Below are 109,005 nucleotides of genomic sequence, written 5' to 3' on the forward strand. Positions count from 1 at the left end.
GCGCCGATCGCCATGGAAGACGGCCTCCGCTTCGCCATCCGCGAAGGCGGCCGCACCGTCGGCTCCGGCGTCGTGTCGAAAATCATCGAGTAATACCCAAAGGGTTCGACGAGGGCCTCCGGGTGAGCCGGGGGTCCTCCTATCAACTCCAACGCCTTGAAAGGCTTATAAGATGCAAAGCCAGAACATTCGTATTCGGCTGAAGGCCTTTGACTACCGCGTGCTGGACGCCAGCACGCAGGAGATCGTCAATACGGCCAAGCGGACCGGCGCGCAGGTGCGTGGCCCGATCCCGCTGCCGAACAAGATCGAGAAGTTCACGGTTCTCCGTGGGCCCCACGTCGACAAGAAATCCCGCGATCAGTTCGAGATCCGCACGCACAAGCGGCTGCTCGACATCGTTGACCCGACCCCGCAGACCGTGGACGCGCTGATGAAGCTCGACCTCGCGGCCGGCGTGGACGTGCAGATTTCGGTTTAAGGAGGGCATGAACAATGATGCGCTCTGGTGTAATCGCGAAAAAAGTCGGCATGACCCGTCTCTTCATGGAAGATGGCAGGCAGGTGCCGGTCACCGTTCTTCAACTCGACGGTCTCCAGGTCGTCGCGCAGCGCACGGCTGAAAAAGACGGCTACACGGCCGTTCAGCTGGGCGCCGGCACGGCCAAGGCCAAGCGGACCTCGAAAGCCATGCGCGGCCATTTCTCGGCTGCCAAGGTTGCGCCCAAGCGCAAGGTGGCCGAATTCCGCGTCGATGCAGAGAACCTGATCAACGTCGGTGAGGAAATCACCGCCGACCATTACTTCGAAGGCCAGTTCGTCGACGTGTCCGGCACGTCGATCGGTAAAGGCTTCGCCGGTGCCATGAAACGGCACAACTTCGGCGGCCTGCGCGCCTCGCACGGTGTGTCGATCTCGCACCGTTCGCACGGTTCGACCGGTCAGTGTCAGGATCCGGGCAAGGTCTTCAAGGGCAAGAAGATGGCCGGTCACATGGGCGCCGCCCGTGTCACCACCCAGAACCTCCAGGTCGTGAAGACGGACAGCGAACGCGGTCTGATCATGATCAAGGGCGCCGTCCCGGGGTCCAAGGGTGGCTGGGTCACCGTCAAGGATGCCGTCAAGAAGCCGTTCCCCGAGAACGCCATTCTGCCGGCCGCCCTGAAATCCGCTGCTGAAGAAGCTGCGCGTGCCGCGGAAGAAGCCGCTGCCGCCGCCGCTGCCGAGGCGGAAGAGGAAGCCAAGCGTCTGGCCGAAGAGCAGGCAGCTGCCGAAGAGGCGGCCCTGAAGGAAGCCGAAGCCGAGATCGACGCCGAGAAGGGCGAAGAGGGCGGCAACGACGCCGAGAAGAAGGAAAGCGACGAATGAAACTCGACGTGATCAAACTGGACGGCGGCAAAGCCGGGTCGGTCGAGCTGGACGAGGCCCTCTTCGGCCTCGAACCGCGCGCCGATATCCTGCACCGTGTCGTCCGCTGGCAGCGGGCCGCGGCCCAAGCCGGCACGCACAAGGTCAAGACCCGTTCGGAAACGAGCTACTCGACCAAGAAGATCTATCGCCAGAAGGGCACCGGCGGCGCACGCCACGGTGACCGCAACGCGCCGATCTTCCGCAAGGGTGGTGTCTACAAGGGTCCGACCCCGCGCTCGCACGCCCATGACCTGCCGAAGAAATTCCGCAAGCTGGGCCTGAAGCACGCGCTCTCCGCCAAGGCGAAGGAAGGTGCGATCGTCGTGATCGACGCCGCCGAAGCCGAAGGCAAGACCAAGGCCCTGGCCAAGCAGGTCAAGGATCTGGGCTGGAAGCGCGCGCTGGTCATCGACGGGGCCGAGGTGAACGAAGGGTTCGCCAAGGCCGCCCGCAACATCGACGGTCTCGATGTGCTGCCGTCGGTGGGTGCCAATGTCTATGACATCCTCAAGCGTGACACGCTCGTGCTCACGAAGGCGGGTGTCGAAGCTCTGGAGGCTCGTCTGAAATGACCGACAAGTCCGCACTCTACGACGTGATCCGCAAGCCGGTCATCACCGAGAAGTCCACGATGGCCTCCGAGGCCAACGCGGTGGTCTTCGAAGTGTCGATCGACGCGAACAAGCCGCTCATCAAGGAAGCGGTGGAAACGCTCTTCGGTGTCAAGGTGAAGGCCGTGAACACGACCATCACCAAGGGCAAGCAGAAGCGTTTCCGCGGCCAGATGGGCCGTCGGAACGACGTCAAGAAAGCCTATGTCACCCTCGAAGAGGGCAACACGATCGACGTGACCACCGGTCTGTGATCGTGCGGTGGGTGCGCCCGCCGAGACGAAACGAAAAGCGGCCCCTCGCAGCGATGCGGGGGGCCGTTTTCTTTCGGTGACCGGCGCGAGCGGAACCGCGTGCGGCCGCGCGTCGTTGGGCCGGGAAAGAGCCCCGCATGACCGCCGAGACCACCGCCCTCCGGACTGACGACATTGCCGCCGACCTGGCCCGCGTGGACCGGGTGTCGCGGCTCCTGGACACGCGATACCGCATTCCGGGCACGGGCGTCCGGTTCGGGCTCGACAGCGTGATCGGCCTGATCCCGGGCATCGGCGACACCGCGATGCTGCTGCCTTCGTTCTGGATCATGGCCGTGGCTCACCGCCACGGCGTGCGAAAACGCGTGCTGGCGAAGATGGCAGGCAATGCGGGCCTCGACTACGTGGTGGGTTCGATCCCGCTTGCGGGCGACCTCTTCGACCTGGCCTTCAAGTCGCATCGCCGCAACGCAGCCCTTCTCCATGCCGCACTGGACCGTCCGGAACCGGCCGGGCCGTCGCCGCGTTGAGGGGGAAAGGAGGCATCACATGACACATGGTTGGAGACTGCTTCTCATTCCCATCTGGGCGCTCTGCGTCGCGGGTGCAGTGGTGATCGCCGGCCTCGCCGTCGGTTACATGACCTGGATCACCTTTGCCGTGGCTGCCGTGGTTGGGGCCGTTATCGGCGTCCCCGCGGGCATCTGGAACACGCGCAAGATCAAGCGCGAGGACCCGACCTGGGATCATCGCCGCGAAGTGCCCGCCTGAGGCAAAATTATCGAGACGGAAATCGGCGTGATCGGCGTATACTCCTGACATTCAAGTCAGGAGTTTCGCCATGCCCACCGGTTATACGCGCATCCAGATCATCCTTCACTGGCTCATCTTCGTCCTCATAGCGGCGCAGTTCCTGTTCGCCGAAGGCATGGAACGCGCGTGGCGCGCCGTCGAACGGGGGACCGAGGTGACGGTGGACGGTCTCGTGCTCCAACACATCGTCACGGGTCTCCTGGTCCTCGCGCTCGTCCTCTGGCGCGTGGCCATCAAGCTGCGCCGGGGCGCGCCCGCGCTCCCCGAAGACGAGCCCGCGATCCTGAAGATCACCGCCCGGGTCACGCACCTCGTGCTCTACTTGTTGGTGATCCTCGTGCCCGTGTCGGGCGCCGTGGCGTGGTTCGGCGGGGTCGAGAACGCGGCCGACGGGCATGAACTTCTCAAGACCGTGCTTCTCATCGTGGTCGCGCTCCATTTCGCGGGGGCGCTCTTCCAGCGCTTCGTGCTGAAATCCGACGTGATGACCCGCATGATGCGCCCGGGCGTCTGATCCCGGGGCCGAAACCGGTTGCGCGAGGACCGGCGCTGCGTCTATTTCGACGCTAGCGGCCCCTTAGCTCAACTGGATAGAGCAGCTGACTTCTAATCAGCAGGTTCCGGGTTCGAGTCCTGGAGGGGTCGCCAGCGCCCGGCCGGCGCGTGGTTCGGTTGGACAGCGGCGCCCGGACAGGCCACAAAGGCGGCATGACACGCAATTTCATCAGCTACGAAGACGTCGCGGACCGGGTCGACTGGGGCGACGTGATGCGCGCGCTGGAAGAGGGGCACCACCGCCCCAAGGCGCAATTGGGCGACCTGTTCCTGGGCCCGGCGGAGGCGACGCTGCTCACGCGCTCGGCCTTCATCGAGGGTCTCGGTTACGGCACCAAGTCGGTCACGGTGATGGCCGGGAACGCCGCGCGCGGCCTGCCGTCGATCCAGGGGGCCATGATGGTCTACGACCCTGACACGGGTGCGCTGACCGGCGTGATCGACAGCAAGCTGGTGACCGAGTGCAAGACGGCGGGGGATTCCATCCTCGGCGCACGGCTCCTTGCCCGTCCCGACAGCGCGAAGCTCCTGATCGTCGGGGCCGGGGTGCTGGCCCACGGGCTGGTCCGCGCCTATGCGGCCGCCTTTCCGGCGCTCGAGGAGATCGCGATCTGGGCCCGCCGGCCGGAGCAGGCGGCCGCGCTGGTCGAAGGGTTGTCAGAACTTCCCGTCCCGCTGCGCGTGGCCGACGACCTCGCCAGTGCGGTTGGAGCGGCCGATATCGTCTCGACCGCGACCATGGCGCGCGAGCCGGTCATACAGGGCGACTGGCTGCGCCCCGGAACTCATCTCGACCTGATCGGTGCGTTCAAGGCCGACATGCGCGAGGCCGACGATACCGCGCTCGGGCGCGGGCGGCTTTTCGTCGACAGCCGCGACACGACGCTCGACCATATCGGGGAGCTGAAAATCCCCTTGGCCAGCGGGGCGATCAACCGCGACGACGTGCTGGGCGATCTCTACGATCTCGTGCCGGGCAGGGTCGAGGGGCGGGTGAGCGATACGGATATCACGATCTACAAGAACGGTGGCGGCGCGCACCTGGACCTGATGACCGCCGCCTACCTCACCAGCCTAGTCTGAGCCTCACGAGCGCTGGATCGTGAACATGGCGCGCAGCCCGTGCGGCGCGGTGTCGAAGCGCAACGCGCCGCCGTGGAGCATCGCGATGGTCGACACGATCGACAGGCCAAGGCCCACGCCGTCCACCGATTGGACATCCGCGCCGCGCCGGAAGGGGGCCATGAGAGCCTCGATTTCGTCGGTCGAGGTCATGCCGCTTTCGTCCTCCACGATGATGGTCGCGGTTTCCGCGTCGGCTTCGAGCCGCAGAACCGCCCGCCGCCCGTATTTCAGCGCGTTGTCCACGAGGTTCGACACCGCCCGCTGGATCGACACGGGCCGCGCGGTGACGATCACCCGGTGCGCCCCTTCGACCACGCTGGCGCCCTGGCGTGCCATGAAGACCGAATGCCCGCCGCGCACCACGATCGGCTCCCCCGCCGCCAGGCTCACGGGGTGGCCGAGATCCTGGTAGTCGTCGACGACGGCCTCGACCAATGCGCCCAACGACAGCTCGCGCGGTTCCTCGACATTGAGTTCCGCGCGCGTGTAGGTGAGCGCGCTTTCGATGATCGAGGTCATGCGGTCGATGTCGGTTTCCAGTTTCTCGCGCAGATCCCGGTCCTCGATCAGCGCCGTGCGCAGGCGCAGACGGGTCGCGGGGGTGCCAAGGTCGTGGCTTACCCCGGACAGGACCACAGCGCGCTTGGCCAGCTGCTCCCGCTCGGCTTCGAGATAGGCGTTCACGCTGTCCACCAGCGCCCGCAGCTCCGCCGGCCCCTCGGCCTCGTAGGACTCCGGGCCGCCCAGCCTCTGACGGGTGCCGAGCGCGCGGGCGAACCCCGCGAACTTGGCCGCGGTGTCGGTGACGAGCGTGAAGAGCACGCCGAGCGCGACCAGTCCGAGGACCAGCGCGGGCAGGCGCAGGTCGGCCGGGGCCGCGCCGCACCCCCAGACCGGCGCGCCCTCGACCCGCAGCCACGGGCCCGCCCCGGGCTTGGCGAGGATCAGCGGTTCGCTGCAATAGCGCGCCATGAGCAGGGTCAGCTGGCCCAGCGTCTCGGCCGGGCGCTGGCCGGAACGGATAGCGAGGTCGGCCACGCGGTATTGCAGGTCGTCGGAGACGACGACGAGGCTCAACCCGGAGCCCCCGGACGGATCGGGCAGGATCGGCGCGATGGTGACATAAGCCGGGCGGGGCAGGCCCGAGACCTGCGTGAATTCCCCCCGCTCGGCGCGCGCGTTGTCCTCGGCGGCGAGGCGGGTGATGTCGATGCCCTCGGGATGTGCGGCGCCGCGCGACAGGGCGTCGTAGAGCAGGAGCCCGGTGCGCTCGGCCTGCGTCAGGTAGGCGCTCCAGCGGGCATTGGACAGGCCCCAGGCGGCCGCGACCGCAAGCCCCACCGCGAAGGCCGCGAACATCACCAGCGTGCCGGACGTCCGAAGGCTGGGACCAGGGCGGCTCACGTGTCTTCGACCGTGACGTCGACGGACAGGACGTAGCCGACCCCGCGTTCCGTGCGCAGCATCTGCGGGTCTTTCGGGTTGGCCTCGATCTTCGAGCGCAGCCGCCCGACCAGTACGTCGATCGCCCGCCCCTTGGCCTCGTCCGTGCCGCCGCCGTCGCCGGTGACGTCGAGCGCTTCGGCGATCTCCTCGCGCGTGAGCGGGATGAAAGGGTTGGCAAGCAGGGCCTGCAACAGCCCCGTCTCGCGTCGCGACAGCGTCACCTGGAAACCCTCGGGCGAGGTGACTTCGCCCAGCTTGGCGTCATAGGTCCAGCCTGCGAACCGGAAGCGCTTGGTGCGCCGACGGTGGGCCAGCGAGGCCGAGCGCCGGGTGCGCGCCAGCACCGCGCGCACGCGGGCCAGCAGGAGGTCGGGGTTGAAGGGCTTGGCGATGTAATCGTCCGCCCCCACCTCGTAGCCAGCCATGCGCTGGTGGTCGGCCGAAAGCGCCGAAACCATGATGATCGGCACGTCCTGCTCGGACCGCAGGCGGGCGCAGATCTCGATCCCGCTTTCGTCGCCCAGCATCACGTCGAGGAGGATCAGGTCGATGCGCCCGGCGGCCATCGCGCTTTCGATCCCCGACATGGAGGCCGCGCCGAGGGCGATGAAGCCGTGCTTCTGCAGGAACTGGGTCATCATGCCCCGCATCTCGGAATCGTCGTCGACGACCAGCAGTCTCGGAATGCTCACCCGCGTCCTCCCTCGCGCCCTGGGGGTGATGATTTGTAACATCACGCAACAAAATCAACGAGCCTGTAACAAGCTGTAACAGAACCCGCGGATTTCTCGCGCCTCTCCCCACGGCAGGCCCGCTGGGCACTTGCCCGAAGGCCCGGGTCGGGCGCACGCTCTTTCCATCGCTGCCCTCAACGGCAGCAGGTTAAGGGAGGAATCCAAGATGAAATACACCGCTTTCGCGGGCGTCTCCGCATTCGCAATCGCCGTCGGCGGCATGGCCGTCGCCGAACCGCAGGCCGAAGTGCTGCATTGGTGGACCTCGGGTGGCGAGGCCAAGGCCGTCGCCGTTTTGCAGGAAGAATTCGCCGAACAGGGCGGCACCTGGACCGACATGCCGGTCGCGGGTGGCGGCGGCGACGCGGCCATGACCGCGCTGCGCGCCCGCGTCCTGTCGGGCAACGCGCCCACCGCCGTGCAGCTGAAAGGCCCGGCGATCCAGGAATGGTACGAGGAAGGCGTGCTCGCCGACATCTCGAACGTCGCCGAGGAAGAGAACTGGTCCGAGGTTCTGCCCGCCTCGATCGCCAACCACATGAAGTGCGACGGCACCTGGTGCGCCGCCCCCGTGAACGTCCACCGCGTGGACTGGATCTGGGCCAACGCCGACGTGCTCGAGCAGAACGGCATCGAGATGCCGTCCACCTGGGACGAGTTCAACGCCGCGGCCGAGAAGCTGCAGGAGGCCGGGGTCATCCCGCTCGCTCACGGCGGTCAGGCCTGGCAGGACGCCACGGTCTTCGAAACCGTCGTGCTGGGTCTTGGCGGCCCGGACTTCTACCAGTCCGCGCTCGTGGACCTCGACCAGGAGGCGCTGACCTCGGACACGATGAAGGCCGTCTTCGACCAGATGCGCACGCTGCGCGGCTACGTCGACGACAACTTCTCGGGCCGTGACTGGAACCTCGCCACCGCGATGGTGATGAACGGCGAAGCCGCCTTCCAGATCATGGGCGACTGGGCCAAGGGCGAATTCCTCGCCGCCGGCAAGGAGCCGGGCGAAGACTTCCTCTGCGCCTCCACCCCGGGTGACGGCTTCCTCTACAATGTCGACAGCTTCGCGATGTTCGACGTCGACGGCGAGGACAAGCGCGCGGGCCAGGAGCTCCTGGCCGAGCTGATCGTGGGCCAGAACTTCCAGAAGGTCTTCAACCTTAACAAGGGTTCGATCCCGGCGCGCACCGACGTGTCGCTGGAAGAGTTCGACAGCTGCGCCCACACCTCTTCGGAGGACATGCAGGCGTCGTCGGAGAACGGCTCGCTCCTGCCGTCCTATGCCCACGGCATGGCGCTGCGCGGTGCGCAGGCCGGTGCGATCACCGACGTGGTGACGGCGCACTTCAACTCGGACATGTCCTCGGACGAGGCGGTCCAGATGCTCGCCGACGCCGTCGCGAACTCGATGTAAGCTGACGCTTCGCAAACCCGGGCCCGTCCCCAAAGGGGGGCGGGCCCAACACGGGAGGGGAATGATGGCCAGATGGTTCGAAACCCATTTGCCGAAGATGGTTCTGGCACCCAGCTTCATCGCGGTGCTGATCTTCGTCTACGGCTTCATCGGCTGGACCGCCTGGGTGTCTCTCACCCGCTCGCGGCTGCTGCCGAAATACGAGATCGAGGGCTTCATCCAGTATGATCGCCTCTTCGACTCCCCGCGCTGGGACACGGCGCTCAACAATCTCTTCATCTTCGGGGGCCTCTACATCGGCATCTCGATGGTTCTGGGCCTGATCCTCGCGATCCTGCTGGACCAGAACATCCGCACCGAGGGCGCGATCCGCACCGTCTATCTCTACCCGATGGCACTTTCGATGATCGTGACCGGCACGGCGTGGAAGTGGATCCTGAACCCCGGTCTGGGGATCGAGGCGATGGTGCAGGGCTGGGGCTTTCCCAACTTCAGCTTCGACTGGCTCGTGAACCCGGACATGGCGATATACGCGATCGTGCTCGCCGCCATATGGCAATCGTCAGGCTTCGTGATGGCGCTGTTCCTGGCCGGCCTGCGCTCGGTTGACACCGAGATCATTCGCGCGGCCCAGGTCGACGGCATCCCTACGTGGCGCGTCTATACCGCGATCATCATTCCGTCGATGGCGCCGATCTTCCTGTCCGCGTTCATCGTGCTCGCCCACCTCGCGATCAAGAGCTTCGACCTCGTCATCGCGCTGACCGGCGGCGGGCCCGGCTATGCGACCGACCTGCCGGCGACCTACATGTACGCGATGGCCTTCTCACGGGGCGACATCGGCCAGGCGGCCAGCTCGGCCATGATCATGATGCTCGTCGTCTTCGCGATCATCGTCCCCTATCTCTACTCGGAACTGAGGGCGAAAAATGACTGATCTCACCGCCGCCCCCCGCCGCCCCGACGTGGCCGGCGTGCGCCGCCGGTCCAGTGCGGGCAAGATCGCGCTGCGCTGGGGCCTCTACGCCATCCTGCTCGTCTTCGCGCTCTACTACCTCATGCCGCTCTTCGTGATGCTCACCACGTCGCTCAAGAGCCTTGAGGAGATCCGCACCGGCGACCTCATCGCCCTGCCGCGCGAAATCACCTTCGACGCCTGGCGCACCGCCTGGTCCGAGGCCTGCACCGGCATCCAGTGCGAAGGGGTCCGCCCCTACTTCTGGAACTCGGTGCTGATCGCCGTGCCCGGCGTCATCATCTCCACGCTCCTGGGCGCCGTGAACGGCTACGTCGTCGCCCAGTGGCAGTTCCGGGGCGCCAACGTGATCTTCGCGCTGATGCTCTTCGGCTGCTTCATCCCCTTTCAGGTGGTGCTCCTGCCGATGGCGCGGCTTCTCGGGCTGATGGGGATCGCGGGCACCATCCCGGGGCTGATCTTCGTGCACGTGATCTACGGCATCGGGTTCACCACGCTCTTCTTCCGCAATTACTACGTCACCATTCCGTCCGAGCTGACCAAGGCGGCCAAGGTGGACGGGGCCGGGTTCCTGCGGATCTTCTGGGCGATCTTCCTGCCGCTCAGCCTGCCCATCGTGGTGGTGAGCGTGATCTGGCAGTTCACCCAGATCTGGAACGACTTCCTGTTCGGCGTCTCGTTCTCGCAGGCAGGGACGCAACCCGTCACCGTGGCGCTCAACAACATCGTCAACTCGACGACCGGCGTGAAGGCCTACAACGTCGACATGGCCGCCGCGATCATCGCCGCGCTGCCGACCCTTCTCGTCTACGTCGTCGCCGGCAAATACTTCATCCGCGGTCTGACCGCCGGATCCGTCAAAGGATAATCCCATGGCACCGATCCTCGACATCAGGAACCTTTACAAGAACTACGGCACCACCGAGGTCCTCAAGGACATCAACGTGTCGATCGAATCCGGCGAATTCCTCGTCCTCGTCGGTCCGTCCGGCTGCGGCAAGTCCACGCTGCTCAACTGCATCGCCGGGCTCGAGCCGATCTCGGGCGGGACGCTGGCGATCGCGGGCGAGGACATGACCGACGTCAGCCCCAAGGACCGCGACATCGCGATGGTGTTCCAGTCTTACGCGCTCTACCCGACGATGAGCGTGGCCAAGAACATCACGTTCGGCATGAAGGTGCGCGGCGTCGACTCGGCCACGCAGGAGCGCAAGCTGGCCGAGGTCGCCCGACAGCTCCAGATCGAGCCGCTTCTGAACCGGCGCCCCGGCCAGCTTTCGGGCGGCCAGCGTCAGCGTGTCGCGATGGGCCGCGCCCTCGTGCGCGATCCCAAGCTTTTCCTCTTCGATGAGCCGCTGTCGAACCTCGACGCCAAGCTGCGTGTCGAGATGCGTACCGAGATCAAGGCGCTGCACCAGAACCTGGGCGCCTCGATGGTCTACGTCACACACGACCAGATCGAGGCGATGACGCTGGCCACCAAGATCGTCGTGATGAAGGGCGGCGTGATCCAGCAGATCGGCAGCCCGTCGGAGATCTACAATCGCCCCGCGAACCTCTTCGTGGCCGATTTCATGGGCTCGCCCGCAATGAACCTGATTCCGGCCCGCGCGCAGGGCAACGGCAGCGGCACCCGGATCGAGATCGCCCGCGAGGGCGGCGAGCCCATCGTGCTCACCGACGCCCGCGCCAGGGATCTGCCCGAGGACGTGATCGTGGGCCTGCGCCCCGAGGACATCGCGGAGCCGGGCTTCCGCCACGGCGAGGCGGTGCAGGAGGCGAGCTGCAAGATCGACATCGTGGAGCCGGCGGGGGCGGACACCTACGTGATGACGCACCTGGGCGGAAAACCGGTGACGGCACGTCTCCACTCGGAAACCGAGGCCGCGCCGGGGGCGACGCATACCTTCGCCTTCGACCTCTCCAAGGTGTCCTATTTCGAGCCCGAAAGCGGCCGCCGGCTGAACTGAGCCGGGCCACATTGCTGAGACGCCGGGACGAAAGCCCCGGCGTCTTTTCGTTTACACCCGGTTGGGCACCTCGCCCGTTTCGAAGAACGACAGGATGTTGTCGGCCGCCAACAGCCCCATCGCCTCGCGCACCTCGAAGGCGGCGGTGCCCAGGTGGGGCAGGAGCGATACGTTCTCCATCCTGCGCAGCGCCTCCGGCACGTGCGGCTCGTTCTCGTAGACGTCGAGCCCCGCGCCCGCGATCTCGCCCGCCTCGAGTGCGGCGATGAGAGCGGGCTCGTCCACCACGTCCCCGCGCGAGATGTTCACGAAGATCGCGCTCTCGGACATGTTCGCGAACACCGAGGCATCGATCAGGTGATGCGTCTCGGCCCCGCCCGGCACGGCGACGACGAGGAAGTCGGCCAGGGCTGCCACGTCCGCGATGTCATCGCGCTGGCGCGCCGGGAAATCGAGCCGCTTGGGTGAGCGGTTGTAGAACTCCACCGACATGTCGAAGCCGAAGTGGCAGCGCCGTGCGATCGCCTGCCCGATCCGGCCCATGCCGATCACGCCCAGCGTCTTGCCGGTGACATGGGTGCCCAGGAGTTGCATCGGGTCCCATCCGGTCCACTTGCCGGCGCGCACGAAGCGTTCGCCTTCGCCGGCACGGCGCGCGGTCATCAGGAGCAGGGTCAGCGCGATGTCCGCTGTCGCATCGGTCACGGCACCGGGGGTGTTTGAGACCTCTACCCCGTGGGCGCGCGCGGCCGCCACGTCGATGTGGTTGTAGCCGACCCCGAAGTTGGCCAGCAGGCGGCAGCGGATGTCGTCCGCCGCGTCGAAGACCTCGGCGGTGAACGCATCACCCAGCGTCGGCAGCACGGCGTCGAAGCCCGAGAGCGCGCAGATCAGCTCTTCGCGGTCGAGCGGTTCGATGGCTTCCCGAAGGGTGACGTTGTGCGCCGCCCCGAGCTTGTCGATCACGCTTTCGGGCAGCGGGCGGGTGACGAGAACCTCGGCCATCAGTAAAGCCGCCCGCCATCGGGCACGTGCTTGTCGGGCGTGAGGAGCACGACCTCGTCTTCGCCGTCCGGCACGCCCAGAACCAGCACCTCGGACATGAACTTGCCGATCTGGCGAGGGGGGAAGTTCACGACCGCCATCACCTCTTTGCGCAGCACGCTTTCGGGCGTGTAGTGCTTCGTGATCTGGGCCGAGGTCTTCTTCACCCCGATCTCCTTGCCGAAATCGACCCAGAGCTTGATCGCGGGCTTGCGCGCCTCGGGGAAGGGTTCGGCCTTGACCACCGTGCCCTTGCGGATGTCGACCTTCAGGAAGTCGTCGAAGCTGATCTCGCTCATGCGCCCAGTTCCTTGTCACGCTTGATCGCGGCATCCATCGCGCGCTTGAGAAGCGGGGGGAAACCGACGTCCTCGTTCATCAGCACCTCGAGCGCGGCCTGCGTGACGCCGTTGGGCGAGGTGACGTTGATGCGCAGCTGCGTGGGGTCTTCGTCGGCGTTCTCGGCCAGGTGCCCGGCGCCCGCGACGGTGGCCTTGGCAAGCTGGAGCGCAAGCTCGGGGGCGAGCCCGTTGGCCTCGCCGGCGGCCGCCATCGCCTCGATCAGGTGGAAGGTATAGGCCGGGCCGCAGCCGGAGATCGCGGTGACCGCGCCCATCTGGCCTTCGTTCTCCAGCCGCACGACCTGTCCCACCGCGGAGAGCAGCGTTTCGGCCAGGTCCACGTGATCGCCGCGCGCGGCCTCGGAGCCGATGATCGCGGTGACGCCCCGGCCAACGGCGGCGGGCGTGTTGGGCATCGCGCGCACGATCGGGGTCTTGGCGCCCAGCATCTCTTCGTAGGTGGCCAGCGTGATACCGGCGGCGACCGAGATGAAGAGCGTGGAGCCATTGCCCATCGCCTTCAGCGTCGGCAGCGCATCGGCCATCATCTGCGGCTTCACGGCGACGAGCACCACCGCCGGGGTCTCCGGCAGCTTGGCGTTCAGGTTCAGCCCCTCGATCCCCTTGAGCCAGTCCGATGGGTTCGGGTCGTTCACCCAGACCGAGCTGGCCGGAAGCCCCCCGTCGAGCCAGCCCTTGAGCATGGCCGAGCCCATCTTGCCGCAGCCCAGCAGGACGAGGCCCTTCTCGCGAATGTCGTTCATGTCCATGTGGATCTCCATTTTGGCGCGGAGACTAGGCGGGGGCGGGCCGAGGTGCAACGCCAGCGGGTGAATTGCGGTCGTGGCGTCAGCTCCCCCGAAACGAAAACGAGGGGCCAAGGCCCCCCGCTTCCGTTCATTGGAGATGAAACTCGTGTTCAGGCGCGCCCGTAGGCCTCTGCCAGTGCCACCTGCATGGCGCTCTCGACGCTCTGGTCGCCCCAGTTGACCAGCTGGAAAGCCGGGTAGAAGCGTTCGCAGTTCTGCACCGACGCGGCGATCAGCCGACCCAGCTGCTCGGCCCCCGCCGTCAGCCCGCCGGCCAGGATCAGGCCGTAGCGGAACACCATCAGGCGCTGTTCGTGCCAGTAGGTGAAGGCGCCGTCCCAGATCATGTCGTTTGTGGCGTTGAGCGCCTCGAAGAGCTTGGGCAGCTTGTCTTCGGGCGGGTCCATTTCGAAGGTGCAGATCAGCCGGAGCGTTTCGTCATAGGGGCTCCAGGCCAGCGTGATCGAGTAGGTGCGCCACTGCCCCTCGACCGCCATCGCGATCTGGTCGTCGGCCACGCGGTCGAAATCCCAGGCGTGGTGCTCGGCAAGGGTTTCGACGATGTCTATGGGGTGAAGGTCTTCGGATTCGAAGTAATGCTCGGTCGCCGCCATTGGCTTGCCCCTTCTGCTCGGTGCAGCCTTTGCGGATGCAGAAACGCAAAGGCTTGTTGCCTGTACCGGGTGTGGCGTCTTGTGCGCCCGTCCCTACTAGATATCGTGTGATATTCATTGACTCCTGTAAAGGAGAAAGTCGTAATTCCGGTTTTTCGCAGCGAATCGAGTCGCTTGAGGACTCGCGACTTGCACTATTCATACATTTTTCCCGCATTTTCCGGGTTTTAGGGTCTCGGAAACGGGCCGATGAAGGGGCAGATGCTGTGCTGCGGAATGTTACCCGGCGCGGATCATGTCGGCGGCCTTCTCGGCGATCATCACGGTCGGCGAGGCGGTGTTTCCCGACGTGATGGTCGGCATCACACCCGCATCCACGACCCGCAGCCCGTCCATGCCGTGCACCTTCAGGTCCGGACCCACGACCGCCATCGGGTCGGTTCCCATCTTGGTGGTGCCCACCGGGTGGAAGATGGTCGAGGCGATGTCGCCCACCGCCCGCAACAGGTCCGCGTCCGTGGCGCAATCGGGACCGGGGAGGAATTCCGCGGGCTCGTAACGCGCCATCGCGGGCATCTTCATCATCGCCCGCGCCTGCTGCACGGCCTTGACCGCCACCAGCTTGTCCTTCTCGGCGGAGAGATAGTTCAACCGGATGTCGGGCTGTTCGCCGGGGTCGGTGGAGCGCAGGTGCGACGTGCCGCGGCTTTCGGGCCGCAGGTTGCAGACGGACACGGTGATGCCGGGGAACGGGTGGAGCGGATCGCCCAGCTTGTCGGTGGTGAGCGGCTGGACGTGGTATTCCAGGTCCGGGGTCGCCACGCTGTCGTCCGAGCGCGTGAAGATACCAAGCTGCGAGGGCGCCATCGCCAGCGGTCCTGATCGCATCAACGCGTATTCCAGCCCGATGCGTGCCTTTCCGAAGAGCGAATTGGTGAGCTGGTTGAGTGTCTTCGCCCCGGTCACGCGGTAGGCGGTGCGGATCTGCAAGTGGTCCTGGAGGTTCTTGCCGACACCGGGCAGGGCATGGGCCACGTCGATGCCGAACCCGCCCAGCACATCGGGGTCGCCGATCCCGGAAAGCTCCATCAGCTTCGGCGAATTGAGCGATCCGGCGGCCAGCAGCACCTCGCGCTCGGCGCGCGCCTCGAAGGGGGTGCCGTTCACGGACCAGGCGACGCCGGCGGCCCGGCGCCCGTCGAGGATCAGCCGCTCGGCCAGTGCGCCTGTGACCACGCGCAGGTTCCCCCGCTTCTCGGCCGGGCGCAGGAATCCCTTGGCGGTCGACCAGCGCACCCCGTTGTGCTGGTTCACGTCGAAGAAGCCGACGCCCTCGTTGATCCCGTCGTTGAAGTCCGGCGAAAACGGGATGCCGAACTGGATCGCGGCTTCCTGTACCGCCTCCAGAACCTCCCATTTCAGGCGCTGCTTCTGCACCTTCCAGGCGCCGCCGGTCCCGTGCAGGTCGCTGTCGCCGCCGTGGTAATCCTCGCTCTTGAGGAAATAGGGGAGCACGTCGTCCCACCCCCAGCCGGTATTGCCCAACTGGCGCCAGTGATCGTAGTCGGCCGATTGGCCGCGCATGTAGATCATGCCGTTGATCGAGCTGCACCCGCCCACCACCTTCCCGCGCGGGTAGGCGAGGCTGCGGCCGTTCAGCCCGGGCTCTTGCGCCGTCTTCATCATCCAGTCGGTGCGCGGGTTGCCCATCGTGTAGAGGTATCCGACCGGCACGTGGATCCACGGGTAGGTGTCGCGCCCCCCGGCCTCGAGCAGCAGTACGCGTGTCGCAGGATCTTCGGTCAGCCGGTTGGCCAGAACGCAGCCGGCCGTGCCCGCGCCCACGATGATGTAATCCCAGGTGCCGTCGATCCCTGCCATGCCCGCCTCCTCCGGATCCGCGCGCCGGCCCGGAAAAACCGGGCGTCGCGCACCATGATCATTTGCCTGCCCCGAAGTGATCGTCTAATTCAAGAGCCATGAGGGTGGAGATCGGGCGGAAAGTTGCGGTGGTGCTGGTCCTGTTGGTCGTGGCGACGGTCAATGGACCGGTCGGCACGTTCGACAGCATGACGCTTCTGGAGCGGTTCATCTACTGGGGTCTGCTGCTGCCCGTCGTCTCGACCCTGATGATCGTGGGCATCCACTACGCGAACGACGGGCCGCACCTGCGCCGCCTTCATCCGCTCCTGCGCATCACGATCGGGGCGGTGGTCGCGGGCCTGCCGTCGGCGCTTTGGGTGATGACGCTCGGCGCGACGCTGCGCGGGTTCGAGTTCACGGCCTACGGCGTCGGGTTCCGGTGGGTCATCGCCACGATCATGGGCATGGGCATCGGTGTGATCGAGGCCTACGTGCGCCCGCGCGATATCGAACGCCACATGCGCGAAAGGCTCGCCGACGCGACGCCGGAGCCGGCCCCCGAACCCGTGCGGGAAGACCCGCTCTTCATCCGCAACCTGTCGCCGGACCTGGGGCGCGAGATCATCTCGATCTCGACGCGCGACCATTACCTCGACGTCGTCACGGCCGAGGGCAAGGACCGCATCCTCAAACGCATGTCCGACGCGGTGGCCGAGCTGAACGGCCTGCCCGGTCTGCAAATCCACCGCTCCCACTGGGTCGCGTTGGACGCCGTTGAACGGCTTGAGCGCGAGGGTCGCAAGGCGCGCGTGGTGCTCAAGAACGGCGCGACGCTTCCCGTGAGCCGTCCCAACATTCCCGCTCTCGCCGAGGCGCTGGAAAAGCGCTGACCCCTCGACATGGGACCCGCACGTGCCTAGGTCGGGCGGGAAAGGACGCGTCATGACACCCTACTCCATTCTCGATCTTGCCGCCGTGCCCGAAGGCTCGAACCCGGCCGATGCGATCGCAAATTCCGTCGACCTCGCCCAGCATGCCGAGCGGTGGGGCTACACCCGCTACTGGTTCGCCGAGCATCACAATTCCACCGGCATCGCCTCCGCCGCGACCTCGATCCTGATCGGGCATGTCACCGGCCAGACGGAGACGATCCGCGTCGGTGCGGGCGGCATCATGCTGCCCAACCACGCGCCCCTGATGGTGGCCGAGCAGTTCGGAACGCTGGCGACGCTCTACCCGGACCGGATCGACCTTGGCCTGGGCCGCGCGCCGGGCACCGACATGGCCACCGCGCGGGCGCTCCGCCGGATCATGAGCCAGGCGGACACCTTCCCCGAGGACGTGGTCGAGCTGATGAACTATTTCGAGCCGATCACGCCGGAGACCCGGATCAAGGCGATCCCGGGCGCGGGCACCCGCGTGCCGGTCTGGATGCTTGGCTCGTCGCTCTTCGGGGCGCAACTGGCCGCGCACCTTGGACTGCCCTATGCCTTCGCGTCGCATTTCGCGCCCGATGCGCTGGACGATGCCCTCCATGTCTATCGCTCGAGCTTCAAGCCGGGCCGGACCGAGGCGCCGCACTTCATGCTCGCCGTCAATGTCTTTGCCGCGGACACGAATGACGAGGCGCACCGGCTGCGCACCTCCATGCAGCAGGCCTTCCTGAACCTGCGCACCGGCAAGCCCGGCCCGCTGCCGCGCCCGGTCGACGACCTGTCCACGGTCGCATCGGCCGATCAGCTGGCGATGGTGAACCATGCGCTGCGCGTGAGCGTGGTAGGCGGCCCGAAAGAGGTCGAGGCCCAGTTCGAGCGGCTCATCGAAGCGTATCGTCCCGACGAGCTCATCCTGACCGGCATGATCCACGATCACGCCGCGCGCAGGCGGTCGTTCGAGATTGCGGCGGACCTCCTGTCCTCGCGCGCCGGGACGGCGGCGAGCGGCGCCGCCTAGAGCGCGTCGATCATCTCGCGCAGGGGGGCGACGGGCAGGGCGGTCATCCGCCCGTCCCGCTCCCCGAAGACCCCGCGGGTCTCGATCCCCTCGACCAGAATGCGCGTGCCGATCCGTCCCGTATAGGGCAGGGTGAGGCTGCGCCCGCTCCAGCGCGGCGCGCCCATCTCAAGCACGAAGCGATCGCCATCCGTGCCCGGTGAGCGGAAATCCGCATCGACATGCATCAACCCGATGCCCCGTGCCCCGAGTTGCGCGCACAGCCCCGCATGGCCGCCCAGCCGGTCGAGCAGGAAGGTGTGGAAGCAGCGGTCGAACCACCTGAAATAATTGGGATAGAACACGATCCCGGCCGCGTCGCAGTGGCCGAAGCTGATCTGGATCTCGATCGAATGGAGCGGTGTGGTCATCGGTCTGGTCCCCGGAAATTGCCGGCGGACCTGACGATATGGCGCGCAATTTGGCAACCGCTTTTCGGTCGCCGGCCGTTCGGTTGCGCTCGTGCGATTTAGGATGCCATATGCTGCGGGAGCGAAAAAGCGGGTGGCCGATGCGGCGAGAGACCGAAATGACAGGCGAAACCGTCCCCGACCCGGCCCTCGAGGCCGACCTGCGCACCATCCAGCCTTTGATCCTGCCCGGCGGCATCGGCGGCGCGGACGAACGGCTGTTCCTGCGCCTGTCGGGGGGCGCCACGGTCAAGGCCGAGGCGGGCGAGATCGCCCTGCCGTCGGGCGCGCGCGCGACCACCGACACGTTCTCCAACGTGTTCCCCGCTGGCAAGTGGATCGACCAATGCGCGCTTTCGTCGCTCTATCTCGACATGCGCGGCGAAGGCACCGTCGCGCTGCGTGTCACCAGCGTCGATGAGCATGGCACGCGGAGCGTTCTGGTCGAGCGGGAAGTGCATCTCGCCGAGGGCGCGAGTGTCCAGGTGGACATTCCGCTCGAGCCCGTGTCGCGCCCCGTCGGTCTGCTCTACTGCGAGATCATGGCGCAGGACGGCCCCGCGCGCCTTTGGGCGCTCGATTGGGCCACGCATGACGCCCCGCGCCGGATGCCCACGATCCTCGCCGCCATGACCACGTTCGACCAGACCGAGGCGGCGCTGAATTCCGCCGAACGGTTCGAGGCCTTCGTGGAGCGTTCGCCGCTCAAGGGGTTGGTGAAGCTCCTGGTCGTGGACAACTCGAGCACGCTCGACCCGTTCGACCTGGCCCATGCCTCGGTCGTGCAGAGCGCGAACCTGGGCGGCTCCGGCGGTTTCTCTCGCGGTCTGCTGGAGGCCCGCGACCGCGGCTTCACGCATTGTATCTTCATGGATGACGACGCGCAGATCGACATGGCCATGCTCACGCGCGTCTGGGCGTTTCTTGCCTATGCGCGGGATCCGGGAACCGCGGTGTGTGGCGGCCTGATGCAAGGGCGTGCCGACCAGGTGATCTGGGAAAACGGGGCGATCTTCAAACGCGTCTGCCTGCCCGTATCCCGTGGTCTGGACGTCGCCGATTTCGACGACGTCATCCAGGCGGAGTACGACTCCTACCTGACGGAAACGCCGAGCTTCTACGGCGGCTGGTGGTTCTTCGCCTTTCCGACCGGCGATCTCGAACACTTTCCGTTCCCGTTCTTCGTGCGTGGCGACGACATCAGCTTCTCGCTGATGAACCGCTTCAACTTCGTCACCCTGCCGGGGGTCGTCTGCCAGCAGGACGTCGACTTCTTCGACAAGGAATCGCCGCGTGCACTCTACCTCGATGTTCGAAACCACATGGTGCAGCATCTGACCGCGCCCCAGCTGCTCGGGACCCGCGGACAGCTTTTCTGGATCATGCAGTTCTTCTTCTTTCGCAGCTTCTTCATGTTCGGCTACGACAGCATCCACGCCATCGCTCTCGCCATGCGCGACGTGGTCACGGGACCAGAGCGTTTCCGGGATGCCGAGACCACGCTGGCCCGGTTCAAGGAGATCGGGGGTTTCACCGAGGACGAGAAATGGGTGGACGAGGTGCCCCCGGCACGCAACGAGCGTGAATTGCCGAAGCTTGTACAGTACGCGCTGATCGCCACGCTGAACGGTCACCTGGTCCCGTTCTACGGCGCCTTCGCGCGCCACGCCGTGCTCGATGCCAAGCGGCGGGGGGCCACGCAGTACGCGATCGGGGCGAGCCGCGTGACCCTTGCCGCGACCGGCGGTGAGCGCTCCATGCACCTGAAGATGAACCGCCGCAAAGCGCTCTCTTCGGCCTTCGCCTTCTGGAGGGAAGCGGCCCGGCTGCTCATCCGTCACAAGGCAGTGTCGAAGAAATGGGAAGAGGGGTATCCGCGGCTGGCCTCGGAAGCGTACTGGCGCGACAAGCACGGTATGTGATCCTTGCGTGCATGAGGCCGGGGCCGATATGAGTGTCGCGATCGGCTCGGCAGGTGACATGCACAGGACAACGCCCCTTTCCCAGCACCGGACAAGGCCCTGATGAGGCGACCCACGTCTTTCGCCCGGGCGCAGGTGCGCGTTCTCGGGGCGATCCGGCGGCGCCTGGCGTGGTTCTGGCTTGTGCTCGCCGCGCTGGTCCTCGTGGCGGCCACCGGCATTCCGCGCGTTACCTTCGACACCGCCCTCATTCGCTTCTTCGAAGGCGATGTGGCGGCCTTTCGCACCTATGACGACGTGACCAACCGGTTCGAGGGGGACGCCAACGACGTGGTGGTCCTGCTCGAGGCCGGGTCCCTGGCCGACCCGGCCGCGCTCGAGGCGGTGTCGAGCTTCCTTCTGGAAGCGCAGTTCATCGACGGTGTGCGCGCGGTCTGGTCGCCGCTCTCCTTCGAGATCACCGGGCCGGAGGGCGTGCGAGAGCCTCTCGTCCCGTTCCCGATCCCGGACGCCGAAACGATGTCCGCGCGTATCGACGCGGTGCGGGCCGAGACCCCGGCGCTGCGCCGCCTCATGTCCGAAGGCAAGGACGCGATGCTCGCGGTGCTGCCGATCACCGGGAACGAGGCGGGGCAGGAGGCCACGCTCAAGGCCCTCACCGACCTGGCCGCGCGCGTGTCGGGCGATGCGGTGTCGGTCCGTGTCGCAGGCTACCCGGCACTTCGGGCGCGGGTGTCCGAGGGGCTGATGACGGACGTGATCGCGCTCAACCTCGCCGGTGCGCTGATCGGGTTCGCCGTGGCAGCGCTGGCGTTGCGCAGCGTACGGCTGGGGCTTCTGACGCTTCCGGGGCCGCTGATCGCGCTCATGCTGTCCATCGGCCTCTTCGGGCATGCGGGTCTGGCGATCACGACCGTGACGCTGACGCTGCCCGTGCTGGCGATGATCCTTGCCACCATCGACTCCATCCACATCCTGTTCGAACGGCTCCACCAGGGCGCACGCACGCCCCGCGCCGCGGCGCTGCGCGCGGTGCGGCGGATGGCTCCGGCCTGCCTGGCGGCGACCGTGACGACGGCCTTGGCCTTCGCGGTCTTCGCGGCGTCGCCCGTCGAAGTGATCGCCGAACTGGGGCGTATGGGGGCGGTCATCCTGGTCGTGAGCACGCTCACCGTCATGCTGACCCAGAGCCTCGTCCTGTCGGTGGCGGGCGCGCGTCCCTCGATCCGGACAGCCTTCGCGCGTCTGAACGCCCGTCCGCCGCGGGGTGGCCCTTTCGCCCGCTTGCCGCGGCTGGCGCTGGCGCGCCCCCGGCTGGTGACGCTGGGCGCGCTGGGCCTTCTCGTCCTTGGCGCCGGGCTCTACGGGCAAGCGGGGCCGCGGTATTCACCGCTGGACAGTCTCGGTCCGGCCGACCCTTTGCGCGCCACGTTCGAGCGGATCGAAACGGCGGTCGCGCCCATCTCGATGATGCAGGTCGCGGTGACAGATGCCACGCCCGAGGTGCTGGCCGAGGTCGAGCGCACCATCGCCGAGGCGTCCGGAAGCGCGTTGGTGCAATCCATCGCCTCCATCACGGGCGAGGCGGCGGATGCTCGCGACACCCTGCCCGAGGCGATCCTTGCGCGGCTCGTCTCGGCGGATGAAAGCCGCGCCCTCGTCACCCTGCCGTTCCACTACGACAGCGGGGCGGGGGCGATTGCGCTGGCCGACAATATCGACGCGGCCTTGGCCGGGAACCCGGCGCTCGCGGCCGTCGAAATCAGTCCCGTCACGGGGCTTCCCGTGATGGCGGCCCGCGTCGTGGGCGGGGTGCTGTCCGATCTTCAGACCGGGCTTCTCATCGCGGTCGCGGCGGTCGGTGGGCTCATCGCGCTCTGGGCGCGCTCCGTCGTCGTGGCGCTGGTCGCGCTGGTGCCCAACGTCCTGCCGGTGGCCCTGATCGGCGGCGGGCTCGCGCTGTCGGGGCAGGGGATCGGGTTGGCCGGAGGCCTCGCCCTGACCGTGGCCTTCGGGGTCGCGGTCGACGATACGCTCCACGTGCTCAACCGCATCCGGCTGGGCGGCGGGTTCCGGGGACTGGATCGCCCGCGGCTCGGGGCCGCGATGTCGGAGGCGACACCGGCGCTGGTGACCACCTCTGCGCTCCTGGTGCTGGGCTTCGGCGGGTCCGCCTTCGCCGCGACGCAGGAAGTCGCGGCCTTCGGGGCCACCGCCACCGGCATATTCGTGCTCGCGCTCCTCTCGGACCTCCTGGTGCTGCCCGCCGTGGTTGCTTTCCTCGGGCCGCGTTTCTACCGTGCTTCCCCGAAAGGATAGTCATGATCCCCGCACGCATCGCCTTCGCCGCACTTCTTGTCGCCACGGCTCACCCCGCGGCAGCGATCGACCTTTTCACGGCCCAGGGCGGCTGGACCGGGACCGGAAGTCTCGCGACTTCGGTCGAGCGGCGGATGCAGCCCGCCCGGTGCCAGGTGGACGTGAAACCCACTGACGCGGGCGGAGACGTGAGCGTGACCGGCAAGTGTGCCGTGGCCGTCGGTGCGTCCAACATCTCGTTCCGGCTGGTCAGGGGCGACGGGCGCGCCGTGCGCGGTGCGATGTGGTCCGAGGCCACCGACGAGATCCTGCAACTGGCCGGCGCGCGTACCGAGACCGGCGTCGACATGACCGCGACCGAGCCGTGGGTGGTCGATGGCGTCGACTACGAGACGCGCGTCATCGTGCGCGAACCGGACGCGGGGAGCTTCAAGATCCAGCAACTGGCCCGCATGGAAGGCGAAAAGGCGTGGCGGGTGATCGTCGACATGACGTATCGTCAGCCATGACGCGGCGTCCGCGCCGGCACGCGCGATGCATCCGACCGGCCGCGGGGGCCGTAACGAGGACCGAAGATCAACGTGGCGACGGCGGAGCACATGACCGGGGAACATGACGCGCTTTTCGTGGGCGGCGGGCTTGCGAGCTGCCTGTGCGCCCTGCGGCTCTGCGCGGCCCGGCCGGGCATCCGCATCGCGATCATCGAAGCGGGCCCGGAAATCTGCGGCAACCATACGTGGTCGTTTCACGCCCCCGACGTGAGCCGCGACGCGTTCGACTGGCTCGCCCCGCTGGCCAGCCACCGCTGGGACAGCCAACAGGTCATCTTTCCTTCCTACACCCGCGCGCTCGACACGCCCTACCTTTCGCTGACGTCCGAGGGCCTGCGCGCCGCGGTCGAGGAGACACCGGGGATCGAGATCTTCGCCGGGCGCAAGGTCACGCAGATGACGCGGGACCGTGTGACGCTGGACGACGGCACGACGCTCGCAGCGCCCTGCATCTTCGACGGGCGGGGTTTCATGCCCAGCCCTGCCTCGGAGCTGGGGTTCCAGAAATTCCTGGGCCTCGAGGTGGAGCTCGCCGCGCCCCACGGGCTCGAGGCGCCGGTGATCATGGATGCGACCGTGCCGCAGCGCGACGGCTATTGCTTCATCTACCTGCTGCCCTTCGCCCCCGACCGGCTGTTGATCGAAGAGACCTATTATTCCGACGACCAGGACCTCGCCCCGCAACGGCTGGAGTCGAACATCCGCGGCTATGCCGAGGCGCGGGGCTGGGACATCCGGCGCGTGGTGCGCCGCGAGCAGGGGGTCCTGCCGATCGCGCTGTCGCTGGACGCCCCGGCCCTCTGGCGCGACATGGTCACGGACGCGGTGCCCATCGGCCTGCGCGCGCACCTGTTCCACCCGGTCACGGGCTACAGCCTGCCGGTGGCGGTGGCGACGGCCGAACGGATCGCGGCGCACGATGGTCCGCTCACGACTGCGGCGCTGCGTCGCGTGCTGGAGGACCAGGTGATCTCGTCGGGCCGGCACAACGTATTCTACAGGTTCCTGAACAGGATGCTCTTCCGCGCCGCGAAGCCGGAAAAACGTTTCCTCGTGATGGAGCGCTTCTACGGCCTCGGCGCGGGTCTGATCGAACGGTTCTATGCCGGACGGCTGACGCTCCGCGACAAGGCGCGCATACTGGCCGGCAAGCCGCCGGTCCCGATTACGAAAGCCCTGGGGTGTATTCGTGAATAGACACGTGAGTACGAACGACATGCAAGCGACCGGAAGCCGGGCCATCGTGATCGGCGCGGGGTTCGGCGGGCTCGCCCTGGCCATCCGCCTGCAGAGCGCCGGGATCTCCACCACGATCCTCGAGAAGCGCGACAAGCCGGGCGGGCGCGCCTATGTCTACGAGAAGGACGGGTTCACCTTCGACGGCGGCCCCACGGTGATCACCGATCCCGACGCCCTGCGCGAGCTCTGGGACCTGTCGGGCCGGTCGATCGACGATTACGTGACGCTGATGCCCGTTTCGCCATTCTACCAGTTGTGCTGGGAGGACGGGACGCGCTTCGATTACGTCAACGACCAGGATGAGCTCGCCCGCCAGATCGAGGCGCTCTCGCCCCGTGACGTGGCCGGATACGAGCGTTTCATGAAGTATTCCGAGGACGTCTACCGCGAAGGCTACCTCAAGCTCGGCACCGTGCCCTTCCTCGACTTCAAGAGCATGATGAAGGCGGCCCCCCAGCTGGTGCGCGTGGGCGCCTATCGCAGCGTCTACTCCAAGGTCGCCTCGTTCATCGAGAACGACTACCTGCGCCAGGCGTTCTCGTTCCACACGCTGCTGGTGGGCGGCAACCCGTTCGACACGTCGTCGATCTACGCTCTGATCCACGCGCTGGAGCGGCGCGGGGGCGTGTGGTGGGCCAAGGGCGGCACCGGCGCGCTGGTCAAAGGCATGGTCAAGCTGTTCGAGGACCTGGGCGGCACGATCCGCACCTCGGCGGAGGTCGAGCAGCTGATCACCGCGGGCGACCGGATCACCGGGGTCCGGGTCGCGGGCGAGGTGCTGGAGGCCGATCTCGTCGCCTCGAACGGGGACGTGGTGCACACCTACGACAAGCTCCTGGGCGGCACGCGGCGCGGCAAATCCTATGCGAAGGCGCTGAAACGCAAGCGCTTCTCCATGTCGCTCTTCGTCACCTACTTCGGGCTCAAGGGGAAGCCCGAGAACCTGCGCCACCACATGATCTTGTTCGGCAATCGCTACCGCGGGCTGATCGACGACATCTTCAAGACGGACAAGCTGTCCGATGATTTCTCGCTCTACCTGCATGCGCCGTCGGTGACCGATCCCACCCTCGCGCCGGAGGGGCACAGCACCTACTACGTGCTCTCCCCGGTCCCGCACCTTGGCACGGCCGACATCGACTGGGAGGCGGAGGCACCGCGCTACCGCGACCGGATCTTCGACTATCTCGAAAAGCACCACATCCCGGACCTGCGCAAGCGGCTCGTGACGTCGCACATGCTGACGCCGCACGGCTTCCGCGATGATCTGAATTCGCACCTCGGCTCGGCCTTCTCGGTGGAGCCGATCCTGACCCAGTCCGCGTGGTTCCGCCCGCACAACCGCGATGACGTCATCCGCAACCTCTACATCGTCGGGGCAGGCACGCATCCCGGCGCGGGCATCCCCGGCGTGGTCGGGTCGGCCAAGGCGACCGCCGGGCTGATGATCGAACACGCCCGCGCGGAGGCCCCGGCATGAGGGTCCATGCCGCAGACGCGACGGAGCTCGTCCAGTTCGGCGAGCAGTCCATCGCGCGCGGCTCGAAGAGCTTCGGCATGGCGGCGACCCTGTTCAAGCCGCAGGTGCGCGCCGACGTGGTGATGCTCTACGCCTGGTGCCGCCATGCCGACGACCTGATCGACGGGCAGGCCTTCGGCCATGACCAGGATCCCGCTTTCCGCAAGGGCCAGCACGGGCGGCTCGAGGATCTGAAGCGCCGCACCGCCGCCGTGCTGAACGGCGAACGCATCGGCGACCCGGCCTTCGACGGGCTCGGCGAAGTGGTGCGCGGCAACGACATTCCGCACCGGCTGCCCGAGGACCTGATCACCGGGTTCGAGATGGACGTGAGCGAGCGCGACTATCCCACGCTCACCGACACGCTGACCTATTGCTACCACGTGGCCGGGGATGTTGGCGTGATGATGGCGATGGTGATGGGCGCGCGGCGCGCGGACGTGCTCGACCGGGCCTGCGACCTGGGCATCGCGTTCCAGCTCACCAACATCGCGCGCGACGTGATGGACGACGCGCACGCGGGGCGCCGCTACGTGCCAGCCGATCTCCTGGCGCGCCGCGGCCTGACGCCCGATGATTACGACGCGCCGGAGAACCGTGCGACGCTCTTCGCCGTGGTCTGCGACATGCTGGACGAGGCGGACCGGTATTATGCCTCGGCCCAGTGGGGGCTGTCGGAGCTCGATTGGCGATCGGCCTGGGCCATCGCCTCGGCCGCGCGGGTCTACCGCGCTATCGGTGAGAAGCTGCGCCGGGGCGGGCCGGGGGCCTGGGAGCGGCGCATCGCCACCGGCCTCGGCGCCAAGGTCTGGCTCATCACGCTGGCTTTGGGGGACACGATCGGATCACGGTTCCGGAGCGTCGACGACGCGCCCGCGCGGCGTGGTCTCTACACGCGGCCGACGGTTCCGTCCTGATTGACCGCCGCGGCGTCCTCGGACTCGTACATCTCCAGAGCCATTCTTTCGCGGTTCTTCTTCAGGTCCGCCTTCAGCCGGTCGATCGGCGGCGCCCAGATGAAGCCGAAGGAGACGCAGCCGTCGCGCCCCTTCACGGCGTGATGCAGCCGGTGAGCCTGGTAGACGCGCTTGAGGTAGCCGTTCTTGGGCACGTATTTGAACGGCCAGCGGTGATGCACCAGCCCGTCGTGCGCCATGAAGTAGAGCGCGCCGTAGATCGTCACGCCGAGCGCGATCCAGAAGAGCCCCGCCCAGAGCCAGAGCGACAGCGCGAAGAGGAAGATCGCGGTGACCGAGCCGACGACGGCGTAGAGGTCGTTCTTCTCCAGCCCGCCCTCGTGGGGCACGTGGTGGCTTTCATGCCAGCCCCAGCCCCAGCCGTGCATGATGTACTTGTGCGACCACCACGCCACGAACTCCATCGCCGCCACTGTGGCGACGACGATCAGGATCGGCACGATCACGGCTTCGAACATCCTGTCAGTCTCCGTTCTTCCCGGCGCGTTTCTCGCAACCCTGTATGCGCCGGGTTGGCGGATTGCGCCACCCCGGCGGCTGACATCGGGATCAACCTTCCGCCATCGCCCGACAGGATATCATTGCGGCCGCGGGGAGCGCCATGCCCCAACGGCGGGCGAATTGGCGCACCCGGCGTGGTTTCGGTGAAGTATACGCATGCGCGGGGCGTCCGGATGAGGGCCGCGCGGCGGGATCAGAACAGCCCGCCGTAGATCAGGCGGACGGCCAGCACGAAGAGGATGAACAGGATCACCCATTCGAAAGCCTGCCGGGGCATCCGCGCGCCGATCCAGCTGCCGAGCGGCATCGACAGCAGAAGCGGGATCAGGGCGAGCCCGCTGTAGAGGAACCGCTCCGGGGTCATGATCCCGAAGGCCATCTGTGCGGGCAATTGCACGACGCCCAGGGCCACGAAGAAGAGCGACACCGTGCCCATGAAGTCCTCGCGCTCCAGCCGTAGCGCGCCGAGGAAGGTGAGCGACACCGGGGCGGACAGCCCTGTCGCCCCCTGGAGCGCGCCGGCGAGGATGCCGGCCGGTGCGGCGAGGAGCCGCCCGGTGTTCATCCTGAGCGTCCAGCCCGGTTTGAAGGCGCGAAAGAGGATGTAGGCGACCATGACGAAGCCGACGGTGAGCAGCAGAAGATCCGGCTTCCATCCGGCCAGCGCGATCGTGCCGAGCCCTGCGCCCACGCCGCCCGCGATCGCGAAGGTCGCCGCGAAGCGGGGCGCGGAAAGCTGTCTCCGGTAGGCCCAGGCCTGGATCACGTTGGGTACGATGTTGGGCAGCACGAAGACCGCGACCGCGAACTGCATGTCGCGCGTGAGCGCCATCAGCGGCACCGCCAGAAGCGGCGCACCCGCGCCGACCGCGCCCTTGAGCACGCCCCCCGCCGCGAAGGCGAGAACGATCAGGATAATGTCAGAAATGTCCAATGTGTCGTGCCTGCCCGTGCCCGTTCTCGATCAGCCGAGGTGCTTGGCGAAGAAGGCGAGCGTCCGTTCGTGGGCCAGCGCCGCGGCCTCCGGCACATAGCTCGGACGGGCATCGTTGGCAAACGCATGCCCTGCCTCGTACATGTGCATCTCCATCTCCGGGAGATACTCCTGCGCCTCGTCCAGCATCTCCTTGGGCGTATGGTCGTCCTTGGTGCCGAAATGCCCGAGGAGCGGCGCCTTGAGCGGACTGTCGAGGTATTGGGGCAGCCGCGTGCCGTAGAAGGCGACGGCGGCGTCGACGTCGAGCTTCTGGGCCGCGCGCAGCGCCAGCCCGCCGCCCCAGCAGAACCCCATCACGCCGACCTTGTGGCCCTTGGCCTTGAGCGCCTGCACGGCAGCATCCGTGTCCATCATGGTCTCTTCCAGGTCGGCCGCCAGCATCAGGTCGCGCCCCTTGGGCCCCTCGTCGAAGGGAATGACCGCGCCCGGCTGCTGTCGGTCGAAGAGCGCCGGGATCGCCACGTCGTAGCCCTGTGCCGCATACATCTGCGCGACGCCCTTGAGCTGGTCGGTGACGCCGAAGATTTCCTGCAGGATCACGATGCCGCCCTTGGCCGTGCCCTCGGCGGGCTGCATCCAGCAATCGAGTTGATGGCCGTCGGAGGCCGTGAGCTTCTCCATCATGGGAAATATCCTGAAATCTGGTGGGGGAAGGGGGGCGGCGCGGCCCAGGGGCCGCGCCGCCCGCGATATCATTCGCCGACGGGGATGCCCGCCTCTTCGTAGTAGCGCAGCGCGCCAGGGTGGTAGGGCGTCGCGTTCGCGGGCGCCATGTCCTGGGCATTCGCGCGGTTGAACGCCCCGAACGAGGCCGCGAGCGCCTCCTTGTTCTCGGCGATGGCCTTGGTCATGTCGTAGACGAGCTGCTCGTCCACGTCGCCGTTGCTCATCAGGATCCACGGGATCTGCATCAGGTTGGCGCCGTAGTTCTGGAGTCCGTTGATGTCGTCGTTCTGGCCCAGCGACACGATGTTGCCCGCCGGCAGGAATTCCTTGAACGCCGCCTCGCCTTCCTCGGAATCATCGAGCGAGATGTAGCACAGCCCGCCGCGGTCCTGCAGCTTGACCGCCGCCTGCTGCCCTGCGCCGGAGTTGAGGCTTACCAGCGCCACGTCGACCAGTTCGTCACCCAGCGCGTTGATCCCGGCGACGAAGCTCGCGACCGGCACCTTCTGGAAGTCGTCGTAGGTGAGACCGGCATTGGCCAGCCCGCCGCGGATGTAGAACGGGATGATCGTCGAGGACGTGTATTCCGACGCGATGCGCAGGTCGCCGGCCTGTTCCTTGAGGTCCGCCACGGTTTCGAGCCCCAGGTCGCAGGGCGCCATGATCGAGGTGGTCAGCGGGAACATCACGCCGACCATGCGGATGTTGGGATGCGCCCGGTCGTAGTTGCCGGTGCCTTCATAGGCATAGGCGACCTCGACCCCGTTGGAGAAGCCGAAGTCGACCTCGCCCGAGTTGACCAGCGGCAGGTAGCCCACCAGCGGCTGGGTGCGCGCGGTGATGCCCGCGTCGTTGGCGACCTTGGCCACGGCCTGGCCGGAGTTGTAGGCGAGCGATCCCTGCGCCCCGGTCGCGATCGTGACGACCTGCGCCACGGCGGCCCCGGCCGTCAGGGCGAGCGCGGCGGCCCCCGCGCCCAGCGTGCGTGTGATGATACTCATGATGTCTTCCTCCCTGTTGTCGTTTCGGTCTTGGGTGTGTTGCGCCGTCCCAGCGCGAAGGCCAGCAGCGCGAGCGCGACCAGCACCCCGGCGGCGGGGACGTGCAGAAGTTCGGATTTCGGCAGGAAGCCGAAGGGCATTGCGGCAAGGCCGAGCGCCACGACCGCGACGCGGATCCACAGCGCGAGGTCGCGGCCCCAGAAGCCCACGATCCCGGCGGTCACCGCCATGACGCCGATCCCGGCGAGCGCGGTGGCCGACAGCGCCTCGCCCCAGGTGCCGTCGAACAGGATCGCCGGCGTGGCCACGAACAGGAACGGGATCACGAAGGCCGCCCAGCCCACGCGCATCGCGGCGAGCCCGGTCTTCAACGGATCGTCCTTGGTGATCGTCGCGGCCGCGAAGGCGGCCAGTGCCACCGGGGGCGTGATCATGGACATCATGCCGAAGTAGAGGATGAACAGGTGGGCCGAGAGCTGGTTGATACCGGCCTCGACCAGCGAGGGCGCGACCAGTGCGGCGAGCAGCACGTACACGCCCGAGGTGGGCATCCCCATTCCCAGGATGATGCAGATCACCGCCGAGATCATCACGAGCAGCACGAGGTTCGATCCCACCGTGTCCACCAGCACGAGCGTGAGCGCAAAGCCCAAGCCAGTGATGTTGAGGATGCCGATCACGAACCCGGCCGCCGCGACCACGAGGATCAGGTCCACCATGCTGAGCCCTGTGTCCACGAAGACCCGGCCCAGTGTCCTGGGCGTCAGCCTCTCCCCCCGGTAGCCGCGCAGGAAGCCGACCGCGACGATGCCGACGGCGGCCAGGAGCGCGCTGTCCTCCGGGTCCCAGCGCCACCAGAAGAGCGCGACGAGGAGCAGCCCGAAGGGGACGGCGAAATGCCAACCTTCCTTCAGCACCTCGCCCACCGTGCGCATCTCGTCATCGGCCGCCGCGATCCGGTCGCGCCCGGCGATCAGGTCCACCTGGGTGAAGACGCTGAGGTAGTAGAGCGCCGCAGGGATCACCGCCGCGCCCGCCACGGTGAAGTAGGAGATGTCGAGGAACTCGGCCATCAGGAAGGCGGCGGCCCCCATGATCGGCGGGGTGAGCTGCCCACCGGTCGAGGCCACCGCCTCGATCGCGCCGGAATCGCGCTTGTTGTAGCCGCCGCGCTGCATGAGCGGGATGGTGACGACGCCGGTGGTCACGACGTTCGATACCGCGCTGCCCGAGATCGAGCCGAAGAGGGCCGAGCCGACGACCGAGATCTTGGCCGACCCGCCCCGCGCCCGGCCGGTCGCCGCCATCGCGAGGTCGGTGAAGAAGGTGCCGCCCCCGGCAGCGAACAGGAGCTGCCCGAAGAACACGAAAACGAGGACGATCATCGTCCCCACGGCGAGCGGGGTGGAAAAGACCGCGTTCGGGTCGAAGCCCACGTATTGCACCAGCCGGACCGGGCTCAGTTCCTTGCCGATCAGCCGCCCGGGCACCTGGTCGGCAAAGAGCGCGTAGACCAGGAAGATCGCGACGATGGTGAAGAGCATCCAGCCCGTACGCCGGCGTATGCCCTCCATCACCGCGAGCGTGATGACCGTGCCGACGACCGTGATCTGCCACGGTCGGTAGGGCTGTTCGCGCAGAAGCCAGACGTAGTCCGCAGCGCAGTAGAGCACGACGCCCAGAACGATGAGCGCGATGGCCCCGTCGACCCAGCCCGCCCGGTCTGACGGCGCGCCGGTATAGGTGAAGCGGATGAAGGTCAGGCCAAGCGCCAGCGCCAGCTGGAACGCCATGTATTGCTGGCTCAGAAGCGCAAAGCCCAGCCGTGTCGGCACCTCCAGGTTCCACAGGATACAGGCCACGACCATGAGTGTCGTCATGCCCGCCACCACCCAGCCAACCCTGGGTGGTGTGTCGTCCACTGCCGTCATTGCGTCCTCCCCCGCGCGCCCCCGGTGTGAGGGTGCCGGTTTTGTGATCAGACTATCCCCCTTGGCGCAATGTCGCAAATTTATGTTCTTTCTGTTATCCATTGACGGAATTGATGAAGGTGGCCCATGTCCGGTTTCGATCTCAATCTCCTGCCCGTCTTCAACATGCTGATGGAGGAGCGCAGCGTGACCGCCACGGGCGACCGGCTGGGGCGCACGCAATCGGCGATTTCAGCCGCCTTGAAGCGCCTGCGCGACACGTTCGAGGACCCGCTGTTCCTGCGCACGGCGCAAGGGCTGGAGCCGACGCGCAAGGCGCTCGCGCTTTACGAAAAGACCAGCCAGATCGCGGAATTGTCGCGCGAATGCACCCGGCTCGAGGCGACGTTCGATCCGCGCAGCGACCGGACGCACGTGGTGATCGGCGCGCCGGACCGGCTGAGCCTTCCGGTGATGCTGCCGTTCCTGCGCCATGTCCGGGACCGCGCGCCGGGCATCAGCATCGACTTGCGCACCGCCGACCGGGGGCGGGCGCTTGAGCTTGTGCTCTCCAAGGATCTCGACCTTGCCATAGGATCGTTCGACGACGTGCCCAAGGGCGTCGAAAGCGCCGCGGTGTTCGACGAGCCGCTGCTCGCCGTGTTCGCCCCGTCGCATCCACTCGCGTCCGGTTGCGGCCCCGTGCCGATCGAGGAACTCGTGCGCCACGAGCATCTCGTCGTCACATCGGGCGGGGTGCAGGGGGCCGTGTTCGACCGCGTGCTGAACGAGATGGGGATGCCGCGACAGCAACGCGTGTCGATCTCGAATTTCATCATCACGCCGGACCTGTTGCAGGACGGCGATCTCGTGGGCGTGTTCACCCGGCGCGTCGCGCAGGTGTTCCTCGACCGCCACGGGTTGCAGGCCCGCGAACTGCCCCCCGATATCCCGGCGGTGGCGCACAGCATGATCTGGCACAAGCGCATGGATGCGGACGCGGCGCACCGGTGGCTGCGCGAACAGTTGCAGGCGATCTGCCTCGCCCCCGTGCCCTAGAGCCGGTCGGCGATCTCCGACAATGCGTCGCGCACGGCGGCGAAGACCGACTTGTCGCCCATCGAATGCCCCGCGCCTTCAACCTCGCGGACCACTGCGCCCGGCCATGCGTCGGCGAGCGCGTGCGACGTTTCGGGCGGACACAGCAGGTCGAACCGGCCCTGCACGACCAGGCCGGGGATGTCGCCCAGGGCCCGCGCCCGGTCCCGCAGGTCGCCGTCGAGGAAGCAGTCGTTGCTGAAATAATGCGCTTCCATGTAGGGCGATGACGGGACCGGTCCGGTCGTCGCCTGCACCGCGCGCATGTCGAGCCGCGTGGCGGACGGGACCAGGGACGACAGCGCCCGCTCCGTGTCATGCCAGGCTCGCGCGGCGGGCAGGTGGACGGCGGGGTCGGGGTCGAGGATGCGCGCCCAGTATGCGTCGAGCGGCCGCGCGCGTTCCGTCTTCGGCAGCATCGACAGCCAATCCGCGTGGAGCGCCGGGTAGAAGGTCGGGAGATGCACCAGAAACGCGCGCTCGAGCTCGGCCCGCGTGCCGAGGAAGACCGCCCGGAGCACGAGCCCCCGCACCCGCTCCGGATGCGCCGTGGCATAGGCCAGCGCCAGCGTCGCGCCCCATGACCCGCCGACGACGAGCCAGCGGTCGATCCCGAACCGGTCGCGGATCGCTTCGACGTCGGAGACGAGATGGGCGGTCGTGTTGCCGTCGCGCCCGCCCTTGGGCGTGCTCAAGCCCGCCCCGCGCTGGTCGAAGGCGATCACGTGGAAGCGGTCGAGGTCGAAGACGCCAAGCTGGCTCTCCTGCACGCCGCTCCCGGGGCCGCCATGCAGGAAGACGGCCGGGATGCCGTCGGGGTTGCCCGTCGAACGCACGCAGAGCCTGTGCCCGTCCGAAACGGGCAGCATTTCATCGGTGAGCCATTTCATCCCCGGACGCTAGGCCTCCGGGGTGCCACCGGCAAGGTTGCGGTAGATGAAGCGCGTGTCGCCGGTGGCGGACTCGTCCTCGGCGGTCTTGAACACGGCCTCGTGGTGGGGCGAGAACGAGCAGGCCGGATCGGTGGCGGCCGCGTCGCCGGTGAGTGCGAAGGCCTGGCACCGGCAGCCGCCGAAATCTTCTTCCTTGAAGTCGCAGCTTCGGCACGGCTCCGGCATCCAGTCGGTGCCGCGATAGAGGTTGAGCGCGGGGGAGTGGTCCCAGATCCAGCCGAGCGCATGATCGCGCACGCTGTCGAACTCCAGCCCCGTGATCGTCTCGGCGGCATGGCAGGGCAGCACCTTGCCGGCAGGGGAGATGTTGAAGAACTGCCGGCCCCAGCCGCCCATGCAGGTCTTGGGGCGCACGGCGTAGTAATCCGGAACGACATAGTCGATGGCGAGCACGCCCTTGAGCCGCTCCTCTGCCTCGGCCACCACGCGGTTGCATTCCTCGATCTGGTCCATGGTCGGCATCAGCGCCGCCCGGTTCTTCAAGGCCCAGCCGTAATACTGCACGTTCGCCACCTCGATCCGGTGCGCGCCCATCTCGACCGCCATGTCGATCATGTCGGGGAGTTCGTGGAGGTTCTGGCGGTGCATCACGGCGTTCACGGTCAGCGGCAGACCGACCGCGCGGGTGTGGCGCGCGGCCTCGAGCTTCTTGGCGTGGCCGTTGCGATAGCCGCCCACGCGGTTCGCGAGCACGGGGTCGTTGGCCTGGAAGCTGATCTGCACATGGCACAGCCCGGCATCGGCCAGCGCCTCCAGCTTGTCTCGCGTCAGGGTGACGCCGGAGGTGATGAGGTTGGAATAGAGCCCCGCATCCGTGGCCGCCTGCACGAGCTCGACGATGTCCTTGCGCGCCATCGGCTCGCCGCCGGAGAAATGGACCTGGAGCACCCCGAGATCGGCCATTTCGTTGAGGACCCGCACCCATTCCTCGGTCGAGAGTTCCGCCTTGGGCTTGTCGAGTTCGACGGGGTTCGAGCAATAGGGGCATTGCAGCGGGCAGCGGTGCGTTACCTCGAGCAGCACCGCGACCGGCAGGCCGTGGGACGTGCCCTTGCCCGGCTCCAGCGTCGTCTGTCGCGTGGTTTCGGCGATGTCGCTCATGGTGCCTCCGTTCGGGTGAGAAAGCCTTTGTCGGCAAGGTCCTGCATCATGTCGATCACGTCTGCCTCGATCCGTTCGACCGGGGCGGCATAGGTTTCCGACAGTTCGACGGCGATGTCGTGCAGGGATTTCGCCCCGTCGCATTTCTCGAGCACCACGACCGCGATCGGGTCCGGCGTGAGCACGCGTTCCGGGGCGAGAAGCAGCCACATCTCGCGCGGCTTGTTGTAGCGAAGCTGGACATGACGGGGCAGGGCGAGCGCCATGTCGCCGGTCACGATCAGCCGCTGCGGTTGTCCGTCCGCGCTCATGTCAGTTCGTCCGGAACGAAGGCGCCGGGTGGCGGAAAGCCCGAGACATAGGCGTGGTAGAGCGCGTCGAGTTGAACCCAGAGCACTTGCGTCTTGAACAGTAGCGCATCGCAGACCGCCGCGCGCTCCTCGGGCGTGCGGGCATGTTCGCGCACGTAGTTGAGCGCGAATTCCGCGTCGCGCGGCGCCTGCGTCAGTCGGCGCTTGAAGTAGGTCATGATCTCGGGGCGGATGAAGTCGTAGTGCTGGAGCATGCCTTCGATGCGCTGCTCGTGCAGCGAGGGGGCGAAGAGTTCGGTCAGCGACGAGGCGATCGCCTCCAGCGGCGTGCGGTCGCGCACGAAGTGAACGTAGGCGTCGACCGCGAACCGGGTGGCGGGCAGGATGCCTTCGGTCGACTCGACATAGGCGCGGTCGATGCCCAGCCCTTCGGTCAGCTGCAGCCAGCGTTCGATGCCGCCTTCGCTTTCGGGCGCGCCGTCGTGGTCCTCGATCCGGTGGCGCCATTCCACGCGGGTCAGCCGGTCGTCGAACCGGGAGATGACGATGGCGTCCTTGATGGGGATCGAGCACTGGTAATAGTACCGGTTGATCGCCCACGCCTGCACCTGTCCCTTGTTCAGCTTGCCGCCGTGCAGCATGTCGTGGAACGGGTGGAGGTTGTGATAGCGCGTCTGGCCGATCAGGCGCAGGCGCTCTTCCATCTCTTCCGCACTCTCGAGCGGCGTCTTGGGGATGGTGGTGAATTGGGGTGTGTCGAGGCTCACAGCGTCACCTTCTGTCCGTGTCTGGCGATGTCCCATCCCGCGCGTTCCAGCGTCTTGCGCTCCGGCGAGTCCGGCAGATGCGCGGGGTTGGAGTTGTTGACGTGGATGAAGATCCGGCGGGTCACGTCGAGCCCCTTGAAGGCTTCGATCACCCCGTCGGTCCCGGCCATCGACATGTGCCCCATGCGCTGCCCGGTCTTGGGGCCAAGCCCGGCCGCGATGATTTCGTCGTCGGTCCAGAGCGTGCCGTCGAAGAACACAAGGTCCGCGCCGCGCAGCCGTTCTTCGAGCGCCGCGTCCATGCCCGCGCAGGCGGTGATGACGAACGCCTTGGCGCCGTCCGGCCCGGTGATCTCGAGCCCCAGCGTGTCACCCGTGACGTCGCGCTGGTGGCCGTGGGCCGTGCCCTCCAGGTACCAGGCGGATTTGCCGGGAACCTCGAAGGCCGTGACACTGATGCCGGTGGGCGATCCGTCCTGAAGCGTGAGCGGAAAGGGCTTGTCGATACCGACCGGGATGCGCGGCACCTTTTCGCGGTCCAGCACGTTGAAGATGGAATTGTCCTCGAGCAGCGACAGCACCCGCTCATGGGCCCAGATACCGAACGGGGACCCTTCGCGCATCGACAGAAGCCCCGCGACCGCGTCGACCTCGCCATTCGTCAGGATGACCCCGGCGATCGGGCTGTGGCGCAGTTCGGCCTCTTTCGGATGAAGCTCGGGCGTTTCGTTGATCTGCTGGCGGATGTCGGGCGAGGCGTTGACGAGAAACCAGTTCTCCCCGTCCGCGCTGAAAGCGACGGAGGCCTGCCCATCGCCAAGCGCCGGGTTGGCGCGCGCCGCCCGGCAGGTCGGGCAATTGCAGTTCCATTGCGGAACCCCTCCGCCCGCGGCGCCCCCGAGAACGACGAAGTTCAGCATGGGGACGCGGGCACTGAAGTCGGCGGGCAGAGGGGCATGGGTTACTTCTGCTTCGCGCAGGCGTACATGTTGATTTCCATGCCGACCGGAATCTCGCGAACTTTCGGTGCGTCCCAAGCCATGTGGAACCTCCCTTCGTTTTGTTGCACAGCGACATTGCTGCAGGAACGAGAGTAGGGACGGGCCCCGGCGACCTTCAATCTATGCGCTCCATAGACCGCGGCCAAACGCGGGCATCAGGCCGGAAAATCATTTAATGGCAATGGCTTGGCTTCGCGCGCCTTGGTGCCTAGTCGGCTGCGGCCGGCGTGTCGAGGAAGGGTGGCGTATCGAGAAGACCGGGCGGCGCGAAATGCGCGCCCGCCACCTTGAGGTGCTCGATCAGGCTCGCATACGGGTCCGTACGCAAATACGTTTTGGGCAGGAGGGCGACCACGTCGCGCGCCGGGAAGTCGACCCGGTAGAGGCGCACCCCCTGGATTGCCGTTCCCCCGACGACGCAGGACATCGCCGGGGCGAGGCATACGCCAAGGCCGGACCGCACCATCCCCAAAGCGACCTCGAAACTGCGGGCCTGTGCGAAGGGCCAGTTGCCCGGGACCACCTTGTCGTACCACGCCTGCACGCGCTTGCTGTGCTGCGTGCCGAAAGCGAACTGGATCGAACGCATCAGCACCTCGCGCGCCTCGGGCGACAGGTCTGTGCGCGGGTCCGCGACGTCGGCGAGGTCGAGATCCCGGGGCACGGCGAGCACGTAGGGATCCACGCAGATCGGAACCTGCTGGAAGCCGGCGCTGGCCGGCGCGATGGAGTTCGACGAGATCAGGCCAAGGTTGATGCGCCGCGCGTAGAGCATCTCGAGCACCTCGGCGGGCGAGCTTTCGTGGATGTCGTAGTCGACGCGCGGAAACTCCTCGTGCAGCGCCTCCATCGCGGGGGGCAGGATCACCCGCAGGATGGAGTTGAGCCCGGCGAGGTGCACGGTCTGGCGCGACCCGTCGCCGATCTCGGCCACCCCGTCCTCGAGCGCCTGCATGCTTTCGAGCACCTTTTCCACGTGGCGCAGAAGGTGGCGCCCCGCCTCGGTCAGCTCGAGCGTGTTCGAGCGCCGGTCGAAGAGCGACGAGCCGACGATGTCCTCCAGCGTGGCGATCTGCTGCGACACGGACGGCTGCGCGAGGCCCAGCTGTTTGCTCGCCTGCGTGAGGCTTGTCGAGTGGGCCACGGACCAGAACACCTGGAGCCTGCGGAAGGTCAGCCCGCCGGCCGCGTCGCTGGCGGACCGGGGCTTGGCGTCCTCGGCGGGGCGGTCTTGTTTCTCGGACTTCTTCAAGGTGGGTCCCTGTTCGCAGAGTCTTCGCCCCAGCTTAGGCAGGTCCTGCCATTGCGCTGTGCAATATCACATATTCTTTTGCCGGATGGCAGCGCGGGGCGGGAACAGGGGGACACCCTACCGCGTTGCTCCGTGGCGAACACGGATTCACGGGAGGCCCTTTTGCCACCAGCGGACCCGCGCGACGCGCAGCCGGACAACGAAGACACCGCCCCGCAGGATGCGACGGAACGCGGCCGATCGTCTGCGTCCGAAAACGGATCATCCGACGGGCCGCGCGCCGCGCAGCGCGAACCCACAGCCCGCCCCCGCGAAGAGAGCAGCCAGGCGGCGGCCGGTCTTTCCGACGTTTCGCGCGAAGCCGCGCACCGTAGGGAAGAGCCCTATGCGACGTGGTCGTCGGAACGGGCCTTCGTCCTGTCCACCGCGGCGGCGGGCGTGGGACTGGGCAACCTCTGGCGCTTCCCGACATTGGTGGGCGAGAACGGCGGCGGCGCGTTCCTGGTGGCCTATGCCATCGCTGTCGTCGCCTTCGCGATCCCCTTCGCCGCGCTCGAGGTGGCCGCCGGCCGCAATTCCCATGGCTCCGTGATCGCGAGCTTCCGTCGCCTGGGGCGGGCCTTCGTGGCCTTCGGCGTCGCGGTGGTGCTGCTGACGCTGATGATCAACAGCTACTATTTCGTCGTGACCGGCTGGACCTTCGGCTACGCGGTCGAAAGCACGCTGGGGGCCCCGCCCGCTTTCGGGGAGTTCAGCTCCGGTTTCGCCTCGGTCTGGTGGCTGGGCGGGACCGGTGCCGTGGTGGCCGCCATTCTGGCCTTCGGCCTGTCGGGGATCGAACGCGCCGCGCAGTTTCTCATGCCGGTGCTGCTTCTCGCGCTGGGCGGGATCGCAATCTACGGGCTGCAGAACGGGGCGGCCGGCGAGGCGATGGATTTCCTCTTTTCGACCGACGCCACCCGGTTCGCGGACCCCGGTCTGTGGCGCGCCGCCTTCGGGCAGGCGTTCTTCTCGATGACCATCGGGCAGGGCTACCTGATCACCTACGGCAGCTACCTGCCGCGCCGGGTGCATGTCCCGCGCGCCGTGGCCTCCATCGCCGCGATGAACTCCGGCGTGGCGATCCTGGCGGGTATCGCGATCTTTCCGCTGGTCTTCGCAGCGGGCCTGTCGCCCGACGCGGGCTCGGAACTCGCGTTCGAGACCTTGCCGAAAGCGTTCGAGAACATGGGCGCGGGCGGTATCCTTGCCCCGGTGTTCTTCTGGCTCCTGTTCCTCGCCGCGCTGTCATCCTGCCTGGGCGGTGCGAAGGTGGTGACGGCGGCCCTGCGCGAACAATGGCGCCCGTTCGGACAGGTCTCGGCGGTCATCGCGGGCATCCTCGCCATCGTCGCGCTCGCCGTGCCGTCGGCCCTGAGTTACTCCGCGGCGGAGTGGAGGATCGCCGGCGAACCGGTGCTGGACGCCGTCGACCGGACCATCGGCTCCAACGGCGTGATCCTCGCCGCCATCGGCTCGTCCCTCATCCTCGGCTGGCGCTTCAGCCCCGGCCACCTGTGCCGGCAATTCGGCCTGCGCCACGGTGCAGCCCGAACCCTCGCCTGGATCGTCCGCCTCGGCCCGCTCGGCCTCGGCGTGCTGTTCGGGGTCACGACGGTAACGTGACGTGCCGGTCGCGTACGCGATGTTGGTGTGTGGTGGGGGATTTGGTGGAGCCTAGGGGAGTCGAACCCCTGACCTCTTGCATGCCATGCAAGCGCTCTCCCAACTGAGCTAAGGCCCCATACGGCTCATGCCGAATGTTCGCGGTGTTTAGGCGAGCGCGGGGTGGGTTTCAAGCGAAAAAAACGCCGGTCGTGCAATTCCTTCGGACCCGCCCGAAACCGCCGTGTTTCCTGGCCCCGCGGCCGCGCCCGACGCCCGCGCAGCGGCGCGAACGACAAGGGCCGGGCGCAACGGCCCGGCCCCGTGATTCTCGCACCCGCCGGTGCTTACTCGTCGTCTTCCGAGGCGACGTCGGCGATCTCGTCGAGCGAGACGTCGTCATCGTCGTCGTCCTCGAGCACGTCATCGCCCAGATCGACGTCGGTGTCGTCGTCTTCGATCGTCTCGTCGTCGTTGCTGACGAGGTCGTCGCTCGAGGTGTCGTCTTTCTTGCTGGCCTTGTCCGCCTTGTCGGCGACCATGGTCCGCGACTTGCCGGTGTCGATCTCGACCACTTCGCCGGTGTAGGGCGAAACGATCGGGTCGGCGTTCAGGTCGTAGAACCGCTTACCGGTCGTCGGGCAAACGCGTTTCGTGCCCCATTCTTCCTTGGGCATGGAAAACCCTTTCCGTCATCATGTCGTCATGCGAGATTTGGGCGCAATTGCCACATGTGCAAGGGGGTGTCAAAGCCTTTCAAAACGGGTTTTGGCGCATTGAGCGAGCGGGAGCCGCAAATGGGGCTGAGAGAAGCGGTCTTCGGACGGGGCGGAGGACAGGAGCCGGCGACGATTCGCCTGCCCGGTCAGCCGGAGGTCGTGGTGCGCGTGCGCCGCTCGTCCCGGGCGCGCCGCCTGTCGCTCCGGATCTCGCGGCTCGACGGGCAGGTCACGCTCACGCTGCCCACGGGCGTGCGCTTTCGCGAGGCCGAGGCCTTCGCGGCCGAACGGGCCCGGTGGATCCGCGGCCACCTCGCCGATCTGCCGCATGAGGTCGTGCCGCTTCCCGGTGCCGCGATCCCGTTCGAGGGGCGCATGCTGCCGATCGAGGCCGCCCCGCGACGGAGTGTGGCGATCCGGGAGGACCGTATCCTCGTGCCGGACACCCGGGTCGAGACGACGCCCGCGCGCCTTGCCGCCGTTCTCAAGCACGCCGCACGTGACCGGCTGGTCGAGGCCTCCACGCGCCACGCAGCCGCTGTCGGCTGCGCGTTCGGCAAGGTGACGTTGCGCGACACACGCTCGCGCTGGGGGTCGTGCTCGGCGCAGGGCAACCTGATGTATTCCTGGCGGCTGGTGATGGCCCCGCCCGAGGTGCTCGACTACGTCGCCGCGCACGAGGTCGCCCATCTCGTCCACATGGACCACTCGGCGGCCTTCTGGCGCCAGTGCGAGAGGCTCTTTCCCGATCACAAGGCGCAGCGCCGGTGGTTGCGCGAAGAGGGCGGTGGGCTGCACCGCTACCGCTTCCGCGATTGACCGCGGCAGCATTTGTGATCACAAAGGGACATGGACACGCCGCCCCCCGCCCCGACACAGCCGCCCGATCCGCAGAGCTCGGCCCATGAACGGGTCTACCGGACCCTGCGCGCGCGCCTCATGGCCGGCGAGATGGAGCCGGGCGTCGCGCTCACCCTGCGCGGCATCGGCAAGGATTTCGGCGTCTCCATGACCCCCGCGCGCGAGGCCGTGCGCCGGCTGGCCGCGGAAGGTGCGTTGACCCTGTCGTCATCGGGGCGTGTGACCACGCCGGATCTCACCCCGGAACGGATCGAGGAGCTGGCGGCGCTGCGCGCACTCCTGGAGCCCGAGCTTGCCGCCCGGGCCCTGCCGCGTGCGCACCTCGCGCTGATCGAGCGCCTGCGCACCATAAATTCACGGGTGGCCGAGGTCGTGGCGAAGCATGACGTGACCGGCTACATCCGCTCGAACCTCGAGTTCCACCGCACGCTCTACCTGCGTGCCCAGGCGCCGGCGATGCTGGCGATGGCAGAGACCGTTTGGCTCCAGCTGGGGCCCACGATGCGCGCGCTCTACATGTCGCGCGACCGCTCCGACCTGCAAAAGCACCACCGCGCGATCCTTGCGGCCCTTGCCGCGGGGGATGAGCCGGGGCTGCGCCTGGCCGTGCGGACGGACGTGACACAGGGGCTCAGGATGCTCGTCGGGCTCTAGATTACAAATTCGTAATGTCGTGATGCGACGGAGGCGCCGGGCCCGCGCGTTTGCAGGGGCACGATGGAGGGTCATGTCCTGCCCCCCTCCACGCCGCTCCGACCGGGGCGGCCGAAAGGCCGGGGGTCTCCCCGGCCTTTTCGCGTGCGGCAAAGAAAAAAGCCCGGGCGCGAACGCCCGGGCCTGTGTTTCGGATATGGTGAGCGATCAGCTCACGAATTCCGGGTAGGCTTCCATGCCCAGCTCGGCCTTGTCGAGGCCCATCATCTCGTCCTCTTCGCTCACGCGCAGGCCCATGACGGCCTTGAGGATGAACCAGATGATCGCCGAGACCACGAAGACGAAGATGCCGACGATGATGATCGAGATGATCTGGCCGCCGAAGGTCGCGTCCGAGTTGGTGAAGACGACCGCGATGGTGCCCCAGATACCGGCGAGCAGGTGCACCGGGATGGCGCCGACCACGTCGTCGATCTTCATCTTGTCGAGCATCGGGACCGCGAAGACCACGATCACGCCGCCGACGGCACCGATGATGGTGGCAGCACCCAGCGACGGGGTGAGCGGTTCGGCCGTGATCGACACGAGACCCGCGAGCGCGCCGTTGAGAACCATCGTCAGGTCGACCTTCTTGTAGACGATCTGGGTCAGGATCAGCGCGGCGATGGCACCACCGGCCGCGGCCGTGTTGGTGTTCGAGAAGATGCGCGACACGTCGGCCACGTCACCCACGGTGCCCATCGCGAGCTGCGAGCCGCCGTTGAAGCCGAACCAGCCGAGCCACAGGATGAACGTGCCCAGCGTGGCGAGGGTCAGGTTCGAACCCGGGAAGGCCGTGACCTTACCGTCGACGTACTTGCCAAGGCGCGGGCCGAGGATCAGCGCACCGGCGAGAGCCGCCCAGCCGCCGACCGAGTGCACGACGGTCGAACCGGCGAAATCGAGGAAGCCGAACTGGCTGTCGAGGAAGCCGCCGCCCCATTTCCAGGAGGCCTGGATCGGGTAGATGAAGCCGGTCAGGATCACGGTGAAGATCAGGAACGGCCAAAGCTTGATGCGCTCGGCGAGCGTACCCGAGACGATCGAGGCCGTGGTGGCGCAGAACATCAGCTGGAAGAAGAAGTCCGAACCGGTCGAGGCGTAGCCATAGTCGTCGGCCGCGTCACGCCCGACACCGACCGCTTCGAGCACCGCGACGCCGAAGGCGCCAAGGTAGCCGCCGGTCTCGTCCGTGCCGATCGACCAGGACCCCAGCGGGTACATCAGGTTGTAGCCGATGAGGTAGTACATGATCGCCGCGATCGAGAAGAGCGCGATGTTCTTGGTGAGCTGCATGGTCACGTTCTTGGAGCGAACGAGGCCGGCCTCGAGCATCGAGAAACCCGCGGCCATCCACATCACGAGGAAGCCGCCGATGAGGAAGAGCAGCGAGTTGAAGATGAAGATCGAATCGGACGCGGCATCGGTGCCCGCGACCGGACCTTCGTCCTGACCAAAGGCGACCATCGGCAGCATGGTGGCCGCCGCGACGCCAAGCGGAAGAAGTTTCTTGAGTTGCATGTCGTGTAGTTCCCCTTGTTGTCGCGCTTAGAGCGCGTCCCCGTCGGTTTCGCCGGTCCGCACGCGCAGTGCGCCCGCGACATCCATGGTGAAGATCTTGCCGTCGCCGATCTTCCCGGTCTGGGCGGTCTTGGCGATGGTCTCGACGACCTGGTCGGCCAGCCCGTCCTCGACGACGATTTCCAGTTTCACCTTCGGCACGAAATTCACGGCGTATTCCGCGCCGCGGTAGATTTCCGTGTGGCCCGACTGCGAACCGAAACCCTTGATTTCCGTCACCATCATGCCGCGCACGCCGATGGTGGTCAGCGCCTCGCGGACCTCCTCCAGCTTGAACGGCTTGATCGCTGCAATGATCAGTTTCACGTCATTTCCCCTATATTGATGCGGGAGGTGCCCCGCGCGAAATCACGCCCTTAGCAAGCGCAGGCGCACCCCGCTCAACAAGGAAACGCGGGGTGCGCGTGCCCGCCCCGTAGGCAATTGCCTAATTTTTGGACATAGAATCTGGTGTGTGCTCAATTATTACTCGCACCCCGGAGGCACATTTCTGCGACCTGATCCCGAACCGCTCGCAATACCGGGCGCGAGTCGTTAGTTTGGCGCGAAAAGAGCAGCCGACGCAGCGGACACATGGCAAACAACGGAAAGCGGCGCACCCCGCTTGTCGCGGACAAGCGCTACGCAAAGCCGCAGAAAACAACGAAAAAAGCCACCGGTGGCAAGCAACGTCCGCCGCGCAGGCCGCGCCGGGGCAAACGCGCCGCACCGCGGCGGCGCCTGCCGCTCATCCTGGCGTTGCCGCTCGGGCTGATCCGCTGGGTTTTGCGCATCTTCTTGCGGCTGGGCATGGTGACGGCCGTCGTCGCGGCCATCGGGATCGCCGCGGCCGTGTTCTACACCGCCTCCACCATTCCGCCGATGTCCAAGCTCGTCGATGGGCGTGCCAAGGGCTCGGTCACGATGCTCGACCGCTACGGCGACACCTACGCCTGGCGTGGCAACCAGTTCGCCGGGATCGTCACCGCCGACACGGTGAGCGACCACCTCAAGAATGCCGTGGTCGCGACCGAGGACCGTCGGTTCTACCGCCATTTCGGCGTCTCTCCGCGCGGCATCGCAAGTGCCATCCGCATCAACCTTGCGGAGGGGCGCGGGCCGCTCTCCGGCCACGGCGGGTCGACCATTACCCAGCAGACCGCCAAGCTCCTGTGCCTGGGCAATCCCTACGACCCGAACTCCGGCATGACCGAGGCGGAATACGAGGCCGACTGCCGTCGCTCGTCGCTGGCGCGCAAGGCGAAGGAGGCGATCTACGCCCTCGCGCTGGAAACCAAGCTGTCGAAGGACGAGATCCTCACGATCTACCTCAACCGCGCCTATTTCGGCGGCGGCTCCTACGGCGCCGAAGCGGCGAGCCAGCGCTACTACGGCAAGTCGGCGGCCAACATCAGCCCCGGCGAGGCCGCGACTCTCGCCGGCCTGCTCACCGCGCCGTCGACCTACGCGCCGACCGCGAACATGGACCGCAGCTGGTCGCGCGCGCTGACCGTGATCAAGCTGATGGAGCAGCAGGGCTACCTCACCGCCGCCGAAGCGCAGGCAGCGCGCGCCAACCCGGCGCAGCTGTCCGAAGCTGCGCAACGCGAGGCGGGCGGATATTTCGCCGACTGGGTGATGGGCGAGGGGCCCTCGTTCCTGACCCGCGACACGACCGAGGACGTGATCATCCGCACGACTTTCGACCCGGCGATCCAGGCCGCGGCGGAAGAGGCGCTTCTCAAGGTGTTCGAGGAAAAGGTCGCCGACGACAGCGAAGCCCAGGCCGCGATCGTGGTGATGAGCGCCGACGGCGCGGTGCGTGCAATGGTCGGCGGACGCCAGACCAAGGTGTCGGGCGCGTTCAACCGCGCCACCCAGGCGATGCGCCAGACCGGCTCGGCCTTCAAACCCTTCGTCTATGCCGCGGCGCTCGATCTTGGCTGGAGCTACGACGACACGATCGTCGATGAGCCGATCACCATCGACGTCCCAGGCTCGGGCCCGTGGTCGCCGCAGAACTACACCCGCAAGTTCTACGGGCCGGTGACGCTGACCACCGCCCTCAAGAACTCGCTCAACATCCCGGCGATCAAGCTGTCCGAGGATGTCGGGCGCGAGAACGTGCGCACCGTCGCCTCCTATTTCGGGATCGAGAGCGATCTCGCCGCGGGCCCCGCGCTTGCGCTGGGCGTGTCCGAGACCACGCTGCTCCAGATGACCGGCGCCTTCGCGGGCATCCAGAACGGCGGTTCGGCGGTCGAGCCCTACGGCCTGGTCGAACTGTCGCTGCTGGGCGACGAGCAGCCGCTGATGGAGCAGGAAGGCGGCATCGGCAAGCGCGTCATCCAGGAAAACGCGAACCGGCAGCTGGTCTACATGATGCACCAGGTCATCGAGAGCGGCTCGGGCCAGCGTGCCCGTCTCGAAGGGCGCGAGGCGGCCGGCAAGACGGGCACGACGCAGTCGGCCCGCGACGCCTGGTTCGTCGGCTTCACCGCCGACTACGTGGCCGGCGTCTGGATGGGCTACGACGACAACACGCCGCTCACCGGCGTGACCGGCGGCGGCCTCCCGGCCGAGATCTGGCGCGAGACGATGACCCGGGTCCATGCCGACCTCGAGCCCCGGCCGCTGCCGATGATCCGGCCCGAGCGCGAGCCGGTCGTCGCCCAGGACGCACAACCGGAGCCCTTCGACCCGGCCAACATCTTCAACGGCGGCAACCGCCGGCCGCGCGAAGACAGCCTGATCGGCGTGATCCAGAACATCCTCGGCATCAACTGAGACCGGCCCGCCGTTAACCCGGAATTATCGTGTCGGGGGGCAGGGTGCGGGCCATGAGCACCGTGACCCGCCCCGCCGGCCGTACGGAACTTCGCGCCGTCCTGCGTGAGGCGCGGGGCCTGTTCTGGATCGTGGGGGTCTTCTCCGCCTTCATGAACCTCCTGATGCTGACCGGGCCGCTCTACATGCTGCAGGTCTATGACCGGGTGCTGGGCAGCCGGTCGGAGGAAACGCTGCTCGCGCTGACCGTGCTCATGGTGTTCCTCTTTGCGATGATGGGGTGCCTCGACTTCGTGCGCGGCCGCGTGCTGGCGCGGATCGGGGCGCGGTTGCAAGTGCGTCTCGACCACCGGGTCTTCGCGGCCATGCTGGATCATGACGCGCGCCTGACGCGCACCTCGGTCGCCTCTGAAAACGGGCTTCGCGCGCTGGAGGCGCTGCGCCGGTTCTTGGCATCGCCCGCCTGCGCCGCGCTCTTCGACCTGCCGTTCACGCCGATCTTCCTCGCGGGCATCCTGCTCTTCCATCCGCTGCTGGGCGCGCTGGCGCTGGGCGGGGGCGCGCTGCTCGTGGGCATCGCGGTGCTCAACCAGCTTGCGACCGCGGCCCCGAGGCGCGGGGCGGGTGCGGCGGCGATGCAGGCCGACAGCTTCAGCGAACAGATCCGGTCGGAGGCCGAGATGGTGCGCGCCCTGGGCATGTCGGACGCGGCTTTCGCGCGCTGGTTCCGGGCACGCCATTCCGCGTTGGCCGACACCATCCTGTCGGCGGACCGCGCGGGGGGCTGGTCGTCCCTGTCACGCACCCTGCGTCAGGTCCTGCAATCGGCGATGCTGGGGCTCGGTGCCTGGCTGGTGCTGCACGGGCAGGTGACGCCCGGCGTGATGATCGCCGCCTCGATCCTCATGGGCCGCGCGCTTGCCCCGGTCGACCTGCTCATCGGCCAGTGGCCGCTGGCGCAATCCGCGCGGCTGGGCTGGCGGACGCTGGCGACGCTTCTTTCAAGGGTGGACCAACCCGCGCCGCGCACTGGCCTGCCACGACCCCGCGCGATCCTGAGCGCCGAGACTCTGACCATCGTGCCGCCGGGCGTGGCGCAGGCGGCGCTGCGCATGGTCAGCTTCGACCTGCAACCCGGGGAGGCGATGGGCGTCATCGGGCCCTCCGGCGCGGGCAAATCGAGCCTCGCGCGGGCCATCACGGGGGTCTGGCCCCCGGTGGGTGGGCGCCTGCGGCTGGACGGGGCGGCGCTCGACCAGTTCGACCCGGCGGTGCTGGGCCAGCACATCGGGGTTCTGCCGCAACGCGTCCGGCTGTTCGACGGAACCATCGCCGAGAACATCGCGGGCCTTGCACTTGACCCGGACGACGCGCAGGTCGTCGCCGCCGCGCGCAAGGCCGCCGCGCACGACCTGATCCTCCGGCTCCCGGACGGCTACGACACGCGGGTGCAGGGGGCCGGGGGGCTGCTCTCCGGCGGGCAGTTGCAGCGCATCGGGTTGGCGCGCGCGCTTTACCGCGACCCAGTGATCCTCGTGCTCGACGAACCCAATGCCAACCTCGACAACGAGGGGAGCGAGGCGTTGAACCAGGCGATCCGGGCGGTGAAGGCGGAGGGCGGCGCGGTGCTCATCATGGCGCACCGCCCCTCGGCGATCCAGGAATGTGACAAGCTGCTCGTCCTCGCCGATGGTCTCCAACGCGCCTTCGGCCCGCGTGACGAGGTGCTGCGGCGTACGGTGCAGAACGCGGGCCAGATCGCGCAGGGGGCAGGGCTCCACCGTGCGGCAGGGGTGATGTGATGGGCGCCCCGGCCCCGCCACCCGGCCACGACCCGACAGCGGTCATGCGTGCCTGGTCCGCGCGTACCCATGTTCTGGTGGGGCTGACCGCGCTCGCGCTCCTGGTCGGCGGATTCGGGACGTGGTCGGTCGGCACCGACCTCTCGGGCGCGATCATCGCCCCCGGCGCGGTGGAGAGCGAACAGAACCGGCAGGTGGTCCAGCACCCCGACGGCGGCGTGATCGCGACCCTCGAGGTGGCCGAGGGCGACGTGGTGGAGGCCGGCGACGTTCTCATCCGGCTCGATCCCGAACAGCTCCGCTCCGCGCGCACCATCGTCGAACAACAGCTTTTCGAACTGCAGGCGCGGCGCGGCCGGCTGGAGGCGGAGCGGGACGGGCGCCCGGCGATCCGGTTCGATCCGATGCTGCTCGAGGCGGCGCGGGGCGACACGGCGGTGCGCGCGGTGATGGACGGGCAGCGGCGGCTCTTCGACCAGCGGCGGGAGTCGCTCGCGGCCGAGAAGGAACAGCTGGCCAAGCGGCAGGCGCAGATCGCGCTTCAGAACGACGGGATCGCGGCGCAGCAGGCCGCGCTGGACCGGCAGATCGCCCTGATCGACGAAGAGCTCGCCAACAAGCGCGCGCTGCTCAAACGGGGGCTCACGCGATCCTCCGTCGTGCTCGCGCTTGCCCGGGACAAGGCCGCGCTCGAGGGTCGGGCCGGGGAACTCGCCGCGCTTGTCGCCCAGAACGACGGGCGCATGACCGAGATCGCGATCGAGATCATCAAGCGCGACCAGGCCCGGCGCGAAGAGGCGATCGAGACGTTGCGCGACATCGGGGTGCGCGAGGCCGAACTTGCCGAGCGCCGCCGCGCGCTCACCGCGCAGCTGGGCCGGCTCGACATCCGCGCGCCGCTGGGCGGCGCCATCCACGCGATGGAGGTCCATGCCGTGCAGGAGGTGATCCGCCCCGCCCAGCCGCTTCTCTACATCGTGCCGCAGGACCAGAGGCTCGTCATCGCCGCAAAGGTCGCCCCGATCGATGTGGACGAGATCCGGGTGGGCCAGGCCGTCAGCCTGCGGATTCCGGGGCTCGAGGCGCGGCGCACGCCGGATCTCGTGGGCCGCGTCGCCTCGGTGTCGCCCGACGCGCTGAGCGACGAGGCGACCGGCACCCGGTATTACCGCGCCCGCATCCGGCTGGTCGAAGGCGAAAGCGCGAAACTGCCCGTGGGCACGGTCCTCGTCCCCGGCATGCCGGTGGAAGCGTTCCTGCGCACCACCGACCGCAGCCCGCTCGCCTATCTCGTCGAACCGCTGGCGCAATATTTCAGCCGGGCCCTGCGCGAAAGCTGAGCCTTTCACCCGGGCGGGGGCCGCGTTAGCGTGCCGGCAAAAGGAGATGCGCAATGGGTAAATTCGAATCGCGCCTGGCCGAGCTCGGCGTCACGCTGCCGGACGCCCCCGCCCCGGCCGCCAATTACGTGCCGTTCCATGTCGTGGGCGACATGGTCTACGTTTCCGGCCAGGTGTCCATGCGCGACGGGACCCTCGTCACCGGCAAGCTGGGCGACGACATGGCGACCGAGGACGGCGTCGAGGCCGCGAAGCTCTGCGCGATCTCTCTGCTGGCACAGGTGAAGGCCGCTGCGGGCGGCGACCTCGACCGGTTGGCCCAGGTGGTCAAGCTCACCGGCTTCGTCAACTCCACGCCGGGTTTCGGCGATCAGCCCAAGGTCATCAACGGCGCGTCCGATTTCCTCGTCGAGGCGCTGGGGGACACGGGCCGTCACACCCGCTCGGCCGTCTCGGCGGCCTCGCTGCCCTTCGGCGCGGCGGTCGAGATCGAAGGCATCTTCCAGCTCGCATGACCGACCTGCCGGCGGCATTCCTGGGCCCGCCTCTCGCGCACAGGGCCTATCACGACGCGGCCGCGGGCCGGCCCGAGAACTCGCGCGCCGCGGTGCGCGCGGCAGTCGCGGCGGGCTACGGGATCGAGATCGACGTGCAGCTTTCGCGCGACGAGGTCGCGATGGTCTTCCACGACTACGACCTGGCCCGGCTGACCGGCGAAAAGGGCCCGGTGCGCCAGCGCACGGCCGAAGACCTGGCCTTGATCCGGCTTACCGGCGGGGACGAGGGCATCCCGACGCTGTCCGAGATACTGGCACTCGTCGACGGCCGCGTACCGGTGCTCATCGAGATCAAGGACCAGGACGGCGCGATGGGCCCCAACGTGGGCCCGCTGGAGGCCGCCGTGGCAGACGCGGTGACCGCCTATGCCGGACCCGTGGCGGTCATGTCGTTCAACCCGCACGCGGTGGCCGAAATGGCCCGCCTCGCACCCGACGTGCCGCGCGGGCTGACCACCTGCGCCTTCAGCGCCGAGGATTGGCCGATCCTGAACGCCACCACGCGCACGCTCCTCGCCCGCATCCCCGATTTCGACCGGACCGGCGCCACGTTCATCAGTCACGACGCCCGCGACCTGCGTGCCGAAACGGTCGCCGTGCTCAAGGCGCGCGGCGTGCCGGTCCTGTGCTGGACCGTGCGCTCGCCCGAGGCCGAAACACAAGCGCGTGAAATAGCCGACAACATCACCTTCGAGGGCTACGCGGCCCCGCACGCCGGTTGACCCCGCGCGCCACAGACCCCGTATAGAAGACATGGACGAACGCGCCATCGAGATACGCACCCACGACAGCCTCGCCGACATTCCGGCCGAGGACTGGGATGCCTGCGCCTGCCCGGAGGGCGGCGACCGGCCCGAGGACCCGTTCACAACGCACCGGTTCCTCCATGCGCTGGAGCGCTCCGGCTCGGTCGGGCCCGGCACCGGCTGGCAGCCCCTCTACCTCAGCGCACGTGACGAGGCCGGGATCATCGGCGTCGCGCCGATGTATGCCAAGATGCACAGCCAGGGCGAATACGTCTTCGACCATTCCTGGGCCCATGCCTGGGAACGCGCCGGCGGCTCCTATTATCCCAAGCTCCAGATCGCGGTGCCGTTCACGCCCGCGACCGGCCGCCGGTTCCTTGTCCGGCCGGGGGCCGAGGCCAAGGGCATGTCGGCGCTCGTGCAGGGCGCCGTGCAGGTGGCGGCGGACAATGAGCTGTCATCGCTCCACGTCACCTTCTGCACGGAAGACGAGGCGATCGCGGGCGAGGCGATGGGGCTCCTGCACCGGAGCCATTCGCAATACCACTGGTTCAACGACGGTTTTGCCGATTTCGATGCCTTCCTCGAAACCCTGTCGAGCCGCAAGCGCAAGGCGATCCGCAAAGACCGGCGCACCGCGCAGAACTTCGGCGGCGAAATCCTCGCGCTGACCGGCGACGACCTCAAGCCCGAGCATTGGGATGCCTTCTGGACCTTCTACCAGGACACCGGGGCGCGCAAATGGGGTTCGCCCTACCTGACACGGGCCTTCTTCGACATCGTGCAGGAGGAAATGCGCGACGACGTGCTCCTGGTGCTGGCGATGCGCGACGGGATGCCGGTGGCCGGGGCGCTGAATTTCATAGGGCGCGACGTGCTCTACGGCCGATACTGGGGCTGTATCGAACATCACCCGTCGCTGCATTTCGAGCTGTGCTACTACCAGGCGATCGACTACGCGATCGAACACGGGCTCGGCCGGGTCGAGGCCGGGGCGCAGGGCGATCACAAGCTGGCGCGCGGCTACATGCCGGTGACCACCCATTCGCTGCACTGGATCGGCGATCCGGGCTTCCGCCGCGCCGTGGCCGAGTTCTGCGAACAGGAAGCGCGCGCGGTCGACGAGGATATCGAGATCCTGACCTCGATGGGTCCCTTCAAGCGCGGTTGACGGGGCCGATGCACGGCCCCACATTCATTTCAGCGAATATAATGGAGAAGCACATGGCCTATACCCTCGACCGCCTCATCGAAGGCGCCGACTTCGAAGACGTGGATGCCCGCACCCGCGCTGCGCTGGGCGATGCCGGTTTCGGTGTCCTGACCGAGATCGACGTGAAAGCGACGATGAAGAAAAAGATCGACAAGGACATGGACGACTACCGCATCCTTGGCGCCTGCAATCCCAACATGGCGTGGGAAGCGATCGGGATGGAGCCCCGCGTGGGCGCCATGCTGCCGTGCAACGTGATCCTGCGCTCGGTCGACGGCGGGGTCGAGGTCTCGGCGGTGGACCCGGTCGCCTCGATGTCCGGGATCGACAATGACGAGCTGAAACAGGTGGCAGGCCAGGTGCGCGACATGCTGGCGGGCGTGGTGAAGGCCATCTGAGCCGGGGCATCCAGCCCAGTCAAAACGACGAGCGCCGCACCGGGGTTTCCCGCTGCGGCGCTTTTCCATTCGGATGCTCGGGTGCGGCTCAGATCGCCTCGAGCATCGATTCCCCGCCCGACATGTCGCAGACGCCGGGGTTTTCCTCGGCCTGGAACACCTTCACGACACCGTCCTCGGCCATCAGCGCGTAGCGCTTGGAGCGCGCGACCAGCCCGACCGGCGGCGCGTCGAAGCGCAGGCCCATCGCCTCGGTCAGCGTGCATTCCGGGTCGCCCAGCATCTCGATCCCCGCGTCGTTGGCGCCGGTCGAGGAACCCCAGGCACCCATGACGAAGGGGTCGTTGACCGACACGCACATGACGGCATCCACGCCCTTGCCCTTCAGGGCGTTCATGTTGCGGATGAAGCTGGGCACATGCGCGGTCGTGCAGGTGCCGGTAAAGGCGCCGGGCAGGCCGAAGATCACGACCTTGCGGCCCTTGGTCAGGCTGGAAAGTTCGACCTGCTCGGGCCCTTTTTCGCCGAGTTTCATGAGGGTTGCGTCGGGCAGCGTGTCGCCCACTGAAATCGTCATGGAGTCCTCCTGTTCGCGTTGCCATTCTGATACGGCAGGCGATAGGTTGCGGACCAAACAGGGAGAAGCAAGAGTAATGTCGGACATCGTCGTCGTCGGGTCGGGGCAGGCCGGAGCCGCCCTCGTCGCCAAGCTGCGCCATTTGGGTCACGAGGGGGCAATCACGCTGATCGGGGAAGAGCCGGTGGCCCCTTACCAGCGCCCGCCGTTGTCCAAGGCCTACCTGCTGGGCGACATGACGCTGGAGCGGCTCTACCTGCGGCCCGAGACGTTCTATCCGGAGCATGACATCACGCTCGTGAAGGGCACCAGGGTCGACGCGATCGACCGGGAGGCCAAGCGCGTCCACCTCGCAAACGGTGAAGAGATCGCCTACGACCAGCTCGCGTTGACCACCGGCTCGGTGCCCAACCGCCTGCCCGCCGCAATCGGCGGGGACCTGCCGGGCGTCTACACCGTTCGCACGCTGGAAGACGCGGACGCGATGGCGCATGAATTCGCCGAAGGCCGCAAGGTGTTGGTCGTGGGCGGTGGCTACATCGGGCTCGAGGCTGCGGCGGTGGCCGCAAAAAAGGGCATGCACGTCACGATCATCGAAATGGCGCAGCGCATCCTGCAAAGGGTCGCGGCGCCCGAAACCTCGGAGTATTTCCGCAAGCTGCACCGTGACCACGGGGCGACCGTGCTGGAAGACGTGGGCCTCGCCCGCCTGACCGGCGGGGAGCACGTGACAGGGGCGGAGCTGACCGATGGCTCGAAGCTCGACGTGGATTTCGTCATCGTGGGCGTGGGCATCAAGCCCGACACCGCGCTGGCCGAAGCCGCCGGGCTCGAAATCGAGAACGGCATCAAGACGGACGAGAAGGGGCGCACCTCGGACCCTTCGATCTTCGCCGCGGGCGACTGTGCCTCGTTCCCGTACAAGGGCACGCGCATCCGGCTGGAAAGCGTCGGCAACGCCATCGACCAGGCCGAGCTCGTGGCCGAGAACATGCTGGGCGCCGAGAAGGATTACCTGGCCAAGCCCTGGTTCTGGTCCGATCAATACGACACCAAGCTCCAGATCGCCGGGCTCAACACCGGCTATGACAAGGTCATCACCCGACAGGACAGCGAGACTGCGGTGAGCTACTGGTATTACGCGGGCGATGACCTGGTGGCGGTGGATGCGATGAACGATCCGCGCGCCTACATGGTGGGCAAGCGGCTGATCGAGGGCGGCAAGAGCCCGGACCCGGCCGCGGTCGGCGACCCGGGCACCGACCTCAAGGCGCTTCTGAAAGCGTGAGGATCATCGCGGGGCAGCACCGCGGGCTGACGCTCGCCAGCGTGGGCAAGGGCGATGCCGCCGCGCATCTGCGCCCGACGAGCGACCGGGTGCGCGAAAGCCTGTTCTCCATGCTGATGGGCGGGCGCTTCGGCGATCCGGTCACGGAAGCCCGCGTGCTCGACCTGTTCGCGGGCACTGGCGCATTGGGGCTCGAGGCGCTGTCGCGCGGCGCGGCGCATGTCACCTTCGTCGACGACGGGCGCGTGGCCGGCAAGCTGCTGCGGGAGAACATTGCAAAATGCCGGGCCGAGGGCGAAACCCGCGTCGTGACCCGCAACGCGACCCGGCTGGGAGAGACGGCCGAGGAGCCCGCGACGCTCGTCTTCCTCGACCCACCTTACGGCAAGAAGCTGGGGGAAAAGGCGCTGGCCGCGGCGTTGGCCGGTGGCTGGATCGCGCCGGGTGCGACGATCGTGTGGGAAGAGAACGGCCCCGTGGCCCCGCCGCCGGGCATCCAGCTGCGCGACACGCGCCGTTATGGCGACACCACGATCTCGATCTGCGAGGTGCAATGACCCCGCGCGCGGTGCTTTTCGATTGCGACGGCGTGCTGGTCGACAGCGAGCCCGCGGCCTTCGACCTGCTGGGCGACGAGCTTGCGGCCCACGGCCACGCGATGGACCGCGAAGAGATGGAGCGCACCTTCGTGGGCACGACGATCACGGGCGTCGCGGAGCGGGCGCGCGCCCTGGGCGTGGATTTCGCGCCTGACTGGGTCGAGCGATTCTACGACCGGCTCTATGCGCGACTGGGGGAGGGCACCGCGCTCATGCCCGGCGTCGCGGCCTTCCTCGACCGGCTGGACCGGGCGGGCGTGGTCTACGCGGTCGGATCGAACGGCACGGTGCGCAAGATGGAAACCACGCTCTCCCAGCACCCCGAGGTCTGGCAGCGGCTCAGGGCGCGCCTGTTCTCCGGGCAGGAGATCGGGGCGCCGAAGCCCGACCCCGCGCTTTACCTTGCGGCTGCGCAGGCGCTTGGCGTCGCGCCGGCCGACTGCGTCGTGGTCGAGGACAGCCCCACCGGTGCGCGCGCCGGCGTGGCCGCCGGCATGCGCGTCTTCGGATATGCGCCGCAAGGCGGCGGCGCGGCGCTTGCTGAGGTCGGGGCCGAGGTGGTGGACAGCTTCGACGAGATCGCCGCGCGCATCGGCGTGTGACCGGTCCCGCGATCGTGAGTGCCTCAACCGCCTGAACGTGCTACACTTCTCTTCAAGACCGGTGTCGGATGCGGCGCGGTCTTGACCTCTCGCGTCCCGGCACGGTCCGCCAGCTTGACGGACGAGGGAGGAAACCATGTCCAGAACCAAGACCATCGGCAACCCGATCTCCGCGGGCCTTCGCGCGCTCGGAAGCGGTGCCCGCAGCCTCGAACAGGGGGTCGAACATATCGGCAGCCATCACATTGCCCACCCGGAGGTGCGTGACATCACGATGGCGGAACTTGGGCGGGCGCTGCGCCACGGCGTGGCCGATTTCGCGGCCCTGCGCACCGACGTGATGTTCGTCGTCGTGGCCTATCCGCTGATCGGGCTCCTGATCGCGGGCCTTGCCTTCAACGCGGCGTTGGCGCCGCTGCTGTTCCCGGTCGCGGCCGGTTTCGCCCTTCTGGGCCCGGTGGCCTCGATCGGGCTCTACGAGATGTCCAAGCGGCGCGAGATGGGGCTCGACGTGACATGGGGCGACGCCTTCCACACCGTGCGGGCGCAGGTGATGGGGCCGATGCTCACCATTTCGCTCTACCTCTTCATGTTGTTCACCGCCTGGCTCTTCGCCGCCGACCTGATCCACGAGGTCACGATGGGCAGCGCCATGCCCGATAGCCTCCCGGCCTTCGCCACCGCAGTGTTCACCACCGCGGCCGGGTGGGAGATGATCGTGATCGGGATGGCCGTGGGCTTCGTCTTCGCGCTGATCGCGCTGGTGACCACCTGGATCGCCGCGCCGATGCTCACGGACCGGCCGGTGGGCATGCCCGTGGCGGTCTCGACCTCGATTCGCGCGGCACGCCGCAACCCGGGGCCGGTGCTGGCCTGGGGCTTCATCGTGGCCGTGCTGCTCGCACTCGGGTCGGTGCCGCTGTTTCTCGGCTTGATCGTGGTGTTGCCGATCCTGGGCCACGCGACCTGGCATCTCTACCAGTCGGTCGTGTTCTACCCCGAGGATGCTCAGGCGTAGGTCGGGTGGAATTTCCCTGCGGGCGAGAGCGTGAAGATCTCGTTTCCGTCCGCGGTGATGCCGATGGAGTGCTCGAACTGCGCCGACAATGACTTGTCGCGCGTCACGGCGGTCCAGTCGTCGGCCAAGACCTTGGTCTCCGGTCGGCCCAGGTTCACCATCGGCTCGATCGTGAAGAACATGCCTTCCTGAAGAACCGGCCCGGTGCCGGGGCGGCCGTAGTGCAGCACGTTGGGCGGCGCGTGGAACACCTGGCCCAGCCCGTGACCGCAGAAATCGCGCACTACGGCCATGCGGTTCTTTTCCACGAAGCTCTGGATCGCGAACCCGATGTCGCCGAAGGTGTTGCCGGGCTTGGCCGCCTCGATCCCCCGCATCAGCGCCTCGTGCGTCACGTCGATCAGCCGCTCGGCCTTGCGGTTCAGCTTGCCGGCCACGAACATGCGCGAGGTGTCGCCGTACCAGCCGTCGACGATCACGGTGACGTCGATGTTGAGGATATCGCCGTCCTTGAGCTTCTTGTCGGACGGGATGCCGTGGCAGACCACGTGGTTGATCGAGATGCACGAGGCGTGCTCGTACCCCTTGTAGCCGATCGTGGCCGAGGTCGCCCCGGCTTCGTTCACCATGTCCTCGATCGCCTGGTCGAGCTCACCCGTGGTGACGCCCGGTTCCACCATCGGAATGATGCGGTCGAGAATTTCGGCGGCCAGCCGGCCGGCCTTGTGCATCCCGGCGAAATCCGCCGGTTCGTAAAGTCGAATGCCTTCGCGTGTGATGCGTGTCTTGGTATCCAAGGGGTGGCTCCATCCAGTCTTGCCTCTAGATAAGCCCAAACCGCGCGATGCACAACGCACCCGCGGCGAAGCTTTGCTTCAGGCGTGGGGCGGGACGAAGGGCAGGCGGTCGCCCAGCGAGACGCCGGCCGGCGTGATCCGGCAGGCATATGCGAGGGGCGTGACGCCGCGCTCCAGCGCCGCGGAGACCGCCGCGGCATAGGTCGGGTCGATGTCAGAGGCGATCCGCACCTCTCGCGCGTCGGTGCGCTGGACGAGATAGAAGATCACCGCCCGGTGCCCGGCGTCGGCCATGAGCGCGAGTTCCGCCATGTGCTTGGCCCCGCGCGCGGTGACGCTGTCGGGGAACTCGGCCACGCCGGGCGTGCGCGACAGGGTGACGGACTTGACCTCGACATAGGTGTCGGGACCGTCGCCGGAGAGCAGGAAGTCGATCCGGCTGTTCTGGCCGTATTTCACCTCGGCCCGCACGAGGGGGGCGGCCAGTTCGGGGATCTCGCCGGCCGTGAGCGCGGCCTTGAGCATCCGGTTGGGCAGGGACGTATCGACGCCGGTGAAATGCCCGTCCCCGTGATCGACTAGGCGCCAGCCATACTTGAGCTTCTTCTTCGGGTCGTCGTTGGGCTCCAGCCAGACCTGAGCGCCGGGGGCGGCAAGGCCCATCATGGAGCCCGGATTGGCGCAATGGGCGGTCACGGTGGTGCCATCGGAGAGCGTGCAATCGGCTAGGAAGCGCTTGTAGCGCTTGACCAGGGTGGCAGGGACGAGAGCGGTGGAGAAATCCATGTCGGGCGGACGAAAATTGAGCTTAAGGTGTTGACATAAAACGGAAAACGGATTCGAGTTTTCCGGTTTTCCGGTTTTCCGGTTTTCCGGTTTTCCGGTTTTCCGGTTTTCCGGTTTTCCGGTTTTCCGGTTTTCCGGTTTTCCGGTNAATTTTCGCGGATCGGGTGGCGCGGATCGCGCCGCGCCACCCGGGGACTTCAGAGCCGTTCGATCGCGATGGCGATGCCCTGGCCGCCGCCGATGCACATGGTGATCAGCGCTTTCGAGCCGCCGATGCGCTCAAGCTCGTACATCGCCTTCACGGTGATGATCGCACCGGTCGCGCCGACCGGGTGACCCAGCGCGATCGCGCCGCCGTTCGGGTTCACGCGGGCCGGGTCGAACTTCAGCTCCTTGGACACCGCCAGCGCCTGCGCGGCGAAGGCTTCGTTCGATTCGATCACGTCGAAATCGTCGGCCTTGAGCCCGGTCTTCTCCATCAGCGTCTGCACCGCCGGGATCGGGCCGATGCCCATCACCTCGGGACGCACGCCGGCATGGGCATAGCCCAGCACGCGGAACTTCGGCGTGAGACCGGCCTTCTCGGCCGCCTCGGCCCGGGCGAGCACGATGGCCGCGGCCCCGTCGTTGATGCCCGAGGCGTTCCCGGCGGTCACGCTGCCGTCCTTCTTGAACACCGGGCGCAGGCCCGCGAGCGCCTCCAGGCTGGTCTGCTTCGGGTGCTCGTCGGTGTCGAACATCACCGTGTCGCGCTTCACCTTCACCTCGACCGGAACGATCTGGTCCTTGAAGTAGCCTTCGGAGATCGCCTTGGCCGCGCGTTCCTGGCTCTGCATCGCGAAGGCGTCCTGTTCGTCACGGCTGATGCCGCATTCGGCGGCCACGTTCTCGGCGGTGACACCCATGTGGCCGGTGCCGAACGGGCAGTTCAGCGCGCCCAGCATCATGTCCTGCGCGCCGGCATCGCCCATTTTCTGACCCCAGCGGGCCTGCGGGAGGATGTAGGGCGACCGGCTCATCGCCTCGGCCCCGCCCGCGACGCCGAAATCGGCATCGCCCAGCATCAGCGACTGGGTCACCGACACGATCGCCTGCGCGCCCGAGCCGCACAGCCGGTTCACGTTCATCGCGGGCGTCGAGTCGGGAATGCCCGCGTCGATCGCCGCGACGCGGCTCAGGTACATGTCGCGCGGTTCGGTGTTGATCACGTGACCGAAGGCGACATGGCCGACTTGGCCTCCTTCGACCCCGGCGCGTGCCAGCGCCTCTTTCGCCGCCGTCGCGCCCAGCGTGATCGGCGGGGTGCCCGCGAGCGATCCACCGAACGTGCCGATGGCGGTGCGCGCACCGCCCAGAATTACGATATCCGTCATGGTTTGATCCTCGTCCTCTCCTGGTTCGCGCCGACCATCTGCCTCTGGCCCGGAATGTCCATCAGAACGTTCCGTCAGCCGGATCCCTCTCCCGCGTCCGCGCCGTCAGCAGCCCGACCGCTTCGCGGAACGCATCGTACTTCTCGCCCAGAACCTCGCGCAGCTCTTCGTCATAGGCCTGGGCGATCGGCGCCAGCGTGTCGATCATCTCGCGCCCCTTCTCCGTCAGGGTGAGCTGCACGAGCCGCCGGTCGGTCTCGTTGACCACCTTCTTGACATAGCCGTTCGCCTCGAGCCGGCTCGCCGCCCGGCTCACCTTGGGCTTGTCCATGCCGACGCGCCGGGTGATCTCGCGCACGGAGACCGCGTCCTCCTGGCTCAGGTGGGCCACGACGCGCCATTCCGCGACGGTGATCCCGTACCGCTCCCGGTAATGATACGAAAACCCGGCGCTCACCGCGCGCGACAGTTCGTTGAGCTGGTAGGGCAGAAATGTCTCAAGATTGAAGTCCGTCACGTCCCATCCTTTTTCGCGGACTATGGCGTGAAGCCACCGCGCACTGCAAGCGCCGGGCCTTGCCATCCCCGGGGCTTTCGGGCCATGTGACCCGACGCAAACGGGAGGAGGACCAGATGCGCGCCGGTATCGTTACCCTTGTTGTGGCTTATGTTTTGAGCCAGTTCTACCGCGCCTTCCTGGCGGTCATGGCCCCCGTCCTGAACGCAGATATCGGTGCCACGCCCGAGGATCTGAGCCGTGCCTCGGGCCTGTGGTTCCTGGCCTTCGCCGCGATGCAGATCCCGGTCGGCTGGCTCCTGGACAACGTCGGGCCCAAGCGCACGGCCTCGGTCCTCTTCGCGCTGGGCGCGGCCGGCGGCGCGGCGGTCTTCGCCGTGGCGCAGGGGCCGCTGCACGTGCTGATCGCGATGGGGTTGATCGGGGCCGGGTGTTCGCCGGTCCTCATGGCCAATTATTTCACTTTCGCACGCGTGTTCGAACCGCGCGTCTTCGGCACGCTCGCGGGCGTGGTGCTGGGCGTGGGGACCTTCGGCAACGTCGTCGCGTCCTACCCGATGGCCTGGGCGGTCGAGAACCTGGGCTGGCGCGAAACCATGTTCGCCCTGTCCGCGATCAGCCTTGTGGTCGCCATCGTGATCTGGGTGCTCGTGCAGGATCCGCCGCCGCTGGCCGCCAAGCCGGGCGAGAAGAAGGGATCGGTCCTGACGCTGCTGGCCATTCCGGCGCTCTGGTTCATCTTCCCGATCCAGATCATCAACTACGCCCCCGCCGCCGGCCTGCGCGGGCTCTGGGCGGGGCCCTATCTCGAGGATGTCTTCGGCATGTCCGCCAACGGGATCGGGGTGGTCACGCTGATCATGGCGCTGGCGATGATCGCGGGCAATTTCCTCTACGGCCCCGCCGACCGGTTCTTCGGCACCCGCAAGTGGGTGATCTTCTTCGGCAACCTGATCGCGGCGGCCTGCCTGTTCGGCCTCTGGGCCTTCCCGGACGACAGCATCGTCACCACCACGTTGCTCCTGTCGGCGGTAGGCCTCTTCGGCGCGTCCTTCCCGCTCATCATGGCCCACGCGCGCGCCTTCTTCCCGCCGCACCTGACGGGCTCGGGCGTGACGCTGATCAACCTGATGGGGATCGGGGGCGTGTCGCTGTTCCAGTTCCTGTCGGGCCGGGTGTACAGCACGGCGAAGGCCGCGAGCGATGCGCCCGCGGCCCCCTATGAAGCATTGTTCATCTTCTTCGGCCTGCCGGTGCTGGTCGGGACCGCGATCTACGTCTTCAGCCGCGACCGCACCGATTAGGCCGCGCGCCGCCGGCGCTGACGCCGGGGCTTCTGGCCCTGGCCACCCTGCGGCTTGGCCGATTTCTGCCCCTGGCCCTTGGGCTTGCCGCCCGAATGGGCCTTGCCGCCGCGACGCGGGCCACCGCGCCCGCCGCCTCCGCCACGGTTGCGCTTCGGCGGTTCCACCTCGGCGGGTTGATCGCCGCCCAGGACCGGGATGTCGATCTTCATGAGCTTCTGGATCTGGCGCAGCAGGCCGATCTCTTCGCCGGTGACGAAGGAGATGGCGTCCCCGTCCGCCCCGGCGCGCGCGGTGCGCCCGATGCGGTGGACGTAGTTCTCCGGCACTTCCGGCAGGTCGAAGTTGAAGACGTGGGACACGCCCGGGATGTCGATCCCGCGCGCGGCCACGTCCGTGGCCACCAGAACGCGCGCCGTGCCCTCACGGAACGCGCGCAGCGCACGGTCACGTTGCCCCTGGCTCTTGTTGCCGTGGATCGAGACCGCCTCGTAATCCGATGCGCAGAGCTGCTTCATCAGCCGCTCGGCACCGTGCTTGGTGCGCGCGAAGACGAGCGACAGCCCGTCCGGCTCGTCGGCGAGGTAGGAGGTCAGGAGCGCGACCTTGTCGGACTTGTCGGCCGCCCAGTGCACGCCCTGCGTGATCTTGTCGGCCGCCTTGCCGGGCGCGGCCACCTGCACGCGGACCGGGTCCGTCAGGTAGGCGCGCGACAGTTCTTCCATCTGTTTCGGCATGGTGGCCGAGAACAGCATCGTCTGGCGCGGCGTGCCCAGTTCAGGGGCGATCCGGCGCAGCGCGTGGATGAAGCCCATGTCGAGCATCTGGTCGGCCTCGTCCAGCACCAGGAAGGTGGCGGAGTCGAGGCGCACCGCGCGGCGGTCCATCAGGTCGATGAGCCGGCCCGGCGTGGCGACGAGGATGTCGGTGCCGCGCGACAGGATCTGCACCTGCTTGTTGATCGAGACGCCGCCGACGACGGTGTTCACCTTCATCCGCGTCCCCTGGACATAGGTCCGGAGGTTGTCGGAAATCTGGTTCACCAGCTCGCGGGTCGGCGCAAGGACGAGCGCCTTGACGGCCTTGGGCTCGGGCTTGCCCTGCTGGGTGAGTAGTTGGTGCACGAGCGGCAGGCCGAAGGCGGCCGTCTTGCCGGTGCCGGTCTGGGCGAGACCCATCACGTCGGTGCCGTCGAGCGCGTGGGGAATGGCCTGCGCCTGGATCGGCGAGGGGGTCTCGTAGCCCGCGGCCCGGACGGCGGCGAGCAGTTTCGGGTCGAGCCCGAGATCTTCGAATGTGGTCATATTGTCTTTCCGCGGTGCATACAGGCACCGCTGTCGGGCGCATCCGCGCCCTCATCGCTGGGTCACACCGCCCTCGCGACACGGCTCATGCCTGTCACCGTCCGGCGCGAAGCCCCCCGCGTGAAATGGGAACCTGTATCGGGGCCCTTGGCCCGCCTCGTCCCGACCCTGCTGCATCTTCGTCGTTGGTCGTTGTCGTGCAGCGGCGGCTCACGCGGCCGCGTTCGGGACTTGGCGCATATCGGCCCTCTCGGCCGTCCTGTCAATGGCCGGTCTTCGCTTTGGTGATCACCGTGCCCTTTCCCCCGGCGCGCTGATCCTGTATCAGCCTCCCGTCTTTGACACCGATTAAGGAGAGCCACATGGGCTACAAGGTCGTCGTCTGCGGCGCCACGGGTAACGTGGGCCGCGAAATGCTCAACATCCTGGCCGAGCGCCAGTTCCCCGTGGACGAGGTCGCCGCGCTCGCATCGCGCCGGTCCTTGGGCACCGAGGTGAGCTTTGGCGACAAGACGCTCAAGACCCAGGATCTCGACACGTTCGATTTCACCGGCTGGGACATGGCGCTTTTCGCGATCGGCTCGGACGCCACGAAGAAGTATGCACCCATCGCCGCCAAGGCGGGCTGCGTGGTGATCGACAACTCGTCGCTCTACCGCTACGACCCGGACGTGCCGCTGATCGTGCCGGAGTGCAATCCGGACGCCATCCACGGCTATTCCAAGAAGAACATCATCGCGAACCCGAACTGCTCGACCGCGCAGATGGTCGTGGCGCTGAAGCCGCTGCACGAGCGCGCGAAGATCAAGCGCGTCGTGGTGTCGACCTACCAGTCGGTCTCGGGCTCCGGCAAGGACGCGATGGACGAACTGTGGGACCAGACCAAGGGCATGTTCGTGCCGGGCCAGGAGGTCGAACCGAAGGCCTACCCGAAACAGATCGCCTTCAACGTGATCCCGCAGATCGACGTGTTCATGGATTCGGGCGACACGAAGGAAGAGTGGAAGATGGTCACGGAGACGAAGAAGATCGTCGATCCGTCCATCAAGGTCACCGCCACCTGCGTGCGCGTCCCGGTCTTCGTGGGCCACGCGGAATCGATCAACATCGAGACCGAGGAATTCCTCGACGAGGACGAGGCGCGGGAGATCCTGCGCCAGGCGCCGGGCCTGCTGGTCGTCGACAAGCGCGAACCGGGCGGCTACGTGACGCCGGTGGAATGCGTGGGCGATTTCGCCACCTTCATCTCGCGTATCCGCCAGGACGTGACCATCGACAACGGTCTGAACTTCTGGTGCGTTTCGGACAACCTGCGCAAGGGCGCGGCGCTGAACGCGGTGCAGATCGCCGAGCTGCTGGGCCGCGAGGTTCTGAAGAAGGGCTGACATCAGCCGCCTTCGATGAGAACGACGTCGCCGTCGGGGTCCGCCCCGGCGGCGTTTTCATGCGCGGCGCCTGGATCGTGTATCTCCGTCTCCCCGGGTTGGGGATGTGCAGAGCCAACGGTTGGCCTGCTCCGTGCGTCCCCTGGCGTGCAACACGCATGGCGATCGGTGAATTGGCGCCGATGCGGGCCTGCGCGCTTCCCGGCGGCCGGACCGCGCGCTAGCGTGCCCGCACCGCAGCTCCAGAAAGGATCAACCATGCGCGCCACCGTTTCCCTTGTCGCCCTGATCGCGGCCGGCCCGGCCCTGGCCGACACGTTCTATGCCCAGGCCCCGGTGGCCGAGGCTATGATCTACCCGGACGGAGCGACGCTCACGCTGCGCGCCGAGTTGGAGCTGCCGGCAGGCGAGCACACGCTGATGGTGCCCTACGCCAACCCGGAGCGTACCGGCAGTCTGCCCCGCATTGCCGTCTCCGAGGGCGTCAGCATCGGCGCCCTGGGGTTCCGCCGCGGCGTGGTGGCCAATCCACGCGCGCTTTATTCCCCCGCACAGGCGGCGGCCGCGGCCGAACTGGACGCGGTCGAGGACCGGATCACGGCGCAGCGTGACGCCATCGCCGCGGCGCAGGTGGCACGCGACGCGCTGGAGGCGAAGCTCGCCTACATCTCGTCCATCGCAGCGCCGGAGGGGGCCAGCACCGCGGAGATCCTCGAGATCGCCGACCTCGTCGCGGCCCAGACCGCCACGGCGCGCGCCGATCTCATCGCCGCCGAGGCCGACCTGCGCCCGCTGGCCGAGGCGCTCGAGGACCTGGAGGCAGAGCGTGCCGCCGCGCAGGCCGCATTGGACCGCCTATCCCCGCCCGCCGCCGAGAACGACATGCTGACCATCGACATGACGGTGGCCGAGGCCGGACCGGTGGCGTTGGAACTGACCGAACAGAGCCGGTCCGCCGGATGGCGCGTGGATTACGACCTCGACCTCGACGCGGGCGAGATCGCGCTCGACCGGAAGCTGATCGTGCGTCAGCAGGACGGGCGCAGCTGGAGCGACGTGGCGCTCACCCTGTCGACCGCGCGCCCGAGCGACCAGATCGCACCGAGCGAGGTCTACCCGGACCTTGCGGATATCTACGACCCCGAGACGCCGCGCCCGATGCCGCGCGAACCTATGGCCGAGGCGGACATGGTCGAAGAACGCGCCGCCGGGCTTGCCGTGGCGCCGGCCCCGATGGTCTCGGCGGGGCTCCAGGTCGACGGCTTGAACGTCTCCTACGTCTACCCCGAGCCCGTGACCATCGCCGCGGGCGAGACCGCCGAGCTCGCGCTCGACACCCTTACCATCCCGGCCACGCCCCGGATCGAGGCCGCCCCGCGCTGGGACGACACGGCGTTCCTCGTCGCAAGCTTCACCAACGACACCGGTGAGCCGATCCTGCCGGGCAGCGCGAGCCTCATGCGCGACGGGCATTTCGTGGGGCGCACCGAGCTGCCGATGATCCCGGCGGGCGCGGATGAGGACCTGGCCTTCGGGCCCGTCGACTCGATCCGGCTCGAGACGACGTTCCTGCGCAACGCGGAAGGAGACGCGGGACTGATCAACCGGTCGTCCACCCGGGTGCAGCAGATCACCTTCACGGTCGAGAACCTGTCGGACGACCAGCAGGACGTGCGCGCGCTTTTCCCGCTCACCTTCTCCGAGAAGGAGGCGCTCGAGGTCGACGTGACCGCGGTGCCCGCGCCGGACGAGACCGACATCGAGGACCGGCGCGGCGTCTCCGCCTGGGATCTCGTGCTCGCGCCCGGCGAAACGCAGACGGTCGAGATCACCGTGGAACTCGACTGGCCCGAGGGGAAGGTCCTGAACTGGGCGCCGTGAGCCGCGGGCCGCGACAGTTTTCCTAAAATCCTCCGCGCACGGCACGGTTTCGCCGCGGATCGGCGCGATTTGTGGCGAATTCCATGCCGAGAGTCCCGGGGTCGGCCGCCAGCCGGCCCCGCGGCGAAGCCTGCATGCCCCCGAGGCACCTGCCGGAGAACCCGACGCTCCCCTATCGAACGCCCGCCGAGGGCCGCTTTCTTGGCATTGCACAAGGACAGGACCGTCATGACCCGCAAGCTCATTCTTCTTCCCGGCCCCGGACCGGCCAATGCCAATGCGCCACGGAGGTTCGACGTCACGCGCAAGGTCGTCGCGCTGGATATCGGTCCCGCGCGCCCCGGCGCCCGCCGCCGGGATCACCGCGTCGTCTTCGCCGCAGGCCTGGGTCGGGACACGGGCCACCCGGCCTGATCTGACTTTGCGAGGTGATTTGCCCATGACCCCGGACCGCCCCAAGCCCGCGACTCCTCCGGCCGACCCGGACGAGCGCATCATCGACCGCATCCGCCGGGGGCGGCTCGCCGCGCTCGCCGTGTTGCCTGCCCGGCGCCCTGCCGGCGATCGGAAGGATCAATCCGCCCGTCCCACGTTCCACACCTGTCGGCAGCCGGAGCCGGGTCAATGGCCCATCCTGATCCTCACGAATCCCGTCGCCGCGTGATTGCGACTCAGGTGTGGCGGGGGCCATCGCAGGGGCGCATTTCCGGAGGGCTGTTTCGGGGAAGTTGGGCGAAGGTGGGCCGGAAACGCGCAAAACCCGGTCTTTTTCCGTGTCGAAAGCGTGAAATGTCGCAAAGTTGCCCCATTTGGGCACGTTTCCCGCCCGAATCGCGGCGCAGCTTCGACCTTATCGGAACAGAATGAACAACCAGAGGTGAGAATGGCTGCCACCACACTTACCCGGAAAGGCGAAACGGTCGTCCGCTTCCTGAAGCCCTTGAAAGGCATAGCGAATCGGGACCGCAACAAACGCCTCCCGGAGCTGTCCAGCGAAGATATCGAGGTCTTCTTCTCGAACGCGGACAGCAAGACCAAAACGAAAAAACACGCGGCCTGACCACCGCCAAAAACAAGACTGACTGACCAACTCGAACACGGCCGAAAAAACAACAAAACGGCCACTGACCTGGGAACCAAAGACATGACCAACGTTATCGATTTCGCCGCTTACCGTGCCACCCGGACTCCGCGTGTCGTCACCCGCGACATGCATCACGACGCCCTGGTGTCGATGTCGAACCGCAAGCCGACGACCCGGTCGCGCTCCGAGGTTCCCCACGTGACGACCGACGTGCTGGCCACCACCGGCACGGCCTGCTGAGGCCAGCCCCCGAATACCCCGAACTCTACCCCAACCTGCCAACACCCCAATCCGGAGATACCCCATGACCCTTCTGGAAAAAGCCCGCGCTGGACGCAAAGCCGCTCTCGCTTCCCTGAACGAAAAGGCTGACACCGACACAGAGATGACGTCGATCTTCGACTTCGACTTCGAGCCGCCGGCCAAGCCGATCCCGTCGTTCACGTCGGTCCGCAGCGAGGGCAGCCTGGTACGCCTCGCGGCCTGATATCTCCCACCCTCGCTAGGACGGGCGCGGTTGTTCCCTCACCGCGCCCGTCTTGGTTTTCGGGGCTCAGGTCACGGCCCAGAAATACCGCACCAGATGGAAGAATACCGGCGCCGCGAAGATCACGGAGTCGAGCCGGTCGGTGAAGCCGCCATGCCCGGCGGCCAGGTGGCCCCAGTCCTCGACCCCCTTGTCGCGCTTGATCGCGGTCATGACGAGCCCGCCGAAAAGCCCCATCACCGTGACGCTTCCCGCCATCGCCGCCGCCTGCCACAGCCCGAACGGGGTGAGCCAGGCCAGCAGGCCCCCCAGCGCGGCGGCCGAGGCGACAGCGCCCGCGACCCCCTCCCACGTCTTCGACTGTGACAGGCGCGCGGCGACCGGGTGATGCCCGCCCACCGCGCTCCAGGCGTATTGAGCCACGTCCGCCCCCTGCACGACGATCACCAGCCACATGATCAGAAGGATCTGCGGCCCGTCCCACCCGGGAATGTCGAGCGTGAGCAGGGCGGGCACGTGCGAGGCGGCGAAGACCGCCACCATCAGCGCCCATTGGGTTTCCGCCACCCGTGCCAGGAACCGGGTCGTGTCACCGCGCAGCGCGACGAGGATCGGCATGAACAGGAAGGCATAGACCGGGATGAAGATCTCGTAGAGCCCGTACCAGCCCCGGTAGACCAGCCAGTATTGCAGCGGCAGCACCACGAAGAACGACCCCAGCAGCGCGCAATGATCGGCGCGGCTTTTCGACGTGAGGGTCAGGAATTCGCGCAGCGCGGCGAAGGACAGAAGTGCGAAGAGCACGATCATCCCGCCGCGCCCGAAGAGCGAGGCGAGTGTCAGGAGCACCAGCATCGCCCACCAGGACGTGATCCGGCCGTTCAGGTTCTCGATCGTGGAGTTCGTCCCGTCCGGCCCGAACCGGCGGCGAAGCATCTCACCCGCCACCGAGGCCACCGAAAGGGCGAGGATGAGCCCGATCACCAGGCGAAGGAACTCGACCGGGGCGCTCACGGCGCGTGCTCCGGTTTGAGTTCCAGCAGCGCCGCGCGCGCCCGGGTCAGGAAGTCCGCCTTCGCCTCACCGGCTTCGATGTGGACCGGGGTGCCGAAGGTGACGGTGCACAGAAGCGGCAGCGGGATCACTTCGCCCTTGGGCAGGATGGCGTTCAGGTTCTCGATCCAGGTCGGCACGAGATCCACTTCGGGGCAGCGCCGGGCGACGTGGTAGAGCCCCGTCTTGAAGGGCAGCAGGGGATCCGGGCCCATGTTGCGCCCACCCTCGGGAAAGAGGATCAGGCTCGCCCCGTCGTTCAGGGCCGCGACCATCTTCTCGACCGGGTCCTCGTCGCGGGTCTCCGGATTCCGGTCGATCAGCACGGCGCGGAACACGTCGCGGCCCGCGAAGGCGCGCAACCGCGACTTGAGCCAGTAATCCGAGGCCGCGACGGGCCGGGTGCGTTCGCGCAGGGCCGGGGGCAGCACCGCCCAGGCGAGCACGAAATCCCCGTTCGAGGTGTGGTTGGCGAAGTAGATGCGCTGGCGCGGCACCGGGTCCGTTCCGCGCCAGACGGCGCGCGGCGCGGTGATCAGCCGCGCGAACAACACGATCGCCTGTCCGGCAATCAGCGCGGCGAGGGCCTTCAGTCCGCGCAGCGCCCGGCGCATCAGACCGGCTGGAACGTGTCGGCCCCGGCGTCGTAATACATCAGCCCGCCCTCGCCGATGTCGTGCCAGAGCCCGTGAAGCGAAAGCTCCTCGGAATTGACGGCTTCCGAGACGAAGGGGAAGGTCATCAGGTTGTCCAGCGACACCTTCACCGCTTCCTTCTCCAGGTGGTCGACGCAGTCCTGGCCCGAGTAGGCGTCCTTGATCCGCTGGTAACCGGGCTCGAGGATATCCATCCAGCGGCCCACGAAGCTCGATTTCTCGGTCAGTTCGGGGGCGGCCCCCGTTGCCATGTCGTAATACCCGCGCACGCCCCCGCAGGAGCTGTGGCCGATCACGATCACATGCGCGACCTTGAGCGCGGTCACCGCGTATTCCACCGCCGCCGAGGTGCCGTGCTGGTTCCCGTCCGGCTGGTAGGCGGGCACGAGGTTGGCGATGTTGCGGTGAATGAAGAATTCGCCCTGGTCGGCCCCGAAGATCGACGTGACGTGAACCCGGGAATCGCAGCAGGAAATGATCATCGCCCGCGGATGCTGCCCCTCGCTCGCCAGCCGGCGGTACCAGGCCTTGTTCTCGGAAAAGCTGGTGGCCTTCCATCCCTGGTAGCGTTGGACCAGGTATTTCGGAAGCGGGCGCGCGTGTTCCATGCCTCTCCTGTGGCTAGCTGCGGTTAAAGATGTTTAGGCGGCTTTTGCCTGAATTTCGAGGCATTTCCGGGCGCGGCCGAAACCTTTTCTTGACGGCCTGGTGCCAGTGTCGGTGCGCTTTGAGGGAAAGGGTGAAGCGCATGCATGTCGCGGTGTTGAGCCATGCGGAACCGGTCGTACTGGACCGGGATCAGTTGGACGTTCTCTATCGCCAACTTGGTCCGGTCGGGGCGGACCGGGTCGTGACCCACGCGCTGGCGGAACTGTCGGCGTTGCTTGAGAGCCTTGCCGGCGACTACCGCGCGGGGCGTGTTGCCGAGGTGGCCGGGGGTGCGCGTGCGCTGGCCGCCGTGGCCCAACAGGTGGGCATGCTCAAGCTTGCCCGCGTGGCCCGCGACGTGGCCGAACTGGCACGCGGACGGGACGCGGCGGCGCTGGGTGCGGTGATGGCCCGGCTCGACCGGGTCGGGGACCGCTCCATCATCGCGGTCTGGGACGAGCCGGGCACCGGGGGCTGATCCGGCGTCTCCCGGTTGCAGGTGGCGCGGCACGCGATACTCTGTGCCGGTTCACTGACCGGAGAAACCATGTCCCTCACCTTCGCGCCCGCCACCGACGATGCCCTGCCGCTGACCCTTGTCGCCAAGGATGGGGTCGACACCTTCGTCGCCGGATTGTCCAAACCCCACGCCGCCTGGGTCGAGGCGCACGGGTTCAAGGCCGGGCTCGGCGCGGTGCTGGTGCTGCCGGGGGCGGATGGGGCGCCCGAGGCGGCCGTGGTGGGCCTTGGCGATGCGAAGGCCCGCGCCCGCCGCCGCTTCGGCACCGCCGCGGCCCGCGCCAAGCTTCCCGCCGGCACCTACCGGCTTGAGACCGACCTCACCGGCCCTGCCCTGGACGAGGTCTGCCTGGGCTGGCTGCTCGCGGGCTACCGCTTCGACCGCTACGCGAAGAAGCCCGCGCCCAAGGCGGCCCTTGTCGCCCCCCAAGGCGTCGACGCGGCCCGCCTGGAAGCGATCGCGGCCGGGGAGGTGCTCACCCGCGACCTGATCAACACGCCCGCGCAGGACTTGGGCCCCGACGAGCTCGAAGCCGCCGCACGCGACCTGGCCGACCGTTTTGCCGCCACGATCGACGTAACGACCGGTGACGATCTGATCGCGCAGAACTTCCCGATGATCCACGCGGTCGGCCGCGCCGCCACGCGCGCGCCGCGCCTGATCGACCTCCGTTGGGGGACCTCCGGCCCGACGCTCACGCTGGTCGGCAAGGGCGTGTGCTTCGACACCGGCGGGCTCGACCTGAAGCCTGCGCCCTCGATGGGGCTGATGAAGAAGGACATGGGCGGCGCCGCCACGACGCTGGGCTTGGCCCGCATGATCATGGCGCTGGACCTGCCGATCCAGCTCCGCCTTCTGATCCCGGCGGTGGAGAACGCGGTCGCGGGCGACGCCTTCCGGCCCGGCGACATCCTGATCAGCCGCAAGGGGCTGACGGTCGAGGTGAACAACACGGATGCAGAGGGACGCCTCGTGCTGGCCGATGCGCTCGCACTCGCGGACGAGGAGATGCCGGACCTGCTCGTCTCGATGGCCACGCTCACCGGCGCGGCCCGCGTGGCGGTGGGGCCGGACCTGGCCCCGTTCTACGCCACCGACAAGATGGACGCCGACGCCCTGCGCGCCGCCGCGCCGCGCGTGGCGGACCCCGTCTGGGAGTTGCCGTTCTGGCCCGGCTACGAGCCGATGATCGAACCGGGCATCGCCGATCTCGACAACGCGCCCAAGGGCGGCTTCGCGGGGTCGATCACGGCGGCCCTCTTTCTCAAGCGTTTCGTGACGGACAGCGAGCGCTACGTCCATTTCGACATCTTCGGCTGGCAACCCAGTGCCGCCCCGGCCCGCCCGGTCGGCGGCGTGGGGCAGGGGGCGCGCGCGCTTCTCGAGGCGCTGCCCGGGCTGCTCAAGCTGTGACGGACCGGCGGCTTCTCAAGTCGAACGGGCGTGTCGCCCATGTCTCGCTCGAAGGGCAGGTCGAGGCGGAGCGTTTTTCCGAGGGCACGTGGCACCAGGTCAACGTGACCACCGCCGCGCTCCTGCGCACCCCCGACGGCCCGCGTGAGCGCGAGCTTCTCACGGGGGATGCCTTCTGCGTGCTCGACATCGAGGGGCGCTTCGCCTTCGGGTTCTCGGCGCGTGACGGCTACTGCGGCTGGATTTTCGCCGATCTCCTGCGCGAACGGCGCCACCCCACCCACCGGGTCACGGCCGCGCGCAGCTTTCGCAAGGACACGCCGGACATCAAGACATGGGAGCCGGTGATGCCGCTCTCCTACGGTGCCTGGCTCGAGGTCGTCGAGGAAGGCGAGCGCTGGTCGCGTATCGTGATGCAGGACACGCCGTCCGACGACGGGCTGCGCGAATGGGTCGTGCCGAGCGCGCATATCGCGCCGCTCGATGCGCTTTGTTCGGACCCGGTGGCCGAAGTGGCGAAGCTCATCGGAACGCCATATGTCTGGGGCGGAAACTCGAGTTTCGGGATCGACTGCTCGGGCCTGGTCCAGATCGCGTGGGAAATGTGCGGGACCGCGATCCCCGCCGACAGCGACCTTCAGGCCAAGGCCGGGGACGCGGCGGACAGCTACCGGCCCGGCGACCTGGTCTTCTGGCCGGGGCACGTGGCGATGGTGGCGGACGAGACGCGCTTCATCCACGCGAACGCGCATGCGATGGCGGTGTCGTTCGAGGGCATCGCGGAGACGATCGCCCGGATCGAAGCCCAGGGCGAAGGGCCGGTCACTGCGCACCGGCGGTTCTCACCGGGCGCCGGCTGAGCGGCCCGGTCAGTCGACCGGCCGGATCAGCTTGCGTTCCAGCACCCGCAGCACGGTGCGCAGGTCGGACCCGCGCTTGAGGACCTGGCCGTCCATCCCGATCACTGCGTACTGCCCCTGGCGGCCGCGCAGTTTCGGGCGCTTTTCGATTCGGTAGAGCGGGTTTTCGGCGGCCCGCCGAAACACCGCGAAGACCGCGACGTCCTTCAGGAAACTCATGCCGTAATCGCGCCATTCGCCGGCCGCGACCATGCGACCGTAGAGGCCGAGGATCACGTTGAGCTCCTTGCGGTCGAAAGCGACCTTGTCGTCGATATTGCGGGGAAACGGTGTGGGCGCGTTCATGTTTCGAATGTGCGCAACATGGGCGCGCAAATCAATCCCCGGCGACGCGCGCCGCAATGAGGACACAAAATCACCTGTGGTTTTCCCTACACCGCCCCCAATGGCGCCGTGATTGTCCGCGAACTTCGAACGCGGAGCGAAAGCTTCCCCGGCGTCGTTTCAACAGCCCCCACCCAGTTTGCGGCGCCGGGATCCAAAACCCCACCCTGAGCGGTGGGGTTTTGCATGTGCGGGGTCATCCCCCGCCGATGAGCGCCCCGGCCGCGAAGACCAGCGCCCCACCCAGCACCACCTGGAACGTGGCCCGGAAGAAGGGCGTGTCCATGTACTTGTTCTGGATCCAGACGATGGCCCACAACTCGATGAAGACGATGATGATCGCGAGCGTCGTGGCGGTCCAGAAATCCTGGATCAGGTAGGGCAGGGCGTGGCCCAGCCCGCCGATGGTGGTCATCAGGCCCGAGGCGATCCCGCGCTTGACCGGCGAGCCGCGGCCCGAAAGCTCCCCGTCGTCCGACGCGGCCTCGGTGAAGCCCATCGAGATGCCGGCGCCCACGGCGGCGGCGAGACCCACGAGCAGGGTCGTGTGCGGGTCACGCGTCGCGAAGGCGGTCGCGAAGATCGGGGCCAGGGTGGAGACGGAGCCGTCCATGAGCCCGGCCAGCCCGGGCTGCACCCAGGTCAGGACGAACTGCCGGCGTGCGGCCTGGTCCTCTTCCTTGCGTTCGTCGCCCCCCAGGTATTTCTCCTCGAGCTGGCTTGCGGTGTCGCTGTGGCTTGCCTCGGCGGCCGCGAGATCGCCCAGGAGCTTGCGCGTGCTCGCATCCGTCGTGCGGTCGGCGGCCTTGCGGTAGAACTGTTCGGCCTGACGCTCCATCTCGCGCGCTTCGGCGCGCATGCGTTCGAGCCCGAGGTTCTCGATCAGCCAGACCGGCTGGCGGGCATAGTAGCCCGACACGTGCTCGCGCCGGATGAGCGGGATCACTGTCCCGAAGCGGCGCGTGTGCTCCTTGATGAGCCACTGGCGATGGTGGTCCTCTTCCTCGGCCATCTCGTCGAACACCTTGGCCGAGGCCGGGAAGTCGGCGCGCAGGCGTTCGGCGTACTGCCGGTAGATGCGTGCGTCGTCCTCTTCGTTCGAGATCGCGAGCGCGAGGATTTCCTGTTCGGACAGGTCCGAGAAACGACGACGGGAAAGAGACAGGCCGGGGATCATGGCAACACCTGATTTGGAATGATTCCAAGTTAGTCGGCTGCGCGCCGGACGCAAGCCCCCGAACTGTCGCAGTTTCAGTCGACGCGGCGGATGTACATGTGGTTGCCTTCGCGCTTGGTCTCGAACCGCTTGGTGTCGCGCACCAGGTCGGACAGCTTCGCGCGGCCATAGGTGCGCGTGTCGAAGTCGCGGTTGTCGGCCTGGATCGCCTGGCCGACCTGGCCCAGCTGGAACCATTCGCCGTCCTGGTCGATCTTCTCGATGGCGTTCAGGATGAGCGGCAGGGCGTCCAGCACGTCACGCTTGCCCTTCTTCTTCTGGGCGGGCTTCTCGGGTTCCTCCTCGTCGACGAGGTTCTCGATCATCACGAAACGCGAGCAGACGTTGCGCAGGCTTTCCGGCGTCTTGCCCTCGCCGATCCCGATGACGGTGAGGCCCTGTTCGCGGATACGGTTGGCGAGCGAGGTGAAGTCGCTGTCCGAGCTCACCAGAACGAAGCCGTCGAACCGCCCGGTGTGCAGAAGGTCCATCGCGTCGATGACCAGCCCGATGTCGCTGGCGTTCTTGCCCTTGGTGTTCGCGCTGTCCTGGTGGGCGACCATGCCCAGCTCCTGGACCTTGGATTTCCACGGCGCCAGACGCTGCGAGGACCAGTCGCCGTAGACCCGGCGCAGGGCCGGTTCGCCGTAGCTGGTGACTTCCTTCAGGATCGCGTCGGCGAAGCGGGCGGGGATGTTGTCGGCGTCGATGAGGACGGCCAGGAGGGGATTGGAATTTGCCATGGCGCGACCCTAGTCTTCTGGCCGCGCCGGCGACAGCCCGAAAGTGCACCTTCAGAAATTCGTCGCCTGCCGCAGGAACGCCCGCCGCGCCGCGCGCGAGTGCTTCAGGATGAAACCGATGGTGGCAAGCGCGTAGGGCACCAACGGGTGGCCCGAGGTGACGGGACGCCGGGCACGCTCGGTCTCGCGGATCGTCTTGGCCCCTTCGCGGTGGCGCGCGGTGCCGTATTCGGCGATTTCGCCGGTCGCGATCGCTTCGGCGGCCGCGACCGCGTCCAGCATTCCCAGGTTCATGCCGCGCCCGCCCACCGGCGAATGGCAATGCGCCGCGTCGCCGGCCAGCAGGACGCGGCCCCGGACATAGTCCCGCGCCTGCCGGATCGAGATCGTGAAGGGGGCGGTGCGCCGCACATGCGTGACCTCGATCGGGAACGGCAGGCCCTCGAGCGCGTCCTTGCGCCCGGCGATGATCCGCGTGCGTGTGGGGCCGATGGGAATCGCGATGGTGACTCCCGTGCGCCGGTCGCCGGGGTCGATGAACACCCGGTGCGGGTCGAAGTCGCCGCCCACGTCAACGTCGGCGATCGACCAGTCGCCGGGCACGTCGTAACCTTCGTAGGCGATGCCGAGCGCCTCGCGCGTCGGCGAATGGACCCCGTCGCAGCCGATCACGTGGTCGAACCGCTCCTCGGTCCCCCCGAAGCGCCCCGTGACCCCGTCCGCGTCCTGTTCGAGCCACTCGAAGGCGGCGCCGAACCGAATCTCGCCCCCCAGCCGTTCAACGACCTTGCGGAGAAGCTCTTCCGTCCGGTCCTGCGGCAGGGCAAGGATGCGGCGATCCGGGGCGACGGCGTCGGACATGTCGACGTGGCCCAGCACCCGGCCCCGCACGGAAAGCTGGATGCGCTCGACGACGAGCGATTCCTGCACGATTTCGTCCGCCGCCCCCAGTGCCGCGAGCGCGCGCACCGTGGGCGGCAGGATCCCCACCGCCCGCGACAGGTTCGAGGCCGTGTCGCGCTTTTCGATCACCCGGACGGGCAGGCCGCGCCGGGCCAGTCCGATGGCGGCGGTGAGCCCCGTGGGGCCCGCGCCGACGACGAGGGTCTCGCCGCGTGCCACGGGTCAGCCGCGCCCGAGGGCCACGGCCCTCATGCCGTGCCGCCCGCGCGTTTCGAGATGTCGTAATGCTCCGCCCATCGTTCGAGGTCCTCCAGGCCGTCGAATTCCCCGATCAGCATGAACCGCCCAAGGATGCGGTCCATCGCCTCCCGTGTCTCGCCGCTGCTGCGACGATACAACCGTGCCAGCCCCCCGGGCAATCTCATGCGCGGATCGGGATGGCTGTAGAACAGCGCGAAGGGGGCGGAGTTGATGGCGCAGACGAGGCTCGCGACCTGGGGCAGGACGTTGGACGACAGATCGTCCTCCTGTTCCCGCATGGCGTCCGCGTAGGTGAGGAGCGACCGACCGGAAACAACCGTCTGCGTGGTCGAGAGGATGAAGCTCACCGAGAGGGTCAGCACGACCATGCCCGTGACGGCGGCCAGGACGCCCAGGATCGCGGGCCCGATCCCGTTGGCCATGCTGATCCCGCCGCCCAGCGTCGACAGCATGTGACCGGCGTGGGACAGGGTTCCGAAGAAGGTGGCGGGAACCTCGCTGTCCTGGCGCACGACACCCGGTTCGAAGGAGTGAAGCACCAGCGTCCAGCCCAGCCAAAGCCCCGCGACCCACCAGAGCGCCACGACGCCCATGCAGAGCGGCCCGACGGCATGATATTTCCACGACCAGTCGGGCAACTGGCGGTTCAGCGCGAAGAGCCCGCGCGCCAGCCGGTGCGAGACGAAGGAATAGACGTTCGTCCCGATGGTGGTGAACATGAAGTCGCTGAACACGTAGCCGATGATGGCCGCGCCGGCGACGAGTTCCAGAATGGCTGTGGCGCTCATGGGTCCTCCGGTCACTGGTGTGTGTCGGAAGCACAACGGCCGGACACCGCATCGCGGTTCCGGCCGTTCCGTAAGCGCGTCAGGGGATCAGTAGAGTACGATCGAGCGGATCGACTCGCCCTTGTGCATCAGGTCGAAGCCCGTGTTGATCTCGTCCAGCGACATGGTGTGCGTGATCATCGGGTCGATCTCGATCTTGCCGTCCATGTACCAGTCGACGATCTTCGGCACGTCGGTGCGCCCCTTCGCGCCGCCGAACGCCGTGCCCTTCCAGACCCGGCCGGTGACGAGCTGGAACGGACGGGTCGAGATCTCGGCCCCGGCAGGTGCGACGCCGATGATGATCGACTCGCCCCAACCCCGGTGCGCGCATTCCAGTGCCTGGCGCATGACGTTGACGTTGCCGGTGCAGTCGAAGGTGTAGTCCGCGCCGCCGATCAGGTCGCCGCGCCGCTTCGTGAGGTTCACGAGGTAGGGGACGATGTCCTCGTCGAGGTCGTTGGGGTTCACGAAATGGGTCATGCCGAACTTCTCGGCCATTTCCTTCTTCGCCGGGTTCAGGTCGACGCCGATGATCATGTCGGCGCCTGCGAGCCGCAGGCCCTGGATCACGTTGAGCCCGATGCCCCCCAGGCCGAAGACCACCGCCGTCGCCCCGATCTCGACCTTGGCCGTGTTGATGACCGCGCCGATGCCGGTGGTCACGCCGCAGCCGATGTAGCAGATCTTGTCGAACGGCGCGTCCTCACGCACCTTCGCCAGCGCGATCTCGGGCAGGACCGTGTGGTTCGAGAAGGTCGAGCAGCCCATGTAGTGCAGGATCGGGTCGCCATCGAGCGTGGTGAAGCGGCTCGTCCCGTCGGGCATCACGCCCTGGCCCTGGGTCGAGCGGATGGACGTGCAGAGGTTCGTCTTGCCCGAGGTGCAGGAATAGCACTCGCGGCACTCTGGCGTGTAGAGCGGGATCACGTGGTCGCCCGGTTTCAGGTCGGTGACGCCCTCGCCGACCTCGACGACGACGCCCGCGCCTTCGTGCCCGAGGATGGCGGGGAACAGTCCCTCCGGGTCGGCGCCCGACAGGGTGAATTCGTCGGTGTGGCAGATGCCGGTGGCTTTGACCTCGACCATGACCTCGCCGGCCTTGGGGCCTTCCAGGTTCACGTCCATGATTTCGAGGGGTTTTCCGGCCTGCGTGGCCACGGCGGCGCGCGTTCTCATGATGAGGCTCCAAAATGCGTATTTCGGCCGGCAGTCTGGGCGAGAATTCGCGGCAGTTCAATTCCGCAACTTGTGTGGAGGCATGAGACCTTTATCTAGGTTTCATGTTCAAACTGGCCATGATTCCGCTTCTCGCCCTCACCCTGGTCGCCTGCCAGGAAGAAGAGCAGGAAGACGACGCGGCCGAGGAGACCTGCGGCGCGGCGGCGCTTCAGGAACTCGTCGGCACGGATGTTGCCGAGCGTCCGGACCTCGAACCCGATACGGATCTCAGGATCATCGAACCGGGGATGGCCGTCACGATGGATTACCGCGCCGACCGGCTGAACATCGAGGTCGACGAGGCGGGGCAGGTCACGAAGGTGTATTGCGGATGAAGACATTCGGATTTGTTGTCGCGGCGGGCCTGACGCTGGCCGCCTGCGGCTCGACCACCGTGCGCCACGACCCGACCGGGGAGCTGGGCATCTGCCCGGCACCCGCGTTCCAGGAGTTCGTGGGCCAGCCGTTCAAGTCCACCCGGATCGAATGGCGCGACCTGCGCGTGATCAGGCCCGGCGACATGGTCACCGAGGATTACGTGCAGAGCCGGCTGAACATCGACCTCGACGAGGACGGTGTCATCACACGGATCTGGTGCGGCTGAGGACGTCCGTTCACGGGCTTGCGACAGCGGCGGACTCGACTCGGCCCGCCCGACTCGCGTATGAGAACATTAAGTGAACATACGTGCTGCTGCCGCCTGCCATGCCTGCCAAACGCCACCTGTCGCTCTGGTTTCCCCGCCTCGCCGCCGAGCGGTCGATGCGGCTCGACCGGGGCCTGCCGCCCGGCCCCTTCGTGGTGGTCGAGGATCAGCGCGGCGCGCAGGTCATCGTCTCCATGAACGCCGAGGCGCAGGCGGCGGGGCTCACCGCCGGCCAGCCGCTGCGCGATGCCCGCGCCATGTGCCCGGGCCTTGCCTCGCGCCCGATCAACCGGGTGACCGAGGCGACCTTCCTCACCACGCTCAGGCGCTGGGCGGGCCGGTTCAGCCCCTGGGTGTCGGAAGAGGCGCCGGACGGGCTCGTGCTCGACATCACCGGCTGTGCCCACCTCTTCGGCGGGGAAGAGGCCCTGGCCGAGGAGATCGACCGGGATTGCGCCCGGCTGGGCCTGACCGTGCGGCTCGGGCTGGCCGACACGCGCGGCGCGGCCTGGGCGCTGGCGCGGTTCTCGGGCGAGACGGGGGGCGGCCACCGCTCCGGCGATGCCATCGACCAGGAAGCCCGCGCGACCCGCTCGCGCGCGGTGAAACGCCGGCACTGGACCCGTGGCGGCGCGGCGCCGAAACCCCGCACCACGGCACAGGCGCCCCGGATCGCGCCGGTGGGCCAGACCCGTCAGGCCATCGGTCCGCTGCCCGTCGCCGCGCTCCGGCTCGACCCCGAAGCGATCGAGGGGCTCAGCCGGCTGGGGCTGCGCCGGATCGAGGACCTGTTCGGCACGCCGCGCGCGGGGCTCGCCCGCCGCTTCGGGCGCCACATGGTGCAACGGCTGGACCAGGCGCTCGGGGTCGAGCCCGAGCCGGTCTCGCCCGCCCGTCCGCCGGTGCGCTTCGCGGTGCGCATGGGGCTGCCCGAACCCATCGGGCTGGAAGAGGATCTCCTGGCCTGTTTCGACCGGCTGCTGCCGGAATTGTGCGACCGGCTCACCCGGGCCGGGCGCGGGGCGCGGCAGGTGCGTGCCGAGTTCTCGCGCGCCGATCACACCATGCAGGCGGTCGAGGCGGGGCTGGCCCAGCCCTCGGCCGATCCGCACCGCATCCGTCCGCTGCTGGCGATGAAGCTGCCGGACGTGGACGCGGGCTTCGGGATCGACGCGGTGCGGCTGGTGGCCACCCGGCACGAGCCGGTTCACGCCGTCCAGCACCGCGGCCATCTCGAGGCCGGCGAACAGGTCGCCAACCGGGGCCCCGGCGCGGCCCTGGACGACCTCCTCGGGCGCATCGGCACCCGGCTTGGGCTTGAGGCGATGACCCGGCTGCACCCGGCCGAAAGCCACATCCCCGAGAAGGGGGCGAACGTGGTGGCGGCGGTCTTCACCTCCGCCGCCACCGACTGGGCCAAGCCTGCGCGCGAGCGGCCGCTGCGGCTCTGGCCGCCGGAGCCGGTGATGATCCCGGACGTGCCGCGCCTGCCCGAGAGCTTCCGCTGGCGGGGGCGCGACCACCGGGTGATGCGCGCCACCGGCCCCGAGCGGATCGCGCCGGAATGGTGGCTGGACGATCCCAACTGGCGCAGCGGGCAGCGCGATTACTGGATCGTCGTGACCGAACGGGGAGAGCGGCTGTGGCTCTATTTCGCCCACGGCGCGGCGAAAAGCGCGGGCTGGTTCTGCCACGGCGCCTTCGCATAAGCCGTGGCAGCCCGGCGCGCGCCATGCTAACGGCGTTTCATGCTCGCCGTATTCATTCAGACGCTTCCGTTCTTCGCCGTCATCGGGCTTGGCTACCTCGCCGGGCGCACCGGGTTCTTCAGCGAAGCCGCCACCGCGGCGCTGACCAAGTTCGTGTTCTACTTCGCCCTGTCGGCGATGCTCATGCGGTTCTCGGCCAACCTGAACCTCGCCGACGTGATCGACTGGCCCTTCGTCTGGGCCTACCTGATCGGGACCTCGGCGATCTACCTCGTGGCCACCGCCGTAGCACTCGTGCGCCGCATCGGGGTCGAGGAAACGGCAATCGAGGCGCAGACGGCCGTGATCGGCAACACGGGGTTCCTGGGCGTGCCCATGCTGGCGCTGCTCTTCGGCGAAGAGGCGATCGGGCCGGTCATGCTCTGCCTCGCCGTGGACCTTGTCGTCTTCTCGTCGCTGATCGTGATCCTGATCACGGGCTATCGCGACGGGCGCGTGAGCCCGCGCATCCTGGGCACAGTGGCGCTGGGGCTTCTCAAGAACCCGATGATCGTGTCGATCGTTGCCGGTTTCGCCTGGTCGGCGACGGGCTGGCCGCTGCCGGGCCCGGTGAACGAAGTGCTGGTGCTTCTCGGGGCCGCCGCAACGCCCGGCGCGCTCTTCGCCATCGGCGCGTCGCTGGCGTCCAAATCGGCCGAGCGGTTGTCGATCGCGGTCTGGTTGACCTTCTGCAAGCTGATCCTGCACCCGGCGGCGGTGGCCGTCATGGCGCTCGTGGTGTTCAGCGTCGACGCCTTCTCGGCCAAGGTCATGATCTCGGCCGCGGCCCTGCCGGTGGCGGGCAACGTCTTCATCCTCGCCCAGCACTACGGCGTGGCACCCACGCGCGTGTCGGCCTCGATCCTGGTTTCGACCGCGCTCTCCGTGCTCACGGTGGCCGCGGTCATCGCCTGGGTCAGCTGAGGGTCAGTCGAAGGGGCATTCCGGGGGCAGGGGCATCTGGCAGCCGTCCCCGTCGAAGGCGATGAGGAAACCGGGCGCGCCGCGCCGCCACGGGGTCGCGGCATCGGGAATCACCCGAAGCGCGCCGGCCACGTCGCAGATTCCGCCTGCCTCGCGCACCTGCCAGCCCTGCGTCATCGCGAGGTCGATCACCGAGTCGCGCCGGATGCAGCCCGAAAGCGAAGCTGCCGCGTGATATTCCGCAAGCTCCCGGTAATACTCGAGCCGCATCTCCGCGCGCTCCTTGTCGAGCCAGGACTTGAGCCCCACCAGCGAGACCACCCCGAGCGCGCCCAGCGTCAGGAACCGCCTGACGAGCGCGATCGGGTTCACCGGTCGCCCATTTCCGCGCGCCAATGCTTGCGGCACAGGCTCACGTAGGTCTCGTTCCCGCCGATCTGCACCTGGTCGCCGGCGGTCATCACCTTGCCGGTCTCGTCCTGGCGCACCACCATCGTGGCCTTCTTGCCGCAATGGCAGATCGTGCGCACCTCGCGCATCTCGTCGGCCAGCGCGAGAAGCGCGGCGGAGCCGGGGAAGAGGTTGCCCTGGAAATCGACCCTGAGACCGTAGCACATGACCGGCACGCGCAGATCGTCGACCGCGCGGGCGAGCTGCCACACCTGGTCTTCGCTCAGGAACTGCGCCTCGTCGATGAACACGCAGGCGATCGGCCCCTCGGCCTTGCGCGCCTCGATCTTGGCGAACAGGTCCTCGCCGGTGTCGAAGGTGTCGGCCGGGGTGCCGATGCCGATCCGCGATCCGATCGTGCCTTCGCCCGCGCGATTGTCGAACCGCGCGGTGATGAGGTAGGTCTCCATCCCCCGTTCACGGTAGTTGTGCGACGCCTGCAGCAGCAGCGTCGACTTGCCCGCGTTCATGGTGGAGTAGTGGAAATACAGCTTCGCCATGGCGCCGGATTAGCCCGCCGCCCCCCGGCGATCAAGCCGCCTCACCACCCGTCGCGCATATGGTCGAACAATGCCTTGTTCGGGCACAGCGAAGGCGCTTCCCGCGCCCCGCCCGCGTGATCGTCCAGCCAGATGTCGCAGCCGCCGGGATCGGCGCAGCCGCCACAGCGCTCGACCGCCCGGTCGAGCTGGCGCCGCGACACGATCCGCGCCTCGTATTCGGCGCCCAGGTTCAGGCCCAGCGTCTCGGCCATCCGGGCCATCGCCGCGGGCATGCGCGGCATGTCTGAATTGTCTCTCATCGTCTTCACCTCCCCGGCCGATCATCCCGGTCTGGCGGGCGCGCGCCTTGATCCGAGTCAAATCGGGCTGGCGAATCCGCGCGGGGAGGGTAGGCTGGGGTCATGTTTACCATCGAACATGACTTCGACGCGACCGTGGTCACCCTTGTCGACGAGGGCGAAGAGGGGTCTTCGCATCTCAAGGAAGACGTGATCATCAATGCCTTCGAGGATTGCGTCACCGTCGAGCAGCTGGAACCCACGACCGACCGCGTGCAGGTCGTCACGCTTTCGATGAGCCAGCTGCGCGATCTCGCCGCCGCGCTTGATCTGCCCGAAGGGGTCTACCGGCTTGCCCGGTCAGAGGACATCAAGGGCTGAGGCCCCGTCAGCCGACCCGGAAGACCTTGTCACGCGAGGTCGCCCCGCGCACCAGCGTGAGCTCGGACTTCGCCACCCCGAGGGCACGCGCCAGCAGCTTGGTCACCGCCGCGTTCGCCTTACCGTCCTCCGGCACGGCCGTGACCCGGATCTGCAGCCCGCCGTCCCCGGTCACGTCGATGCTGTCGCGGGATGCGCGGGGGGTCACGCGCACCGCGATCTCGGCCCCGGGCCGGGCCATGTGAGAGAGCTCACCCTTCTTCATGCTTCCCTGTCGCCCGCCCTTGGCCCGGGATCAACCCGCCCCCTGTTGACGCCAGCGTGAAAAGTGCCGACATGCAGGAAGCGAACAGGAGACCCCAATGCCCGATCCGAACAAAGCCGCGCTCGATTTTCTGCTCACCCGCCGGTCCCGCCCGGCCAAGACGCTGAAAACCCCGGTCCCGGATCGCGAGGCCCTGGGCCCGATCCTGACCGCCGCCGCGCGCACGCCGGATCACGGCAAGCTGGAGCCGTGGCGCTTCATCGTGCTGGAGAAGGCTGCGCTCACCCGGCTGGCCGAGATGGTCCCGGCCCGGGGCGAGGCGCTGGGGATCGAGCCGGAGAAGATCGAGAAGTCGCGGCGCCAGTTCGCCGACGCGGATCTTGCCGTGGCGGTCGTGGCCTCGCCCGTCGATTCCGAGAAGGTGCCGCAGGTCGAACAGCTCTATTCCGCGGGCGCCGTCTGCCTGTCGCTTCTCAACGCGGCGCTGGCCGCGGGATGGGGCGCGAACTGGCTGTCGGGCTGGCCCAGCCACGACGCGCAGTTCGTGCAGTCGGGCCTTGGCCTTGCCGCCCACGAAAGCATTGCCGGGTTCGTGCATATCGGCACCGAATCCGTCGCCCCGCCGGAGCGCCCGCGCCCCGACCTCGAAGCCAAGACCATCTGGATGGACGCATGATTTTCAACGATTTCCTGAAAGCGCTGGGGCAGCTCGGCGACCGCCGGTTCCGCAAGGTTCTGCTCATGGGGCTGGGCCTGACCATCGCGCTTCTCGCGGGGATCACGATCGTGCTCGTCGTGCTGATCGGTCTTCTGTTCCCCGAGACCATGAGCCTGCCGTGGATCGGCGACGTCAACTGGCTCGACTCCGTCGCCAGCTGGGCCATCGTGGGCATCATGCTGGTGCTTTCGCCCTTCCTGATGGTCCCCGTCGCCGTCGCCTTCCAGGGCATCTTCCTCGACGAGGTGGCCGACGCCGTCGAGGCCAAGCACTACCCGTCGCTTCCGCCCGCCGGGGATGTGTCCATCCTCGATGGCCTGCGTGACGCGTCCTCGCTCATCGTCGTGACCATCGTGATCAACATCATCGCCCTGATCCTGTCCTTCTTCATCGGCCCGCTCGCCCCGATCCTGTTCTGGATGGTGAACGGCTACCTGCTCGGCCGGGAATACTTCTCGATGGCCGCGATCCGGCGTGAAGGGCTCGAAGGCTCCAAGCGTCTGCGTCGCAAGTACGGCACGCAGGCCTGGATCGCGGGCACGCTGATGGCGATCCCGCTGACCATCCCGCTGGTCGGTCTCATCATGCCGGTGATCGGCGCGGCCACCTTCACGCACATGTATCACCGCGTCTCCGGTTCGCCGACGCGCTGAGTCTCAGGCGAGAACCGCCCAGAGCGCGTGCAGCGCCATGTAGATCACGATCAGCGACCCGATCGTGTAGAACGTGGCGCGCACCTCGTGCCGCTGTTTCGTGACATAGGCCACGAAATGCGCTGCCCGCGCGGCGACGAAGCCGAAAAGCAGCACCTGCGCCAGCCACAGGGCGGGCGCGGTCAGTACGAAAAGCGCGCCCGCGACCCAGAACGCCGGGATGTTCTCCAGGTCGTTGCGATGCATCCGACGCGAGCGGTCCACGTAATCGTCGATCTCGAGCTGGGCCTTGTCGGGCGCGCGGTTGAGCGGCCCGGGGATCAGGTCCTCGGGGTTCACCAGCCCCGCGCCGGACTTCATCATCCGGTAGACCGTCATCCAGCCCTGTCCCATCACCTTCAGCGCCATGAGCGCGGCGGCGACCACGTAGGTCGCGAGAAGCGGGTCCGAGAGGTCGAGCGTCGGCATGTCTGTCCTCCTCGTGGTGCGGCGGTAACCGACTTTACTTACCACTGGTAAGTCTTGTAGCTTACCAGTGGTAAGCACGTCAAGACCCGGGAGGCCAAGTGGCACGACAGGACACCAGCGCGCAGATTCTCGACATCGCCCGTGACATCCTTTCGCAGGAGGGCGCCGGGACCCTGTCCTTCGACGCGATCGCGCGGCGGTTGGGGAAGTCGAAGCAGGCGGTGCTTTATTGGTACCCGTCCAAGCACGCCCTTCTGGCCGCGCTCTACCTGCCGTGGCTCGAGGCCGAGGCCGATACGGCCGTCGCGGCCATTGACGGGGTCGAGGCGACGCCGGACGCGGTCCGGGCCTTCGTGCGGGCAGTCGCTGCGTTCCACCTGGCCGACCTCGACCGTTTCCGGCTCATGTACCTTGCCCCGCAGACCCAGCGCGGCACGCGAAGCGACGGCGTGGCCGCGCAGGTGCCGCTGGTCACCGACCGGCTCTATGGCGCCCTGGCGGAGAGGCTCAAGGGTCCGCGCGCGCGGGCCGAGGCGACGGCGATCCATGCCGCGGTTCTTGGCGTGGTGATGATGGTGGCGCTGGGTGAGGCGGTCGAAGACCCGCTCAAGCACGACGCCGAAACGCTGGTCACGGCGCTCGCCGACCGCCTGGCCAGGCAGGCGGCCTAGTTCGGCACGCGTTCGCCGAGGTAGCCGTTCCAGTCGAGCATATCCACGGTGATCACGCCGGATATGATGATTCCCGCGCAGACGATCCAGATCGGCAGCGCCCAGAGCGTGGCGATCCACATGGTGCGCCCAAGCTTGAAATCGGACGGGGCGCCTTCGTGCGTGCCCGGCACGACCTCGCCGTCCTCGCCCTGCGTGCGCAACTGGATGGGCAGCACGATGAACATGGTCATGAACCAGATCACCACGAACAGCACGGCACCGCCGGTAATGGACATCAGACTTGCTCCAGTTCGATCAGGCAGCCGTTGAAGTCCTTCGGATGCAGAAACAGCACCGGCTTGCCGTGGGCGCCGATCTTGGGCTCGCCGGAGCCCAGGACGCGCGCGCCCTCTTCCTTCAGCTTGTCGCGGGCGGCGAGGATGTCGTCCACCTCGTAGCACATGTGGTGGATGCCGCCCGACGGGTTCTTTTCCAGGAACCCATTGATCGGGCTGTCCTCGCCCAGCGGGTAGAGCAGTTCGATCTTCGTGTTCGGCAGATTGATGAACACCACCGTGACGCCGTGGTCCGGCTCGTCCTGCGGGGCGCCGACATCGGCGCCGAGCGTGCCCGCATATTGCGCGGCGGCGGCCTCAAGGTCCGGCACGGCGATGGCCACGTGGTTCAGGCGTCCGATCATGTCGCTCTCCCTCTCGACAACGCCTCGCTTATGCCGAAGGCCCTGTGGCCATGCAAGGCCGGCGCGAATTCGTCGCAGGCACGTTAACGCGAGATTCATCGAATCCGTGCTTCAATAGTGCGGAAAGGAGAGGCTCATGTTTCAGGATCTCACCCTCGCACGGGAAAGGCCGACGGCCCGGGAACCCCTGCGCGGGTCCACGGTGCTGGTCGTCGAGGACAGCCGCTTCGCGTCGGAGGCCGTGCGCCTGCTGTGCGTGCGCTCCGGGGCGCGGGTGCGCCGCGCCGATTGCCTGACCTCGGCCTCCCGCCACCTGCGGGTCTACCGGCCCAGCGTCGTCATCGTCGACATGGGCCTGCCCGACGGATCCGGGCGCGACCTGATCGCGGAGCTCGCCGGGGCCACGCCGCGCGTGCCGGCCATCCTGGGCTTCTCCGGCGATCCATCGGCGGAACCGGGCGCACTCGCGGCGGGCGCGGACGGCTTCCTGACGAAACCCATCGAAAGCCTCGCGGTCTTCCAGGCGACCGTGCTCGACGCGTTGCCGCCCGGGGACCGGCCGGGTGGGCCTCATGTCGCTCCGCTCGAAGAGGTGCAGCCGGACGCCGCGCGGTTGACCGAGGATCTGCTCAGCGCCATCGACCTGTTGGACGGGGCGAGCAGCGCGTCGGACTATGACTACCTCGCCCATTTCCTGCATGGCCTCGCGCTCTCGGCCCATGATGGTGAACTGACCGCAGCGGTGGAGGCGATCCGGGAGGATCGGATCGACGAGGTCGAGGCGCTTCTCAAACGCAGACTCGGATTGCCGATGTCTTGATCTATTCCCTACGCTTCAGCATGGGGTCATCGGCGACGCGCACCAGTCGGGTAAGGTCGGACAGCCGTTCCTTCTGGCGGCCAGACGCGTCGAAATTGGCCGGGGCGAGCCAGACGCGGAACGCTTCGCGCAGCGCCGGCCAGTCGCCGTCGGTGATCGCGAACCACGCCGTATCCCGGTTGCGCCCCTTCACCACCATGTGCTGGCGAAACACACCTTCATAGCTGAACCCCAACCGCTGCGCCGCCCGGCGCGAGGCGAGATTGCGCGAATCGCATTTCCACTCCACGCGCCGGTAGCCCGCCGACACCGCCCAATCCATCAGCAGGTGGATCGCCTCGGTCGCCACGCGGCTTTTCTGCAGCGCGGGCGAAAAGACGATAGTCCCGATCTCGATTGTCCCCATCTCCGGCTTGATCCGCATCAGCGCGCAGAGCCCGAGCGCCCGGCCGTTGGTCCGGTCCCGGACGGCGAAATAGACCCGGTCCTCCGCTTCGACCGCTGCGCGCATCCAGCGATGAAAGGCGGATTGGGCCGAGAAGGGGCCGATCGACAGGAAATCCCACAGGGCAGGGTGCCCGTCGTAGGCGGCGAAGAGGTCGCTCGCGTCCCGCCCGGCGTCGAGTGGCGTGAGCGCGGCGTAGTCCCCGGTCAGCGACAGACGGCCGGGCAGGGGCGGCGGCGCCCAGCCCGTCACGGTCGGTCCCGGCCCGGTGTTGTCGGTCATGCGCGTCCCCCTTGCGTCCCGTGCCTACCGGTACGGCGCGCGGCCTGTCGCTGTAAATCCCCGAAACCGTGCCATTCCCGGCATCGGCTTTGCGCAATTCCGCCGCATTTGCCCGCCATCTTTCCCCAAGTCGCGAAGAGCGCCGCATGGGGTGGCGCGAAATCGGGAGAGGAAACATGCAGAAGATGTTCGAACGCTTCACCACCCAGGACGCCGGCAATGTCGTCGTGGACTGGATGGTTCTGGCGGCCGGCATCGCGCTGATGATCACCTCCGTCGCGCTCACCCTGACGGGCGAGCCCGGCACCGATGCAGCGGCCGCCCCGGCCCAGGTGGAGGATTACCGCGCGGGCTGAGCAAATTCGATTGCGAGGGACGACGGCGCGGTTCTGGCAGGGACCGCGCCGTTTCCGTTTCGGGGCCGGTCGCGGAACCAGCGCCGCCTCCGGGGCGTTCCGGTGGCAACCGGCAAAGCGACGAAAGGAGCAGCCATGCCATCGATCTACGACGCGATCATCGCGGACCATGAAAAGCACCGCGATCTTCTCGATCGGATCGCCGCCACCGAGGGCGACACCCCCGAGCGCCGACGCGCCTGGAACGCCTTCTACTGCGACATCAAGAGCCACTCGGCCGCCGAGGAAGAGGAATTCTACGCGGTCCTGATGAAGCAGACCTGGGGGCAGGACGCCGCCCGCCACTCGGTCGCGGAGCACCACGAGATGGACGAGATCGTGGACGAACTGAACGAGGCCGACATGTCCTCGCCCGGCTGGCTGCAGCGTTTCAAGACGCTCAAGCACGACTACGAACACCACATGGAAGAGGAAGAGAACGAGGTTTTCACACGCGCCAAGAAGGTCGTCGGCGAAGAGGACAACGACGCCTACGGCAAGCGGTTTCTCGACCGGAAGGACAAGGAACTCGGGCTGGTCCAGAAGAAGAAGGCGGACCACCTTGAGGATTGAGGTCTAAAGGTGCACTTCAATCGGAAACGCCCGCTCTTTCGAGCGGGCGTTTCTTTTCGTGTCAGTCGCGCGGCTGGTCGATGACCCTGAGCGACAGCTCGCGCAGCTGTTCGTTGGAGGGTTCCGACGGCGCGCCCATCATCAGGTCCTCGGCGCGCTGGTTCATCGGGAACATCATCACTTCGCGGATGTTGTCCTCGTCGGCGAGCAGCATGACGATCCGGTCGATACCGGCCGCGCAGCCACCGTGCGGCGGGGCGCCGTATTGGAAGGCGCGCGCGAGACCGCCGAAGCGCTTCTCGACCTCTTCGGCGCCGTAGCCCGCCTTCTCGAACACCTTGAACATCACGTCGCGCTTGTGGTTGCGGATCGCGCCCGAGATCAGTTCGTAGCCGTTGCAGGCCAGGTCGTACTGGTAGCCCAGCACCGACAGCGGGTCGCCCTCGAGATCCTCGAGATTCTGGGGCATCGAGAACGGGTTGTGCGAGAAGTCGATCTCGCCGGTCTCCTCGTCCGCCTCGTACATCGGGAAATCGACGATCCAGCAGAACGCGAAACGGTCCTTCTCGGTCAGCCCGAGCTCTTCGCCGATCACGTCGCGCGCGCGTCCCGCCACCCGTTCGAAGCCATCGGGCTTGCCGCCCAGGAAGAACGCCGCGTCACCGACGCCAAGACCCAGCTGCTGGCGGATCGCCTCGGTCCGTTCCGGGCCGATGTTCTTGGCAAGCGGCCCGGCCGCCTCCAGCCCGTCCGCGCCGTCGCGCCAGAAGATGTAGCCCATCCCCGGCAGGCCCTCTTTCTGGGCGAAGCTGTTCATCCGGTCGCAGAACTTGCGCGACCCGCCGCCCGGGGCGGGGATGGCGCGGATCTCGGTCCCTTCCTGCTCGAGCAGCTTGGCGAAGATCGCGAAGCCCGAGCCGCGGAAATGTTCGCTCACGACCTGCATCTTGATCGGGTTGCGCAGGTCCGGCTTGTCGGTGCCGTACCACAGCGCCGCGTCCCGGTAGGAGATCTGCGGCCAGACATCGTCCACCTTGTGGCCACCCGCGAATTCCTCGAACACGCCCTGCACGACCGGCTGGATCGTATCGAACACGTCCTGCTGCTCGACGAAGGACATCTCCATGTCGAGCTGGTAGAAATCGGTCGGCGACCGGTCAGCGCGCGGATCTTCGTCCCGGAAACAGGGCGCGATCTGGAAATACTTGTCGAAACCCGACACCATGATGAGCTGCTTGAAGAGCTGCGGGGCCTGCGGCAGCGCGTAGAACTTGCCGGGATGCAGACGCGAGGGGACGAGGAAGTCGCGCGCACCCTCGGGCGAGGAGGCCGTGATGATCGGCGTCTGGTATTCGCGGAAGCCCTGGTCCCACATCCGTTTGCGCATACTGGCGATCACGTCCGAACGCAGCGTGATGTTGCGCTGCATCTCCTCGCGGCGCAGGTCGAGGTAGCGATAGCGCAGGCGCGTCTCTTCCGGGTACTCCTGGTCGCCGAAGACCATGAGCGGCAGCTCGTCGGCCGCGCCGAGCACCTCGAGGTCCTCGATGAAGACCTCGATCTCGCCGGTGGGCAGCTTCGGGTTCACGAGGCTCTCGTCCCGCGCGAGGACCTTGCCATCGATACGAATGCACCATTCGGCGCGCACCTTCTCGACCTCGGCGAAGACGGGGGAATCGGAATCGGCCAGGACCTGGGTCATGCCGTAGTGGTCGCGCAGGTCGATGAACAGCACGCCGCCGTGATCGCGCACGCGGTGCACCCAGCCCGACAGGCGCACGGTATCGCCCACGTTGGCCTTTCTCAGATCAACACAGGTATGGCTGCGATAGGCGTGCATGGTGTGTCCTCGGGGTCGATTTCAGTCCGCGCCGATACACATGCCCGAACGGGTGAAGTCAAGCCCGCGGGCCGGTTTTGACCGCGTGCGAACCCCTTTGTGCCGATCGAAACCTTTACAGGATGGAAATTTTTGAAAAAAATATCCCCAAGGAGTGCGCGTGTGGCGAAAACCCGCGCCCGCGCGCCGGGGTGGGACATGACTTTGTTTGTGAATGCCAACCGGATGGGAGCGGTTGGTCGTGGAGCCGAATATGTGGACTGCTTTGCTTGACACGATGCTGTCCTGGTTTTTCAAGACCGGGACGCTGAACGTGACTTTTCCGGACGGATCGACCAAGAGCTATGGCGCGGGAAGCCCCGAGGCCCATGTGCGCATAAAGGACGGGCGGATCATCCGCCGCCTCGTGATGCAACCCGAGCTCGCCCTGGGCGAGGGCTACATGGACGGATCGATCGAGATCGACGACCTGCGCGGGTTCTTCAAGGTGGCCCTTCCGTCGGTCGTGAACGCCGAGCGGCCGTGGTTCCAGCGCCCGCTGGACGCGACGAAGCAGACCTTCCGCAAGCTCGCCCAGTCCAACAACATCCTCAAGGCCCGCAACAACGTCGCGCATCACTATGACCTTTCGGGGGAGCTCTACGACCTCTTCCTCGATGCCGACAAGCAATACAGCTGCGCCTATTTCGCCCGGGACGACATGACGCTGGACGAGGCGCAGGAGGCCAAGAAACACCACATCGCCCACAAGCTGTGCCTGAAACCGGGGATGAAGGTGCTCGACATCGGCTGCGGCTGGGGCGGCATGGGCCTCACGCTCGCCCGCGATTATGGGGCGCATGTCGTGGGCGTCACCCTGTCCAAGGAGCAGCACGCCATCGCGGTCAGGCGCGCCGAGGAGGCGGGGCTGTCGGACAAGTGCGATTTCCGCATCCAGGACTACCGCGACGTGACCGAGACCTTCGACCGGATCGTGTCGGTGGGCATGTTCGAACACGTGGGCGTGCCATATTACGACGAGTATTTCGGCAAGGTGAAGGAGCTGCTGTCCGACGACGGGCTCGCGCTCATCCACACGATCGGGCACGTGGGGCCGCCGAACTATTCGGACCCGTGGATGGTGAAATACATCTTCCCGGGCGGCTATTCCCCTGCGCTCAGCGAAATGCAGGCCTCGGTCGACCACCACCGGCTCTACACCCAGGACATCGAGGTATTGCGCACGCATTACTCCAAGACCCTGGGCATGTGGCACGACCGGTTCATGGAGAAGGCCGACAAGGCGCGCGAACTCTACGACGAGCAATTCGTGCGCATGTGGCGGTATTACCTTCTGTGCATGGAAGCGGCCTTCATGGTCGGCAATTTGCTCGTCTACCAGGTTCAGATCGGCAAGCACTTGGCCGCGGCCCCGGTGACGCGCGACTACCTGTATCCCTACAAGGGCGAAAAGGCCGCGAAATCGAAGTCGGGCAAGTTCGTGGAGGCAGCCGAGTAGGCGGCTTGGGCCTGCGAGGGCTTGATGTCGCGATGCCGCAAATGCTGACCGCGGCGCGGCGGCGCATGTATCTGATTTCTAACGAAAAAACCTGCATGTCGAAAACCACTTTTCCGGAAAACCGGAAAAGTGGAATACGGCTGCGCCCCTGAAAGCGGGTCCAACGACACGCCGGCCACGTCCAAAAGGTATTTCACGTATCGACTTGGCCTTCGCGAGCCACACCTCTAGGCTGTGCGCAAACGAACAAAAGAGCGGGACAGGACATGTTTGCAGGCACGCTCAGGCGCATGCTGGGGCGACTGGTGCGCGATGGCGATCTTGCCGTCACGTGGCCGGACGGGGTGACCAATACATACGGCGACGGCACCGGCACGCGGGTGCATCTGAAGATCACCGATCCGGGGCTTCTGTCGCGGCTGATGCGCAACCCCGAACTCGCGCTGGGCGAGGGGTACATGGAAGGCGGCCTCACGATCGAGGACGACGACCTGACCGGGTTCCTTCGCCTGATCGCCCGAAACGCCCGCGACAACGGCAGCGGCCGCTTTTCGGCCGCGGCGGCGGCGGCGCGCACGGGGCTGCGCCGGATCGCGCAGCACAACCCGCTCTCGGTCGCCAAGCGCAACGTCGAGGTGCATTACGACCTGCCGACCGAGCTCTACGACCTCTTCCTCGACGCCAACCTGCAATACACCTGCGGCTATTTCCGCGACCCGGATATGGACATCGACCAGGCGCAGGTCGCCAAGATGGACCATATCGGGAAGAAGCTGATGATCGAGCCGGGGATGCGCGTGCTCGACATCGGCTCCGGCTGGGGCGGGCTGTCGATCCACCTGGCCAGGACCTTCGGGGCGCAGGTCACCGGTGTGACCCTGTCGAAAGAGCAGCTCGCCGAAGCCGAGAAACGGGCCGAGGCGGCGGGCGTGGCCGACAAGGTCACCTTCCGGCTCGAGGATTACCGCGATCTCGACGAGACTTTCGACCGCGTGGTCGTCGTCGGCATGATGGAACACGTGGGCCAGCCGCAATACCCTGTGTTTCTCAACCAGATCGCCCGCGTGCTCGACCCGAAGGGCATCGCGCTGGTCCACACCATCGGGCGCACCACGCCGCCGGGCCAGACGTCACCCTTCATCCACAAGTACATCTTCCCCGGCGGTTATATCCCGGCCCTGTCCGAGGTCATGACGGAGGTCGAGAAGACCGATCTCCTGCCCACCGACATCGAGGTGTGGCGCGACCATTACATCCGCACGCTCCAGGCGTGGAAGGACAAGTTCGAGGCCAACGTGGACGCGGTGCGCGAGATGTTCGACGAGCGTTTCGTGCGGATGTGGCGCTATTACCTCACAGCCTCGGAAATGAGCTTCGCCGAGCTGGGGCTGGTCATCTTCCAGATCCAGATGGCCCATGATCAGCATGCCGTGCCCACGAACCGCGAGTATCTCTATCCATGACGCGTCAGGCCCCGATCGCCATTCTGATTGCCGCGATCTGGGCCGCCGTCACCCTGTATCTCAACTACGGGACCTGGAAGCTCGACCTCACCGCGCTCTACTACGCGGCCCGGTCGTGGGACGCGGGCCTCACGGACCTGCTCTACGATCCCGGCCCGCTGACCTACCTGGTCACGCCGCCCCGGGCCTGGACCGACTGGGCCTTGGCCGAAGGTTGGGCCGACCCCACTTTCACCCCCTATCTCTACCCGCCGCTCATCGCGGTGGCGCTGGCCCCGGTGGCCGCGCATGTGTCGGCGGCGGCCTTCTTCAACGGGGCGGTCGTCGCCTTCGCGGCCGCAACCGTCTGGATGGTGTGGCTGTCCTGGCGACTGCTCGACGTCCGGCGCCTCGGGCCCGCGGCCTGGGCGGCGGTGTCGTTCCTACTTCTGATCGCGACCGCGCCCGGCTACATGTCGTTCTGGTTCGGCCAGCCCCAGATCCTCGTCTCCGCCATCACGCTTGCCGCCTTCGTGGCGCTGGCCCGGGGGCATGACCTCCGCGCCGGCGCACTTCTGGCGCTGGCCGCGGCGGCCAAGCTGTCGCCCGCGCTGCTGGTCGTGATCTTCGTCATGGAACGCCGCTGGCGCGCGCTGGGCTGGTTCGCATGCGTGGGCGGCGCGCTGGGCCTCGCGTCCCTCCTGCTCGCAGGCTGGCCGCTTCATGCGGAGATGCTGACCAAGCTCGCCCTGATCGAGGAGCGGGTGCTTCTGAGCCACATCGTCGTGACGCTGGAACTGGTGCTCTACCAGCTTGGAGAACTCGCGGCAGGTGGCGGGTTCTTCGACATCAAGACCGCGCGCATGGTGATGGAGCCGGCCTGGATCACCTGGACCGTGCGCGGGTTCCTGGTCGCCGCCACGCTCGCCACGTGGTGGCTCACGCGCGGCCTGTCCGACCGGCCCCGGATCTGGACCCGCCTGCTGGCGATGCTCCTGATCACGCTGCTCGCCAACCCGCTGGGCTGGGTCCACTACCTGATCCTGCCCATCGCGATGATGCCGGGGCTTTTCGAGCTGATCGATCGGCGGGCGGCCACGCTTGCCACCGCCGCCTTCGTTCTGCCGCTGTCGCTTCCGGTCTTCATGGCGGTGGCCGACGTGCCCTATGGCAGCTCGATCCAGCTGGGCCTCTACCTTGCCGCCTGCCTCGCCCTTCTCGGCGTGCTCGCGGCGCGCGCGCGGCACGGGCCGGATCACTAGGGGATTTTCGCCTGCGGCCTCTTGCCCCTGCGCGCCCCATCTCTATAACCCACGACAATTTGCGGACAGGTGAGAATCCGGGTCCGCTGGGCGACGGCCAAGGGGTGACGCGATGCCGAAGAGAACCGATATCAAGTCGATCATGATCATCGGGGCGGGCCCCATCATCATCGGGCAGGCCTGCGAATTCGACTATTCCGGTGCCCAGGCCTGCAAGGCGCTGCGCGAAGAGGGTTACCGGGTCATCCTGGTGAACTCGAACCCGGCCACGATCATGACCGACCCCGGGCTGGCCGATGCCACCTACATCGAACCGATCACCCCGGACATGGTCGCCAAGATCATCGCCAAGGAAAAGCCGGACGCGCTTCTGCCCACGATGGGCGGCCAGACCGGGCTCAACACGGCGCTGGCGCTTGCCGACATGGGCGTGCTGGACGAGTACGGGGTCGAGCTGATCGGTGCCAAGCGAGAGGCCATCGAGATGGCCGAGGACCGCAAGCTTTTCCGTGAAGCGATGGACCGGCTGGGCATCGAGAACCCGCGCGCGACCATCGTCTCTTCCCCGAAGCTCGACAACGGCAAGTACGACATCAAGGCGGGCGTCGCGAACGCGATGGACGTGCTCGACGACATCGGCCTGCCCGCCATCATTCGGCCCGCCTTCACGCTGGGCGGCACCGGGGGCGGCATCGCCTACAACCGCGACGAGTACGAGTATTACTGCCGCTCGGGGCTCGAAGCCTCGCCCATGTCGCAGATCTTGGTCGATGAATCGCTGCTGGGCTGGAAAGAATTCGAGATGGAGGTCGTGCGCGACAAGGCCGACAACGCCATCATCGTCTGCGCCATCGAAAACGTGGACCCGATGGGCGTCCACACCGGCGATTCCATCACCGTCGCGCCCGCGCTTACGCTGACCGACAAGGAATACCAGATCATGCGCACGCACTCGATCAACGTGCTGCGCGAGATCGGGGTGGAAACCGGCGGCTCCAACGTCCAGTGGGCGGTGAACCCCGACAACGGCCGCATGGTCGTGATCGAGATGAATCCGCGCGTGTCGCGCTCGTCCGCGCTGGCGTCGAAGGCGACGGGTTTCCCGATCGCCAAGATCGCGGCCAAGCTCGCGGTCGGCTACACGTTGGACGAGCTCGACAACGACATCACCAAGGTGACGCCGGCCTCGTTCGAGCCGACCATCGACTACGTCGTCACCAAGATCCCGAAGTTCGCCTTCGAGAAATTCCCGGGCTCGGAGCCCTACCTCACCACCGCGATGAAATCGGTGGGCGAGGCGATGGCGATCGGGCGCACGATCCATGAATCGCTTCAGAAGGCGCTGGCCTCGATGGAATCCGGCCTGACCGGCTTCGACGAGGTCGAGATCGAGGGCGCGCCGGACAGGGCCGCCGTGATCGCGGCGCTGTCCAAGAAGACGCCGGACCGGATGCGCACCATCGCCCAGGCCATGCGCCACGGGCTTTCGGATGACGACATCTTCGGTGTCACGCAGTTCGACCCGTGGTTCCTGGCCCGCATCCGCGAGATCGTCGAAGCCGAGGACCGCGTGCGCCATGACGGCCTGCCGGTGACCGAAGAGGGCTTGCGCGCGCTCAAGATGATGGGCTTCTCCGATGCCCGCCTTGCCGCGCTGACCGGCCGGGACGAGGCCAACATCCGCCGGGCGCGCCACAACCTGGGCGTCACCGCCGTGTTCAAGCGGATCGACACCTGCGCGGCCGAGTTCGAAGCCCAGACGCCCTACATGTATTCCACCTACGAAGCCCCGATGATGGGCGAAGTGGAATGCGAAGCGCGGCCCAGTGACCGCAAGAAGGTGGTCATCCTCGGCGGCGGTCCGAACCGGATCGGGCAGGGGATCGAGTTCGACTACTGCTGCTGTCACGCCTGCTTCAGCCTGACCGACGCGGGCTACGAGACCATCATGGTCAACTGCAACCCCGAGACCGTGTCGACCGACTACGACACCTCGGACCGCCTGTATTTCGAACCGCTGACCTTCGAGCACGTGATGGAAATCCTGCGCGTCGAGCAGGAGCGCGGCTCGCTGCACGGCGTGATCGTCCAGTTCGGGGGCCAGACGCCGCTGAAGCTGGCCAACGACCTGCACGATGCGGGCATCCCGATCCTGGGCACCTCGCCCGACGCGATCGACCGGGCCGAGGACCGCGAGCGGTTCCAGGACCTGGTGAACAAGCTCGACCTCAAGCAGCCCAAGAACGGCATCGCCCATTCCGACGAGGAAGCGCTGGAGATCGCCGATGAGATCGGCTTCCCGCTGGTGATCCGCCCCTCCTACGTGCTGGGCGGGCGCGCGATGGAGATCGTGCGCGACATGGACGGTCTCAAGCGCTACATCCGCGATGCGGTCGTGGTGTCGGGCGACAGCCCGGTGCTGCTCGACAGCTACCTCTCCGGCGCGGTCGAGATCGACGTGGATGCGCTCTGCGACGGCCAGACGGTCCACGTCGCGGGCATCATGCAGCACATCGAGGAGGCCGGCGTGCACTCCGGCGACAGTGCCTGTTCGCTGCCGCCCTATTCGCTGCCGGCCGACATCATCGACGAACTCAAGCGCCAGTCCGAAGCGCTCGCGCTCGAGCTGGGCGTCGTGGGGCTGATGAACGTGCAGTTCGCCGTGAAGGACGGCGAGATCTACCTCATCGAGGTGAACCCGCGCGCCTCGCGCACCGTGCCCTTCGTGGCCAAGGCCGTGAACTCGCCCATCGCCTCGATCGCCGCGCGCGTGATGGCGGGCGAGCGGCTGGAGAATTTCACCCTGATCGACCCGCTGATCGACAAGTTCGCGGTGAAGGAAGCGGTGCTGCCCTTCGCGCGCTTCCCGGGCGTCGACACGCTGCTGGGCCCGGAAATGCGGTCGACCGGCGAGGTGATGGGATCGGACAAGTCCTTCGCCCGCGCCTTCCTCAAGGCGCAGCTGGGGGCGGGCACGATGCTGCCGACCGAGGGCAACGTGTTCTTCTCGATCAAGGACGACGACAAGACCGACCTGATGGCCGAGACCGCACAGATCCTGAAGGACCTGGGCTTCACCATCATGGCGACCGCGGGCACGGCGAAGTTCCTCAACGAGTCCGGGATCGAGACCGAGGTGGTGCGCAAGCAGTACGAGGGCGGCCGGACGATCGTGGACATCATGAAGGACGGGCTCGTCCAGCTGGTGATGAACACGACCGAGGGCGCACAGGCGGTCGAGGACAGCCGGTCGATGCGCTCGGTCGCGCTCTACGACAAGATCCCCTACTTCACCACCGCCGCGGCCAGCCACGCCGCCGCGCGCGCGATGAAGTCGCGGGACGAGGGCGAGTTGGGGGTCGAGGCGCTTCAGGGCGCGTGACCTGAGCGGCGACCTGTGACAGATCGACGGGCGGCCCGGTGGGCCGCCCTTCCTTTTTGGGTCGTTCTTGGTCGGTCGGGTTTCCGGCTCATTTACGATTGGCGCCGGCGGGGCTTTCGCAACGCATTGAAAACGCGCCCTTTCCCGAAAACCACTTTTCCGGTTTTCCAGTTTTCCGGTTTTCCGGAAAAGTGAAAAACGCGTTCGGCCCGTTGTCGCCCGACGCCGCGCCCGTCGGCTCTCCCGCGAGGCCCGCGACATCACCCCGGTGCGCCCCGATCCGCGAATGTCGATTCGAGCCTTCCAAATGTCGCGCCCCGGGCGTCGGTCGCGCGCCAAAGGCGTAGGCTCGGCACATGTTCATATCGGTCTTCGACATCTTCAAACACGGCATCGGCCCCTCGTCGTCGCACACGATGGGCCCGATGGTGGCCGCGAACCGCTTCCTCGATGCGCTGCGCCACGGCGAGCGGATTCCCGGGGCCGACGAGGTGGCCGCCCTTACGATCAGCCTGCACGGATCGTTGGCCTGGACCGGCAAGGGCCACCATTCGGACCGCGCCGTGATCCTCGGGCTCCTCGGCGAACGGCCCGAAACGATGGACCCGGACGGGGCCGACGCGCTCATCGCGCGGCTGGGCAAGGCACGGCGGCTCATGCCCGAAGGCCTGCCCCCCTTGCGCTTCGACCCTGCCACGGACCTTGTCTTCGACTTCGGCCCGCCGCTCGAACACCATGCCAATGGCATGATTTTCCGCGCCTTCGACGCGGCCGGGCGCCCTTACATGACGATCCCGTATTTCTCGGTCGGGGGCGGTTTCGTGGCGACCGAGGCCGAGCTGAAGGCCGAGCACGACACGTCGCTCTCCGACCAGAAGCGCGCGCGGGGCTATCCACATCCCTTCGGGACGGCGGCCCAGATGCTCGAGATGGGCCGGACCTCGGGCCTCTCCATCGCGCAGATGAAGCGCGCGAACGAAGAGGCGCACGGTCGCGACGACCTCGATCAAGGGCTCGACGCGCTGGCCGACGCGATGATGGCGTGCATCGACCGGGGCTTCTCGCTCGATGGCGTGCTGCCCGGCGGGCTCAACGTGAAACGCCGCGCCCGCAAACTGCATGAGGAGCTGACCGCGCAGCGCTTCTCCAACCGCAACGCGCCGCACGTGGTGAACGACTGGATCTCGGCCTACGCGATGGCGGTGAACGAGGAGAACGCGGCGGGTGGCCGTGTCGTCACCGCGCCGACCAACGGGGCCGCCGGGACGGTGCCGGCCGTCCTGCGTTACTGGCGCGATCACATGGCCGACGCGGTGACGGACGAGAAACGGCGCGATTTCCTGCTCACGGCGGCCGCCATCGGCGGGCTGATCAAGGCCAATGCCTCGATCTCGGGCGCCGAGGTGGGTTGCCAGGGGGAGGTCGGCTCGGCCGCGGCGATGGCCGCCGCGGGTCTCTGCGCGGCCCTGGGCGGGACGAACGAACAGGTGGAAAATGCCGCCGAGATCGCGCTCGAACATCACCTCGGGATGACCTGTGACCCGGCCAAGGGGTTGGTGCAGGTGCCCTGCATCGAGCGCAACGCGATGGGGGCGATCAAGGCGGTGTCGGCGGCGTCGTTGGCCCTGCGCTCGGACGGCGAGCACATCCTGCCGCTCGACAATTGCATCGAGGTCATGCTGCAGACCGGCCGTGACATGGACGTGCGCTACAAGGAAACCTCGCAGGGCGGCATCGCGGTCAACCTGCCGGAATGCTGACGGGGTCGCTCAGACGAGCCGCCCCCAGAGGTCGTATTCGCCCGCCTCGTCCACTTCGACCGTGACGATCTGGCCGGGCGTGAGCACCTCGTGCCCCTCGTCGATGAAGAGGCAACCGTCGATCTCCGGCGCGTCGGCCTTGGTCCGGCAGGTGGCGGCGTCTTCCTCGACCTCGTCGACGATGACCTCGATGGTCTTGCCTACCTTGGCCGCGAGCTTGGCCTCGGAAATCGCCTGCGCCTTCTCCATGAACCGGTGCCAGCGCTCGTCCTTGATCTCTTCGGGCACGTGGTCGGGCAGGGCGTTCGACCGCGCACCGTCCACGTTCTCGTACTTGAAGCATCCGACGCGGTCGAGCTGCGCCTCGTCGAGCCAGTCGAGCAGGACCTGGAACTCCTCCTCGGTCTCGCCGGGGTAGCCCACGATGAAGGTCGAGCGCAGGGCGATGTCCGGGCAGATCTCGCGCCACGCGGCGATCTCGTCCAGCGTCTTCGCGGCCGCCGCGGGGCGCGCCATGCGCTTGAGCACACCGGGGTCGGCGTGCTGGAACGGGATGTCGAGATAGGGCAGCACCAGCCCCTCGGCCATCAGCGGGATGAGCTCGCGCACATGCGGGTAGGGGTAGACGTAGTGCAGCCGCACCCATGCGCCCAGGCTCCCGAGATCACGGGCGAGGTCGGTGATATGCGCCCGGTGCCCCTTCTCCTCGGCATAGCGCAGGTCGAGCCCATAGGCGGACGTGTCCTGCGAGATGACGAGCAGCTCCTGCACCCCCGCCTCGACCAGCTTCTCCGCCTCGCGCACCACGGCATGGGCCGGGCGCGACTGGAGCTTCCCGCGCATGTCGGGGATGATGCAGAACTTGCAGGCGTGATTGCAGCCCTCGGAAATCTTGAGATAGCTGTAATGGCGCGGGGTGAGGCTCACGCCGCGCGCCGGCAGCAGGTCCACGAAGGGGTCCGGGCTGGGCGGCACGGCGCCGTGGACCGCGTCCAGCACCTGCTCGTATTGGTGCGGCCCCGTCACCGCCAGCACGGTGGGATGCGCACCGGTGATGTAGTCCGGCTCGGCGCCAAGGCAGCCGGTCACGATCACCTTGCCGTTCTCGGTCAGCGCCTCTCCGATCGCCTCCAGGCTCTCGGCCTTGGCGCTGTCGAGGAAACCGCAGGTGTTCACGATCACCGCGTCTGCGCCGCTGTAGTCCGGGCTGATCGCGTAGCCTTCCGCGCGCAGCCGCGTCAGGATGCGTTCGCTGTCGACCAGCGCCTTGGGGCAGCCAAGGCTGACCATGCCGATCTTCGGCTGGCCGGGGCGCAGCTCTTCGCGGATGCGGGCACGGGCAAGGTCGGGGCGCAGATCGGGCGGGTTCGCGGACATGGGGGCGCTATACGCTGTGGCGGGCGTTTGGAAAAGGGGCCATGCGCGGCGCGGCCCGGCCCGATCGGCGGGCCGGCGCCGGGGGCCGGGGGATCAGCGTTTGCGGTCGCGGCGCGAGGACATCGGCTGGAACGCCACGCCCACGTGCGCCTCGCAGTAAGGCTTGCCCGCCTGCACCGGCAGGCCGCAGAACCAGAAATCCTCGGTCGCCGGGTCGCCGATGGGCCATTTGCAGGTCCGCTCGGTCAGTTCGAGGAGCGACAGCTTCTTGGCGGATTTCTCGATCTCGGACACCTTCTTGAGCGCCTCGGCCGGAATCTCGTTCGCGCTGGGCTGCGGCGGCAGCGGCTGGCCGGCCGGGATGATCTGTTTGCGGGCCGGCGCGGCGGGTTTCGGATCCGGCGCGGCCTCTTCGGCCTCGGGGGCCGGCTCCGGCTTGGGATCGGCCTTCTTCGGCGCGGGCTTCTTCGCGGCCGCGGGCTTGGCGGCGGGCTTTTCCTTGGCCGGCGCCTTCGCGGTCGTGGCGGCGCCCCCGGCAGCGCGGTTCGACAGGCCCAGACGATGCACCTTGCCGATCACCGCGTTGCGGGTCACGCCGCCCAGTTCCTTGGCGATCTGGCTCGCCGACTGGCCTTCGGACCACATCTTCTTCAGGAGTTCGACTCGTTCGTCAGTCCAGGACATCGCGTTTCCTCGTGGGCCCGGCTGGGGCCGTCTTTAGCGTAGGCGCGCATTCTAGCCACCATGCGCGAGGTTACAAGGTGAAGGGCGCTATATGGAGCAACCGGGCGCGTGTTTCAACCATCCTGCGCGTGCTCCGGGGCCTTCGAAACGCGCTCTTCCGGCACGTCGATGTCCGGAGCATGGACAAACCGGCATTCCCCCGCTAACAGGCAGGCATGATCGAACGGAACCGCCTTTTCGCCTGTCGACGTCGCCGCCTGCGCGCCTGACGTCTTTTTCCGTTCACCCAAGCCCCCCTAAATCGTTGACACCGGCCCGCCCTTGCGGCACCCAAAGGCCTCTTTTCGAAGGATGTTGCCATGATCCCGTCCGTTCTGCCGACCTACGCGCGCGCGAAACTGAACTTCGTCAAGGGCGAGGGCAGCTGGCTGATCGAGGCGGGCGGCGAGCGATACCTGGACCTGGGCGCGGGCATCGCCGTGAACGCGCTGGGCCATGCCAACCCGGACCTGATCGGCGCGCTCACCGCGCAGGCGCACAGGCTGTGGCACGTCTCCAACCTTTACGAGATCCCGGGGCAGAAGAAGCTGGCCGACAAGCTGGTCAATGCCTCCTTCGCCGACACCGTGTTCTTCACCAATTCCGGCACGGAGAGCGCCGAGCTCGCGATCAAGATGGCGCGCAAGTACCATTACGACCGGGGCGACACCGAGCGGGTGGAGATCATCACCTTCTCCGGCTGCTTCCACGGCCGCTCGACGGGCGCCATCGCGGCCTCGGGCGCCGAGAAGATGGTCAAGGGCTTCGGGCCGCTCATGCCGGGCTTCGTCCATCTCGACTTCGGTGATCATGACGCGCTGCGCGCGGCCGTCACCGACAAGACCGCCGCGATCCTGATCGAACCGATCCAGGGCGAGGGGGGCATCCGCACGGTGCCCGACCAGTGCCTCAAGGGGCTGCGCGACCTGTGCGACGAGACCGGGACGCTTCTGATCTTCGACGAGGTGCAGTGCGGCATGGGCCGGACCGGCAAGCTTTTCGCCCATGAATGGGCCGGCGTGTCGCCCGACATCCTGATGTCGGCTAAGGGCATCGGCGGGGGCTTCCCGCTGGGGGCGGTGCTGGCGACCGAGGATGCGGCCTCCGGCATGGTGGTGGGCACCCACGGCTCGACCTACGGGGGCAACCCGCTTGCAATGGCCGTGGGGTCGAAGGTGATGGAGATCCTCACCGGCAACGGCTTCCTCGACGACGTGAACCGCCGGGCGGGGCTTCTGCGCCAACGGCTCGAGGGCCTGGTGGGCGCGCATCCGGACATCTTCAAGGGCGTGCGCGGGTCCGGCATGATGCTGGGCCTCGAATGCAAAGTGGCACCCGCGGACGTGGTGGCCGCCGGGTATGAGGCGCATGTGATCCTGGTGCCCGCTGCCGACAACGTCGTGCGGCTTCTGCCGCCGCTCAACATCACCGAGGAAGAGATCGCCGAGGGCGCGGACCGGATCGACGCCGCCGCGACCGCGCTGGAGGGGACCAAATGAAACATTTCCTGGACATCAACGCCACCGACCCGGCCGACCTGCGGCGCATGCTGGACGAGGCGCACCGGATCAAGGCCGCCCGCAAGGGGCAGGACAAGGGCGTGCCCGACGATGAGCAGGCGCTGGCCGGCAAGGTCGTGGCCCTGATCTTCGAAAAGCCCTCGACCCGGACCCGCGTGTCCTTCGACGTGGGTGTGCGCCAGATGGGCGGCGAGACGCTGGTGCTCTCGGGCTCCGAGATGCAGCTGGGCCACGGGGAGTCGATCCCGGACACCGCGCGGGTGCTCAGCCGCTACGTGGACCTGATCATGATCCGCACGTTCGAGGAATCGGCGCTCCAGGAGCTGGCCGAGTTCGCCGACGTGCCCGTGATCAACGGCCTCACCAACCGCACCCACCCGTGCCAGATCATGGCCGATATCCTCACCTACGAAGAACACCGCGGCCCCATCGCCGGAAAGAAGGTGGTCTGGGTCGGCGACGGCAACAACGTCTGCGCGAGCTTCATCCACGCCGCCGGGCAGCTGGGCTTCGACCTGACTTTCACGGGGCCCGAACGGCTCGACCCCGAGCGTGAAGCCGTCGAGGAAGCGCGGGCCAAGGGCGCCGACATCGTGATCGAGCGTGACCCGCACGAGGCGGTGAAGGGCGCGGACCTCGTGGTGACGGACACCTGGGTGTCGATGCACGACGCGCCCTCGACCCGTGAACGCCGGCACAACATGCTGCGCGCCTACCAGGTGAACGAGCGGCTCATGGCCCAGGCGGGCGCGGAGGCGCTGTTCATGCATTGCCTGCCGGCCCACCGGAACGAGGAAGTCACCGACAGCGTGATGGACGGCCCGCAATCCGTGGTGTTCGACGAGGCCGAGAACCGGCTCCACGCCCAGAAGGCCATCATGCGCTGGTGTCTCGACGTCTGAGCCGGGGCGTCAGCTGCCCAGCTTCTTGTGGACTTCGTCGAGGTCGATGTCCCCCACCGGCAGCTTGTTGGCGGGGTTGTCGAAGTCGTATCTGAAGAGCCGGAAATCGCGGTGGTAGATTTCCCACATCAGGTGCATCGAGAGATCGTCGAAGTATTCCTCGACCGGGTGCGCGCGCTCGGGCCCGTGAACGGCGCTTTCGTTGAAGCGCGGGATCGCCGTCAGGTCCACCTCGTGCGGCGTCTTCACCCGGTCCAGCACCGTCTTCATCCCGTCGTCGAAGGCCTCGGTCCAGAAGATGTGGTCATAGGTCCCGCCGTTCAGGATGAAGGTCGAGATGTGGCCCGACATGGCCGACCAATGGATGTCCGGGTCCATCGGGCGGCGGAACCGGATCGTGTCGCGCGCGAACAGGAGGAACCGGCGGAACGATTTGATCTGGTCGAATTCGAAGCCGTTCTCCGGGTCGCCCACCTCGACCCCGTATTTCTGGACGAGTAGTGGGACCAGGTTGTTGCGGTAACGGTTCCCGTTGCGCTGGATGCCGCAGATCTTGTCGAAGAACGAGGACAGGATCCGCGCGTACGGGTTGCGCACGGCGGTGAAGGCGAAGCTCTCGTGGGCCTTCACGTTCCGGGCGATCCTGTCCTGGTTCTCTTCCTGCGCCCACTTGTAGATGCCGTCCTGCGCGTCGTGGATGTCGCCGTCGTAGAAGCTGCCGTGGTCGGAGTAATACATGATCTGACCGATGGTGGAGCAGGCGCATTTGGGCACGACCCGATACACCATGCTTTCGGTCTCGGTCATCCAAACCCCGGGAAAGCCCATGCTGTGCCGCTCGCCTCCTCAGCTGCGCCCCGCGGTCGGGATCATTTTGTTTGAAACGAAAAAAGCAAACAAACCCTGTCATTTCAATGCTTCGTTACGATAAGCATGTCTAGATCCCGCTTGGACAAAGCTGCGAACCGCAATGGCCAAAATCGCCTTCATCCTTTTGTGTCACAAGGACCCAAAGGCCGTCATCGACCAGGCGCAGCGGCTGACCGCCGCGGGCGATTACATCGCGATCCATTTCGACGCGCGCAGCCCGCGCGCGGAGTACGAGATGATCCGCGCCGCGCTGGCCGACAACGTCTCTGTCACCTTCGCGAAGAAGCGGGTCAAATGCGGCTGGGGGGAATGGTCGCTGGTCGAGGGCACGCTGCGCGCCGTGGAGGCGGCCCTCGAGGCGTTTCCGCGCGCCACGCATTTCTACATGGTCTCGGGCGATTGCATGGCAATCAAGTCGGCCGAATACGCGCACGAGTTCCTCGACGCTCACGAGGTGGATTACATCGAGAGCTTCGACTTCTTCGAAAGCGACTGGATCAAGACGGGCCTGCGCGAGGACCGCCTGATCTGGCGTCACTGGTTCAACGAGCGCAGCCACAAGGGGCTGTTCTACGCCTCGATGAACCTGCAGAAGCGCCTCGGGCTCGAACGGGAGCCGCCGGTCGACATCCAGGTCATGATCGGATCGCAATGGTGGTGCCTGCGACGCCGCACGATCGAGCGGATCATGGACTTCGTGCGCGAGCGGCGCGACGTGGTGCGCTTTTTCTCGACCACCTGGATTCCGGACGAGACGTTCTTCCAGACTTTGGTGCGCCACCTCGTTCCCGACGCCGAAATCATGTCGCGCACGCTCACTTTCCTGATGTTCACCGACTACGGAATGCCGGTGACGTTCTACAACGACCACTACGACATGCTCCTGTCGCAGGACTACCTGTTCGCGCGCAAGATCAGCCCCGACGCGCAAGAGCTCAAGCGCCGGCTGGGCGCGCTCTATGCCTCGGACCGGACCGACTTCAAGATCTCGAACGAAGGTCGCAGCCTGTTCGAGTTCCTCACGGAACGGGGCCGGATCGGCCAGCGCTTCGGCGAGCGGTTCTGGGAATCGGAGGCGACGCTGGGGCGCGACCGCGAGCTTCTGATCGTGGTCGCGAAGAAATGGCACGTGGGCAAGCGGCTGCTCCAGCTCGTGCGCGAGAAGACCAACATCCCCGCGATCGACTACCTCTTCGACGAGGAGGGGACGCCGCTTCCCGACCTGGGCGGTATCCAGGCCTCGATCGAGAAGCGCACCCGGCACCGCCGCGCGCTCATGCGGATGCTGTTCGACTACTACCAGACCGACCGGCTCGCCATCGGGATGGACCCGGGCGATCTCGAGCTCATGCGCGATTTCGACACCGACCGCTCGCGCACCCGTTTTCTCGAGATCGAGACGGAGTTCTCGGACGACTGGATCCTGGGCCACGCCCTGCGCGTGGGACTTGCGGGCGAGACCACCCCGCAGGACGCGATCGACCGGCTGGTGCCCACGATCCGGCAGGACTTCTTCTACGAATCCGATCGTATCCGCGACGAGGGCTTCGCCGACCTGCACGTCCTGCGCGAAAACGCGAGCGCGGAAGAGCGGGCCCAGGCCCTTGCCAAGTTCCTGGCGATCCCTGAAGAAAGGGCCGTGGATATCGCAACGACCGAAGACTTCTTCAGCGACTGACAGGGATCACATGGCCTACGAATACGACGACCAGAACATCTTCGCGAAAATCCTGCGCGGCGACATACCCAACGACACGGTGCTGGAGACCGACCACAGCCTGGCCTTCAACGACATCGCCCCGCAGGCCCCGGTCCACGTGCTGGTGATCCCGCGCGGCCCCTACATCACCTGGGACCAGTTCTCGGCCGAAGCGAGCGATGCCGAGATCATCGACTACACGCGCACGATCCAGCAGGTGATCGACAAGCTCGACCTCGCCCCCGGCGCGGGCGGGCAGGGTTATCGCCTGATCGTGAACTCCGGCGAGGCGGCGATCCAGGAAGTGCCGCATCTTCACACCCATATCCTGTCGGGCCGGCGTCTTGGCCGGATGTTGCCGCGCTGACCCCTTGTGGCCGTGACACCCGCTGATATTTTGACAGGACCAGAAACGAGGCGAGACCCCATGACGACCCAGGCCCCCGAGACCAAGGTGGTGGACAAGAAGAAGATTGCCTGCGACGGCGGTGGACCGGCCAGCGGCCACCCGCGCGTCTGGCTGACGATCCCCGATGACGTGGGCTACGTCGAATGCGGGTATTGCGACACGAAATACGTTCACAAGGATTTCGCGGACCAGCAGTGACGCGTCCACGATCCAGGGGGTGAGGATGACATTCGGCAAAGGGTGCCATCTGCACCTCATCGACGGCTCGGCGTTTATCTTCCGGGCCTACCACGCGTTGCCGCCGCTCACGCGCAAGTCCGACGGGCTGCCCATCGGGGCGGTCGCGGGCTTCTGCAACATGCTGTTCAAGTCGGTCGAGGACGCCAAGGGCGACGACGCGCCGACCCACGTGGCGGTCATCTTCGACTATTCCGGCAAGTCGTTCCGCAACGATATCTACCCGGACTACAAGGCCAACCGCCCCCCGGCGCCCGAGGACCTCGTCCCGCAGTTTCCGCTGACGCGCGATGCCACCCGCGCCTTCAACATCGCCTGCATCGAGCAGGAGGGGTTCGAGGCCGACGACATCATCGCCACCTATGCCCGCCAGGCGCGCGAGCTTGGCGGTCGGGTGACCATCATCTCGTCGGACAAGGACCTGATGCAACTCGTCGGCGGCGGCGTCGAGATGCTCGACGCGATGAAGAACAAGCGGATCGGGATCGAGGGGGTCGAGGAGAAGTTCGGTGTCGGCCCCGACCGGGTCGTGGACGTTCAGGCGCTGGCCGGTGACAGCGTGGACAACGTGCCCGGCGCTCCGGGCATCGGGGTGAAGACCGCCGCGCTTCTCATCAACGAATTCGGCGATCTCGAGACGCTTCTGGAGCGTGCGGAAGAGATCAAGCAGCCCAAGCGCCGCCAGACCCTGA

At 67.3% G+C, this 109,005-nt stretch carries 121 protein-coding genes and 2 tRNA genes (1 of these 123 only partly in view); 70 read left to right on the top strand and 53 right to left on the bottom strand.

Annotated features, from left to right (window positions below; all coding sequences use genetic code 11):
- The 10 genes from GQE99_RS04260 to GQE99_RS04305 form a co-directional block, all read left to right on the top strand.
- Window positions 1-93 (top strand): EF-Tu C-terminal domain-related protein (locus GQE99_RS04260; protein WP_202530580.1); only part of this gene is annotated, 93 nt, incomplete at its 5' end.
- A gap of 79 nt (window positions 94-172) precedes the next feature.
- A complete protein-coding gene (gene rpsJ / locus GQE99_RS04265; RefSeq protein ID WP_044028221.1) occupies window positions 173-481 on the top strand; it encodes a 30S ribosomal protein S10 in 309 nt (102 codons plus the stop codon).
- 14 nt (window positions 482-495) lie between these two features.
- Complete coding sequence (gene rplC / locus GQE99_RS04270; RefSeq protein ID WP_161350345.1) at window positions 496-1,368, top strand: 50S ribosomal protein L3; 873 nt, start codon at window positions 496-498, stop codon at window positions 1,366-1,368.
- Window positions 1,365-1,982 carry a 50S ribosomal protein L4 gene (gene rplD / locus GQE99_RS04275; protein ID WP_161350346.1) on the top strand — a complete coding sequence of 206 codons (618 nt, stop codon included), beginning with the start codon at window positions 1,365-1,367 and terminating at the stop codon, window positions 1,980-1,982. The genes rplC and rplD overlap by 4 nt, the downstream gene beginning before the upstream one ends.
- The gene (locus GQE99_RS04280) at window positions 1,979-2,275 is read left to right on the top strand and encodes a 50S ribosomal protein L23 (protein WP_161350347.1); all 297 of its coding nucleotides are present in this window, start codon (window positions 1,979-1,981) and stop codon (window positions 2,273-2,275) included. The genes rplD and GQE99_RS04280 overlap by 4 nt, the downstream gene beginning before the upstream one ends.
- A 137-nt stretch (window positions 2,276-2,412) precedes the next feature.
- Window positions 2,413-2,805, top strand: a complete 393-nt coding sequence (locus GQE99_RS04285) for a DUF4112 domain-containing protein (protein WP_161350348.1) — start codon at window positions 2,413-2,415, stop codon at window positions 2,803-2,805.
- 19 nt (window positions 2,806-2,824) lie between these two features.
- Window positions 2,825-3,046 (top strand): hypothetical protein, encoded by a 222-nt coding sequence (locus GQE99_RS04290; protein ID WP_161350349.1) that lies wholly within the window; start codon window positions 2,825-2,827, stop codon window positions 3,044-3,046.
- A 70-nt stretch (window positions 3,047-3,116) separates the two neighbouring features.
- The gene (locus GQE99_RS04295) at window positions 3,117-3,602 is read left to right on the top strand and encodes a cytochrome b (protein ID WP_161350350.1); all 486 of its coding nucleotides are present in this window, start codon (window positions 3,117-3,119) and stop codon (window positions 3,600-3,602) included.
- A 57-nt stretch (window positions 3,603-3,659) separates the two neighbouring features.
- A tRNA-Arg gene (locus tag GQE99_RS04300) sits at window positions 3,660-3,736 on the top strand.
- A 60-nt stretch (window positions 3,737-3,796) separates the two neighbouring features.
- Window positions 3,797-4,726: an ornithine cyclodeaminase family protein gene (locus tag GQE99_RS04305; protein ID WP_161350351.1), complete on the top strand. Its 930-nt coding sequence runs from the start codon at window positions 3,797-3,799 to the stop codon at window positions 4,724-4,726.
- A gap of 3 nt (window positions 4,727-4,729) precedes the next feature.
- Here GQE99_RS04305 and GQE99_RS04310 read toward each other — a convergent pair whose 3' ends face one another.
- Together GQE99_RS04310 and GQE99_RS04315 are read right to left on the bottom strand one after the other, a co-directional pair.
- Entirely contained in the window at window positions 4,730-6,172 is a 1,443-nt protein-coding gene (locus GQE99_RS04310) for a sensor histidine kinase (RefSeq protein ID WP_328794048.1), read from the bottom strand.
- The gene (locus GQE99_RS04315; protein WP_161350352.1) at window positions 6,169-6,906 is read right to left on the bottom strand and encodes a response regulator transcription factor; all 738 of its coding nucleotides are present in this window, start codon (window positions 6,904-6,906) and stop codon (window positions 6,169-6,171) included. Before GQE99_RS04315 ends, GQE99_RS04310 begins: the two co-directional genes overlap by 4 nt.
- Window positions 6,907-7,114: 208 nt before the next feature.
- On the opposite strand from GQE99_RS04315, the gene GQE99_RS04320 reads away from it, so the two are divergent.
- From GQE99_RS04320 to GQE99_RS04335, 4 genes are all read left to right on the top strand, one after another.
- Window positions 7,115-8,359 (top strand): ABC transporter substrate-binding protein, encoded by a 1,245-nt coding sequence (locus tag GQE99_RS04320; RefSeq protein ID WP_161350353.1) that lies wholly within the window; start codon window positions 7,115-7,117, stop codon window positions 8,357-8,359.
- A 64-nt stretch (window positions 8,360-8,423) separates the two neighbouring features.
- Entirely contained in the window at window positions 8,424-9,296 is an 873-nt protein-coding gene (locus tag GQE99_RS04325) for a carbohydrate ABC transporter permease (protein WP_161350354.1), read from the top strand.
- Entirely contained in the window at window positions 9,289-10,203 is a 915-nt protein-coding gene (locus tag GQE99_RS04330; RefSeq protein ID WP_161350355.1) for a carbohydrate ABC transporter permease, read from the top strand. The genes GQE99_RS04325 and GQE99_RS04330 overlap by 8 nt, the downstream gene beginning before the upstream one ends.
- Before the next feature lie 4 nt (window positions 10,204-10,207).
- Window positions 10,208-11,305, top strand: a complete 1,098-nt coding sequence (locus GQE99_RS04335) for an ABC transporter ATP-binding protein (RefSeq protein WP_161350356.1) — start codon at window positions 10,208-10,210, stop codon at window positions 11,303-11,305.
- Window positions 11,306-11,356: 51 nt separating this feature from the next.
- Here the strand turns inward: GQE99_RS04335 and GQE99_RS04340 are convergent, their stop codons facing one another.
- The 5 genes from GQE99_RS04340 to GQE99_RS04360 all read right to left on the bottom strand — a co-directional run bounded on the left by GQE99_RS04340 (window position 11,357) and on the right by GQE99_RS04360 (window position 15,994).
- Window positions 11,357-12,310, bottom strand: coding sequence for a 2-hydroxyacid dehydrogenase (locus GQE99_RS04340; RefSeq protein WP_161350357.1), 954 nt, complete (start codon window positions 12,308-12,310; stop codon window positions 11,357-11,359).
- Window positions 12,310-12,648 (bottom strand): tRNA-binding protein, encoded by a 339-nt coding sequence (locus tag GQE99_RS04345; RefSeq protein WP_161350358.1) that lies wholly within the window; start codon window positions 12,646-12,648, stop codon window positions 12,310-12,312. Before GQE99_RS04345 ends, GQE99_RS04340 begins: the two co-directional genes overlap by 1 nt.
- Window positions 12,645-13,460: a pyrroline-5-carboxylate reductase gene (proC, locus tag GQE99_RS04350; RefSeq protein ID WP_161350359.1), complete on the bottom strand. Its 816-nt coding sequence runs from the start codon at window positions 13,458-13,460 to the stop codon at window positions 12,645-12,647. The genes GQE99_RS04345 and proC overlap by 4 nt, the downstream gene beginning before the upstream one ends.
- A gap of 149 nt (window positions 13,461-13,609) precedes the next feature.
- Complete coding sequence (locus GQE99_RS04355) at window positions 13,610-14,113, bottom strand: type III secretion system chaperone family protein (RefSeq protein ID WP_161350360.1); 504 nt, start codon at window positions 14,111-14,113, stop codon at window positions 13,610-13,612.
- Window positions 14,114-14,392: 279 nt separating this feature from the next.
- The gene (locus tag GQE99_RS04360; RefSeq protein ID WP_161350361.1) at window positions 14,393-15,994 is read right to left on the bottom strand and encodes a GMC family oxidoreductase; all 1,602 of its coding nucleotides are present in this window, start codon (window positions 15,992-15,994) and stop codon (window positions 14,393-14,395) included.
- A gap of 98 nt (window positions 15,995-16,092) precedes the next feature.
- Between GQE99_RS04360 and GQE99_RS04365 the strand changes: the two genes are divergently transcribed.
- Together GQE99_RS04365 and GQE99_RS04370 are read left to right on the top strand one after the other, a co-directional pair.
- Window positions 16,093-16,866, top strand: a complete 774-nt coding sequence (locus GQE99_RS04365; protein WP_161350362.1) for a LytTR family DNA-binding domain-containing protein — start codon at window positions 16,093-16,095, stop codon at window positions 16,864-16,866.
- A gap of 52 nt (window positions 16,867-16,918) precedes the next feature.
- A complete protein-coding gene (locus GQE99_RS04370; protein ID WP_161350363.1) occupies window positions 16,919-17,929 on the top strand; it encodes an LLM class flavin-dependent oxidoreductase in 1,011 nt (336 codons plus the stop codon).
- On the opposite strand, the gene GQE99_RS04375 is transcribed toward GQE99_RS04370, so the two are convergent.
- Complete coding sequence (locus GQE99_RS04375) at window positions 17,926-18,339, bottom strand: acyl-CoA thioesterase (RefSeq protein WP_161350364.1); 414 nt, start codon at window positions 18,337-18,339, stop codon at window positions 17,926-17,928. The two genes, GQE99_RS04370 and GQE99_RS04375, sit on opposite strands and share 4 nt — an antisense overlap.
- 158 nt (window positions 18,340-18,497) lie before the next feature.
- Between GQE99_RS04375 and GQE99_RS04380 the strand changes: the two genes are divergently transcribed.
- From GQE99_RS04380 to GQE99_RS04405, 6 genes are all read left to right on the top strand, one after another.
- Window positions 18,498-20,300 carry a glycosyltransferase family protein gene (locus GQE99_RS04380; RefSeq protein WP_161350365.1) on the top strand — a complete coding sequence of 601 codons (1,803 nt, stop codon included), beginning with the start codon at window positions 18,498-18,500 and terminating at the stop codon, window positions 20,298-20,300.
- 102 nt (window positions 20,301-20,402) lie between these two features.
- On the top strand, window positions 20,403-22,619 hold the full coding sequence (locus GQE99_RS04385; protein ID WP_161350366.1) for an efflux RND transporter permease subunit: 2,217 nt from the start codon (window positions 20,403-20,405) through the stop codon (window positions 22,617-22,619).
- A 2-nt stretch (window positions 22,620-22,621) separates the two neighbouring features.
- Entirely contained in the window at window positions 22,622-23,128 is a 507-nt protein-coding gene (locus GQE99_RS04390; protein ID WP_161350367.1) for a hypothetical protein, read from the top strand.
- Between the two features lie 90 nt (window positions 23,129-23,218).
- Window positions 23,219-24,367, top strand: coding sequence for a lycopene beta-cyclase CrtY (crtY, locus tag GQE99_RS04395; RefSeq protein ID WP_161350368.1), 1,149 nt, complete (start codon window positions 23,219-23,221; stop codon window positions 24,365-24,367).
- 19 nt (window positions 24,368-24,386) lie between these two features.
- Complete coding sequence (locus tag GQE99_RS04400) at window positions 24,387-25,889, top strand: phytoene desaturase (RefSeq protein ID WP_161350369.1); 1,503 nt, start codon at window positions 24,387-24,389, stop codon at window positions 25,887-25,889.
- Complete coding sequence (locus GQE99_RS04405; protein ID WP_161350370.1) at window positions 25,886-26,845, top strand: phytoene/squalene synthase family protein; 960 nt, start codon at window positions 25,886-25,888, stop codon at window positions 26,843-26,845. Before GQE99_RS04400 ends, GQE99_RS04405 begins: the two co-directional genes overlap by 4 nt.
- On the opposite strand, the gene GQE99_RS04410 is transcribed toward GQE99_RS04405, so the two are convergent.
- The 5 genes from GQE99_RS04410 to GQE99_RS04430 form a co-directional block, all read right to left on the bottom strand.
- Window positions 26,818-27,363, bottom strand: a complete 546-nt coding sequence (locus GQE99_RS04410) for a sterol desaturase family protein (protein ID WP_161350371.1) — start codon at window positions 27,361-27,363, stop codon at window positions 26,818-26,820. The genes GQE99_RS04405 and GQE99_RS04410 overlap by 28 nt on opposite strands.
- Before the next feature lie 236 nt (window positions 27,364-27,599).
- Window positions 27,600-28,340, bottom strand: a complete 741-nt coding sequence (locus GQE99_RS04415; protein ID WP_161350372.1) for a sulfite exporter TauE/SafE family protein — start codon at window positions 28,338-28,340, stop codon at window positions 27,600-27,602.
- A gap of 30 nt (window positions 28,341-28,370) precedes the next feature.
- The gene (locus GQE99_RS04420) at window positions 28,371-29,027 is read right to left on the bottom strand and encodes a dienelactone hydrolase family protein (RefSeq protein WP_161350373.1); all 657 of its coding nucleotides are present in this window, start codon (window positions 29,025-29,027) and stop codon (window positions 28,371-28,373) included.
- Between the two features lie 68 nt (window positions 29,028-29,095).
- On the bottom strand, window positions 29,096-30,070 hold the full coding sequence (locus GQE99_RS04425; RefSeq protein ID WP_161350374.1) for a TAXI family TRAP transporter solute-binding subunit: 975 nt from the start codon (window positions 30,068-30,070) through the stop codon (window positions 29,096-29,098).
- Entirely contained in the window at window positions 30,067-32,001 is a 1,935-nt protein-coding gene (locus GQE99_RS04430) for a TRAP transporter permease (protein WP_161350375.1), read from the bottom strand. The genes GQE99_RS04425 and GQE99_RS04430 overlap by 4 nt, the downstream gene beginning before the upstream one ends.
- A 126-nt stretch (window positions 32,002-32,127) precedes the next feature.
- Between GQE99_RS04430 and GQE99_RS04435 the strand changes: the two genes are divergently transcribed.
- Complete coding sequence (locus GQE99_RS04435; RefSeq protein WP_161350376.1) at window positions 32,128-33,039, top strand: LysR family transcriptional regulator; 912 nt, start codon at window positions 32,128-32,130, stop codon at window positions 33,037-33,039.
- On the opposite strand, the gene pip is transcribed toward GQE99_RS04435, so the two are convergent.
- The 7 genes from pip to GQE99_RS04470 all read right to left on the bottom strand — a co-directional run bounded on the left by pip (window position 33,036) and on the right by GQE99_RS04470 (window position 38,463).
- Window positions 33,036-33,968 (bottom strand): prolyl aminopeptidase, encoded by a 933-nt coding sequence (gene pip, locus GQE99_RS04440; RefSeq protein ID WP_161350377.1) that lies wholly within the window; start codon window positions 33,966-33,968, stop codon window positions 33,036-33,038. The two genes, GQE99_RS04435 and pip, sit on opposite strands and share 4 nt — an antisense overlap.
- Before the next feature lie 9 nt (window positions 33,969-33,977).
- Window positions 33,978-35,132, bottom strand: coding sequence for a pyrroloquinoline quinone biosynthesis protein PqqE (pqqE, locus tag GQE99_RS04445; protein ID WP_161350378.1), 1,155 nt, complete (start codon window positions 35,130-35,132; stop codon window positions 33,978-33,980).
- Complete coding sequence (pqqD, locus tag GQE99_RS04450; RefSeq protein ID WP_202530581.1) at window positions 35,129-35,443, bottom strand: pyrroloquinoline quinone biosynthesis peptide chaperone PqqD; 315 nt, start codon at window positions 35,441-35,443, stop codon at window positions 35,129-35,131. The genes pqqE and pqqD overlap by 4 nt, the downstream gene beginning before the upstream one ends.
- Window positions 35,440-36,147: a pyrroloquinoline-quinone synthase PqqC gene (gene pqqC, locus GQE99_RS04455; protein WP_235917126.1), complete on the bottom strand. Its 708-nt coding sequence runs from the start codon at window positions 36,145-36,147 to the stop codon at window positions 35,440-35,442. The genes pqqD and pqqC overlap by 4 nt, the downstream gene beginning before the upstream one ends.
- 59 nt (window positions 36,148-36,206) lie before the next feature.
- Window positions 36,207-37,130, bottom strand: a complete 924-nt coding sequence (pqqB, locus tag GQE99_RS04460; RefSeq protein WP_161350380.1) for a pyrroloquinoline quinone biosynthesis protein PqqB — start codon at window positions 37,128-37,130, stop codon at window positions 36,207-36,209.
- A gap of 41 nt (window positions 37,131-37,171) precedes the next feature.
- Window positions 37,172-37,252, bottom strand: coding sequence for a pyrroloquinoline quinone precursor peptide PqqA (gene pqqA / locus GQE99_RS04465; protein WP_008335771.1), 81 nt, complete (start codon window positions 37,250-37,252; stop codon window positions 37,172-37,174).
- A 167-nt stretch (window positions 37,253-37,419) separates the two neighbouring features.
- Window positions 37,420-38,463, bottom strand: a complete 1,044-nt coding sequence (locus tag GQE99_RS04470) for a LysR family transcriptional regulator (protein WP_235917112.1) — start codon at window positions 38,461-38,463, stop codon at window positions 37,420-37,422.
- A gap of 162 nt (window positions 38,464-38,625) precedes the next feature.
- On the opposite strand from GQE99_RS04470, the gene GQE99_RS04475 reads away from it, so the two are divergent.
- On the top strand, window positions 38,626-40,128 hold the full coding sequence (locus GQE99_RS04475; protein ID WP_161350381.1) for a sodium-dependent transporter: 1,503 nt from the start codon (window positions 38,626-38,628) through the stop codon (window positions 40,126-40,128).
- A gap of 42 nt (window positions 40,129-40,170) precedes the next feature.
- Here the strand turns inward: GQE99_RS04475 and GQE99_RS04480 are convergent.
- Window positions 40,171-40,246 (bottom strand) — tRNA-Ala (locus GQE99_RS04480).
- A 208-nt stretch (window positions 40,247-40,454) separates the two neighbouring features.
- Window positions 40,455-40,784 carry a TIGR02300 family protein gene (locus tag GQE99_RS04485; protein ID WP_161350382.1) on the bottom strand — a complete coding sequence of 110 codons (330 nt, stop codon included), beginning with the start codon at window positions 40,782-40,784 and terminating at the stop codon, window positions 40,455-40,457.
- A gap of 120 nt (window positions 40,785-40,904) precedes the next feature.
- On the opposite strand from GQE99_RS04485, the gene GQE99_RS04490 reads away from it, so the two are divergent.
- Together GQE99_RS04490 and GQE99_RS04495 are read left to right on the top strand one after the other, a co-directional pair.
- Entirely contained in the window at window positions 40,905-41,645 is a 741-nt protein-coding gene (locus tag GQE99_RS04490; protein ID WP_235917113.1) for a M48 family metallopeptidase, read from the top strand.
- 30 nt (window positions 41,646-41,675) lie between these two features.
- Complete coding sequence (locus tag GQE99_RS04495) at window positions 41,676-42,341, top strand: GntR family transcriptional regulator (protein WP_161350384.1); 666 nt, start codon at window positions 41,676-41,678, stop codon at window positions 42,339-42,341.
- A gap of 207 nt (window positions 42,342-42,548) precedes the next feature.
- On the opposite strand, the gene GQE99_RS04500 is transcribed toward GQE99_RS04495, so the two are convergent.
- Both GQE99_RS04500 and GQE99_RS04505 read right to left on the bottom strand, forming a co-directional pair.
- Window positions 42,549-43,901, bottom strand: a complete 1,353-nt coding sequence (locus GQE99_RS04500) for an ammonium transporter (RefSeq protein ID WP_161350385.1) — start codon at window positions 43,899-43,901, stop codon at window positions 42,549-42,551.
- A gap of 27 nt (window positions 43,902-43,928) precedes the next feature.
- Complete coding sequence (locus GQE99_RS04505; protein WP_161350386.1) at window positions 43,929-44,267, bottom strand: P-II family nitrogen regulator; 339 nt, start codon at window positions 44,265-44,267, stop codon at window positions 43,929-43,931.
- A gap of 267 nt (window positions 44,268-44,534) precedes the next feature.
- Between GQE99_RS04505 and GQE99_RS04510 the strand changes: the two genes are divergently transcribed.
- Genes GQE99_RS04510 through GQE99_RS04540 form a run of 7 tightly spaced genes read left to right on the top strand, consistent with a single transcriptional unit; the run spans window position 44,535 to window position 52,783 of the window.
- Window positions 44,535-46,727, top strand: coding sequence for a transglycosylase domain-containing protein (locus tag GQE99_RS04510; RefSeq protein WP_161350387.1), 2,193 nt, complete (start codon window positions 44,535-44,537; stop codon window positions 46,725-46,727).
- Between the two features lie 53 nt (window positions 46,728-46,780).
- Window positions 46,781-48,529 (top strand): type I secretion system permease/ATPase, encoded by a 1,749-nt coding sequence (locus GQE99_RS04515; RefSeq protein ID WP_161350388.1) that lies wholly within the window; start codon window positions 46,781-46,783, stop codon window positions 48,527-48,529.
- A gap of 44 nt (window positions 48,530-48,573) precedes the next feature.
- On the top strand, window positions 48,574-49,869 hold the full coding sequence (locus GQE99_RS04520) for an HlyD family type I secretion periplasmic adaptor subunit (RefSeq protein WP_161350389.1): 1,296 nt from the start codon (window positions 48,574-48,576) through the stop codon (window positions 49,867-49,869).
- 53 nt (window positions 49,870-49,922) lie between these two features.
- A complete protein-coding gene (locus GQE99_RS04525; protein ID WP_161350390.1) occupies window positions 49,923-50,384 on the top strand; it encodes a RidA family protein in 462 nt (153 codons plus the stop codon).
- Entirely contained in the window at window positions 50,381-51,148 is a 768-nt protein-coding gene (locus GQE99_RS04530; RefSeq protein WP_161350391.1) for a glycerophosphodiester phosphodiesterase family protein, read from the top strand. The genes GQE99_RS04525 and GQE99_RS04530 overlap by 4 nt, the downstream gene beginning before the upstream one ends.
- 31 nt (window positions 51,149-51,179) lie before the next feature.
- Window positions 51,180-52,343, top strand: a complete 1,164-nt coding sequence (locus GQE99_RS04535; protein ID WP_161350392.1) for a GNAT family N-acetyltransferase — start codon at window positions 51,180-51,182, stop codon at window positions 52,341-52,343.
- 53 nt (window positions 52,344-52,396) lie between these two features.
- On the top strand, window positions 52,397-52,783 hold the full coding sequence (locus GQE99_RS04540) for a DUF302 domain-containing protein (RefSeq protein ID WP_161350393.1): 387 nt from the start codon (window positions 52,397-52,399) through the stop codon (window positions 52,781-52,783).
- A gap of 88 nt (window positions 52,784-52,871) precedes the next feature.
- Here the strand turns inward: GQE99_RS04540 and GQE99_RS04545 are convergent, their stop codons facing one another.
- Entirely contained in the window at window positions 52,872-53,360 is a 489-nt protein-coding gene (locus GQE99_RS04545) for a peroxiredoxin (protein ID WP_161350394.1), read from the bottom strand.
- Between the two features lie 76 nt (window positions 53,361-53,436).
- Here GQE99_RS04545 and GQE99_RS04550 point away from each other — a divergent pair, with 76 nt between their 5' ends.
- The 4 genes from GQE99_RS04550 (at window position 53,437) to GQE99_RS04565 (ending at window position 56,867) form a co-directional block, all read left to right on the top strand.
- Window positions 53,437-54,648: an NAD(P)/FAD-dependent oxidoreductase gene (locus GQE99_RS04550; RefSeq protein ID WP_161350395.1), complete on the top strand. Its 1,212-nt coding sequence runs from the start codon at window positions 53,437-53,439 to the stop codon at window positions 54,646-54,648.
- Window positions 54,645-55,205: a 16S rRNA (guanine(966)-N(2))-methyltransferase RsmD gene (rsmD, locus tag GQE99_RS04555; RefSeq protein ID WP_161350396.1), complete on the top strand. Its 561-nt coding sequence runs from the start codon at window positions 54,645-54,647 to the stop codon at window positions 55,203-55,205. The genes GQE99_RS04550 and rsmD overlap by 4 nt, the downstream gene beginning before the upstream one ends.
- Window positions 55,202-55,849, top strand: a complete 648-nt coding sequence (locus tag GQE99_RS04560; RefSeq protein WP_161350397.1) for an HAD family hydrolase — start codon at window positions 55,202-55,204, stop codon at window positions 55,847-55,849. Before rsmD ends, GQE99_RS04560 begins: the two co-directional genes overlap by 4 nt.
- Before the next feature lie 136 nt (window positions 55,850-55,985).
- Window positions 55,986-56,867: a DUF2189 domain-containing protein gene (locus tag GQE99_RS04565; RefSeq protein ID WP_161350398.1), complete on the top strand. Its 882-nt coding sequence runs from the start codon at window positions 55,986-55,988 to the stop codon at window positions 56,865-56,867.
- Here the strand turns inward: GQE99_RS04565 and map are convergent.
- The 4 genes from map to GQE99_RS04585 all read right to left on the bottom strand — a co-directional run bounded on the left by map (window position 56,858) and on the right by GQE99_RS04585 (window position 60,340).
- Window positions 56,858-57,664, bottom strand: coding sequence for a type I methionyl aminopeptidase (gene map / locus GQE99_RS04570; protein WP_161350399.1), 807 nt, complete (start codon window positions 57,662-57,664; stop codon window positions 56,858-56,860). The two genes, GQE99_RS04565 and map, sit on opposite strands and share 10 nt — an antisense overlap.
- 78 nt (window positions 57,665-57,742) lie before the next feature.
- The gene (gene sfsA / locus GQE99_RS04575) at window positions 57,743-58,450 is read right to left on the bottom strand and encodes a DNA/RNA nuclease SfsA (RefSeq protein WP_161350400.1); all 708 of its coding nucleotides are present in this window, start codon (window positions 58,448-58,450) and stop codon (window positions 57,743-57,745) included.
- Window positions 58,451-58,647: 197 nt separating this feature from the next.
- Window positions 58,648-59,823, bottom strand: coding sequence for an acetyl-CoA C-acyltransferase family protein (locus GQE99_RS04580; RefSeq protein WP_161350401.1), 1,176 nt, complete (start codon window positions 59,821-59,823; stop codon window positions 58,648-58,650).
- Window positions 59,824-59,884: 61 nt separating this feature from the next.
- Window positions 59,885-60,340: a MarR family winged helix-turn-helix transcriptional regulator gene (locus tag GQE99_RS04585; protein ID WP_161350402.1), complete on the bottom strand. Its 456-nt coding sequence runs from the start codon at window positions 60,338-60,340 to the stop codon at window positions 59,885-59,887.
- 116 nt (window positions 60,341-60,456) lie between these two features.
- Between GQE99_RS04585 and GQE99_RS04590 the strand changes: the two genes are divergently transcribed.
- A complete protein-coding gene (locus GQE99_RS04590) occupies window positions 60,457-61,644 on the top strand; it encodes an MFS transporter (RefSeq protein ID WP_161350403.1) in 1,188 nt (395 codons plus the stop codon).
- On the opposite strand, the gene GQE99_RS04595 is transcribed toward GQE99_RS04590, so the two are convergent.
- Complete coding sequence (locus GQE99_RS04595) at window positions 61,641-62,948, bottom strand: DEAD/DEAH box helicase (RefSeq protein WP_161350404.1); 1,308 nt, start codon at window positions 62,946-62,948, stop codon at window positions 61,641-61,643. The two genes, GQE99_RS04590 and GQE99_RS04595, sit on opposite strands and share 4 nt — an antisense overlap.
- 362 nt (window positions 62,949-63,310) lie before the next feature.
- Between GQE99_RS04595 and GQE99_RS04600 the strand changes: the two genes are divergently transcribed.
- The 7 genes from GQE99_RS04600 (at window position 63,311) to GQE99_RS04630 (ending at window position 67,785) form a co-directional block, all read left to right on the top strand.
- The gene (locus tag GQE99_RS04600; RefSeq protein ID WP_161350405.1) at window positions 63,311-64,333 is read left to right on the top strand and encodes an aspartate-semialdehyde dehydrogenase; all 1,023 of its coding nucleotides are present in this window, start codon (window positions 63,311-63,313) and stop codon (window positions 64,331-64,333) included.
- Window positions 64,334-64,591: 258 nt separating this feature from the next.
- Window positions 64,592-66,214, top strand: a complete 1,623-nt coding sequence (locus GQE99_RS04605; protein ID WP_161350406.1) for a DUF4139 domain-containing protein — start codon at window positions 64,592-64,594, stop codon at window positions 66,212-66,214.
- Window positions 66,215-66,442: 228 nt separating this feature from the next.
- Window positions 66,443-66,628: a hypothetical protein gene (locus tag GQE99_RS04610; RefSeq protein WP_161350407.1), complete on the top strand. Its 186-nt coding sequence runs from the start codon at window positions 66,443-66,445 to the stop codon at window positions 66,626-66,628.
- A 25-nt stretch (window positions 66,629-66,653) separates the two neighbouring features.
- Complete coding sequence (locus tag GQE99_RS04615) at window positions 66,654-66,878, top strand: hypothetical protein (RefSeq protein ID WP_161350408.1); 225 nt, start codon at window positions 66,654-66,656, stop codon at window positions 66,876-66,878.
- A 219-nt stretch (window positions 66,879-67,097) separates the two neighbouring features.
- Window positions 67,098-67,274: a hypothetical protein gene (locus GQE99_RS04620; RefSeq protein ID WP_161350409.1), complete on the top strand. Its 177-nt coding sequence runs from the start codon at window positions 67,098-67,100 to the stop codon at window positions 67,272-67,274.
- An 84-nt stretch (window positions 67,275-67,358) separates the two neighbouring features.
- Complete coding sequence (locus tag GQE99_RS04625; RefSeq protein ID WP_161350410.1) at window positions 67,359-67,538, top strand: hypothetical protein; 180 nt, start codon at window positions 67,359-67,361, stop codon at window positions 67,536-67,538.
- A 64-nt stretch (window positions 67,539-67,602) separates the two neighbouring features.
- Entirely contained in the window at window positions 67,603-67,785 is a 183-nt protein-coding gene (locus tag GQE99_RS04630) for a hypothetical protein (protein WP_161350411.1), read from the top strand.
- A gap of 66 nt (window positions 67,786-67,851) precedes the next feature.
- On the opposite strand, the gene GQE99_RS04635 is transcribed toward GQE99_RS04630, so the two are convergent.
- The 3 genes from GQE99_RS04635 to GQE99_RS04645 are packed head-to-tail and all read right to left on the bottom strand — an operon-like array spanning window position 67,852 to window position 70,102.
- Window positions 67,852-68,799 carry a phosphatidate cytidylyltransferase gene (locus tag GQE99_RS04635; RefSeq protein WP_328794049.1) on the bottom strand — a complete coding sequence of 316 codons (948 nt, stop codon included), beginning with the start codon at window positions 68,797-68,799 and terminating at the stop codon, window positions 67,852-67,854.
- Entirely contained in the window at window positions 68,796-69,452 is a 657-nt protein-coding gene (locus GQE99_RS04640) for a lysophospholipid acyltransferase family protein (RefSeq protein WP_161350412.1), read from the bottom strand. The genes GQE99_RS04635 and GQE99_RS04640 overlap by 4 nt, the downstream gene beginning before the upstream one ends.
- The gene (locus tag GQE99_RS04645) at window positions 69,452-70,102 is read right to left on the bottom strand and encodes a carbonic anhydrase (protein WP_161350413.1); all 651 of its coding nucleotides are present in this window, start codon (window positions 70,100-70,102) and stop codon (window positions 69,452-69,454) included. Before GQE99_RS04645 ends, GQE99_RS04640 begins: the two co-directional genes overlap by 1 nt.
- A gap of 155 nt (window positions 70,103-70,257) precedes the next feature.
- On the opposite strand from GQE99_RS04645, the gene GQE99_RS04650 reads away from it, so the two are divergent.
- From GQE99_RS04650 to GQE99_RS04660, 3 genes are all read left to right on the top strand, one after another.
- Window positions 70,258-70,620: a hypothetical protein gene (locus GQE99_RS04650; protein ID WP_161350414.1), complete on the top strand. Its 363-nt coding sequence runs from the start codon at window positions 70,258-70,260 to the stop codon at window positions 70,618-70,620.
- A 69-nt stretch (window positions 70,621-70,689) separates the two neighbouring features.
- The gene (locus tag GQE99_RS04655; protein ID WP_161350415.1) at window positions 70,690-72,075 is read left to right on the top strand and encodes a leucyl aminopeptidase family protein; all 1,386 of its coding nucleotides are present in this window, start codon (window positions 70,690-70,692) and stop codon (window positions 72,073-72,075) included.
- A complete protein-coding gene (locus tag GQE99_RS04660; protein ID WP_161350416.1) occupies window positions 72,072-72,935 on the top strand; it encodes a C40 family peptidase in 864 nt (287 codons plus the stop codon). The genes GQE99_RS04655 and GQE99_RS04660 overlap by 4 nt, the downstream gene beginning before the upstream one ends.
- 9 nt (window positions 72,936-72,944) lie before the next feature.
- On the opposite strand, the gene GQE99_RS04665 is transcribed toward GQE99_RS04660, so the two are convergent.
- The 6 genes from GQE99_RS04665 to GQE99_RS04690 all read right to left on the bottom strand — a co-directional run bounded on the left by GQE99_RS04665 (window position 72,945) and on the right by GQE99_RS04690 (window position 78,448).
- Window positions 72,945-73,280, bottom strand: a complete 336-nt coding sequence (locus tag GQE99_RS04665; protein WP_161350417.1) for a DUF2794 domain-containing protein — start codon at window positions 73,278-73,280, stop codon at window positions 72,945-72,947.
- Window positions 73,281-73,515: 235 nt separating this feature from the next.
- Window positions 73,516-74,496: an iron exporter MbfA gene (mbfA, locus tag GQE99_RS04670; protein ID WP_161350418.1), complete on the bottom strand. Its 981-nt coding sequence runs from the start codon at window positions 74,494-74,496 to the stop codon at window positions 73,516-73,518.
- Between the two features lie 74 nt (window positions 74,497-74,570).
- Window positions 74,571-75,278 carry an NYN domain-containing protein gene (locus GQE99_RS04675; protein WP_161350419.1) on the bottom strand — a complete coding sequence of 236 codons (708 nt, stop codon included), beginning with the start codon at window positions 75,276-75,278 and terminating at the stop codon, window positions 74,571-74,573.
- 51 nt (window positions 75,279-75,329) lie between these two features.
- Window positions 75,330-76,400, bottom strand: coding sequence for an FAD-dependent oxidoreductase (locus tag GQE99_RS21835; protein ID WP_161350420.1), 1,071 nt, complete (start codon window positions 76,398-76,400; stop codon window positions 75,330-75,332).
- Window positions 76,401-76,429: 29 nt separating this feature from the next.
- Entirely contained in the window at window positions 76,430-77,230 is an 801-nt protein-coding gene (locus GQE99_RS04685; protein ID WP_161350421.1) for a hypothetical protein, read from the bottom strand.
- Between the two features lie 87 nt (window positions 77,231-77,317).
- A complete protein-coding gene (locus tag GQE99_RS04690) occupies window positions 77,318-78,448 on the bottom strand; it encodes an S-(hydroxymethyl)glutathione dehydrogenase/class III alcohol dehydrogenase (RefSeq protein WP_161350422.1) in 1,131 nt (376 codons plus the stop codon).
- Window positions 78,449-78,552: 104 nt separating this feature from the next.
- On the opposite strand from GQE99_RS04690, the gene GQE99_RS04695 reads away from it, so the two are divergent.
- From GQE99_RS04695 to GQE99_RS04710, 4 genes are all read left to right on the top strand, one after another.
- Entirely contained in the window at window positions 78,553-78,825 is a 273-nt protein-coding gene (locus tag GQE99_RS04695; RefSeq protein ID WP_161350423.1) for an I78 family peptidase inhibitor, read from the top strand.
- Window positions 78,822-79,094: an I78 family peptidase inhibitor gene (locus GQE99_RS04700; RefSeq protein WP_161350424.1), complete on the top strand. Its 273-nt coding sequence runs from the start codon at window positions 78,822-78,824 to the stop codon at window positions 79,092-79,094. Before GQE99_RS04695 ends, GQE99_RS04700 begins: the two co-directional genes overlap by 4 nt.
- 101 nt (window positions 79,095-79,195) lie before the next feature.
- On the top strand, window positions 79,196-80,845 hold the full coding sequence (locus GQE99_RS04705; RefSeq protein WP_161350425.1) for a DUF6504 family protein: 1,650 nt from the start codon (window positions 79,196-79,198) through the stop codon (window positions 80,843-80,845).
- Window positions 80,846-80,884: 39 nt separating this feature from the next.
- Complete coding sequence (locus GQE99_RS04710) at window positions 80,885-81,808, top strand: AEC family transporter (RefSeq protein ID WP_161350426.1); 924 nt, start codon at window positions 80,885-80,887, stop codon at window positions 81,806-81,808.
- 3 nt (window positions 81,809-81,811) lie between these two features.
- Here the strand turns inward: GQE99_RS04710 and GQE99_RS04715 are convergent, their stop codons facing one another.
- The 3 genes from GQE99_RS04715 to GQE99_RS04725 are packed head-to-tail and all read right to left on the bottom strand — an operon-like array spanning window position 81,812 to window position 83,060.
- Window positions 81,812-82,180, bottom strand: a complete 369-nt coding sequence (locus GQE99_RS04715) for a hypothetical protein (protein WP_161350427.1) — start codon at window positions 82,178-82,180, stop codon at window positions 81,812-81,814.
- Window positions 82,177-82,758: a thymidine kinase gene (locus tag GQE99_RS04720; protein ID WP_161350428.1), complete on the bottom strand. Its 582-nt coding sequence runs from the start codon at window positions 82,756-82,758 to the stop codon at window positions 82,177-82,179. The genes GQE99_RS04715 and GQE99_RS04720 overlap by 4 nt, the downstream gene beginning before the upstream one ends.
- A 41-nt stretch (window positions 82,759-82,799) precedes the next feature.
- Window positions 82,800-83,060 (bottom strand): DUF6455 family protein, encoded by a 261-nt coding sequence (locus tag GQE99_RS04725; RefSeq protein WP_161350429.1) that lies wholly within the window; start codon window positions 83,058-83,060, stop codon window positions 82,800-82,802.
- Window positions 83,061-83,162: 102 nt separating this feature from the next.
- Here GQE99_RS04725 and GQE99_RS04730 point away from each other — a divergent pair, with 102 nt between their 5' ends.
- Entirely contained in the window at window positions 83,163-83,420 is a 258-nt protein-coding gene (locus GQE99_RS04730) for a hypothetical protein (RefSeq protein WP_161350430.1), read from the top strand.
- A gap of 7 nt (window positions 83,421-83,427) precedes the next feature.
- Here GQE99_RS04730 and GQE99_RS04735 read toward each other — a convergent pair whose 3' ends face one another.
- Window positions 83,428-83,685, bottom strand: coding sequence for a DUF167 domain-containing protein (locus GQE99_RS04735; protein WP_161350431.1), 258 nt, complete (start codon window positions 83,683-83,685; stop codon window positions 83,428-83,430).
- Window positions 83,686-83,782: 97 nt separating this feature from the next.
- Between GQE99_RS04735 and GQE99_RS04740 the strand changes: the two genes are divergently transcribed.
- Window positions 83,783-84,361: a nitroreductase family protein gene (locus GQE99_RS04740; protein WP_161350432.1), complete on the top strand. Its 579-nt coding sequence runs from the start codon at window positions 83,783-83,785 to the stop codon at window positions 84,359-84,361.
- Window positions 84,358-85,056: an EI24 domain-containing protein gene (locus GQE99_RS04745; RefSeq protein WP_161350433.1), complete on the top strand. Its 699-nt coding sequence runs from the start codon at window positions 84,358-84,360 to the stop codon at window positions 85,054-85,056. Before GQE99_RS04740 ends, GQE99_RS04745 begins: the two co-directional genes overlap by 4 nt.
- Before the next feature lie 3 nt (window positions 85,057-85,059).
- On the opposite strand, the gene GQE99_RS04750 is transcribed toward GQE99_RS04745, so the two are convergent.
- Entirely contained in the window at window positions 85,060-85,524 is a 465-nt protein-coding gene (locus GQE99_RS04750) for an MAPEG family protein (RefSeq protein ID WP_161350434.1), read from the bottom strand.
- A 98-nt stretch (window positions 85,525-85,622) separates the two neighbouring features.
- Between GQE99_RS04750 and GQE99_RS04755 the strand changes: the two genes are divergently transcribed.
- Window positions 85,623-86,195, top strand: a complete 573-nt coding sequence (locus GQE99_RS04755; protein ID WP_161350435.1) for a TetR/AcrR family transcriptional regulator — start codon at window positions 85,623-85,625, stop codon at window positions 86,193-86,195.
- Here the strand turns inward: GQE99_RS04755 and GQE99_RS04760 are convergent.
- Both GQE99_RS04760 and mce read right to left on the bottom strand, forming a co-directional pair.
- Window positions 86,192-86,473 (bottom strand): DUF1467 family protein, encoded by a 282-nt coding sequence (locus GQE99_RS04760; protein ID WP_161350436.1) that lies wholly within the window; start codon window positions 86,471-86,473, stop codon window positions 86,192-86,194. The two genes, GQE99_RS04755 and GQE99_RS04760, sit on opposite strands and share 4 nt — an antisense overlap.
- Complete coding sequence (gene mce / locus GQE99_RS04765) at window positions 86,473-86,877, bottom strand: methylmalonyl-CoA epimerase (RefSeq protein ID WP_161350437.1); 405 nt, start codon at window positions 86,875-86,877, stop codon at window positions 86,473-86,475. The genes GQE99_RS04760 and mce overlap by 1 nt, the downstream gene beginning before the upstream one ends.
- Before the next feature lie 136 nt (window positions 86,878-87,013).
- Between mce and GQE99_RS04770 the strand changes: the two genes are divergently transcribed.
- Entirely contained in the window at window positions 87,014-87,697 is a 684-nt protein-coding gene (locus GQE99_RS04770; RefSeq protein WP_161350439.1) for a response regulator, read from the top strand.
- A 1-nt stretch (window position 87,698) separates the two neighbouring features.
- On the opposite strand, the gene GQE99_RS04775 is transcribed toward GQE99_RS04770, so the two are convergent.
- Window positions 87,699-88,424, bottom strand: coding sequence for a GNAT family N-acetyltransferase (locus GQE99_RS04775; RefSeq protein WP_161350440.1), 726 nt, complete (start codon window positions 88,422-88,424; stop codon window positions 87,699-87,701).
- Between the two features lie 176 nt (window positions 88,425-88,600).
- Here GQE99_RS04775 and GQE99_RS04780 point away from each other — a divergent pair, with 176 nt between their 5' ends.
- Both GQE99_RS04780 and GQE99_RS04785 read left to right on the top strand, forming a co-directional pair.
- Window positions 88,601-88,780, top strand: a complete 180-nt coding sequence (locus tag GQE99_RS04780) for a hypothetical protein (RefSeq protein WP_161350442.1) — start codon at window positions 88,601-88,603, stop codon at window positions 88,778-88,780.
- Between the two features lie 135 nt (window positions 88,781-88,915).
- On the top strand, window positions 88,916-89,392 hold the full coding sequence (locus tag GQE99_RS04785; RefSeq protein ID WP_161350443.1) for a hemerythrin domain-containing protein: 477 nt from the start codon (window positions 88,916-88,918) through the stop codon (window positions 89,390-89,392).
- Between the two features lie 61 nt (window positions 89,393-89,453).
- On the opposite strand, the gene aspS is transcribed toward GQE99_RS04785, so the two are convergent.
- The gene (gene aspS, locus GQE99_RS04790; protein ID WP_161350444.1) at window positions 89,454-91,232 is read right to left on the bottom strand and encodes an aspartate--tRNA ligase; all 1,779 of its coding nucleotides are present in this window, start codon (window positions 91,230-91,232) and stop codon (window positions 89,454-89,456) included.
- 277 nt (window positions 91,233-91,509) lie between these two features.
- Here aspS and GQE99_RS04795 point away from each other — a divergent pair, with 277 nt between their 5' ends.
- The 4 genes from GQE99_RS04795 to carB all read left to right on the top strand — a co-directional run bounded on the left by GQE99_RS04795 (window position 91,510) and on the right by carB (window position 98,816).
- Window positions 91,510-92,730 carry a cyclopropane-fatty-acyl-phospholipid synthase family protein gene (locus GQE99_RS04795; protein WP_328794052.1) on the top strand — a complete coding sequence of 407 codons (1,221 nt, stop codon included), beginning with the start codon at window positions 91,510-91,512 and terminating at the stop codon, window positions 92,728-92,730.
- Between the two features lie 266 nt (window positions 92,731-92,996).
- Window positions 92,997-94,193 (top strand): SAM-dependent methyltransferase, encoded by a 1,197-nt coding sequence (locus GQE99_RS04800; RefSeq protein ID WP_235917114.1) that lies wholly within the window; start codon window positions 92,997-92,999, stop codon window positions 94,191-94,193.
- Window positions 94,190-95,434, top strand: a complete 1,245-nt coding sequence (locus tag GQE99_RS04805) for a glycosyltransferase 87 family protein (RefSeq protein ID WP_161350447.1) — start codon at window positions 94,190-94,192, stop codon at window positions 95,432-95,434. Before GQE99_RS04800 ends, GQE99_RS04805 begins: the two co-directional genes overlap by 4 nt.
- A gap of 112 nt (window positions 95,435-95,546) precedes the next feature.
- Window positions 95,547-98,816: a carbamoyl-phosphate synthase large subunit gene (gene carB, locus GQE99_RS04810; protein WP_161350448.1), complete on the top strand. Its 3,270-nt coding sequence runs from the start codon at window positions 95,547-95,549 to the stop codon at window positions 98,814-98,816.
- Between the two features lie 88 nt (window positions 98,817-98,904).
- Here the strand turns inward: carB and GQE99_RS04815 are convergent, their stop codons facing one another.
- A complete protein-coding gene (locus tag GQE99_RS04815) occupies window positions 98,905-99,195 on the bottom strand; it encodes a hypothetical protein (protein WP_161350449.1) in 291 nt (96 codons plus the stop codon).
- Between GQE99_RS04815 and GQE99_RS04820 the strand changes: the two genes are divergently transcribed.
- Window positions 99,173-100,576 carry an L-serine ammonia-lyase gene (locus GQE99_RS04820; RefSeq protein ID WP_161350450.1) on the top strand — a complete coding sequence of 468 codons (1,404 nt, stop codon included), beginning with the start codon at window positions 99,173-99,175 and terminating at the stop codon, window positions 100,574-100,576. The genes GQE99_RS04815 and GQE99_RS04820 overlap by 23 nt on opposite strands.
- A gap of 9 nt (window positions 100,577-100,585) precedes the next feature.
- Here GQE99_RS04820 and rimO read toward each other — a convergent pair whose 3' ends face one another.
- From rimO to GQE99_RS21490, 3 genes are all read right to left on the bottom strand, one after another.
- Window positions 100,586-101,953: a 30S ribosomal protein S12 methylthiotransferase RimO gene (gene rimO, locus GQE99_RS04825; protein ID WP_161350452.1), complete on the bottom strand. Its 1,368-nt coding sequence runs from the start codon at window positions 101,951-101,953 to the stop codon at window positions 100,586-100,588.
- A 93-nt stretch (window positions 101,954-102,046) separates the two neighbouring features.
- Window positions 102,047-102,637: a GcrA family cell cycle regulator gene (locus tag GQE99_RS04830; protein WP_161350454.1), complete on the bottom strand. Its 591-nt coding sequence runs from the start codon at window positions 102,635-102,637 to the stop codon at window positions 102,047-102,049.
- Window positions 102,638-102,750: 113 nt separating this feature from the next.
- Window positions 102,751-102,927: a hypothetical protein gene (locus GQE99_RS21490; RefSeq protein ID WP_235917115.1), complete on the bottom strand. Its 177-nt coding sequence runs from the start codon at window positions 102,925-102,927 to the stop codon at window positions 102,751-102,753.
- A gap of 69 nt (window positions 102,928-102,996) precedes the next feature.
- Between GQE99_RS21490 and GQE99_RS04835 the strand changes: the two genes are divergently transcribed.
- Together GQE99_RS04835 and argF are read left to right on the top strand one after the other, a co-directional pair.
- Window positions 102,997-104,175 carry an aspartate aminotransferase family protein gene (locus GQE99_RS04835; RefSeq protein ID WP_161350456.1) on the top strand — a complete coding sequence of 393 codons (1,179 nt, stop codon included), beginning with the start codon at window positions 102,997-102,999 and terminating at the stop codon, window positions 104,173-104,175.
- A complete protein-coding gene (gene argF / locus GQE99_RS04840) occupies window positions 104,172-105,098 on the top strand; it encodes an ornithine carbamoyltransferase (RefSeq protein ID WP_161350457.1) in 927 nt (308 codons plus the stop codon). Before GQE99_RS04835 ends, argF begins: the two co-directional genes overlap by 4 nt.
- A gap of 9 nt (window positions 105,099-105,107) precedes the next feature.
- Here the strand turns inward: argF and GQE99_RS04845 are convergent, their stop codons facing one another.
- Window positions 105,108-105,926 carry a sulfotransferase family protein gene (locus GQE99_RS04845; RefSeq protein WP_161350460.1) on the bottom strand — a complete coding sequence of 273 codons (819 nt, stop codon included), beginning with the start codon at window positions 105,924-105,926 and terminating at the stop codon, window positions 105,108-105,110.
- A gap of 142 nt (window positions 105,927-106,068) precedes the next feature.
- Between GQE99_RS04845 and GQE99_RS04850 the strand changes: the two genes are divergently transcribed.
- The 4 genes in view from GQE99_RS04850 to polA are tightly spaced (at most 60 nt apart) and all read left to right on the top strand, a layout consistent with a single transcriptional unit that may run on beyond the window.
- Window positions 106,069-107,646: a DUF5928 domain-containing protein gene (locus tag GQE99_RS04850; RefSeq protein ID WP_161350461.1), complete on the top strand. Its 1,578-nt coding sequence runs from the start codon at window positions 106,069-106,071 to the stop codon at window positions 107,644-107,646.
- Between the two features lie 10 nt (window positions 107,647-107,656).
- Window positions 107,657-108,034: an HIT domain-containing protein gene (locus tag GQE99_RS04855; protein WP_161350463.1), complete on the top strand. Its 378-nt coding sequence runs from the start codon at window positions 107,657-107,659 to the stop codon at window positions 108,032-108,034.
- 60 nt (window positions 108,035-108,094) lie between these two features.
- The gene (locus GQE99_RS04860; RefSeq protein ID WP_161350465.1) at window positions 108,095-108,274 is read left to right on the top strand and encodes a zinc-finger domain-containing protein; all 180 of its coding nucleotides are present in this window, start codon (window positions 108,095-108,097) and stop codon (window positions 108,272-108,274) included.
- A gap of 25 nt (window positions 108,275-108,299) precedes the next feature.
- On the top strand, window positions 108,300-109,005 hold the start of the coding sequence (gene polA / locus GQE99_RS04865; protein ID WP_161350467.1) for a DNA polymerase I. It continues 2,096 nt past the right edge of the window; 706 of the gene's 2,802 nt are visible here — the first part of the coding sequence; the start codon lies at window positions 108,300-108,302; the stop codon falls past the right edge of the window.

The sequence above is a fragment of the Maritimibacter harenae genome, assembly GCF_009882975.1.
Classification (GTDB): domain Bacteria; phylum Pseudomonadota; class Alphaproteobacteria; order Rhodobacterales; family Rhodobacteraceae; genus Maritimibacter; species Maritimibacter harenae.

Coding starts and splice junctions, on each gene's coding strand:
- GQE99_RS04800 (WP_235917114.1), top strand. CDS start 92,997: ATGTTTGCAGGCACGCTCAGGCGCATGCTGGGGCGACTGGTGCGCGAT.
- GQE99_RS04785 (WP_161350443.1), top strand. CDS start 88,916: ATGCCATCGATCTACGACGCGATCATCGCGGACCATGAAAAGCACCGC.
- pqqE (WP_161350378.1), bottom strand. CDS start 35,132: ATGAGCGACATCGCCGAAACCACGCGACAGACGACGCTGGAGCCGGGC.
- GQE99_RS04685 (WP_161350421.1), bottom strand. CDS start 77,230: ATGAGCGCCACAGCCATTCTGGAACTCGTCGCCGGCGCGGCCATCATC.
- GQE99_RS04770 (WP_161350439.1), top strand. CDS start 87,014: ATGTTTCAGGATCTCACCCTCGCACGGGAAAGGCCGACGGCCCGGGAA.
- GQE99_RS04420 (WP_161350373.1), bottom strand. CDS start 29,027: ATGATGGAGAAGCTCACGGCCTCCGACGGCCATCAACTCGATTGCTGG.
- GQE99_RS04700 (WP_161350424.1), top strand. CDS start 78,822: ATGAAGACATTCGGATTTGTTGTCGCGGCGGGCCTGACGCTGGCCGCC.
- GQE99_RS04305 (WP_161350351.1), top strand. CDS start 3,797: ATGACACGCAATTTCATCAGCTACGAAGACGTCGCGGACCGGGTCGAC.
- GQE99_RS04320 (WP_161350353.1), top strand. CDS start 7,115: ATGAAATACACCGCTTTCGCGGGCGTCTCCGCATTCGCAATCGCCGTC.
- GQE99_RS04325 (WP_161350354.1), top strand. CDS start 8,424: ATGGCCAGATGGTTCGAAACCCATTTGCCGAAGATGGTTCTGGCACCC.
- GQE99_RS04645 (WP_161350413.1), bottom strand. CDS start 70,102: ATGGAACACGCGCGCCCGCTTCCGAAATACCTGGTCCAACGCTACCAG.
- GQE99_RS04345 (WP_161350358.1), bottom strand. CDS start 12,648: ATGAGCGAGATCAGCTTCGACGACTTCCTGAAGGTCGACATCCGCAAG.
- GQE99_RS04365 (WP_161350362.1), top strand. CDS start 16,093: ATGAGGGTGGAGATCGGGCGGAAAGTTGCGGTGGTGCTGGTCCTGTTG.
- GQE99_RS04730 (WP_161350430.1), top strand. CDS start 83,163: ATGTTTACCATCGAACATGACTTCGACGCGACCGTGGTCACCCTTGTC.
- GQE99_RS04620 (WP_161350409.1), top strand. CDS start 67,098: ATGGCTGCCACCACACTTACCCGGAAAGGCGAAACGGTCGTCCGCTTC.
- GQE99_RS04550 (WP_161350395.1), top strand. CDS start 53,437: ATGTCGGACATCGTCGTCGTCGGGTCGGGGCAGGCCGGAGCCGCCCTC.
- GQE99_RS04710 (WP_161350426.1), top strand. CDS start 80,885: ATGCTCGCCGTATTCATTCAGACGCTTCCGTTCTTCGCCGTCATCGGG.
- GQE99_RS04600 (WP_161350405.1), top strand. CDS start 63,311: ATGGGCTACAAGGTCGTCGTCTGCGGCGCCACGGGTAACGTGGGCCGC.
- GQE99_RS04485 (WP_161350382.1), bottom strand. CDS start 40,784: ATGCCCAAGGAAGAATGGGGCACGAAACGCGTTTGCCCGACGACCGGT.
- aspS (WP_161350444.1), bottom strand. CDS start 91,232: ATGCACGCCTATCGCAGCCATACCTGTGTTGATCTGAGAAAGGCCAAC.
- GQE99_RS04830 (WP_161350454.1), bottom strand. CDS start 102,637: ATGTCCTGGACTGACGAACGAGTCGAACTCCTGAAGAAGATGTGGTCC.
- GQE99_RS04625 (WP_161350410.1), top strand. CDS start 67,359: ATGACCAACGTTATCGATTTCGCCGCTTACCGTGCCACCCGGACTCCG.
- GQE99_RS04675 (WP_161350419.1), bottom strand. CDS start 75,278: ATGGCAAATTCCAATCCCCTCCTGGCCGTCCTCATCGACGCCGACAAC.
- GQE99_RS04530 (WP_161350391.1), top strand. CDS start 50,381: ATGACCGACCTGCCGGCGGCATTCCTGGGCCCGCCTCTCGCGCACAGG.
- GQE99_RS04360 (WP_161350361.1), bottom strand. CDS start 15,994: ATGGCAGGGATCGACGGCACCTGGGATTACATCATCGTGGGCGCGGGC.
- GQE99_RS04290 (WP_161350349.1), top strand. CDS start 2,825: ATGACACATGGTTGGAGACTGCTTCTCATTCCCATCTGGGCGCTCTGC.
- GQE99_RS04725 (WP_161350429.1), bottom strand. CDS start 83,060: ATGAGAGACAATTCAGACATGCCGCGCATGCCCGCGGCGATGGCCCGG.
- GQE99_RS04500 (WP_161350385.1), bottom strand. CDS start 43,901: ATGCAACTCAAGAAACTTCTTCCGCTTGGCGTCGCGGCGGCCACCATG.
- GQE99_RS04750 (WP_161350434.1), bottom strand. CDS start 85,524: ATGCCGACGCTCGACCTCTCGGACCCGCTTCTCGCGACCTACGTGGTC.
- crtY (WP_161350368.1), top strand. CDS start 23,219: ATGACCGGGGAACATGACGCGCTTTTCGTGGGCGGCGGGCTTGCGAGC.
- GQE99_RS04535 (WP_161350392.1), top strand. CDS start 51,180: ATGGACGAACGCGCCATCGAGATACGCACCCACGACAGCCTCGCCGAC.
- GQE99_RS04775 (WP_161350440.1), bottom strand. CDS start 88,424: ATGACCGACAACACCGGGCCGGGACCGACCGTGACGGGCTGGGCGCCG.
- rplC (WP_161350345.1), top strand. CDS start 496: ATGATGCGCTCTGGTGTAATCGCGAAAAAAGTCGGCATGACCCGTCTC.
- GQE99_RS04860 (WP_161350465.1), top strand. CDS start 108,095: ATGACGACCCAGGCCCCCGAGACCAAGGTGGTGGACAAGAAGAAGATT.
- GQE99_RS04740 (WP_161350432.1), top strand. CDS start 83,783: ATGCCCGATCCGAACAAAGCCGCGCTCGATTTTCTGCTCACCCGCCGG.
- GQE99_RS04820 (WP_161350450.1), top strand. CDS start 99,173: ATGTTCATATCGGTCTTCGACATCTTCAAACACGGCATCGGCCCCTCG.
- GQE99_RS04595 (WP_161350404.1), bottom strand. CDS start 62,948: ATGACCACATTCGAAGATCTCGGGCTCGACCCGAAACTGCTCGCCGCC.
- GQE99_RS04515 (WP_161350388.1), top strand. CDS start 46,781: ATGAGCACCGTGACCCGCCCCGCCGGCCGTACGGAACTTCGCGCCGTC.
- GQE99_RS04835 (WP_161350456.1), top strand. CDS start 102,997: ATGATCCCGTCCGTTCTGCCGACCTACGCGCGCGCGAAACTGAACTTC.
- pqqB (WP_161350380.1), bottom strand. CDS start 37,130: ATGCTGAACTTCGTCGTTCTCGGGGGCGCCGCGGGCGGAGGGGTTCCG.
- GQE99_RS04850 (WP_161350461.1), top strand. CDS start 106,069: ATGGCCAAAATCGCCTTCATCCTTTTGTGTCACAAGGACCCAAAGGCC.
- argF (WP_161350457.1), top strand. CDS start 104,172: ATGAAACATTTCCTGGACATCAACGCCACCGACCCGGCCGACCTGCGG.
- GQE99_RS04640 (WP_161350412.1), bottom strand. CDS start 69,452: ATGCGCCGGGCGCTGCGCGGACTGAAGGCCCTCGCCGCGCTGATTGCC.
- GQE99_RS04495 (WP_161350384.1), top strand. CDS start 41,676: ATGGACACGCCGCCCCCCGCCCCGACACAGCCGCCCGATCCGCAGAGC.
- GQE99_RS04540 (WP_161350393.1), top strand. CDS start 52,397: ATGGCCTATACCCTCGACCGCCTCATCGAAGGCGCCGACTTCGAAGAC.
- GQE99_RS04410 (WP_161350371.1), bottom strand. CDS start 27,363: ATGTTCGAAGCCGTGATCGTGCCGATCCTGATCGTCGTCGCCACAGTG.
- GQE99_RS04285 (WP_161350348.1), top strand. CDS start 2,413: ATGACCGCCGAGACCACCGCCCTCCGGACTGACGACATTGCCGCCGAC.
- mce (WP_161350437.1), bottom strand. CDS start 86,877: ATGATCGGACGCCTGAACCACGTGGCCATCGCCGTGCCGGACCTTGAG.
- GQE99_RS04690 (WP_161350422.1), bottom strand. CDS start 78,448: ATGAGAACGCGCGCCGCCGTGGCCACGCAGGCCGGAAAACCCCTCGAA.
- carB (WP_161350448.1), top strand. CDS start 95,547: ATGCCGAAGAGAACCGATATCAAGTCGATCATGATCATCGGGGCGGGC.
- rimO (WP_161350452.1), bottom strand. CDS start 101,953: ATGTCCGCGAACCCGCCCGATCTGCGCCCCGACCTTGCCCGTGCCCGC.
- GQE99_RS04430 (WP_161350375.1), bottom strand. CDS start 32,001: ATGACGGCAGTGGACGACACACCACCCAGGGTTGGCTGGGTGGTGGCG.
- GQE99_RS04720 (WP_161350428.1), bottom strand. CDS start 82,758: ATGGCGAAGCTGTATTTCCACTACTCCACCATGAACGCGGGCAAGTCG.
- GQE99_RS04400 (WP_161350369.1), top strand. CDS start 24,387: ATGCAAGCGACCGGAAGCCGGGCCATCGTGATCGGCGCGGGGTTCGGC.
- GQE99_RS04355 (WP_161350360.1), bottom strand. CDS start 14,113: ATGGCGGCGACCGAGCATTACTTCGAATCCGAAGACCTTCACCCCATA.
- GQE99_RS04390 (WP_161350367.1), top strand. CDS start 22,622: ATGATCCCCGCACGCATCGCCTTCGCCGCACTTCTTGTCGCCACGGCT.
- GQE99_RS04795 (WP_328794052.1), top strand. CDS start 91,510: ATGCTGTCCTGGTTTTTCAAGACCGGGACGCTGAACGTGACTTTTCCG.
- GQE99_RS04745 (WP_161350433.1), top strand. CDS start 84,358: ATGATTTTCAACGATTTCCTGAAAGCGCTGGGGCAGCTCGGCGACCGC.
- GQE99_RS04855 (WP_161350463.1), top strand. CDS start 107,657: ATGGCCTACGAATACGACGACCAGAACATCTTCGCGAAAATCCTGCGC.
- GQE99_RS04425 (WP_161350374.1), bottom strand. CDS start 30,070: ATGAGTATCATCACACGCACGCTGGGCGCGGGGGCCGCCGCGCTCGCC.
- GQE99_RS04385 (WP_161350366.1), top strand. CDS start 20,403: ATGAGGCGACCCACGTCTTTCGCCCGGGCGCAGGTGCGCGTTCTCGGG.
- GQE99_RS04370 (WP_161350363.1), top strand. CDS start 16,919: ATGACACCCTACTCCATTCTCGATCTTGCCGCCGTGCCCGAAGGCTCG.
- GQE99_RS04615 (WP_161350408.1), top strand. CDS start 66,654: ATGACCCCGGACCGCCCCAAGCCCGCGACTCCTCCGGCCGACCCGGAC.
- GQE99_RS04655 (WP_161350415.1), top strand. CDS start 70,690: ATGTCCCTCACCTTCGCGCCCGCCACCGACGATGCCCTGCCGCTGACC.
- GQE99_RS04590 (WP_161350403.1), top strand. CDS start 60,457: ATGCGCGCCGGTATCGTTACCCTTGTTGTGGCTTATGTTTTGAGCCAG.
- mbfA (WP_161350418.1), bottom strand. CDS start 74,496: ATGATCCCCGGCCTGTCTCTTTCCCGTCGTCGTTTCTCGGACCTGTCC.
- GQE99_RS04375 (WP_161350364.1), bottom strand. CDS start 18,339: ATGACCACACCGCTCCATTCGATCGAGATCCAGATCAGCTTCGGCCAC.
- GQE99_RS04705 (WP_161350425.1), top strand. CDS start 79,196: ATGCCTGCCAAACGCCACCTGTCGCTCTGGTTTCCCCGCCTCGCCGCC.
- GQE99_RS04565 (WP_161350398.1), top strand. CDS start 55,986: ATGTCCAGAACCAAGACCATCGGCAACCCGATCTCCGCGGGCCTTCGC.
- GQE99_RS04520 (WP_161350389.1), top strand. CDS start 48,574: ATGCGTGCCTGGTCCGCGCGTACCCATGTTCTGGTGGGGCTGACCGCG.
- GQE99_RS04330 (WP_161350355.1), top strand. CDS start 9,289: ATGACTGATCTCACCGCCGCCCCCCGCCGCCCCGACGTGGCCGGCGTG.
- GQE99_RS04805 (WP_161350447.1), top strand. CDS start 94,190: ATGACGCGTCAGGCCCCGATCGCCATTCTGATTGCCGCGATCTGGGCC.
- GQE99_RS04845 (WP_161350460.1), bottom strand. CDS start 105,926: ATGGGCTTTCCCGGGGTTTGGATGACCGAGACCGAAAGCATGGTGTAT.
- GQE99_RS04405 (WP_161350370.1), top strand. CDS start 25,886: ATGAGGGTCCATGCCGCAGACGCGACGGAGCTCGTCCAGTTCGGCGAG.
- GQE99_RS04695 (WP_161350423.1), top strand. CDS start 78,553: ATGTTCAAACTGGCCATGATTCCGCTTCTCGCCCTCACCCTGGTCGCC.
- GQE99_RS04815 (WP_161350449.1), bottom strand. CDS start 99,195: ATGTCGAAGACCGATATGAACATGTGCCGAGCCTACGCCTTTGGCGCG.
- GQE99_RS04580 (WP_161350401.1), bottom strand. CDS start 59,823: ATGACGGATATCGTAATTCTGGGCGGTGCGCGCACCGCCATCGGCACG.
- GQE99_RS04630 (WP_161350411.1), top strand. CDS start 67,603: ATGACCCTTCTGGAAAAAGCCCGCGCTGGACGCAAAGCCGCTCTCGCT.
- GQE99_RS04295 (WP_161350350.1), top strand. CDS start 3,117: ATGCCCACCGGTTATACGCGCATCCAGATCATCCTTCACTGGCTCATC.
- GQE99_RS04525 (WP_161350390.1), top strand. CDS start 49,923: ATGGGTAAATTCGAATCGCGCCTGGCCGAGCTCGGCGTCACGCTGCCG.
- GQE99_RS04545 (WP_161350394.1), bottom strand. CDS start 53,360: ATGACGATTTCAGTGGGCGACACGCTGCCCGACGCAACCCTCATGAAA.
- GQE99_RS04605 (WP_161350406.1), top strand. CDS start 64,592: ATGCGCGCCACCGTTTCCCTTGTCGCCCTGATCGCGGCCGGCCCGGCC.
- pqqA (WP_008335771.1), bottom strand. CDS start 37,252: ATGGCTTGGGACGCACCGAAAGTTCGCGAGATTCCGGTCGGCATGGAA.
- GQE99_RS04560 (WP_161350397.1), top strand. CDS start 55,202: ATGACCCCGCGCGCGGTGCTTTTCGATTGCGACGGCGTGCTGGTCGAC.
- GQE99_RS04280 (WP_161350347.1), top strand. CDS start 1,979: ATGACCGACAAGTCCGCACTCTACGACGTGATCCGCAAGCCGGTCATC.
- GQE99_RS04735 (WP_161350431.1), bottom strand. CDS start 83,685: ATGAAGAAGGGTGAGCTCTCTCACATGGCCCGGCCCGGGGCCGAGATC.
- sfsA (WP_161350400.1), bottom strand. CDS start 58,450: ATGGATTTCTCCACCGCTCTCGTCCCTGCCACCCTGGTCAAGCGCTAC.
- pip (WP_161350377.1), bottom strand. CDS start 33,968: ATGAAATGGCTCACCGATGAAATGCTGCCCGTTTCGGACGGGCACAGG.
- GQE99_RS04780 (WP_161350442.1), top strand. CDS start 88,601: ATGCAGAAGATGTTCGAACGCTTCACCACCCAGGACGCCGGCAATGTC.
- GQE99_RS04510 (WP_161350387.1), top strand. CDS start 44,535: ATGGCAAACAACGGAAAGCGGCGCACCCCGCTTGTCGCGGACAAGCGC.
- GQE99_RS04435 (WP_161350376.1), top strand. CDS start 32,128: ATGTCCGGTTTCGATCTCAATCTCCTGCCCGTCTTCAACATGCTGATG.
- GQE99_RS04380 (WP_161350365.1), top strand. CDS start 18,498: ATGACAGGCGAAACCGTCCCCGACCCGGCCCTCGAGGCCGACCTGCGC.
- GQE99_RS04490 (WP_235917113.1), top strand. CDS start 40,905: ATGGGGCTGAGAGAAGCGGTCTTCGGACGGGGCGGAGGACAGGAGCCG.
- pqqD (WP_202530581.1), bottom strand. CDS start 35,443: ATGAGCGCGGACGGACAACCGCAGCGGCTGATCGTGACCGGCGACATG.
- GQE99_RS04335 (WP_161350356.1), top strand. CDS start 10,208: ATGGCACCGATCCTCGACATCAGGAACCTTTACAAGAACTACGGCACC.
- GQE99_RS04665 (WP_161350417.1), bottom strand. CDS start 73,280: ATGAACGCGCCCACACCGTTTCCCCGCAATATCGACGACAAGGTCGCT.
- rplD (WP_161350346.1), top strand. CDS start 1,365: ATGAAACTCGACGTGATCAAACTGGACGGCGGCAAAGCCGGGTCGGTC.
- proC (WP_161350359.1), bottom strand. CDS start 13,460: ATGGACATGAACGACATTCGCGAGAAGGGCCTCGTCCTGCTGGGCTGC.
- pqqC (WP_235917126.1), bottom strand. CDS start 36,147: ATGGAAGAGCGCCTGCGCCTGATCGGCCAGACGCGCTATCACAACCTC.
- GQE99_RS04610 (WP_161350407.1), top strand. CDS start 66,443: ATGACCCGCAAGCTCATTCTTCTTCCCGGCCCCGGACCGGCCAATGCC.
- rpsJ (WP_044028221.1), top strand. CDS start 173: ATGCAAAGCCAGAACATTCGTATTCGGCTGAAGGCCTTTGACTACCGC.
- GQE99_RS04760 (WP_161350436.1), bottom strand. CDS start 86,473: ATGTCCATTACCGGCGGTGCCGTGCTGTTCGTGGTGATCTGGTTCATG.
- GQE99_RS04340 (WP_161350357.1), bottom strand. CDS start 12,310: ATGGCCGAGGTTCTCGTCACCCGCCCGCTGCCCGAAAGCGTGATCGAC.